This is a genomic window from Paenibacillus methanolicus (assembly GCF_008124765.1).
Classification (GTDB): Bacteria; Bacillota; Bacilli; order Paenibacillales; family Paenibacillaceae; genus Paenibacillus_Z; species Paenibacillus_Z methanolicus.
In genome coordinates this window covers 519,042-634,384 of sequence record NZ_VNHS01000003.1, presented here as the reverse complement: position 1 = coordinate 634,384, position 115,343 = coordinate 519,042, and the positions used below count along the sequence as shown (strand labels likewise).

Below are 115,343 nucleotides of genomic sequence, written 5' to 3'. Positions count from 1 at the left end.
GATGTGGTCAGCGGCCGATTGTTCGGCAACCGTCGCGGAGGGATTGCGGCCGTATCGAACATTGGCGATGCGACCAATTGGACCGGACACGTGCTTGCGCAAGCGAACTTGTATGGGTTCGGCCGTCTGGCTTGGAACCCGCGGCTAACGGCCGAGGAGATCGCGAACGAGTGGATTGGCCAGACGTTCGGCGCCGATCCCGACGTGATGCGAGCCGTGCGCAACATGCTGTTGGAGTCATGGAACATCTACGAGAAATACACGGCGCCGCTCGGCGTGGGTTGGATGGTCAACCCGGACCACCATTACGGCCCGAATGTGGACGGCTACGAGTATTCGCGCTGGGGGACCTATCACTTCGCGGACCGTCATGGCATCGGAGTGGACCGGACGGTTCGCACCGGAACGCGCTACACGGCGCAATATTACGCGCCCAATGCCGAGCTGTACGAGAATTTGGAGAGCTGCCCGGATGAACTGTTATTGTTCTTCCACCATGTTCCGTATACGTACAGATTGAAGACGGGCAAGACGGTCATCCAGCACATCTACGACACTCGCTTCGAAGGCGTGCTTCAGGCCGTCGAACTGTTGAACGCATGGAGCTCGCTCGAGCACAAGCTGGATGCGGATCGGTTCGAACAGGTGCGGGATCGACTGCGCGAACAAGTGAAGCACGCGCGGGAATGGCGGGATCAGGTCAACACGTACTTTTACCGCAAATCGGGTATTGCGGACGAGCATAACCGAGGTATCTATGCTTAGTAGAGCAATATAGCGGTGAAGGGGGTGTCCCAAAAGTCATCGGAAAAGATGACGTTGGGACACCACCGTTTTCAAATGCAATGTTTTGGTTACCGCATCCACTGCGCGTCGCATGTTCTTCCGATCGCTGTTGTTCCCGGATTCCTTGAATATACTTGGCTAAGGTAGGAATCCACTCACAAAGGATGATTGGTTTGCGCTCCGTTTGTGAGCGCAGCATTCATCCAAAAACGAACGCTAGTTTATGCTTCCGAAGCAGCTTTCCTTATAGAAAGCTTTTAGCTTCTCCAGAATCATGCGTCCTCTTCGTTCGGGGTAACCCCGTCTTTTTGTAGTTGCGCCTTGACGATCGTTTCGCAAATCTGTTCGATCTTCGAATCGAAATCAAATTTCAACTCGTGTTCCCATATACGAATTAAAAACCAGTTTTTCGCCTGATAGTATCTTGTTACTTCTATGTCTCTATCTATATTGCGGTTAATCTTCTTAGCCCAGTAATCCTGGTTTTTGGCAGGTATCTTGAAGTGTTTGCTGCAACCATGCCAAAAACACGAGTCAATGAATAACGCGATTCTATATTTTTTAATCGCAATATCAGGTTTCCCGAATAAAGAAAGGACATTTTTTCGGTAACGAAATCCTTTTCTCCAAACCGCTTTAGAAACCGATTGTTCTAGCTTAGTGTTCTTACCTTTTATTTTTCCCATCGGAGATTTACTGACATCGCCACCAGAACTAATAACATTGACCTCCTCTCTATTTGATAGGGAACGTATGTTCTCTTTCGATTTTACTCCTTCTCGTACTCAAAATCAAAAATAATAGTAAAACATTAATACTCTGATAAGAATTCATTTTCGAAGTCGGAGCATTCAGACCTTGACCGAGAGCCATCTGGAGAAGATGCGGCAGGTGCACACAGGCGTATATCTTAGGATGGCCATCAAAACCCACTGAAGCTTTGTCCGCGAGGACAAAAGCGTGCCCCGCTCAAGGCAACCCGCCGTCCGCGAACAATTGTGTCTGCACGAAATAGGGAGTCCAGAGGGCGAAGCCCTCTGGTTCCCCTCGGCGGAGGGGGAAGGGGCGAGGGAAAAACCTATAGTTCAACAGGTGATTCACCTTGATTCCGTCCGGTTGTTGTCGTTTCTTGTAAGCGCTACACTTTTTACAAGAAGACGATATCCTCGGCGGATGCAAGCCGAAGATAGGGTTGGATGGCTAAAGGAGGAGCAGGGGATGGTTATGCAGAGAAACAGGAAATTATGGGGTTCCATGTCGCTCGCGCTGGCGCTGAGTATCGCGCTTGTCGGCTGCAGCGACAATAACGGCGGCAATAACGGCGGTAGTAATGCGCCCTCGAATGCGCCGAGCAACAACGGCAGCGGCGAGGCCGCCGAGCAGACGAAGCCGGTTACGCTCTCGGCTTTCATTAGTACGCCGAATCAGGCGCCGACGGCGGACAACCGGATTTACAAGAAGATCAAGGACGAGCTCGGCGTATCGCTCGATATGGAATTCCTCGTCGGCGATCTGCAGCAGAAGCTGGGCGTCATGATCGCGGGCGGCGACTATCCGGATCTCATCACGGCGGATACGAAACTGGTTGCGGCCGGCGCCGTCATTCCGCTGGAGGACCTCATCGAGGAGCATGCGCCGAACCTGAAGAAGCACTATGCCAAAGCGTGGAACAAAATGAAGGATTCCAGCGACGGTCACATCTACTGGCTGCCGAATTACGGCGTCGTGACCGGGGAGCCCAAGTTCAACAGCTACTCGGGTCCCGCCTTCTGGGTCCAGAAAGACGTTCTGAAAGAAGCGGGTTATCCAACGCCGAAAACGCTGGATGATTATATGAAGCTCATCCGCGATTATGCGGCCAAGCATCCGCAGATCGACGGTCAACCGACCATCGGCTATACGACGCTGGCGTTCGACTGGCGGACATTCCCGCTGCTGAATGCGCCCGAGCATCTGACCGGCCATCCGAACGACGGCGGCGTCGTCGTGGATGACGGCGTGGCGAGCGTGTTCGCCGACAAGGAGATGTCCAAACGCTATTACAAAGAACTGAATGCCCTCTATAACGAAGGGCTGATGGATAAAGAAGCCTTCATCCAGAACTACGACCAGTATCTGGCGAAGCTGTCCTCCGGCCGCGTGCTCGGCATGTTCGATCAGCACTGGAACTTCCAGCCAGCGGAAGATACGCTCGTGAGCCAGGGCAAGATCGGCAAAACCTATGTCGGCTTCCCGTTAGTTTACGACACCAGCATTAAAGACTGGTACCTCGAACAGCCCGTTCCGAACTTGAACAACGGATTCGGGATCAGCGTGGATGCCAAAGATCCGGTTCGGATCATTAAATTCCTCGACGCCCTCATGGACGAGAAGTACCAGAAGCTCCTGAACTGGGGCGAAGAAGGGGTCGACTATATGGTCGGCGACGGCGGCAAGTTCTACCGTACGCCGGAGCAGCGCAAACAGCAGGAAGACCCGACCTGGAAATTGGCTAACCGGGCCGATGCGTTCTTGGGCGCGCTGCCGAAGATGGAAGGCACGTTCTCGGATGGCAACGCGACCAGCGCGGGGCTTCAGCCGGAGGAGTTCTACGCCTCCCTCAAACCGGAGGACAAAGAGCTGCTCGATGCCTACGGACATAAAACATGGACCGACTTCTTCTCGACGCCGCCGGAGAATAACGTGTTCTACCCGGCTTGGCAGATCGATCTGATCGAAGGCTCGGAAGCCTCGATCGCCAACAAGCAAATGTCGGATACCTCGCTCAAGTTCTTGCCAAAAGCGATTACGGCCAAATCGGCCGAGTTTGATGCGGTGTGGAACGAATACGTCGAGGCCTATAAGAAAATCAACGTGAAGGCCTATGAAGACCGCATCAACGAGCAGATTCAATGGCGGATCAAGAACTGGACGAGCGGCGAATAACGAGCGCGATCGATAGCGCGCGCAAGGCACCGGCGATGACGCCGCGTGCTTTGCGCGGTTTCGGCCAGCGCGAAAGAGAGAGATGAACGATAGGAGGAGAGTGCGATGGCGGGTTCCCCGGAAATGATTCCATCGAAGCAAGCAGCGCCGCAAGTCGTGCCGAAATCGTCCTTGTGGAAGCGGATGAGCGGTCAAAAGCAGCTCATGCTGATGTCGCTGCCCATACTGTTATATGTATTCGTGTTCTCGTATTATCCGATCTGGGGCTGGACGATGGCCTTCCAGAACTACAAGCCGGCCAGATCGTTCGATCAGCAGGAATGGGTCGGATTCAAGCATTTTAAATTTCTGTTCAGCGACGACACGTTCTTGATGGTGCTGCGCAATACGATCGGCATGAGCGTCATCAACATGGTGCTCGGCTTCGTGACGGCGATTATCTTCGCGATTCTGCTGAACGAGATCAAGCAAAAGTTGTTCAAGCGGAGCATTCAGACGATCTCTTACTTGCCGCACTTCCTGTCATGGATCATCGTCACCGGCATTGTCGCGAATTCGCTGTCGGTCGATAGCGGGATCGTGAACGTCCTCTTGATGAAACTCGGTTTCATCAACGAGCCGATCATGTGGCTGAGCGAGCCGAAGTACTTCTGGGGGATCGTAGGCGCCTCCCATGTATGGAAGGAAGTCGGCTGGAACGCGATCATTTATCTCGCCGCCATCACATCGATCGACCCGTCATTGTACGAGGCGGCCGAGATCGACGGCGCGAACCGGTATCAGAAGATGCTCTACGTAACATTGCCAGGGATCAAATCCATCGTGATCATCCTGCTGATCATGAACTTGGGCTGGATTTTGGACGCCGGCTTCGAAGTGCAATATTTGCTCGGCAACGGCGTCGTGGTCGACTGGTCGCAGACGATCGATATTTTCGTGCTGAAATACGGGCTGCAGATCGGCAACTACTCGCTAGCTACTGCTGCCGGCATCTTCAAGACCGTCGTCAGCATTACGCTCATCTTCGCGGCCAACACGATCGCCAAGCGTTTCGGCGAGGACAGACTGATATGAGGAGGGCATACCCATGAGAACGAGAACGCTCAAGCTGGAGCCGGTTGTCTTCCACACGCTTAATACGATCTTCATGATCGGCATTGCGATCGTGACGTTATATCCGTTCTTAAACACGCTCGCCATCTCCTTGAATGCGGGGAACGACACGATACGGGGCGGCATCTACCTGCTGCCTCGCGTGTGGACGGATCAGAATTACAAAGCCGTCTTCGCGGGCGGCACGATCTATCACGCGTTCTGGATTTCGGTGGCGCGGACCGTCCTTGCCACGGTGCTCAGTCTGTTCCTTACGTCCATGCTGGCCTATGCGATCAGCCGCAAGGAATATGTATTCCGCAAGCCGATCACGATCGTGGTCGTCATGACGATGTATTTTAATGCGGGCTTGATCCCGTCGTATTTTCTGATCCGGGATCTGCATCTCCTGAACAACTTCCTGGTGTATATCATCCCAGGGCTGATCAGCGCGTTCAACATGATCGTCATTCGGACCTATATCCAGACGCTTCCGGAGGGACTGATCGAGTCGGCCAAAATCGACGGCGCCGGCGATTTCCGAACGTTCATCTCCATAATTCTGCCGCTCTGTCAGCCGGTACTCGCCACGGTCGCCTTGTTCGTCGCGGTCGGCCAATGGAACTCCTGGTTCGATACGTTCCTGTATGCGTCCTCCAAGCAGGACCTGAGCACCTTGCAGTATGAGCTCATGAAGTTGCTGTCCTCATCCATGCTCTCCAACAGCAGCGCGGCCGTCTCGAGCGGCGCCGACCCCGGAGCCGCGAGAAACATGGTCACGCCCATGTCGATCCGGGCTGCGATCACGATCGTCGCATCCTTGCCAATCCTGGTGGTCTATCCGTTCCTGCAGAAATATTTCGTGCATGGCATGCAGCTTGGCAGCGTGAAAGAGTAGGGGAAAGGCTACAAAACAAAAACCGCTTGCTTTCGTGAGAAACGAAAACAAGCGGTTTTTGTTTGTGGTGAATAGAGCCACCGGTAAACGATTCTATTTTACATGATCGTTATTGCAGTTTCGTATTCCAGAATCTCAAGACCGTCCTATAGGTGATACCGTCGCTGGTACTCGTGAACTGGCCAAGCATATGCAGCATCATCTTTGCGACTATCTTTTCACCCAGCATTGTGCTGTCCAAGGCGGCATCCGCAGCCTTAATCGTATTACGAATATGAATTTCGAACACTTCTTGATTGGACACGAACGAGATGCCGATTTCGTCACGCGGATCAGCATATTTCAACAAATTGGAGAGCAGGTTATCGAAAACGCGTGAAAGATTCTCCATATTAACGGTGATGTAAGCATCGGGCAGTTCGCCCGTCAAGTTAATCTGGAATTGTTCTTGCCGCAGTACGCCAACCAGATCGGACATGAGATCGTAGATCGCCTCGTGTACGGGAATCGTCTCCAATTCTGCTTCCTGCTCCTTGTCCAGAAGGAAGTAGGCGAACAGATTATCCGACAAGTTTTTTAATTGCAGTGCTTTTGCATAGGCATTGGCGATATAGCTGCTCGCTTCTCCGGAGGGCTGATGTTGTTCTCTCTTGGCAAATTCCAAGTACATGATCAGGGAAGTAAGCGGCGTACGCATATCATGGGACATCTCGGTCACGAGGCTTCGGCTCTCCGCTTGCAGCCCTTCGATGGCGAGCAGCTTGCCTAGAAACGCTTTGCGGAGCTCTTCGACGCTCTCGGCGATCATGGCTAATTCATCATGCCCTCTGATGGTCATGCCATACTCCAGTTCACCGCCTTCCAGAATGTGAATCTCTTCATGGATCGTTCGCAGATAAATTAGGCTTCGACGAATGCCCATCAGTACAATAGCCAAAAAGAGGGCCGACGCAGCCAGAATCTCTAGCGCAAAGGCAATGTCGTAAAAACGGGCCTCGAAGAAACCGTCTATGATGACATCCCCTTGGCCGTCGCTAAACAGAACCGGTGAAGAATGCTTCCTCGCGTATTGCGATTCGGCTTCAACTCCGTATGCGGACTCATCCTCAGCCGTGTAGACGGAATCGAACTGGAGCACCTGATCCTTATAGATGGTAAGCAAGATGATTTTTTCGTTCTTCGTCCACGCGGCAAAGGCGTCTCGGTCCATCGAAGACAAACCATGAACGGCAACATAATGGGCAAACTTCTCAATATATTTGGATGACTGCTGCTTGAAATAAGTCTCCGTTTCAAGATGGCGGTCAATCAGTTCATCGCTCGCTGCTTGCATGACTAGGAAAGATAACCCGCTAACCATCGATGCGATTAAAATGAGCAGCGCGAGCTTTTTAGTTAGCGAAAACTTACGATATGACAAAGCGGTATCCTCTTCCCCATTCGGTCTGGATATAGGTCGGATGAGCGGCATCATCCTCAATCTTGGCGCGCAATTTGCGGATATGCACCATCACGGTGTTGTTCGAGCAATAGAAGTAGGGCTGGTTCCAGACGCTTTCATATATATTTTGCGCGGAAAAAATTTTGCTGCGCCTGCTTATGAGCAATTTCAAGATTCGATATTCGAGATCGGACAGCTCGATTTTTCGATCGCCTTTCCAGACCTCATTGAACTGCTCGCTGACCCGGAATTGACCGGCGACAAGAAATGTTTCTCCATGATCCTTTTTATCCTGATAGATTTTGTATCTGCGCAGCTGGGCCATTACTCTGGCGTGAAGTTCATCCTCGGAGAAGGGTTTCGTCATATAATCATCTCCGCCGGCCAAGAGGCCTTCGGTCTTATCGAATGTGCCGGATTTTGCGGTCAGGAACAAGATCGGGACATTGGAGCGCTCTCTAATTTGCTTGCATGCTTCAATTCCCGACATACCTGGCATCATAATATCCAGAATAACCAAGTCGAGCGACTCGTCTACAAGCTCCAGCGCCTGCTGACCATTCTGGGCTTGCGTCACCTCGTAACCCGCCCGGGCAAGAGAAGCGCAGAGGAGGTCGCGAATATCCGGATCATCTTCCACAACTAAAATGCGATTCGTATTCATCGTTTCACCCCATGCTAATAAACTGATCGAACTGAAACTGCTTATGCGCCCAGGTCTTATAAGAAGGATGCGTATGAACGAGTTCCTCGTGCGTGCCGACTCCGGTTACTTGCCCATGCTCTAGTACGACGATCTGGTCCGCGCGCACGACAGTCGATAATCGATGGGCGATAATCAAGGTTGTCCGATCTTGCATCAAATAGTCGAGCGCCTTCTGTACTTCATGCTCCGAGTCGCTGTCCAGACTAGCCGTCGCCTCATCTAAAAGCAATAGATCGGGTTTACGCAGTAAAGCTCGCGCAATCGCTATGCGCTGGCGCTGTCCGCCTGATAGCCTAATTCCTCTCTCGCCAACCTCCGTCTCATACTTTCCGGGAAGCGCATGAATAAAGTCGTGCGCATAGGCGAGACGTGCCGCTTCGATTATTTCTTCCTCGCTGACTTCATCTTCCCGGCCATAGATAATGTTGTCTCGAATGGTACCCGCCATTAGCGGACTCTCTTGGGAGACATAACCGATCTTCCTGCGCCAGGCATCCAAGGGAAAATCGCCTATCGCTGAATCCCCCCAAGAGATCGTGCCTTCCGCTGGTTCGTAAAATCGTTCAATCAGCGAGAAAATCGTCGTTTTTCCGCTCCCGCTGGGTCCTACCAGAGCCGTCACCTTGCAGTGGGGGATCGTAAAGGAAACATCCAGTAGAATCGGCTTTTCCTTTTGATAGCCAAAACGAATGCTGCGGAATTCCATGGGTTGTTGCTTGTCGGGAAGCAATTGAACGTGGGTTTTCGTTTCCGGCGGATGCTCCAGTATCAGTCTTAGTCGCTCTGTTGCGCCCATCACCTTTTTCAAATGAGAGAAGAAAGCCGCGAATTGGCTGAACGGAAACAAAATTTGAAACAACAACAGGATAAAGGATACAAGCGCTCCGGTACTCAAAGCGCCGGAAGAAACGCGGACCCCGCCGTATCCGATAATGACAACCAGCAGAACGATCATGATTAGCGTCATCAATGGCGTCAGCACTGCATTTATTCTAGCCTCTTTCATCTCAAAGCGATACAGTCCGTCTATGTCGGATTCACCGTTCTTCATTTCTCGCCATTCGGAATTGGAGGACTTCACCAGTCTAATTTCCCCGAGTACTTGCGAAAGGGTTGCGGCAAGCCCGGCCAATTGCTCCTGCATGTTCACGGAAATCGCGTACAGTTTATCGCCCATCGGCATCAGGAAGGCAATACCGATCGGCAGCGCCAGCAAAATGATCAGCGTCATCTGCCAGTCCAAGTAAAAAAGAATGGCGACCGCGCTTATGACGGTGAGCAGATTGGAACAAAAGGCAATTAAGTGGTCGGTAATGAACAATTTGATCTCATTCGTGTCGTTCGCTACGCGGCTCATGAGGTCTGCCGATCGATGGCGGTCGAAAAAGGGCACCGGCAGCGCCAATGTTTTCTTCCAAAGTTTCTTTCGTAGATGACTGACGATGCGGCTGCCAACGTAAGCCAGCAATAGATACGAAACCCCGCTCGATATCGCTTGCAAAATAAAGAAAAAAACGAGCTTCAGTACCATAGCGGCATTAATCGACGCCAGGCGAAACTGGTCAATCATACTGCCTGTGACGAGCGGAACAACCAGCCCCGCCATGGCGCTGATCAAGCTTAATAGGATCGCGATGCCAAGCGTCAGCTTGGGAATTCCCGCCGAGAATAAAAGCGCGGCAAAATGGCTTAGCTTGGTTTTAGACAATTGATCTTCAACGTTTGTCTGCTTGCCGGATGTGTTAGATGTATTCATGATTATCTCCCAATTCGTTAAGATTTGCTTCCAAAAGGAAATTTATTACGCCTGCGCCCAGGTCATTCGTTCATCATAAAGATCAAATCTTAACCGTTTATGAAAGTAAAAAATTTGTTCTTCGTCGATAAGTTCTTAAAATTATTTTTCGATGGCTTCATAAACGATTAAGAATTAAGCCTTAATTTAGCCTATGTAACCCAATAAAGAGGCTTAAAAGGAGTCTGTAAACTTAATGAAGCAAGAGCTTAAGAAGCAAGAACAAAGGCAACCGCAACCGATGACCAGCCGGGAACGGCTTCACTTCTTGGACGTCACGCGCGGATTCGCCATGCTAGGCATTATCCTAGTCAATTATTTTCTTATCGTAGATTCCGCTAATGGCTACGCAGAGCCAACAGAGGATATATGGCGCCAGTTGGTTGCTTGGTTTGGGGACGGGAAATTTTATACGTTATTCTCCTTTCTATTCGGTGTCGGCTTTATGATCTTTATGGAGAGAGCCGAACGGCAAAGCTCCCGGCCACGCATGCTGTTTGCGCGCAGACTAACATTTTTACTTCTATTCGGCCTTCTGCATATTACATTCATTTGGGTTGGAGACATATTGGCTTTCTATGCCATGGTCGGCTTTGTTCTGTTTGCTTTTTACAAACGGCATTCCAGGACGCTGCTCATATGGATTTTCGCGTTGATATTGACCGTCGCATGGCTTCCTTTTGCCGGCAGGTTACTGCTCTCGGATTTGGATGCGAGTGCGAGCGCGTATAAAGCGGATTTCTCTTTAGTCAGCCACAACATGGATTTGTCCTACCTGCAGTCCATTGGCGTGCGTTGGTCTGACATGAGCACCATGGTAGCTACCTCGACGAATACGATTGTGTCTATGTTGTTGATGTTCCTTCTCGGCATGTTTGCCGTGCAAAAAGGGTTCTTCCGAGATATGGAGGCGAAGAAGCGAATATGGAACCGGATGTGGGCCGTGTCGGCATCCGGCTTTGTAATTACGCAAGCAAGCCTCCTAACAGGAACGTTCGCGGATCCTGTTCACGAAACAAAAGTGGGTGAAATCATCTCTTATTTGGGAGAATTCGGGGGCATAGCCGGAAGTCTATTCTATATGAGCACGCTTGCCATGTTGTACTTGTATTCCGAGAAGCTTCGATATGTTCTGATGTGGCTTGGCAATGTCGGCCGCATGTCCATGACCTGCTATCTTCTGCACTCGACCATCGGAACTTTCCTGTTTCTTGGCTATGGGTTTGGGGCTGCCAAAGGCATCCAACCGGTTGGCGTGGTTGCGATTAGCTTAGGCGTCTACGCGATACTGCTTGCGATGAGCACTTTGTGGCTTAAACGATTTAAATACGGTCCGGTGGAATGGCTGTGGCGCAGATTGACGTACGGACAAATGAAGTAGCGCCGGAAGATGAAGTCATTCATGAACAGTTTCGTCTACAAGCGAGTCTACACGAAGATGCCGCCTCGAACCTATCGTTCGCTGGCGGCTTTATTATCTTTGTTTAAGCATACGGGAGCATCGTTGTCCTGACTAAAAAAGTGCAATTTTTTGGGCGGTTCGTGTACTTTTTTATGCGATACAAGATGGGTTCGGAAATCCTGCCGGTCGCAAAATAGGAGTCCGTTTCCCGCTTATTTGACCAGAAGCGCGTTCCAAATTCCGGAAGAGGTAAATGTTGGTTTGGACATGTAAAAACATGTACGTTGTATTTAGATCAGGATTTACAACAAAATGAAAATAGATGCCGCGAACGCGGTAGATGTTCGATAAAACCCAGTAAAACCGTGCCTTTCAAGCACTTCTTAGACTCGCGAAAGCCCATAAAATGTTTAACGTTTCGCCTAAGAAATTGCATCGAAAACAGCGGGCGATTCCTTTAAGATCATCTCAATGCGTTTATAGTTGTTAGCGCTTACAAGTGTTTCAGCAAGCATGGAGTAATGAAGGAGGTGATCATCGACGAGCAAACGAACGACTGGTCAGCTGTACAAGTGCAATTCATGGCAGTATCTCGTGAACGATTGAAAAGTGGAGGGTGTACGATGAAAAAATGGAAAAAGCTTATGGCGGCCACGATGGCGGCGACTACGGCACTGACGCTTGCCTCCGTATCGAGCCCGCTTACGGTCCAGGTAAAGGCCGCGGAAGCGACAATTACGCCGGCCATTGCCAAAACGCCCGAAAGAGGCAATCCGCTGCTATCGCATAAGTTCGGCGCCGATCCGTCCGCGATGGTGTACGACGGAAGAGTATACCTCTATATGACCAACGACATCTTCGAGTACAATGCCGACGGGACCGTGAAGGACAATACATACGGCAGAATCAACAAGATCACCGTCATCTCGTCCGCCGATATGGTGAACTGGACGGATCATGGCGAGATTCCCGTCGCTGGCCCGCAAGGCGCCGCCCGATGGGCCAATAACTCCTGGGCGCCGGCGGCCGCGCACAAGACGATTAACGGCAAGGAGAAATTCTTCCTCTACTTCGCCGATAGCGCCAACGGCATTGGCGTACTGACGGCAGACAGCCCGATCGGGCCGTTCACCGATCCGATCGGCAAGCCGCTGGTGAGCAGAAGCACGCCGGGAGCTAGCGACGTGACGTGGCTATTCGACCCGGCGGTGTTGGTGGACGACGATGGGAGCGGCTATCTTTACTTTGGCGGCGGCGTGCCGAACGGGAAGGAGGCCGATCCGGGAACGGCGCGAGTGGCGAAGCTCGGGGCAGACATGGTCAGCCTCGATCTGGCTGCAAGCGGGGGGACTGCCAAACCGATCAATCCGCCATGGCTGTTCGAGGATTCGGGCATCAACAAATATAACGGCAAATACTATTACTCCTATTGCATAAACTTCTCGGGCACGCATCCGGCGGATTTTCCGACCGGAACGATTGCTTATATGGTCAGCGATAATCCGATGGGGCCGTTCAAGTATGTCAAAACCATCCTGCCAAACCCGGGCGTATTCTTCGGGGTCGGAGGCAACAACCATCATGCCCTGTTCGAATTCAAAGACCAATGGTATATCACCTATCATGCGCAGACGTTGGCCAAGGCGATGGCCGAGAGCGGGAAATACCCGCAAATGGGCGGCCAGCCGCATGGCTATCGCAACGCGCACGTCAATAAAGTCAGCTTCGATGCCAGCGGCGTCATTCAGAACATTACCGCCGATTACGCGGGCGTGCCGCAGGTGGGCAATGTTGACCCATATGCCAGAGTCGAGGCCGAAACGATCGGCTGGAACGGTGGCATCTCCACGGCAAGCATCACGGAGCCTGGCGCGATGGTCGAGAGCCTGAACCTGGCCGTGACCGGCATTGAAGATGGCGATTGGACGGCGGCGTCAAAGGTAGATTTCGGCGCGAGCGGCGCGGGGACTTTCACGGCTCATGTTGCAAACGGTTCCAACGGCGGCAAGATCGAGCTGCGTCTGGACCGCCCCGACGGGACGTTGATCGGGACGCTGCCGATCGCGAATACCGGAGGCGTGGATAGTTGGCAGACCAAAACAACCAGCGTGTCCGGCGCGACCGGCACACACGATCTGTATATGGTCTACAGAGGAGCGGGGGCTAACGAGCTCTTCAAGGTCGACTATTGGCAGTTCGGACAGAAGCGCACGGCTCATGAACTTGCCGCGATTAACGCCACGATCGATAAGCAGAAGATCGATGTCGCGACCGGCACGAACCAAGCGACCTTGAAGGTGACCGCCGTCTATGCCGACGGAACAAGCGAGGATGTAACCGCTCAGGCTGTCGCGACCCCGGCGCAAAACGGAATCGTCAGCATCGACGGGGGGGAAGTAACCGGCGTCGGCTATGGTTCAACCAGCATCAACGTCAGTTATGGCGGGAAGAGCGATACCCTTCATCTGCTCGTCAAAGATCTGAATAGCGAACTTACGGTGAAACGGTTAACCGTCGATAACGCGTCATTCGCGTTGGAAGCGGGCCGAACAGCTTCTTTCAAAGTAACCGCGGAGTACGTAGACGGACATACGGAGGACGTCACGAATAAGGCCGTCTACAGCAACACGAATCCGGATGTCGCCGACGTGTCGAACGGCACGATTACGGCAAAATCCAGTGGTACGGCGCAAATTACCGCCAGCTTCAAGGGCGAGTTAGGCGAGCCGGCATCGGTTCCGATAACGGTTACGGTCAACGCGCCTTCCTTCGTGGCGATCGAGGCGGAGACCGGAGCTGTGGCAGGCACGATCGAAAGCCATACTTGGTCGCAGGCGGATGGACAGTCCACGAAAGCGATGCTGTTCGGGCCGGATACGGGCTTCGCGATGACCGGAACGGATGCCGCCACGCTCGCTTCCGGCTCCAAGATGAGTTACAAAATTAACGTACCTGCGGCGGGAACGTACAATGTCTGGCTGCTAACGAAGAGCACCGATTTTTCGGGCGACTCCGTCCATGTCGGCGTAGATAATGCCTATCGGTTCACCGCCAACGGCATTCATGGCGTAAGCGGCGGTCAATTCAAATGGGCCAATATTAGCGGGGCGACCGGGGGCATATTCGGAGGCGCTGCTCTGACGCTCACCGCAGGCGAGCACGAGCTAAACTTCTGGGGCAGGGAAGATGGTTTATCGATTGACCGGATCTATCTCACGACGAGCGGTTCGACCGCGGATCCAATCTGGCCGCCGGTTCAGCCGCAAGAACCTACCGCTTCGCTTTCCGGACCGAGCACGGTGAAACCCGGCGCAAGCTTTGCGGTTTCTTTAAGTCTGGATGAAATGATACAAACTGTATACGCCGAAGACATCACCTTGTCGTATGATCCCGAAGTATTCGAATACGTAAGCGCGACAGGCGCGAACGACAACATTCAGATCGCGGGCGAGGACAAGGGAACGGCGGGCGAAGTCAGACTCATCGCCGCCAATATCGGCGGCGTATCCGGGGCCAGCACGCCGGTGCTGAATGTGACTTTCAAGGTGAAGGCCGGGGTCCATAACAAGACGGGTACGATTGCGGCTGCCCGCGCAGAGCTAGGCGTAACCGCTGCGGGAACCGAGATCCAGGCTGCGCTTAGCAGCAAGCGCATCGCGGTAGGCAGCGCGGACGTGGTCGTCGATAAAACGGCATTGACGACCGCGATCGCGAATGCGCAAAGTCTCCATGACGCGGCAGTCGTGGGCACGCAGCCGGGTCAATACCCGCAAGCCGCCAAAGACGCGCTTCAAGCCGCGATCAACTCGGCGAAGGCAGTTAAAGACAACGCAAGCGCAACGCAGGCTGAAGTCGACAACGCCGTAACCGCCCTGAGCAGCGCGGTCAATACGTTCAAGGCAACGGTCGTGAAGGAAGCATCCGCTGACGTGAACCAAGACGGACGCTATTCCGTAGGCGATCTGGCCTTGGTGGCGAACCATTACGGCAAGGATGCCGGCAGCGCGGATTGGACGACGGCCAAGAAGGCGGATATGAATAACGACGGCAAGATCGATATTGTCGATCTGGCGTTCGTGGCAACGAAGATCCTCAAATAGGTAAGTCGTTTGACGGCTGTTGATAAATATCGCTCGTTAGCCTAACAGCCAGCCGGCTTTGTCTTCCATGATGGGGGACGGTTTGTCCCCCATCACGCATTGCCTAATCGGGGAGGATCGCAACAATATGCCGATAAGAAAATGGGCTGTGCTCCTAGTAGCCATTGTCTTCACGCTAGGTTTACTGCCGGTCGGAACAACCTATGCGGACGGAACTACCGCCAAGAATCCGTTTATATGGGCGGATGTACCGGATGTTTCCGTTATCCGGGTCAATGACGCATATTACATGAGCAGCACGACGATGCACATGAATCCCGGCGTCCCGATTATGAAGTCCAAGGACCTCGTGAATTGGGAAATTGTCAATTATGTATACGATATTCTTGCGGATCGCGACAAACAGACGCTTTCCAATGGCCAAAACATTTACGGTCAAGGCTCTTGGGCAAGCAGCCTTCGGTATCATAATGGCAAATTTTATATCGCTTTTGCTTCCAACGATATCGGGAAGACGTTCATCTTCCAGACGACCGATATCGAGAAGGGCTCCTGGGAGAAGTATGAACTTGCCGGCGGAGTTTATCATGACATGTCGCTGCTGTTTGATGACGACGGACGGGTCTATATGGTATATGGCGGCGGATCGATCAAGGTCATTGAATTGACCGAAGATGCCACCGCGATCAAACCGGGCGGTATGAATAAAACGATTATTCAGAATGCGAGCGCTCCCGGAGGTACAGGCGGTCTTGGAGCGGAAGGCTCGCACATCCACAAAATCAACGGGAAATACTACATCTTTAATATTTCATGGCCATCAGGGGGAATCCGCACTGAACTTGTCCATCGGGCGGATCGAATCGACGGCAGCTATGAAGGGAAAATAGCCTTGAAATCGGGCAGCCAATCGAACGGCGCCGGCGTAGCGCAAGGGGGAATCGTTCAGACGCCGGAAGGCAAATGGTACGGCATGTTATTCCAGGACCATGGATCCGTCGGACGCATTCCTTACCTTGTGCCGATGACTTGGAGCGGGGATGGTTGGCCGGTGTTCGGAGATGTCAATGACACGGGCATACCTGCCGAGTTGTCGAGAGCATGGGTTTCATCCGATAGCTTCGATCAGCGCGAGAAGACGATTCATGCCTATCACACGGTGACGGCTAGCGGCGAGAATGAGGACAATGGCTCCAATCTTGCGAGAGTTTGGCAATGGAACCATAATCCAGACAATCGCCATTGGTCGCTCACTGATCGTCCAGGGTTTCTGAGACTGACGACCGGAAGAACGAGCACGAGTATTCTGAATGCCCGCAATACGCTTACGCAGCGAACGTTCGGACCGGAAAGTTCAGGGACGATCGCCATCGATGTCAGCCATATGAAAGACGGGGATTATGCCGGGATTGCGGCTCTCCAGCAGAATTACGGTTTTGTTGGCGTCAAGATGACCGGTACGTCCAAATCCGTCGTGATGGTCAAGGGCAATTCGAGCTCCTCATCCGAAGCGTCGAATATCCCGCTCTCGCAGAACGTCGTGTACTTAAGGGTCGAGAATGATTTTAAGAATCGGACGGACAAAGCCAATTTCTATTACAGTCTCAACGGCGAGCAATGGGCCTCTATCGGGAGCACGCTTCAAATGTCGTATACGCTACCGCATTTTATGGGCTACCGTTTTGCTTTGTTCAATTACGCGACCAAGACGACGGGCGGTTATGTCGATTTCGATTATTTCAACCTCGATGACAAGCTGAAGGGATCGAACCTCGACAACAGTTCCGTCGTGGCGCTCGAAGCCGAGACGGCGGCGGTGCAGGGCGTTATCGAAGGGCACGCCTGGTCGCAGACCGACGGACAGGCGACGAAAGCGATGCGGTTCGGACCGGATACGGGCTTCGCGATGACGGGAACGGACGCCGCCACGCTCGCTTCCGGCTCCAAGCTAAGCTACAAGATCAACGTGCCGGCGGCAGGGACGTACAATGTCTGGCTGCTGGCCAAGAGCGCGGATTATTCCGGCGACTCCGTCCATGTCGGCGTGGATAATGCCTACCGCTTCACGTCCAACGGGATTCACGGCGTAAGCGGAGGTCAGTTCAAATGGGCCAATATTAGCGGGACCGACGGGGGCATATTCGGAGGCGCAGCCCTGACGCTCACGCCCGGCGAGCACGAGCTGAACTTCTGGGGCCGGGAGGACGGACTGTCGATCGACCGGATCTATCTGACGACGAGCAGCTCGACCGCGGATCCGATCTGGCCGCCCGTTGAGCCGCAAGCGCCTGCCGTTTCGCTGTCGGCGCCGAGCACGGTGAAACCCGGCGCAAGCTTAGCGGTGTCCTTAAGTCTGGATGCGATGATACAAACTGTATACGCCGAGGACATCACCCTGACCTATAATGCCGACGTATTCGAATACGTAAGCGCGATAGGCGCGAACGACAAGGTTCAGGTCGCGGGCGAGGACTCGGAGACGGCCGGCCAGGTCAGACTGATCGCCGCGAATATCGGCGGCGTATCCGGGGCTAGTACACTGGCGCTGAATGTAACCTTCAAGGTGAAGGCGGGCGTCCACGATACGACGGGCACGATCGCGGTTACCCGGGCCGAGCTAGGCGTAACGGCAGCAGGAACCGAGATCGAGGCCGCGCTTAGCAGTAAAAGCATTGCGGTAGGCAGCGTGGACGCGGTTGTCGATAAGACGGCTTTGACGACAGCGATTACGAACGCGCAAAGTCTCTACGACGCCGCAGTCGTCGGCACGCAGCCGGGCCAATACCCGCAATCTGCAAAAGATGCGCTTCTGGTAGCTATTAACACGGCGAAGGCAGTAAAAGACAACGGAAACGCAACCCAGGCAGAAGTCGACACCGCCGTGACCGCTCTGAGCAGCGCGGTAAATACCTTCAAGGCAGCGGTGGTGAAGGAAGCCTCCGCGGACGTGAACCAAGACGGACGCTATTCCATAGGCGATCTGGCATTGGTGGCGAACCATTACGGCAAGGATGCCGGCAGCGCGGATTGGACGACGGCCAAGAAGGCGGATATGAACAACGATGGCAAGATCGATATTGTCGATCTGGCGTTCGTGGCCACGAAAATCCTTAAATAAGCGGTATCCAGATGGGAGACGGCAGTCTCCCATCACCTAATCCCTATGGAAAGGAACGAATGACATGAGAAGAAGATTCAAGCAAACGATCTCGCAAGTGCTCGCCGCAGCTTTGCTCATCCCGGCTGTCTGGCTTGCCCCGGCCACGGAAGCCTCGGCATCGGCTGCGAACAACTCGATCATCGCCAAGACGGCTTCAGTTACGCACGATGTAGAGGTTACGGAGGCTTCGGCCGTATCTTTCGACGCGATAACGTTCGAGAATCAAACGGCAGGCGGTTTTGCCGGGCGGGCAGGAACGGAGACGTTGACGGTGACCAATGAAGCCAACCACACGGAGGGCGGTTCATACGCGCTGAAGGTAGAGGGCCGGACGCAGACGTGGAACGGTCCCGCGCTGCGCGTGGAGCCATTCGTGGATCAAGGCTACGAGTACAAAATCTCGGCCTGGGTCAAGCTGATCTCCCCGGCGAGCTCGCAGCTCCAGCTCTCGACGCAGGTCGGCGAAGGCAACACGGCCAGCTACAATAGCCTGCAGGGCAAAACCATCCGGGCCGAAGACGGCTGGGTGCTGCTCGAAGGCTCGTATCGCTACAGCAGTCTAGGCGACGGGTTCGTGACGATCTATGTGGAGAGCGCAAGCGACGCCACGGCTTCCTTCTATATCGACGATATCCGCATGGAACGCGGATCTGCTCCCGTTGTCATCCAGAAGGATCTGAAACCGATCCAAGTAGCGTATCAGAATGATTTTCTGATCGGCAATGTCGCATCCGCGGCGGATCTAAGCGGGGTTAAACTCGAGCTGCTCAAGCAGCACCATACGGTCATTACGGCGGAGAATGCCATGAAGCCCGATGCGACGCAGCCGACGAAAGGGAATTTTACCTGGGCGGATAATCTGGTTGACGCCGCGCTGGCGGAAGGGTTAAGCGTACACGGTCATGTGCTGGTCTGGCACCAGCAGACGCCGGCATGGATGAATACGGCCAGCGGTTCTCCGCTCAGTCGCGAAGAAGCGCTTGCTAACATGCGGACGCACATTAAGACCGTCATGGAGCATTACGGCGACAGGGTCATCTCTTGGGACGTCGTGAACGAAGCGATGAACGATAATCCATCGAATCCGACCGATTGGAAGGCCGCGCTGCGCAAATCCGATTGGTATAACGCAATCGGCGAGGACTTCGTCGAGCAGGCGTTCCTTGCGGCGCGAGAGGTGCTCGATTCGCACCCGGAGTGGGACATCAAGCTGTATTATAACGACTACAATGACGACAACCAGAACAAAGCGCAAGCGATCTACAGCATGGTGAAAGAGTTCAACGAGAAGTACGCGAAGACGCATCCGGGCAAGCTGCTGGTCGACGGGATTGGCATGCAAGCGCATTATAGCGTGAATACGAATCCGAACAACGTGAAGCTGTCGCTCGAGAAATTCATTTCCTTGGGCGTCGAAGTCAGCGTCACCGAGCTGGATATTCAAGCCGGCAGCGATGGGGTTCTGACCGAGGAGCAGGCGATCGACCAAGCGTATTTGTACGCGCAGCTGTTCCAGCTCTATCGCGAGCATGCGGAGCATATTGCTCGAGTAACCTTCTGGGGACTGAGCGATGCGACGAGCTGGAGGTCGGCGAACAATCCGCTGCTGTTTGATAAGGATCTGCAAGCCAAGCCGGCTTATTACGGCGTGATCGATCCGGAGAAATTCATGGCGGAGCATCCGCCGACATCGGGCAACGCGAATCAAGGTTCGGCGAGCTTCGCCGCGCCGGTTGTCGACGGGACTGTGGACGAAGCATGGAGCCAAGCGCAGCCGATGCCGGTTAATCGGTACCAGACGGCATGGCAAGGGGCTTCCGGAACGGCCAAAGCGTTGTGGGATGACCAGAACCTATACGTCCTCGTTCAAGTGAAAGACACGCAGCTGGATAAGACGAACGTCAATGCGTGGGAACAGGACTCCGTGGAGATTTTCGTGGATCCGAACAATGCAAAGACCTCGTCCTATCAGGAGGATGACGGGCAGTACCGGGTCAACTTCGACAACGAGACTTCGTTCAATCCGGCGAGCATCGCGGATGGCTTCGTCTCGGCTGTGCAGAAATCGGGAACGAATTACACGGTCGAGGTCAAAATCCCGCTCAATTCCTTATCGCCAGCAGATGGCAAGAAGCTCGGCTTCGACGTCCAGATCAATGACGCCAAAGACGGCATCCGCCAAAGCATCGCGGCATGGAACGACGCGACCGGAACCGGCTATATGGATCCTTCCGTGTTCGGCGAACTAACCTTGACCGGCAAGGCGAACAACTCCGACGAACCTGCCGCCGCGCTATCCGGTCCCGCGCAAGTCTTTACAGGTCATTCATTTGAGCTGAAGTATGGTTTAACGAATGTGAAGGCCGACAACGGTATTCTGGCGCAGGACATAACCTTTACCTACGATCCGGAGAAGCTGCAATTCGTTGGCGCGACATCGCTTGAAGAGGCGATTGACGTCATCGGCGTGAATAAGGATACCGCCGGCAAAGTCCGCATCCTGCTCGCCAGCAAAGGAGCCGGCAATGCCGTTACGGCCGACGGCGCGCTCTTGAAGCTGGAATGGAAGGCGCTCCGTCCGGCTGCGAGCGCCGGCATTCAGCTCGCGCAAGCCGAGCTGGCCAACGGCGAAGGCGAAGAAGTATCGTTGGCCGCGGCCGGTCATGCGATCCGAATCGTCGATCAGCCTTCCGGCGATCTGAACAACGATGGAAGATACTCCATTGGCGACCTCGCCATGGCTGCTTCCGCATACGGCAAGAAGGCGGCCGATCCGGACTGGAGCCAATATAGCAAGATGGACCTCAACCATGACGGCATGATCGATGTCATCGACCTCTCCGCAATCGCGAGTTTGATTTTGCAATGACGCAGATGAGATAACGCGATGAATAGCTAGACGAAGAAGCTGCCCGACTTCACGTTCGCGGCGGCTTCTTTGCGCTTGAACAATTGGCCGGGACCTACATCGCGCAATGGGAATTGTCGGGTTTCACGGATAAGCAGAAAGCCGCTCATCGCTTCGGATGAACGGCCTGCTTCTATTTAATAGGATTCGGTGCCATCAACAGCTTACGGCTGCCAGTTGACGATCGTCGTCCCGGTACCGCTGGTCGGCGTCGTGAACGTGTGATTCGCGCCGCTCTCCCATGTAACGGTGGAGCCGTTCTTCTTGATGAATTTGAATTGAATCGCGGTGCCTGCCGGTACGCTGACGTCGTAGTACCACGTCGGATAGGACGTGATGATTTGGTTGAACATCGGTCCGATCGCTTTCGCCGCATCCCAGTTGCCCAGCTCGCTGACGCTGCCGACGAGGTACAGATTTTCGCCCAGGTTGGTTGTCGCGTTATTAACGATAAACCGGACGCTCACTTGCTGGCCTGTCAACACGTCGACATTGTTGACCACGTTGCTGTCGACCGCTGAGGAAGTGCGAACTTTCACCGCGTATTTACCTGCTGCGACGGCCGGGACGACGGCTTGAATTTGCGTGTCTTCCCATGACGTGATGTTTGCGCCGGTAACGGCCGTCGTGCCGAAGTATACCGTGCCTTTGGTCGCGCCGAAGCCGCGGCCGTCAATCGTAATCGTATTGCCGGCTTTCGCCATCATCGGACCGACGTGACCGATTGTCGGCGTCGTTGCCGCGGCCGTGTACTGCCATACCGCTACGCCGCCTGCCGCCAAGTTGAACGTGGAAGCCGCGCCGCCGCTGCCTACCGTCAGCGAGTTGCCATTCAGCGTGCCGCCGAGCGCATCCGCGTAAGTGCCGGCCGGCAGGGACGTCGTGAGTCCGGCGATGGATGCCGCCGTAGTCGAATTGCGGTTTATCGCGACGACGGCGACATTGTTGCCGAATTTACGCTCGTAAACATAGACGTCATTGTTGATCCACTTTTGCTGGGTTGTGCCGTACGCGATCGCCGGGTTCGACTTGCGCAGCGGAGCCAGCTTCTTGATGACGTTGTAAGCCGTCGTCGTTGTCGAGAAGGACGTCATGCGCTTACGGTTGTTCGGGTCGCCGTTGCCGGTCATGTATTGCTCGGTGCCGTAGTAGATGGCGGGTACGCCGCGGGAAGTGAGCGTAAAGGCAATGGCTTGTTCCAGCTTGCGGCCGTTCGCGCCATCGACTTGGAACCGGTCCATGTCGTGGTTATCGATGAACGTCACTTGGTCGTTTACTTCTTCATAGGCCGTTTGCGTGCCGGAGATCATCGAGTCAAGGCCGTACATGGTGTCCGAGCCGTCGCGGAATACTTGGCGGACCTTCTGGCCGAAGCGGAAGTCGAGCAAGCTCATGCCGCTTTCGTTGGCGAACTGATGGTTCGCGGCATCGACTTCGTTGGCGCCGAGGAACCATTCGCCGAACGTGAACACCGGTTTGTAATCATTGATGGCGGCCATCCAGTTCTTCTGCCAGCCGAGAGGCATATGCTTGACCGCGTCGACGCGGATGCCGTCAATGCCTTTGTCCAGCCAAAGTTTGATCGCATCTTTCATGTAACCGTCGATCGTCGGGTTTTGCAGGTTGAAGTCGGCAAGATCGTACATGTTCTTATAGATGCCGTTCTCCAGCGAGGAGAAGTTGGTGCCGCCGTTGTGGTGGAAGTAGCCGGCCGTATCGTTCGTATAACCGCCGATGAGCGCGCCGTTGTTGTACAGCCGTCCGTTGTCGGCGAATGCCGTATTCGTCTCCATCGCCGGAGAGGTATGGTTCGGCGCGAAGTCGATGACGACCTTAATGCCTTTCGCATGGGCCGCCGCAATCAGATTCTCGAAATCGGCCATGCTGCCGAACGCCGGATTCGTCTTCTTATAATCGCGTGCCCAATAGCCATGGTAGGACGTGATGTTGACGCCGGAGTAATTCACGACCGCGAAGATATTCTCCACCGGCTGCGAGATCCACAGCGCGGTTACGCCCATATTGGAGAAGTAGTCGTCGTTGATTTTATTGACGATGCCCTGCCAGTCGCCGCCGCAATACAGCTTCATGTTGGAACATGTCGCGTCGTAAGCCGCGCCTGTCGGATTGTTGGAGGCGTTCCCGTCAAGGAACCGGTCCGTCACGATTTGATAGATAACGTCCGAACTGAAGTTCTGCTTGTTCTGTACGGATGTGTCCGGAGCCGCCGTTGCTAACGGAATCGCGCTGATCGCCACCGCCATGGATAAAGTAAGGGTTGAAGTAAGCTTCAATACTGTTTTCTTCACGAAATAACCTCCGTTTGAGTTATGAATTAGGTTCCGCAAACAAAATTCGGATTGTATGGACGTACTGAATCGCTACAATCGGGGCCTCATCTCCTATCTCCGTTTTCTGGGAAACAAAAAACAACCCGCGTTTATCTCATGTGAGATGAACGGGGTTGTTTTAAACCGGCTGGTCTAAAAATCATCGCCCTCAAGTTTCCTGTTTCTGAGTTTAGGCGACGGAGGGTAAATTTGTCAACACCTATTTTGGATGCGCTTTCTCTACTATAACTGTCTAATTTCCACAAAAAATTAATCTGTTTGTCGACAAAAATCGGCTTTACAAGGACAAATTCAATATGATAAAGTTTCGTCCATAGTAATTTTCAGTCATCTAGATCCGCACAATACTATACTCGAATCTGAAGGCTATGTTACCTTTGCAAAAAGGCACAACCTCGCGTAATTACGCAGGTTGTGTCTTTTTTCGCGTTCCTTGGAGCATGGCGGAAGGTTCGGACATTCAGATCTTAAAGGAGGTAAGGGCATGTTAGTCGAGGCTTACTACCATCGGGCGAAAGGAAGTTGGGCTTTCCCGGACGGCTCGGGCGCCGTCCGGGTGCGTATGCGGACGAAGCGGGACGATGCGGATGCCGTGACGATCGTGTATGGCGACAAATACGACTGGCATCGAACGGAATGCCGGGCAACGATGGAGAAGCGGATTACGGATGAGCGGTTCGATTATTGGGAAGCGCCGGTTCTGCCGCCATTCGGCCGGCTCAGCTATCGCTTCGAGGTGCAATCTGGCGAGGAGCGTCACTGGTATGCGGAGCGATGGGATGCGCCTCAGTCGAGCGAGGGCGAATTCGGCAACTTTGAGTATCCGTACGTCGGCAACGCCGATCTGTACGAGCCGCCAAGCTGGGTGAAGGAAGCCGTGTTCTATCAAATTTTCCCCGACCGCTTCGCGAATGGGGATACGGCGAACGACCCGGAAGAGGTCGAGGCATGGGGCGGGAAGCCGACCCGGGAGAACTATTTCGGCGGCGATCTGCAAGGGGTCATCGACAAGCTCGACTATTTGGAGGCGCTCGGCGTGAACGCGATTTATTTTAATCCGCTGTTCCAAGCCAGGTCCTACCACAAGTACGATACGACCGATTATTTCGTGGTCGATCGCCATTTCGGCAGCAAGGAAGCGCTGCGGCAGCTCGTGGAGGCTTGTCACCGAAGAGGCATACGCGTATTATTGGATGCCGTTTTCAACCATGCGGGTGAATATTTCCCGCCGTTCCGCGATGCGATCGACAACGGAGCATCGTCGCCATACGCCGATTGGTTCCTCGTTCGCGAGTGGCCGATGCAGGCGATGGCGGACGGTTCGACGACGTACGAAACGTTCGGATTCGAGCCGCATATGCCGAAGTTCAACACCGCCAATCCAAAGGTGCGCGATTATCTGCTCGAGGTGGCCCGTTACTGGATTCGGGAAACGGACATCGACGGCTTCCGGCTCGACGTCGCCAACGAAGTGGACCATGCGTTCTGGCGCAAGTTCCGCGAAGCAGTCAAGTCGCTGAAGCCGGACGCCTACATCCTGGGGGAAATTATGCACGACGCGATGCCTTGGCTTCATGGCGACCAACTCGATGCGGTGATGAATTATGCGGTCACGGATTTCGCCATGAAATTTTTCGTGAAGGACGTCTTCCATGCGGCACAATTCGCGAATTGCATCGGCAACCAGCTGGCGATGTACCCAAGCAAGGTGAGCGAGATCGCCTTCAATCTGCTGGACAGCCACGATACCCCCCGCTTGTTAACGCTATGCCATAACGACAAGGAGCGAATGAAGCTGGCCGTTATCTTCCAGTTCACGTATCCGGGCACGCCGTGCATTTATTACGGCGACGAAGTTGGATTGACGGGCGGCGGGGACCCGGACAATCGCAAATGCATGGAGTGGGATCCAGACAAACAGGATCTCGATCTGCTGGCCTTCTATCGGCAGGCGACGAGGCTAAGACGTTCCAGCCGCGCGCTTAGGGAAGGCGGATTCCGTTTCCTCCAGGCGGAATCGGGCGCCAGGACGCTCGTTTACGAGCGTTCGAACGAGGAGGAGCGAATCATTGTGCTGATGAACGCGAGCGCCGAGGCGCGGACGATCGAGCTTCCGCCATTTGACGGATCATGGCGCGATGCGTGGCATGAAGAAGCGGCAGCGGGCGATAAGAGCGATGGCTGGTTCCTGCTTCCGCCGTATGGGTTTCGAATTTTCAAACAAGCGGGGGTATATGATGCAAGCGTTAGTATGGAGCGCAAGAAACCGGTTGGAGTTATCTGAAATCGAAGAGCCGCAGCTGGTCGCGCCGGACGACGTGAAGGTTCGCATCGAGCTGACCGGCATATGCGGCACTGATCTGGCCGTTATTACCGGCAAGGAAGAAGGCGCTCACGGGGTCATACGCGGTCACGAGGCGGTTGGCGTCGTCGTAGCGGTCGGAGGGCGCGTCGATCGCGTCGAACTTGGCGACCGGGTCGTGATCGATCCGAACGAAAGCTGCGGCAGGTGCCGCTATTGCCGGGATGACAATCCGCATTTGTGCGAGGGAGCGGACGGGAACGGGATGCGCATCGCGGGCATCAACGCGCACGGCACGTTCGCGCCGTACCTGGTGACGAATCAGCGGTTTGTTCACCGCTTGCCGGAGCGGCTTGGCATGGAGGCCGCCGTGCTGATCGAACCGCTGGCATGCGTGCTCCATAATTTCAACGTCGCGAAAATCACGCGCAAAGACTCGGTCCTTATCCTCGGATCGGGACCGATGGGACTGCTGTGCCAAATGGTCAGTCAGACAAGAGCGGGATTCACCGCCGCGACCGAGGTGAATCCGTATCGATTGTCGTTCGCCCGCGAGCTGTCCGACCGCGCGTTCCTTCCGGAGGAATTAACCGAAGAGGCTGCGTCGAAGCTTGTTCCCGGGGGCAAGTTCAAGGTCGTCATCGATACGGTCGGCACGCAGCTGGAAGTCGCCGAGCGTTGGGTCGACCGGGGCGGCACGATCATACCGTTCGGCATTAACGGCGGTTATCGGCATACGATCGCGCCGACAAGCTATATTCAGCGCGCCGTCAAACTAATCGGGGCAGGAGAATATCGCCATACGTTCGAAGAGGCGCTGCGCTTTGCGACGGATCACCCGGAGCTGAGCCGCCTGGTTACGAAGACCTACAAGCTCGCGGACTACGCGGACGCCGTCCATGAACTGCTCGGCTACGAACTCGACACCTTGTTAAAGGTGAGCAACGAGTCCGTCAAGACCGTGCTGGTACCTTGAAGACCGGGAAGACGCCTAGAACCGGGAACTTTAAAAAGAGATGAACGACTTGGAAGGAGCTAGTCTTACGATGGAGAGCAATAACCGACTAGGAGCTTTGACCGCTTTTTTGGCATCGCGCGCGCGATCGGATGCGGCGCCGATCTGGATTCCCTCCGTTTGGAACCAATGCGGATACCCATCCATTCTCGGGGAGCAGGATGGCGAGATTCTCGTCCATCCCTATCGATTTCTTAGCGACCACTTCCGATATGTGCGGGAAACGTCGAAGCGGTACGCGCCGACCAAGGCAACCGATCTGCAGAACAGCGTCATCTATTCTTCGCTCGTCCGGTACACGACGGCTTGGGATTACGACCATGACGGGGAGATCGAATCCGGTACCTTCCTGCGTCTGATCGTGCTGCTCCCGCTGCTCAAAACCTTCGGCGTGAACATCCTGTACATGCTGCCGGTTAACCGGTACAGCCTGTTGAACCTGAAGGGCGACATCGGTTCGCCGTATGCGGTGCAATCCTTGTTCGACCTGGATCCGAATTTGCACGATCCGCTGCTGGATGGCATGGACAATTTCTCGCTGCACGACGAGTTGGCTGCGCTAGTGGAAGCCTGCCATCTGCTCGATATCAAAGCGGTCGTCGATTTCATTCCGCGGGTAACGGCGAAGAACAGCGAATTAATGAAAGAAAACCCGGAGTGGGTGTATTGGATCAAAAACGAAGCGCTTGAAGGCTTCGCGCCTCCAACTATCCCGGAGCTCGGATTTTTCGAAGAATGCACGCCGGACAAACTGGAGACCGTCTATCGCAGTAAGGATACACAGGCATTCCTCGACAAGTTCACCCTGCCTCCGAACCAGCTGAATCCGAAGTTGTGGGAGGCGCTCAAGCGGCGGTCGGAGGAGACCGGCGAGGAGCTGCTGACGCTGATCGAGCAGGAGATGGGCATAACGACCGCGCCGGCGCATTCCGATTGGATCAACGACGTGCAGCCGATTTGGACCGACATCACCTTCCTGCGGCTGTACGAAGATATATGCCCGCAGGTCCGGCCTTATTTGCGCGAAGGTCAGGCGCCCTATGTCCTGTTCGATACGATCAAGTGCAATTATTACCCGGGCGAGCGGCCGAACGAAGAGCTGTGGGAGCGTCTGCTGGACGCGATCCGGTTCAATCTGGACACGTACGGCATCGACGGGTTCCGCATCGATATCGGGCATGTGCTCCCGACCCCGCTGCTGACGCGGATGTTCGAGACGATTCGGGATCGGAATCCGAACGCGATTCTAATCAGCGAGGATTTGTTCAACCGGAATCACGCGAAGGCGGCTGCGACCGGCTACAACATCATGCTCGGCAGCGGATGGAACGTCATGACCGATCTGACGAAGGACAACTTGCTGTCGTATTTGCGGGAGCTTCCCGAGCTGAGCATCCCGATTTTCGCCTGCGCCGAAACCGCGGACACGCCGCGGATTACGAGCCGGGGCGGCGTCGGGCTGGCGCGCATGCTCGCCGTGTTCAACCAGTTTCTGCCCCATGCGATCCCGTATTTGACGACCGGCTACGAGGTGAACGAAGAGCAGCCGCTTAACTGCGGGCTTGGCGACAACACGAACGGAGCCGATATCCCTCGGGCGTTCTTTAACCGCATGACGATCGATTGGACGGAGAACCATGACATGATGCGATTGCTGGCCGACCTTCGCGAATTCAAATCGAGCAAGCCGGAACTGCTCCGGCCCGAGGGGTTCTTTATCGCGGAATCGCCTTCGGATGTCGTGATCTACGGCTATGAGAACGGAGAAGAGACTGCGCTCGTCTGCATGAATGTAAGCGGAGAGTCGTCGGTTCAAGTCGACCTGGCCGCCATAAGGCCGGGCATCGACGCCTACGATATCAAGCTCGACAGCGGCCTTGGTTCGACTTTGGGGGATCCCCCCGTGTCGCGATTGACGCTGGCGCCGTATCAAGGCATGCTCTTACACCAACATAACCGCGGGGAGATGGGGACGATGCAAGAACGGACGAACAACAAGAAGGAATTGATACTCTGGCACGAGTTTGACGGCCCGGGGGATACCTCGATCGAAGTGCTGGAGGAAATCTGCCGGCTGTATTCGGAGCGTAACGGCGTACAGGTGACGCCGCAGGTCATGAACATTATCGAACTGGGTGAACGGCTCGGCAACGTGAAGGAATTGGGCGAGGGCCCGCATATGGCGTTCGTGCCGGCGGATATGGCGAGCTATGCCGACATCGGGGCCTATTCCGAGGTGCCGGACGGAGTAGTTGCTGATCTGCTTGCCGACGACACGCTTGCGAGCATGAGGAGGAACGGCGCCCAATACGGCGTGCCGGTGTTGCAAGGCAACCATCTTGTGCTATTCGTCAATCGCGACGTCTATGAGACGGCTCCGGATAGCTGGAAGGATATTGAAGACGCCGCGGAGCGTCTGATCGCGCGGGACATCGTGCCGATCGCAGGGGATTTGAAGCAATCTTACTGGTTCGTGCCGTTCTTGTCCGCTTTCGGCGGCTGGCCGATGGTAGAGGGCGCGCCGGCCGTGTCGACGCCGGCGATGAAGCAGGCTCTCGCCTTCGTCCGCGATAAGCAGGAGGCGGGCATACTGGCCAACTTCGACGGCTCGACGGAATTGCTCGAGAAGTTCATCGACGGCCGGATCGGCGCGATCATTTGCGGCGAGTGGATTTTCAACTATCTCGACAAAAAGATGGGCGAGCGTCTGGGCGTCGGCAGCTTGCCGAGCATAGGCGATGGCCAATCGGTCTCCATGTCTTCCTCGATCGGATTGGTCTACCCGAATCAGTCGTTGGAATCGGAATATGCCGAAGAGATCCTCTCGTTCACGCGCTTCATGCTAAGCGAGGAATGCCAGCTTCTATGGGCGGCAAAGGTGCAGCGGATTCCGACCAATCAGTCGGTCCTGAAGCTGCTGGCCGAATCGAGTTCCCCGTCCAAACGGCGGCTGATCGCCCTGCTGGATGCGTGCCGCCCGATGCCGATTCATCCGCACATGATTTATGTCTGGATCGCGATGGAGCTCGGCCTGCATTTATTGCCGGATTATACAATCGATCAAATTTGCGCGCGAATGGAGAGTAAGCTCGAAGAGAAGATTGCCGCCGCGGGCCGGATATAGGAGGAGGAAACGCAATGAAAACGACGGTATTCAGCCAAATTTCGATCGACGGCAAATTGACGCTCGGCGCAGGCAGCTCCAGCAAAGAGTTGTTCACCCTTTTTTCGAGCGAGGACATGGAGTTTATCCATAAATTCCGGGGAAACGTGCAAGGCATTATGGTCGGCAAGAACACGATTCAAACGGATAATCCGTTCCTGACCAACCGCTACGAGACGAACAAAAATCCGATTCGGATTATCCCGACCGCCACGATGGACATCTCGCTCGACAGCAACGTGCTGACCGATGAGGGGAAGACGATCATCGTCACGACGGTCCATGGCCAAGATCCGGAGAAGATGGAGTTGATTCGCAACAGGGGCAAGGACTGCCTGATCAGCGGTTACGAGAAGGTGGATTTCGTCGGGCTGTATCGCCAGCTGGAAGAACAATACGGGATGGAGCGTCTCATGGTGGAAGGCGGCGGCTATCTGAACTGGCATATCTTCGACCAGGACCTCGTCGACGAGATCATTCTCATGCAGCTGCCCATCATTATCGGCGGAGCGGACAATGTCACGCTGGTCGACGGCGAAGGCTACCGGACGATCGACTTGGCGAAGAAATTCAATGTCGTCGAAGTCGAGCCTCGAGCAACCTATACGCTTATGCGCTTCAAGCGGGCGGTGTAATGGAGGCGAACAGAGCGGCTAACGAGATAGGGATCGGTTCGACGTCCGCAATGGCAGACGCCATACGCGCCGAAGATGCCGGCCCGGCGTCGGCGTGCGTGGAAATCGGCCCGACGTCGGCCATTCGGGCGGTTATCTTCGATATGGATGGGGTGCTGGTGGATAGCGAGCCGATCTATTTCGAAATTGAGCAGGCTTCCTTTAGCTATTATGGGATCCATATGGTGGAGGAGGAGCAGCATCAATTCGTGGGCATCACGCCGGAAGAGATGTGGAGACAGGTGAAATCGCGCTATGCGCTGTCGCCTTCGGTTGCGGAGCTCGCGGCCTTCCATCAATCGAACGTGCTTAAGGCGATCGAGCGTCACCCCAAGCTTACGCCGATGCCGCAAGCGGCGGCGTTCCTCCATCGGCTGAAGCAGCGGGGCATCCCGGTCGCGGTTGCCTCCTCCTCCCCGATGGCGCTGATTGAACTGATGCTGACCCGAATCGGCCTGCGAGAGAAGTTCGATGCGATCGCGAGCGGCGAGGAAGTACGGCAGGGCAAGCCGGCGCCGGACATTTTCCTGCTGGCGGCCGCTCGGCTTGGCTTTGAGTCGAACGCATGCCTCGTTGTGGAAGATTCGAGCAACGGGGTAAAGGCGGCCAAGGCGGCCGGCATGGCCTGCGCCGGTTTCCGTAATCCCCATTCCGGCAACCAGGATTTATCGCTCGCGGACTGGATCGTCGAAGAGTACGGCCGATTCGCGACAGACATCTACAAATCAAAAGGGGCGGGTTAATCGATGGCCGAACAAGAAAAAGAAAAAGATGGATTTTACAAAAGCGTCTATAAAATCGCGATTCCGGTCACGCTGCAAAGTTTGCTCATGTCGCTGCTTTACTTTACGGATCAGCTGATGGTCGGTCAGTTGGGCGATACGGCGATTGCCTCCGTCGGCATGGCGACGAAAATTTTCGGCGTCATTTCCGTTGTATTGGCCGGTCTTTCGACCGGGGTTTCCATATATGCGGCGCAATTCTGGGGCAATAAAGACAGCGGGAGCGTTACGCAGGTGCTTGGCATTGGCCTAATCGGCGGAACGGCGCTATCCATGGTGTTTTCCGTCGCCGTCTACATGCAGCCGCAATTTTTCCTCGGGCTGTTCACGACCGATACGAATGTAACGGAATACGGCTACATCTTCCTGCAGGTCGTGGCGATCAGCTACGTGCCGACCATGCTCACGATGATGTATTCCGCGATTCTTCGCAGCACCGGACACGCCAATTGGCCGACGATCGTAAGTCTCGTCAGCGTCATTGCCAATATCGTGCTGAACTATTTGCTGATATTCGGCAACTTCGGAGCGCCCGAGCTTGGCTTGAAAGGATCCGCGGTGGCGACGGTCATCTCGAAGGTGCTGGAGTGCGTCCTGATAATCGGGGCCGTATATTGGTACCGTCTGCCGGGCGCGGTCGGGGTGATGAATCTGCTGCGAATTCAGGGTCCGCTGCTCAAGAAGTTTATCGGAACCACCTATCCGATCCTGCTCACCGAATTGGTCTGGGTGTTAGGCGAGACCTCGTATGCCGTAATCTACAGCCGGATGGGCACGGTCGAGATGACCGCGATGACCGTGACCTTCCCGCTTCAGGGCATCAGCATCGGACTGCTCTCCGGCTTGGCCAGCGCAGCTGCCGTCATGGTCGGCAATCGGCTGGGCGCCGGGGAGTACGACATCGCCCTGGCCCATGCGCGCCGTTTCGTCCGGCTAGGAATCATCATCTCGGTGGTGCTGGGCGCTGCCCTTGCCGCATTATCGCCGCTCTATGTATCGGCGTTTAATATTTCTGGAGAAGCAAGCCAGCTGGCCGTCTACATCGTGCTTGTATTCGCGGGCTTCCTGTGGGTCAAGGTGTCCAACATGATTATGGCCGGCGGCATTCTTAACAGCGGCGGGGATAGTAAGTATGTCTTCGCCATGGAATCGACGGCTACATGGCTGATCGGCGTTCCATCCGGGCTGCTGTTGTCTTTCGTGTGGAAGCAGCCGGTCTTCCTCGTTTATTTGGTGCTCTCCATGGAAGAGCTCGTCCGGTTCATGTTCGGTTGGGTCCGGATCAGTTCGCGGAAGTGGATGAAGAATTTGGTAAGCGATATAGCGGCTTAGCACGAGGGCTGTACCGGTCGGAATGACCGGTACAGCCCTTTTCACTTCTGCAACCAACGTCAAACCATGCCAAAGAAGCATCCCCCGCGATTATGCCGGAGGGATGCTTCTTATATTCGTTCGTCGATTACCCGACTATTTCGCAACCTGATGCAGCACCGCAAAACCATGCGCCGGCAGCTTCAAACTAAGCAAACTGCCGGACGTCTCGAGCACTTGACCGGAGAAAGCATCGGTCCAGCGCCCCGGAGTTACCTCGGCATTCAGCTCGGCCGGCTTGCTTCGCGTGTTCATCAAGATGAGGAACCGCTCGTCGTTGTTCCAGCGCTCGTAGATCAAGCGGTCGTCGCCCGGTAAGGCCTGCAGGAAACGGATCTCGCCGGTGCGCAGCGCGTCATGCGACTTGCGGAGGCGGATCGCCTGCTTGAAGAAGGCGAACAGCTCTTCGTTGCGGTTCGACCGGTCCCATTCCATGCATTTGCGGCAGTGCGGGTCGTTCTGGCCGTCTAGACCGACTTCGTCGCCGTAATATATGCACGGCACGCCTGGGAACGTCAGTTGGAACAGCGTCGCTTGTTTCGCGCGCTCTACACTGTCTTGGCACACCGTCAGCAGGCGGGCCGTATCGTGGCTGCCAAGCAGATTGAACGAGACCTCGTTGACTTGACGCTGGTAGCTGGCCAGCTGCGCGCTGATCGAATTGGCGAACCGGAACGCATCCGTTTTGCTCTGGCCGAAAAATTCGAGCACCGCGTTCGTGAACGGATAGTTCATGACCGCGTCGAATTGATCGCCCTGCAGCCAAGGCATGGCGTCGTGCATAATTTCGCCTAATATGTAGGCCTCTGGATTGATTGCCTTCACCGTCTGGCGGAATTCGCGCCAGAAATGGTGGTCGACCTCGTTCGCCACGTCGAGACGCCAGCCGTCGATGCCGATTTCCTCGATCCAATAGCGGGCGACCCCGAGCAGATACGCCTTCACTTCCGCATTCTCCGTATTCAGCTTCGGCATGATCGGCTCGAAACCGAACGTTTCGTAGGTTGGCACATAGCCTTCGAGGCGAAGCGGCCAGTCGCGAACATGGAACCAGTCCGCGTACTTGGAATCTTTGCCCTTCTCGAGCACATCGACGAATGGCGGGAAGGTCTTGCCGCAATGGTTGAAGACGGCGTCGAGCATCACGCGGATCCCGCGCTCATGGCAGGCTTCCACTAATGTCTTGAGCGTTTCGTTCGTCCCGAAGTGCGGGTCTACCTTCATGTAGTCGGCCGTGTCGTATTTGTGATTCGTCGTCGCTTCGAAGAGCGGGTTGAAATAGATCGCATTGACGCCCAGCTCCGTCAGGTGATCGAGATGGTCGATGACCCCTTGCAGATCGCCGCCGAAGAAATTTTTAGGCGTAGGCGCTCCGCCCCATGGTTCGACGCCCTCCGGGTCGTTGGAAGGATCGCCGTTCGCGAACCGTTCCGGGAAGAGTTGATAGAAGACCGCGTCCTTCACCCAAGCCGGCGGCGTGAAAATTTCGATCGGGTTCATGTAAGGGAAGTCGAATACGCCATGATACGTATTCTCGGGCTCGGTCTCCATGAATCCCTTCTCCAGCAGATAAGCGCTTCCCTTCTTGTCGTGAAGCCCGAAGTAATAGACGAGCCGGCGGTGAGGAGGTTCGACGGCTGCTTCCCAATAGTCGAATAACCGGTCGGACAGCAGGCGCTTCATCGGTACGATCAGCTTCGTGTTGACCCAGTCGTACTTATCGCCACAGATGAGGTCTACCCGGTCGACATCGTCTCGCTCGGTACGGATTCGGATGTGCAGCGTGGTCGCGTCGTAGGCATACGACCAGTTTCCTTTCGCGCGATGATAGACGGCATGCAAGTTCATTTCATCTCTCTCCTTTTCGATGGGAAAATAAAAAAGGCACAACCCACGAATAAATCGAGGTTGTACCTTTTTGGTAACATTGCCTTTAATATGGCCTTAATTTACCACAGGTTCGTAACCTTATCAAGAGGCTAAGAAGAAAAAAATGGAATTCCTTATGGAGACGGCTCTTCAGCCAAAGTTAGGGGAAGTTAGGTAAATACAGACCATTGAACGAACTTCATAGCGATGTTAGAATCTGGAATGTGATTAATTAATAATTAAGTAACATTCCACTTAAAGAAAAGTTATCCCGTTTATTGATCTTTCAACAGCAAGCGTGTCGCGAGCTTGTCGTACATGCGGCTCTGGAAGGCGAGCTGTCAGGCACATAAAAGAAAGCGCTTTCATTATTTGGATCATGTTGCCGAGGAGGTGAGTCCATTGTAACCAGTGGTCACGGGATAGCTCATTTCAAGACAGAAAGAGGCGGTAGCAACAAACAACGACGGGAGGAACGAAAATGAATCGCAGATGGATGAAGAGAATGTTCATGTACGCGTTCGCGGTCGCGCTGATCGTCACGCTAATCCAACCCGGGAGCGCGAACGCGGCGACGAATGCGGCGTTATACAAGCCCGCGGCGGCAAGCACCACGGAAGATTCGGACAAAACGCCGGACAAAGCGTTCGACGGCAACAGCGCGACGAGATGGTCGTCGGCATATTCCGATCCCCAATGGATCAGCGTCGATCTTGGCGCGGCAACGGTCATTAACGGAGTGAAACTGAACTGGGAGGCGGCTTACGCGAAGGCGTACCAGATTCAAATCTCGACGGATAACAGCAATTGGCAGACGGTCTACTCCACCACGGCGGGAGACGGCGGCGTAGACAATATCTCCTTCGCGACGGCGAACGCCAGATACGTCCGGATGTATGGTACGCAGCGGGCAACCGGTTACGGGTATTCGTTGTGGGACTTCGAGGTATACGCCGCGGACGATTCGGGATCGAATCCCGGAACGCCGTCCGCAATCGTGTCCGGCGGGATTTATAAGCTGACGGCACAGCATAGCGGCAAAAATCTAGAGGTAGCGGGCGGCTCCTCGGCCGATGGCGCCAACGTGCAGCAATGGACGGACAATGGCCAACCGCATCAGCAATGGAAGGTCATCGACGCCGGGAACGGCTATTATAAGCTGATCGCGCAATCCAGCGGCAAGGCGCTCGATGTGACCGGAGGATATACGCATGACGGAGTCAACGTGCAGCAATGGACCGATAACGGTCAAGCGAATCAAAGGTGGAAAATCGTCGACGCCGGAGGCGGCTATTACAAGCTGATCTCGCAAGCGAGCGGCAAGGCGCTGGATGTCGCGGGCGGTTCTACGGCCGACGGAGCGAACGTCCAGCAATGGACCGATAACAATAACGCGCAGCAAAGGTGGAAATTGACGCAAATAACGAACGCGGCGGAGGATACGACCGCGCCAACGGCACCATCCGATCTGAACAGTCCTACGAAAACGTCTCAATCCGTAAGCCTTACCTGGACCGGCTCTACGGATAATGTAGGCGTAACGGGCTACGACATCTACAACGGTACGGCCCTAGCGGGTTCTAGTACAGCGACCAGCTATACGGTGACGGGCTTGAACGCAAACACAACGTACAGCTTCACGGTCAAAGCCAAGGATGCGGCCGGTAACGTATCGGCGGCCAGCGGCGCGATAAGCGTCACGACTGACGCTTCCGGAACGGCGAACGCGGGATTCTACATTAACGGAACAAAGCTGTACGATGCCAATGGGAATCCGTTCGTCATGAGAGGCGTTAACCATGCGCACACTTGGTACAAAGGCCAAGAGTCGGTCGCGATCCCGGCGATCGCGCGTACGGGCGCCAATACGATCCGAATCGTGCTGTCGGACGGACAGCAGTGGACGAAGGATAGCTTGGCGGCGATTCAAAATCTGATTACGCTGTGCGAACAGAATAAGCTGGTCGCGGTGCTGGAAGTTCATGACGGAACGGGCTCCGACAGCGCGGCCGTATTGAACAACATCGCGAATTATTGGATCGAAATGAAGAACGCGCTGATCGGCAAGGAAAAAACGGTCATCTTGAATATCGCCAACGAATGGTATGGGACTTGGAACGGCGCGGATTGGGCGAAGGGTTATACGTCCGTCATCCCGAAGCTTCGCAATGCCGGCATCCGAAATACGATCATGGTCGACGGCGCGGGCTGGGGGCAATATCCGCAATCGATCGTGGATTACGGACAGCAGGTATTTAACGCGGATCCGCTGAAGAACACGATGTTCTCGATTCATATGTACGAATACGCCGGGGGCAATGCCGCTACGGTGAAAACCAATATCGATAACGTGTTGAACAAGAATCTAGCGCTCGTCATCGGCGAATTCGGCATCAAGCATACGAACGGCGACGTGGACGAAGCCACCATTATGAGTTACAGCCAGGAGAAGGGCGTCGGGTACATCGCCTGGTCCTGGAAAGGCAACGGGCCGGGACTGGAATATCTGGATATGGCGAGCGACTGGGCCGGGAACAGCCTGACCGAGCAGGGGAATGCGATTATCAACGGGGCGAACGGCATTAAGGCGACCTCCAAACCGAGCACCGTCTATAACGGAAACGCCGATTCGCAAGCGCCTACCGCGCCCGCGAATCTGTCCGGCACATCGCCGACCTACGCATCCGTCGCGTTGACGTGGAGCGCGGCGACCGACAATGTGGGCGTTACCGGCTATAATGTCTACCAAGACGGCGCGCTGATCGACGTAAGTCCGACGACAAGCTATACGGTAACCGGGCTTAAGGCCAGTACGACGTATACCTTTTCGATAAAGGCGCTGGACGCTGCCGGCAATTTATCCGCCGCAAGCGGGAGCCATGCCGTGAAAACGATGGCCAGCAACGATCTGACGGCACCAACCGCGCCGACGGGACTGAAAGCCGTACCGGCCGTCACGACGGTGAACTTAACCTGGACCGCTTCCACGGATAATATCGGCGTAGCCGGATATCGGATATTCCAAGACAACGCGCTCATTGGCACCAGCGTTTCAACGAGCTATACGGTAGTCGGCTTGGAAGGAGCGACCTCGTATGCGTTCACGGTCAAGGCGTTCGACGATGCCGGCAATGTGTCGCCTGCGAGCCAGGCGGTTGCGGTGACGACTGGCGACCCCGGCGATATTCAAGCCATTGATCCAGGCATAATCGACGACCATGCCGGTTGGTACGTCGGAATCAACGGTGCCGACAAGCCCGCTACGCCGACGATCGCTCAGCTTGCGCCGCTTGCAAGCGGCGGTCTGAATATGACGTTCAACCTACAGACCGAGAACTATCCGAGCATCCAGTTGGATCCAAGTCCGTCCAAGGATTGGAGCGGCTACGCCACGATGAATCTCATCGTCTCGAATCCGAACGCGGCGGAAATTCAGATCCAACCGATCGTCAAAGACGGGGAGTGGAAGTGGGTTGAGCTCGGATCGTACCTTAAGATCCCGGCCAAGACGACGATGATGGCAAACGTGCCGTTGGCCGGTCTTGCGAACAAACAAGTCAACCGACTGATATTCCGCTTCCAAGGCGGAAGCGGCGGGTTGGCCGGAAGCGTCCAACTACACGCGGTGAACTTTGATTTGCCCTCGGATGCGTACGCGACGACGATTGCCGATATGAACCGGCCGAAGACGGCCAGCTATTATACGTGGAACTTTAAAGAGTCCAGCTTCACCGGGAATGTCGCAAGCGGCTTGACCGGCGAAACGATATTCGTCGATTACGCTTCCGCCTTGAGCGATACCGTATCCGCGGGAGTCGGGACGGAAACGAAACCGGGCCTTGGCATCGGCGATGATTGGTCGAAATACGGGAGCTTGACCGCCACGTTGACGAACGCCGGCGAGAAGGCGATTCGCGTATCGTTGGTGCTGCGAATCGGAAGCGGCTGGCTATGGGAAGAGACGGGCGGCCAAACCGAGCTCGATTCCTCCGTCGAACGGACCATCCAGCCGGGACAATCCGTTGATGTGGCCTATGCGTTGCATGCGCCGATTTGGAAATCGAAAGCGACCGATTGGATCAACCGTGCAGCGCTCTCCAATGCAGCGGATGTTAGAGCCGTTCAATTCAAGGTCTATGCGGCTCAGGGCGAAACGGTAACCGCGGGGACATTGAATATTACGGATTTCAAGCTCAACTTCTGAGTTCGATCCGATCACCGAAAGCATGAGGCCGAAGGTCGGGACGGATGCGGAAGCTGCGAAGCGCGAATCTCGCGTTTCGCAGCTTTCTTCTCTTGCAGCGGCATCGAGATTGTTGGACGCGCGGCAATAAAGGGATGCTGTACAGGCATTTGTTTTGTTATAATAATAGCGAATCATATCGCAAACAGTTAGGTTGCTCGGGGGTATTAGACAGTTGAAGAGAATTACGATGCAGCAAATCGCCGACCACTTGGGGCTGTCCAAGTTTGCCGTATCGAAGGCGTTATCGGGCAAAGGCGGCGTCAGCGAAGCGACCAAGGACCGTGTCATCCAGGCGGCCTCGGAATTGGGTTATTTCGGACAGAAGAACGGTTACATCAAAAGTCAGCTTCCGTTAGAACCTCATATTAGTAATCGGGAGAAGAGGTCCGTGCTCGTACTGATGCCGAATATCCGGTTTCAGACGAGGGAGTCGCTCTATTGGGGCAAAATTATGGAGGGCATCTCCGAGGAACTGGAGGCGAGGAAGCTCGGCATGATCATCGTCTCCGAGGCGCAATCGGAGCATGTTATGCACGTGTTGAATCCGGAGGGACTGCTGGGCATCGTCGGCGTTGGCCAGATTGAATCCGCAACGCTGCTGGAAATTCATCGGTTAGGCCTTCCGCTGGTGCTGGTCGACCACGAGGATGCGCTCATCCCGACCGATACGGTGTTCGCCAACAACCGGGACAGCATGCTTAAATTATGCGCGCATTTAATCGGGCTTGGGCACCAACGTCTCCACTTCTTCGGCGATATCGAATTTTCGCGCAGCTTCCGCGACCGATGGACCGGTTATCGGGACGCGTTGGAAGCGGCCGGGTTGGATGCGCAAGACCGGCGAGATCCGATGTTGCGTCTGCAGGGCGTGGAGCGGGGCGACTACGAACCCGAAGTTAAAGCCTGGATCGCCCGGCGGGTATCCGATAACCGATTGCCGACGGCGCTTGTCTGCGCGAACGATTCCATCGCGCTCCGACTGCTGGGTCTGCTGCGCGAACTGGGGATTCGGGTCCCGGAGGAGGTCGCGGTAACGGGCTTCGACAACATCGACGATGCCAGCCGCAGCACGCCGTCCCTCACGACCGTCGATGTCCCGAAACAAGCGATAGGGAATCGGGCGGTGAAGAGGTTGATCGAGCGGATCGATCATCCGGGGCAACCCTTCGAGAAAATCCTCGCGAGCGCGGAGTTGGTCTACCGCGACTCAAGCGCTTCGGGCGGGAGCGGACAGAGCGAACAATAAGAAAGGCTTGAGCGAAGGGGAACTTCCGCTCAAGCCTTTTTTTGATCGTTTAACGAAGGGATAAGTTGCGGTCGATAAGTTCAATCCGCTGCGCCACGCAAGCATGGGAGCGGAAGGCGTCCTCCGGCGTGTTCAGCACGTAGTCCAGCAGACGATCGACCGTCGTGGATGCGACATGAATGCGCGTATCGGAGGAGGCGTAATAAATATAGACGTCGCCGTTCTCGGTCGTAATGACCCCGTTGCAGAAGACGACATTGGATACGTCGCCTACGCGCTCATCGGCTTCGGGCGCGATGAGATGACCGCCGGGACGATGGGTCGCCACATGCGGGTTGTCGAGCTCGGTCAAGAAAGCATACAGCACGTAGCGCAGCCCGGCAGCGGTGTTGCGCACGCCGTGGGCGATATGCAGCCAGCCGCGATCGGTCTTGATCGGCGCGGGACCTTGGCCGTTCTTCACTTCTTTGATCGTATGGTAATGGCGCTCGTCGATGATGATTTCGTTGTCGATGACGGCATGCTCGATCGACTCGGACAAGCCCCAGCCGATTCCGCCGCCGGAGCCGGTGTCGATGAAGCCATCCTGCGGACGCGTATAGAAGGCGTATTTGCCGTCCACGAATTCCGGATGCAGCACGACGTTGCGCTGCTGGGCGGAGGCGGTCTTCAGATCGGCGAGGCGCTCCCAGGTCGCGAGGTCCTTGGTACGGGCGATGCCGCATTGCGCGACGGCGCTGGAGAGGTCGCCTCGCGGCGCGCTCGGGTCCTTGCGCTCCGTGCAGAACAAGCCGTAAATCCAGCCGTCCTCATGTTGAACGAGACGCATATCGTAGACGTTCGTATCCGGAACGTCCGTCTCCGGCAGCACGACCGGATGATCCCAGAATCGGAAGCCGTCCACGCCGTTTGCGCTCTCGGCGACGGCGAAGAACGATTTGCGGTCCACGCCTTCCACGCGGGCAACCAAATAAAACTTGCCGTTCAGGTAGATGGCGCCGGGATTAAAGACGGCGTTGACGCCCAGCCGCTCGGAGAAGTACGGGTTCGTCTCCGGATTGAAGTCGTACTTCCAAATCAACGGCGCGTGCTCCGCCGTCAGGACGGCATGCTTGTAACGGTCGTATACCCCGTTGCCGTAAGGGACTTTCTCGTTGGGGCGGTTAATTAACGCCTCGTAACGCTCGGTAAGTTGTTGCTTTCTTTCTTCGAATACGCTCATGGGATCTTCCTCCAGATTAGAATTAGTGCGCTGAACGCGCTCCGAGCCGCTCGAGCAGCTCGATGCAGGCGCGGCTGTTATGATAAGGACATTTCCAAGGGCTGACTTTCGGTTGTCCAGCCAGCGGCTTGCCCGACGGATCGACGCCCCAGTGCCATTCGCCGCCCTCTTTATCCACGATGTAGGTCTGAATGAACGTCCAGCTTTGCCGGGCGGCCTGCAAGTATTTGTCGCTGCCGGTCAGCTGGTACGCATTATAAAATCCGACCATGGCTTCGGCTTGCGGCCACCAATCTTTGTTCGCATCGGTCACGCCGCTTGCGTCCGCTTCGTTCCAGATGCCGCCGTCTTGATCGATGCCTTCCGCCAGCACCGCCTCGGCCATGGCGAGCGCCGCGCCGCGCACGCGTTCCAGCACCCCGGACTCGCCCAGCACTTCGGCCGCTTCATATAATAGCCAGCTGCCCTCGATATCGTGGCCATAAGAGATGTGATGACCTTGGATCTGCCAGTTATCGTCGAAGAACAGCTGGAAACGGGGATGCTCGGGATCGATAATATGGTCGAGCGTCACCTCGATCAGCTCTTGCAAGCTGCTGCGCAGCTCCTCCGACTTCCAGACCCGGTACAAGTTGGTGTACGCTTCAAGCACATGAAGATGGGTGTTCATCGACTTCTTCACGTTCAAATCTTTGTCGCTCAAGCTCAACTTGTCGGTCGGCTGCCAGTCCCGCGCCAGTGCCTCGATATAGCCTTTATGGCGGGGATCGTAGGCATGCCGCTCCAATAAGCGGTAGATGCGTATCGCAATCGCCAACGCTTCTTCGCTGCCGAAGGCGCGGTCGTATTCCGCAAGCGCATAGATGTAGAACGCTTGGCCGTACACCTGCTTCTTCGTCTCGACGGGCTGCCCCGCATAATCGACGCTCCAGAATAGACCGCCATGCTCCCGGTCTGTAAAGCGATCCTTCAGGTAAGCGTAGGCAAGATCGGCGATCGCTTTGTACGCAGGCTCGGGATAGAGCCGGTAGGCGGCCGCGAAGGACCAGAGGATGCGGGCGTTCAGCACGAGTCCTTTGTCGGCGCGGCTATTAACCATCATCTCTCCGTCGATCTCGCCGATGAACCCGCCATGCTCGGCATCCACCGTATGTTCGATCCAGAATCGCAAAATGTTCTGCTGCAGTTCGGACTGCAGCTCTTCCTTCCATTGCAGGTAATCCACGGCTGATCTCTCCTTATTACTTTAATGCATAGAAGGCCGCGATAACGGGCTCGGCTTCTTTAGAAGTCCGCTTGTTCGGTCTGATTGTGCGGCGCAGACACCCTAAAGTTATTTTGTTAGTGTTTGTTATCGTAAATAATAACAAATTAGATATCTAATACATACTATAAAGCTAACGGTTAGGATGTTCAAGAAGAAAATATCGTGTTCGATCGGATTGCGAAGTTATAATGCGCAGCAAAAAAACCGCCCTATAGGGCGGTTGGCGGGTGATGAATCGAAAATAACAGGATGTTTAATTGTTAGCTTCCAAACGCTTGACGGAATCCCGGAAAACGATTTTGCCTTGGACGAGCACGCGGCCGTTCCGTCGGCCGGGGCTTTCGAGTTTCTCCATCATAAATTTGACCGCGGTCCGGGCCATCTGGTCGATATCCACCTCGACCGTGGTGAGGTGAGGGGAGACGAGCGTGGCATAGACGTCGTTGTCGAAGCCGACCACGGAGCAATCGGCAGGAACGCTATAGCCGGCCTCCGTCAGCCTTTCGTACAGATTGTATGCGACCTGATCGCAGTTGCATACGAAAGCGGTCGGCATTCGCTCCGGCAGTTGGATATCGATGTATCGACCGCGTTCATCCCGGTCATTCAGCAGCAGGCGCTCCTGGAAAGCGAGCCCGTGCTCGAGCAGCGATTTGTAATAGCCCAGAAAACGATCCTGAATGCTACTGGTGGAATAGATGTTGCCGACGTAAGCGATGTCGCGGTGGCCCAAGCGAATTAAGTAATTCGTCAACTCGTACGCGCCGTAGAAGTTATCCTGGATGATCGAGTCGACCTCGGCATGCTCGTCATAGAAATCCAGGAATAGTTTGGGCATGTTCATGTTCTGAACGGTTTGGATATATTCTTTGCTCACTTGTCCGAGGATGATGATGCCGTCGACTTTATTCTCGCTATATACTCTCGGGAAGTTCAGTTGATCCTCGTCTTCGTTACTTAAAATATTCAGAATGCCAAAGTAACCGTAATGGTCCAGGTGGAGAGAGATCTGCTGATAAACCCGGAGGTAGAAGGAACTGTTCATACCCGTAAAGCGCTGGGGGATCATAACGCCGACATTATAAGACAGGCCTTCCTTGATCGACTTGGCAGCCGAATTGTAGCGGTAGCCCATCTCGCCGGCGATCTTTTTTATTTGGAGCTTTAAGCTTTCGCTGACGCCTTCTTTATCATTTAGCGCTTTGGAGACGGTTACGCTGCTGACGCCTAGTTTATCCGCGATATCTTTCATGGTTATGTTACTCTTCATAAACTTCCTGTTCACCGTCCTATAGAAAGTAAAGCGATATCGGTTTTTTAGCTAAAACAAGTATACATATATCGTGCATGTAGATAAAGTAATTTATTACTCGACTTTGTAACTTAAGTTAGTTTTACTTTATTGAATTTAATGATTGACACGAAAACGCATACAAAATAGAATAATAAAGTACTTTACCGATAACTTAATAATTAAGTTCGAAAGGGGTTACAAGAAAGTGAAGACAAACAAAGCATTCATAAGCCTCATGTCGGTCGCGCTCGTCGGTTCCATGCTGGCGGGATGTTCCAAAGACAACGCGGCGAATAACGCGCCTAACCAAGGAGCCGAGAACGGACAAGCCGAGAATGCGGCGAAAGGACCGTCCGGCGAAATTACGGTACTGACCCAGCGGACGGATATCGTGGATACGGTATTCAAAGCGTATGCGGACGAGTTCAACAAAACGTATCCGGATGTTAAAGTCAATTTTCAAGCGCTCTCGGATTACGAAGGTCAGATCACGGTTCGGATGAATTCCGACGACTACGGCGACGTGCTGCTCGTGCCGACCAGCATCCCGCTCGCGGATACGCCGGAATTTTTCGAGCCGCTTGGCGATCTGGCCGAAATGAGCAAGGAATACATCGGTCTGGAAGAACGCGCGGTGGACGGCAAGGCGTACGGCATTCCGATCGCGGTCAACTTCTCCGGCGTTCTCTATAACAAGAAGGTATTCAACGACGCTGGCGTAACAAAGGCGCCTCGCACGATCGACGAATTCATGAGCGCCTTGAGAGCGATCAAGGACAAAGGCGATGCCACTCCGCTGTACACGAATTACGCCGATGGTTGGCCGCTTACGCAATGGGAAGCGGTGCTCACCACCGTGGCCGGCAAAGTGGATTACGTGAACGTCGATCAGCCGAACACGGACGAGAACTTCGTGTCGGGCAAGCCGCACTACGAGCTGTACAAAGTGATGTACGACGCCGCGAAGGAAGGCTTGATCGAGAAGGATCCGACGACGACGAACTGGGAAGCGTCGAAGGCCGACATCGCGAACGGCAAAATCGGCGCGATGGTGCTCGGCTCCTGGGCGATCGGACAAGTTCAGGCGCTCGCGCCGAACAAGGACGACATTGCGTACATGCCGTTCCCGACCAACGCGAGCGAAATCATTATGCCGCTGGCCGACGACTACACGCTCGGCATTAACAAGAACAGCGACAATAAAGAAGCGGCACGAGCATGGATCGACTGGTTCGTGAAGGAATCCGGCTATCCGACGGAGCAAGCGGGCGGCATGAGCCCGGTTATCGGCGCGCCGCTGCCGGAGACGCTGAAGCAATTCGAAGGCACGGACGTGAAATTCGAGCTGCAGACGCCGGCGAAGGCGGGCCAAGAGGGCCTGGTCGACAAAATCGACAAAGATGCGGAAATCGGTCTCTGGCAGCCGGAGTTCAAGAAACGCATCATCGAAGCGGGCATCGGCAATCTCGACGAATCCTACGACGACATTATGAAGGATCTGAATGACGCATGGGTGAAATCCCGCGCGAAAGTAAGCGGCAAGTAACAGGCTTTCAAGCGCCATTCGGCGCAGGCAACGCAAGAGGGGGACGCGGGATTTCGCGCTTCCCCTTTATATCGCGCATAGAGAGAGACGTTTGGGAGCAGGACCTTTTGGAGGTGTGGAGCGGTGTTAAACAATCTGAGCTATAAAACGCAGCGGAAAATCATCATCTTCGCTTTTTCGCTCATTCCGGTCGCGTTATTGTTCACGTTCGCGTATTTGCCGGTATTCAATATGTTCAAGTACAGCTTTACGGATTGGAACGGCTACAGCAAGAGCTACGACTACGTCGGATTCGAGAATTACAAAACGATCTTTACGGATTCGAAGTATTTTACCGTCTTCAAAGTCAGCTTGTACTACTTCATCGGCTCGTTCGCCCAGATGGCGGTAGCGTTGTATTTCGCGACCGTGCTGAGCTCGAATGTCCGGTTCAAGAACTTTTTCAAAGGCGTGCTGTTCTTTCCGTATTTATTGAACGGCGTTGCCATCGGCTTTATCTTTCTTTTCTTCTTCCGTCCTGACGGCACGCTCGATACGCTGATGCAAAGCGTCGGACTCGGAGCCTATACGCAGGGCTGGCTGCTGAATCCCGCCATCATCAATATTTCGCTGGCCGGTGCTTCATTATGGCGCTACATGGGCTTTAACTTCATCATATTCCTCGGGGCGATCTCTTCGATCGGCAAGGATGTGTACGAAGCGGCCGCCATCGACGGCGCCAACCGCTGGCATCAATTCCGACACATCATTCTTCCGAGCATCAAGAGCATCGTGCAGTTAAACCTGATCTTGGCGATTAGCGGCGCGATCTCCGCGTTCGATATTCCATATATCATGACAGGCGGCTCCAACGGCAGTAACACGTTCGTCATCCAAACGGTCACGACGGCGTTCAAGTATAACAAGCTCGGTCTTGCCTCCGCCATGGCGGTCGTCCTGCTCTTCATCGTCATTATCGTGACCTTGCTGCAGCGCTTGTTCATCAAGGAGGAGAAATAAACCATGTATAAGCTCAAATACGGGACGGCGGCCGTATTCAAATATGCCACCTTGCTCCTCGGCGCCTTCGCGGCGCTCGTTCCGATCGCGGTCGTATTCTTCGCCTCCTTCAAGACGAACAAAGAGTACGGCACGTCGAGTCCGCTCACGCTCCCGGATAACTGGCTGAATTTCGCCAACTATTCGAAAGCGTTCGTGAACGGCAACATGCTGCTCGGCTTCGGGAATACGATCTTCATCGTCGTCGTATCGATCGTCGGGGCCACGATAATCGGCGCGATGATCGCGTTTGTGCTGAACCGGTTCCGGTTCCGCGGCAGACAGCTGATGATGGGCGCCTTCCTGCTCGCGACGCTTATTCCGAGCGTTACGACACAAGTGGCGACCTTCCGGATCATCGACTTCTTCCATCTGGTGGATACCCGTTTCGCGCCGATTCTGCTCTATCTTGGCACGGATATTATCGCGGTCTACATTTTCATGCAGTTCCTCGATTCCATCTCGGATTCGCTCGACGAATCGGCGATGCTTGACGGCGCCTCGTATTTCACGATCTTCTGGCGCATCATTCTGCCGCTGCTGGCGCCGGCGATCGTGACGGTCGTTATCGTCAAGGGCGTCAATATTTACAACGATTTCTACACGCCGTTCCTGTATATGCCGAGCGAGGATCTTCAGGTTTTGTCCACGGCGCTCTTCAAGTTCAAAGGCCCGTATGGCTCCCAATGGGAGGTCATTTGCGCGGGGATCATGATCACGATCATTCCGATCCTCCTTATTTTCTTGTCGCTGCAAAAGTACATCTATAACGGTTTTGCGCAAGGTTCGGTCAAATAATCGCATTTATTACATCGATTAAAAGGAGAATTTTACGATGAGCACAGTACGCATCATTGGCGATAGCCTTCCGAATATGCCATGGCAGGAGAAGCCGGAGGGCGCAGCAGGCCCGGTATGGCGCCATGCCGCCAACCCCGTGATCGGCCGCAATCCGGTTAAAGGCATCGCTCGCATTTTCAACAGCGCGGTCGTCCCGTTCGAGGGCCAATACATCGGCGTGTTCCGCGCGGAGACCATTAACGGCCGTCCGCATCTGCATTTGGGCCGCAGCCAGGATGGCTTGAAATGGACGATCGAAGAGGAGCGCATCCCGCTCACGAACGAACAAGGCGAGCCGTTCCATCCGAATTACGCGTACGATCCGCGGCTGGTGAAGGTGGAAGATACGTACTACATTATTTGGTGCACCGACTTCTACGGCGCGGCGATCGGCGTGGCGAAGACGACGGATTTCAAAACGTTCGTCCGCCTCGAAAATCCGTTCCTTCCGTTCAACCGCAACGGCGTGCTGTTCCCGCGCAAAATCGACGGCAATTTCGTCATGCTGTCCCGTCCGAGCGACAGCGGCCATACGCCGTTCGGCGACGTGTTTCTAAGCGAAAGTCCGGATTTCGTCTACTGGGGCAAGCACCGTCACGTGATGAGCAAGGGCGGTCAAGGCTGGTGGCAGTCGGTGAAGATCGGCGGCGGACCGGCTCCGATCGAGACGAGCGAAGGTTGGCTGATGTTCTACCATGGCGTGACGGGCACATGCAACGGGCTGGTCTACAGCATGGGGGCGGTCATCCTGGACAAGGACGAGCCGTCCAAAGTAAAATACCGCTCCAGCACGTACGTTTTGACGCCGGAAGAATGGTACGAAGAGCGCGGATTCGTGGCTAACGTCATCTTCCCGTGCGCGACGCTGACGGATGCGGATACCGGTCGGATCGCGATCTACTACGGCGCGGCCGATACGTATGTCGGCGTGGCGTACACCACGGTGCAGGACATCGTCGATTACGTCAAAGCAACGCACGAAGAAGTCGGCGACGATGCCGGACTCGGAATCATGTAGTCTCTCATAAAGCTAGCGAAAACGGATAATCGGACATCGGCTATCCGTTTTCTTCTATATAAGGAGGAACAACATTGGCGAACGAGAAATTGGAAGATTTATTGGCTTATCGGGGAAGCAGTCCGAAGCCGGACGATTTCGACGCGTATTGGGCGCGCGCGCTGGATGAGTTGAATCGGCAGCCGCTGACGTACGAGCTCGTGCCGGCGAGCTTCCAAACGCCGCTGGCCGCCTGCTATCACCTGTATTTTACCGGTGTCGGCGGCGCTCGCGTCCATGGGAAATGCGTCAAGCCGCTGCGCAATAACGGGCAAGGACCGGGGCTGGCTTTATTCCACGGCTATCATGGAGGAAGCGGGGACTGGTTCGACAAGGTCGCCTACGCCGCGCACGGGATAACGGTACTTGCGCTCGATTGCCGGGGCCAGGGCGGACTGTCCGAGGATATGCTGACCGCCAAGGGGACGACGTTGAAGGGGCATATTATCCGCGGCATCGACGAGGAGAACCCGGATAAGCTTTACTACCGGAATGTCTTCCTGGATTTGGTGCAGACTGTCCGGATATTGAAGGCCATGGATGGAGTAGACCCGGATAAGATCGGCGTGCACGGCTGCTCGCAGGGCGGAGCGCTGACGATGGCGTGCGCCGCGCTCGAGCCTTCCGTCAAGCTGGCCGTGCCGGTCTATCCGTTCTTGACGGATTACAAGAAAGCGTGGGAGATGGGGGCGACAACCTCGGCTTATGAGGAGATCGCCTACTATTTCCGATTCATGGATCCGCTGCATAACCGTCAGGAAGAGGTGTTCCGCAAACTCGGCTATATCGATATTCAACATCTGGCCGATCGTATACGGGCGAAGGTCGTCTTCGTGACGGGGCTTGCCGATCCGATCTGTCCGCCTCTCACGCAGTTCGCGTCGTACAACAAAATCCGAGCGGAGAAGGAGCTTGTCGCGTACCCGGAGCACGGACATGAATATTTGCCGTATCTCAGCGATCGCGTTCTGCAGGAAATGCTGAAGCTGTAAACGCCCGCGGTCTACGCGTATCCAACAAAGAGGTGGCAGAGACAGAATGAAAAAACGACGGCTAACGTTCATGCCGCAATGGAAGAAGATCGGTCTTCGGAAAATCAAAAGGGCGACGCTCCATCCGTCCAAATCGGTGGGAGCGCGCGTGTTTCTTGCCTTCTTCCTGTCCACGATGACTTTCGTCTTAAGTCTTGGTTGCGTATCGTATCAGATGTCAAAAAGGACGATCGCGAACAATGCGGAACTCAGCATCCGGCAGACCTTGGAGCAAACGGCGGAGAAGCTGGATTTGACGCTGCAGCGGTTCGATGATTCGCTGCAGCAATCGCTGTTCGGCAGCGACATTCAGGATTTGGCGAGGCGCGGGGCGCTCGCCGGCACCGACGCCAGGGAGTTGATCGTGATCAGGCAGAAACTGACCTCGGCGCTTGGGAACTGGGTATTCGCCAACCCGGGCGCCTTGGGCGTCGCGCTGATTTCGAAATCGGGCGACATGGAGCCGGTAAGCAGCGGCATGATCGACAAGGGCATCCTGCAGGCGGCGCGGAATGCGGCTTGGTTCAAGGAAGCGATCGCGTCCAGGAAGGCTTTATGGCAGGCAGGCGAAGGGGGAGAAGGCGACAGCCGGCCATCGAAGCGTTTCTCTCTCATTAAGGCGCTTCCGGGCCCAAGCGGTAATGGCTATGTCGTCATGGCCGAGATCAAGACCGACTTTCTGACGGACGCATTGACGAAGATCGATCTAGAGGGACAAGCAGTAGCGAAACTGCTCTCGGCCGACCACGTGCTGCTTGCCGCTTCTTCGGAGCAGGAGGCATACTTGCCGAGCGAAGCGGGAGCTGCCCGCGCATTAACGGTCACCAGCGCGGTTAGTCTCTCGCAATGGCAGCTGTCCATTGCCATTCCGATGGAGGTGTTGATGCAAGACGCGCGCATGATTTTGTCAACCACCTATTCGATGGCTGTCATTGTGGCCATTATCGCAACGCTGATCGGCATTTGGATGGTCAGATCCATTGCTTCCCCGCTGCGGAACATGAAGGGCCTGATGCAAGAAGCAGCCTCGGGGAACTTGAAGGTTAGTATGCCGGTTCGCGGTCGCGACGAGATTGGCGAATTGTCCCGGTCGTTCAATGGGATGATGGCGCAAATGGACGAACTCGTGCTTCAGACCCGTCTCGCTGCTTCGGAGGTGCTGCATACCGCAAGCGAGCTTGGAGAAGCGTCCTATAGAACGTCGGCCGCCGCCATGGAAATCGCGGGCGCCACGGAGGAGATCGCGATCGGGGCGGCGAGTTTAGCGGAAGAGGTAGCCAGGCAGATGCGGCAGTTCATGGAGGTCAATCGGACCATTGGGGTGGCAGCTGGCGCGGTCGGGCAGGCGAGCGAACGGGGAATCGGGCAGTTGAACGCGCTCGAGTCGGAGACCGCGGACGCGGGACGCAAGACGGCAGCGCTAGCCGTTCGCGTGGACCGGCTTCAAAGTACGGCCTTGTCTGTCCTGCGGGTGCTCGAGGTCATGCAGGGCATCGCGAAGCAGACGAATATTTTGTCGCTTAATGCCACGATCGAAGCGGCCAGGGCCGGGGCGGCGGGCAAGGGATTTATTGTCGTGGCGGACGAGATTCGCGAGCTTGCCGCGCAGTCCAGACGGTCGATCGATCTGGTGAAGAATACCGCCGACGAGATTATGTCCGAGGTGAGCGCGACCGTGGACGCATTAGCCGAAGTGAGCCCGTTATTTGCTTCCCAGCGGGAAGCTGTAGCGGAGACAAGCGAGATTTTCCGTCAGGTCCATGCCCAAATGCGGCATTTCGTCGATCAATTGGGGACGGTAACGGATACCGTCGGGCAGCTCGTTCACGCGCAGCATACATTATCCGTATCCATGGGGAGCGTCAGCGCGGTGGCGGAGCAATCTTCGGCCACGACCCAAGAGGTCGCTTCCCTAACGGCCGACCAGCAGCGCGTAAGCGACAGGCTCGTTGAATTGTCGACTCAGCTTGAGTTGGTCTCGGCGAATCTTCGGGACAAGCTGGCCGTGTTCGACCGTTGACGGCGTCTGCCGGTTGTGCGATTTAGCGATTGGAACGTCACTTAAGAAGCTGCCCGAATGAACCTATTCGCGGCGGCTTTTTCGTGCTCGACAGAAGATCGAAGCTTCCTAGCGGCCCCGATCGCCATTATTTGAACGGAGCGTACGAACCATAATGAAAATGGTAAAGATTGGCGGGGTGAAGTAAAAACATGGACGTTGCAGCCCGAGCGGGAGTTACAACAAAATGAGAACATGCGGGCGAACGCGAACGGATCTCCGCCTGTCGGCTGCCCGGGGCAGCCAAAAACGCTAATAACCCCCGGGAGCCATTGCTTGCGCACAAAACGATGGTTGGATGAAAGCCCTGTCCCCAGCCGGACAGGGTTTTGTCATTCACGATCACACGGAGGTGCTGCGTGCTACGAACGATAACAAACTTGAACGCTTCCATTCGCGGCAAGCCGATCAAGCTGGCGCTCAAAATCCCTTTTTTATATTTTCTGGTCATCTTGCTTTCGGTCGCTTTCAGCTATGTCGTGTTCAATCAAATCTCCACCAACTCGGCGCAGAACAAAATTAATGAAGCTTCCTTTCAAACGCTTACCTCCATTCAAACGAACGTCGAATTCATGGTGGAGAACGTGAACAATTACTCGAAGATGATCTTCTCGGATGAGAATTTGCAAAATCTGCTGCGGCAGGGGAATGTGTACGCCAATCTGCCAACGCAGTCCAAAGTCAGCCTGTATTTGTACAATCTTATGCAAGCGGTTCCGATGATCGATTCCGTCTACATATTCGACAATTCGGGCAATCTGTTCTCCGTCGGCACCGAGCAATCGCCGACGTTCACGAGAGCGAACGTCCATGATGCGCAGTGGTATTCGCAAGTGGTCGCCCAGAAAGGGAAGTATATCTTGAAATTGAACGGAAGCGGAGCGTTCACGGGAAACGCCGATCAGAACTTCGTATCCTTCATCCGGTTGATTCGGGATCTCGACGACACGTCGCCGCTCGGCGTGCTTGTCATCAATATCAAAGGAGACGCTTTCGTCAAGGTCTATTCCAATTTGCCGAATCCCACCGCGCTGCCATTCGCGATTCTGGACGAAAGCAATCAGATCATCGCCGCCAACGCGACGGAGGATGTTCCGCTCGCGCTTTTCCAGCAGATGCAAGCGTCGTACGATCAGTTGGCCAAGCCAACCTTGCGGCAGACGAACGCTGGCTTCCTGCCCCTGAAATCCGGGTCCCAGTCCTATACGGTTTCTTATCTGTCAGGCGGGAGTTCGAAGTGGACGTTCGTGAGCATGACGCCGCACAACGTCATCCGTACGATCAATAAATCGCTCGTGCTCCTGGCGCTTGTGCTGCTCATCATCAACGGAGCCGTCTTCTTCGTGACCTCCTTCATGATTTCGCGCAGTATTATTCAACCGATTCACCGGCTGCTGCGTTCGATGTCCACAGCCAAGAGCGGTCGTTTCCAGAAGGTTCCCGCCACGCGCAACAGCTACGAATTTCAACAGCTTTTCATCGGCTACAACAACATGATCGAACAAATCGATCAGCTGCTGAAGCGGATTATCGAAGAGCAGCACACGCTCCGCAAGGCGGAGCTGAATACGCTTCAAGCTCAAATCAAGCCGCATTTTCTATACAACACGCTCGACTCGATTACGTCGCTGGCGCTGTCCGGGTTAAACGATCAGGTATGCGATTTGCTGGAGGCGCTGGGCGGCTACTATCGCGCGAGCGTCAGCAAGGGACGCGACATCATCACGGTCGGCGAGGAAGTCGAGATGGTCCGGAACTATTTGAAAATCCAACAAGCGCGGTACCGGGATATTTTCGAGGTGGAATACGACGTGGACGAAAGCTGCTATTCCTACAGCATTCCGAAGCTGGTCTTGCAGCCGCTCGTCGAGAATTCGCTTTATCACGGCATACGGTCTAAAGGAACGAAGGGCACGATTCGAATCCGCGCGCGCCGCGCGGGCGGGATGTTGACGATCGCCGTTGCCGACGATGGCATAGGCATGTCGGAAGAGAAGGTCGCGCAAATCATCCGATCGGAGCGAAACGGGCAAAGCCAGAGCTTCGGCTTGTGGGGAACCCTGGAGCGATTGCGCATTTTTTACGATGATCGAAGCCATTTCAGAATTGACAGCGAACCGGGCAAGGGAACGGCGATCACCTTATTCATACCTGTAGGAGAAGAGGCATAATGGACAATCTAAAGGTTCTCATCGTGGACGACGAATACCTCATTCGGAATTTGCTCCGCATGCGCATCGACTGGGAGCAGCAGGGGATGACGATCGTAGCGGAAGCATCGGGCGGGCACGAAGCGCTTGATCTGGTGGAGCAATGGAGACCGGATATTATCTTTACCGATATTTACATGCCCGCCATGAACGGAATCGATCTCAGCGGCCTAGTTCTGGAGAAGTATCCGACGACCAAAATCGTGATCGTGACCGGGCATGACGAGTTCGAATATGCGCGCCAGGGCATCCAACTCGGAGTGTCGGATTTTATCTTAAAGCCGATCCGCGCCGCAGAACTGCTTCAGGTCGCGGCAAAGCTAAAAGGCAAAATAAAAGAAGCGCGCAAGCGCGATCGGGAGCTTGAGAGGCTTCAAGGAGACCTGCAGCGGAATTTGCCGTTTCTAAAGGAAAAATTCCTGAACCAATGGTTATCCGGCGTTCTCTTCTCGGACGAAATTCGGGAGAAGGCGGGCTTCTTCAACATCCCGCTACATCCGGCCGTCTCGCTTCAGATTGCCGTGATCGAGATTATTCGGGCATCCGAGAAGCAATCCGAGGAGCAGCTCCTACTGCTGCGGATGGAATGCAGATGTAAGACGGAGGCCTTCTTCCGGCACGATTCGGGCGTAATCGTCGTATCGGATGCCCGCAACCACATCGTCGCCATCGCCATGAATCGGGACGCCGCGTTCGCAAGCGATTGCCGGCGGCTCCAATCCGACCTCATCGGTGCGTACCCTTGCGTCGCAAACATCGGAATCGGGCGGAGACATTCGGACCCGCTAGCGATGAGCCTAGGTTACCGGGAAGCTTCCCGCGCGCTCCAATACAAAGCCTTCGCCGGCAACAACCAGGTTGTCTGCTACGAAGACGTCGTCGAGAACGGAGAAAGGCCATATCAGTCCAATTCGGAGCTGATCAAGCAGCTGCAGTTCCATGTCAGCGTCGGATCTTCCGATCGGGCGCTTGGGATTCTGCATGAGATTTTCAGCGTGCCGTTCTCCGGCGTGTCGCAATTCCGCATGGCGGCGATGGACGTGATCACGGCAGGTCAGCATGCGGCGATCGAACAGCAGATCGAACACGAGACCGTGTTGGATAAGGAAACGCTGATAGCCTTGCTAAGCGCGGATAATCTGCCGGACATAAAATCGGCCTTATCCCAATACGTCGTTCAACTTTCAACGACCATCCACGCCAAAAAACAAGCCATTGAAGGGAACCTGATCGGTCGCGTGAAATCGTATCTCGAGCAGAACATGAGCGATCCGGAGTTGGGACTTGCGAGTACCGCCGCGGCCTTTTTCATCAGTCCGGGGCATTTGGGCAGGCTGATGAAGAAGGAAACGGGTCAAACCTTCGTGGAGTATCTCACGAATATACGCATGAAGAAGGCGGAGGCGCTGCTCAAGCGGACGGATCTAAGAAGCTATGAGGTGGGGGAGCAGGTAGGCATCGCCGATCCCCATTATTTCAGCATCGTCTTCAAAAAAAATATCGGCAGGTCGGTCAACGAATACCGAAGCCTGAAATCCTAAAGCGGCTGGATGTTCGAATAATGAAAGCGGATGCTCGTTTTTTGAATGGAGCACGGCTGGCCGCCTCCCTAAAATAAGAGGAGCAGCAACGATTCACCTGCGGAGTTTGAAATTGAAAGCGCTACAAAAAGAAGAGGAGGAGATCTTTTTGAAGAAGCGAACGAAGAAGCTGCTGTTGAAGCCCGTGATGATGGCCGTCATGGCATCCCTGGCACTTACGAGCGTGCCCGGTTCGGGGGCTGATGCCGCTGCGGCCGCAGCACAAGGAATGTCCGTATCCAAACAGACTGGCAACGCGAACGAAACCCCCAAGAAACCGGCGCCCGGCCCGGCGAGAGTACCGGTAGATCAGAACGGATTGGATGCCCAGGGAAGAATGGTGGCGTATTTCGGGTCGCCCGTGATTGACGGCAGCGTGGATAAAGCCTGGAAAAGCGCGCAGGTGGTCACCCCCAAATACCGCACTAGCCAAGCCGGGGCTTCCGCCGTCTTCAAAGCGTTGTGGGATGAACATGCGCTGTACATTCTTGCCGAAGTCAAAGATCCGCATATGTCCGTCAAATCCGGCACGCCCTACATGCAAGATTCCGTGGAAATCTTCGTAGACGAGAACAACGACAAGACCCAAGAATATGGCGTGGATGACCTGCATATTCGCGTGAATTACGACAATAGGCTGTCCGTGGACAACGGAGATGCCGAGCGGATTTACACCGCCGCGACAAAGTCGGAAGGCGGATACGTGGTCGAAACCAGAATCGCGCTCGATACGAAGTCGGACAACGTCAAAGCGCTCGGCATCGAATTGCAGGTGAATGACGCCAAAGAAACGGAACGAATCGGCACGATCAATGTATTCGATTCGACGGGCGGCGCATGGAATGATACGCGGAAATTCGGCGCGGTCCTCCTGACCGGCAAGACGAAAGGGGCGGTAAGCGGACCCAATCCGTACGATCTCTTGAATCTGATCCAACAGGCGCTGAAGCTTGATTTCTCGCTGTACAAAAATTCGGCCAGCGTAAAGGATGCCATTATGAACGTCATTGCCGAAAACGTTATTCATGATGATCGAGCGACCCAAGCGCGACTGGATGAGCACTATGCGGCGATCAAGGAGGCGATCAGCAAGTTGGAAATGACGGAGGAAGCGGCGAACGAGAAGTATTTCAAGCCGGTTCCGGATGCATATCGGCTGGAGAGCAAGCAGCCGGGGACCATTGAAAGCGTGGCGTACAAAGCGCCTAATTTAACGAACGGGACAGACGACAAGAAGCTGAACGTTTATCTTCCGCACGGTTATGACGCTTCCGATACGACGACGAAATATAACGTCCTCTATCTTATGCATGGCGGCGGGGAGAACGAGGACCTCATCTTCGGCGGCCCCGGCCAAAGCAAGGAACTAAAGCGTATCTTGGACAACATGATGGCAAACGGGGATATCGAACCGATGATCGTCGTGACGCCTACCTTCTATGGCGGCAAGAACGATACCGCCCTGTTCCACGAGGAGTTGATTTCCACGATCGTGCCTTTAGTGGAAACCAAATATCACACCTATGCTAAATCCGCGAGCTTGGAAGACTTGAAAGCATCGCGGGCGCATCGGGCATTCGGCGGCTTCTCCATGGGGTCCGTCACGACGTGGTACACCTTTATTCATGGCTTGGACTATTTCAAATATTACATGCCGCTCAGCGGCGACAGCTGGATATTAGGTCAGGCTGCCGGCGGCAGCAAGCCGAAGGAAACGGCGGAATACCTTGCCAAGGTTGCTAAGGATGCCGGTTATGCGCCGAAGGATTATTACGTATTCGCGGCCACGGGCAATTTGGATATCGCGTATCCCAACTTGAAGCCGCAGATCGATGCCATGAAACAATTAACGGATACGTTCATTTATTCCTCGGATACGACGAAAGGGAATTTCTATTTCATCGTCGGCGATGGGGGCACGCATGCTTGGAATTGGGTGAACCAGTATATTTATGACATTCTGCCGGATCTATTCCATTAGGTCGGCCTAGCAAAGCCTAGCCTCTCGTAGGGGGTTAGGCTTTGCTTTTGAATTCCAAGAGAGACCGACGCGGCTCATGGATCGCGCGGCTGGATGTTCGAATTTTGAAAGCGGATGCAGGTATTGTGAATGGAGTAATCCAGGCGCGCCTCTTAAAATGTGAGAAGAAACAACGATTCTGCCGGGGAGGTTTTCAAGAAATGAAAGCGTTGCTAAAAAGATCGATGGGGGTTGCGCTGGCTATCGGCGTCGCAGGCAGCATAGCCGCATGCTCGTCACAGAATTCGGGGGAGGCGCAATCGGGCGGGAGCGGCACGATCAAATTGACGCTCTGGGATCAGTCCGTCGGCAATACGGATCCGTCGGCCAAACTATTGCCGGAAATCATTGAGAAATGGAACAAGGATCATCCGGATATTCAAGTCGAACGGACCGGTACAACCGGCGAGCAGTATAAGACCAAAATCAAGACCGCGCTCGCGGCAAACGAAGCGCCGGACGTATTTTACGGCATGGGCGGCGGCAGCTTTATGCAGCCTTATATCAAGTCCGGCAACGTGCTCGACATTACGAGCCATGTCACGGACGACATCAAGGCGAAGATGGCGCCGGGGATGCTGGAGGGCATCACGACCAACGGCAAAATCTACACGCTGCCGGTCTATACGCATATCGCGAGCCTTTACGTCAATACGGAGCTGTTCCAGAAAGCCGGCGCCAAGATTCCGACCACCTATACGGAGCTGCTCGACGCGGTATCGAAATTGAAGGAAGCGGGCATTACGCCGGCGCTCATCGGCGAGAAGGACCGCTGGCCGGGCATGTATTGGTACGACCTCATCGCGATGCGCCAGGCAGGCAACGACGCGGTTATGGCGGCGTTCAAGGATCCTTCCCAGTGGAATTCGCCCGACTTCGTCGCGGCGGCCGCCAAAATGCAGGAGCTGGCCAAAGCCGGCGCCTTCAACAGCAGCATGTTCAGCATGAGCTACGACGAGATGCTCGGCGCCTTCAATGCGGGCAACGGGGCCATGATGGTCCAAGCGAACTGGGTCAATGGCGGCATCGAGGACGCGTCGTCTGCCGTTAAGGGCAAGGTGCAGGTCGTTCCCTTCCCGATCTTTGAAGACGGCAAGGGCAAGAACACCGAGATTTTCGGCGGAGGCCAGGACGGCTTCTACGTCAACAATTCCACCAAACACCCGAAAGAAGCCGTCGAATTCCTCACGTATTTGAGCATGGAGCTCGGCACGAAAGGGTTCCAGGCCGGCGCAGGGCTTCCTTGCTGGAATACGGACGGGCTCGACACGTCCAACCTGTCCGAGCTTGACCAAGCCGCCGCCGAGATCATGAAAACGGGGAACTCGTTCATTACGTGGTGGGACAATATTCTCCCGGCCGAATCGGCGGATGCGCACAAAAACTTGATTGCGCAGCTCTTATCGGGGGAGATTACGCCGGAGCAATTCTCCGAACAGATGGCGCAGCTGAAACCGACGGAGCTGGATCTTTGATCCGAAACTCGCCCGAAATCCGATGCGGTTAGGGATTCCCCTAACCGCATCTTTGATAGGAGAACCCTGATGAATACTGTATTTTCGAATAAAACGGCGATTTGCCTATTCGTTCTGCCGACGCTCCTCATTTTTTGCGGCATCGTATTGGTTCCGATTGTCGTCTCCAGCTATTATAGCCTGCTCGATTGGAATGGCGTGGGAAAAGGCACGTTTATCGGCCTGCGAAATTATGCGGAAATGTTCACCGATACGCGTGCCTTGCATGCGATGAAAAATTCGCTGTTGTTCGCCGCCGCGTCCGTGTTCATTCAATTGCCGATTTCGCTGCTGCTGGCCCTTATTCTGGCGTCCGCGGTCAAAGGGGAGGGGTTTTACCGTACGGTCTATTTCATCCCCGTTCTGATCTCTACCGTCGTGATCGCGCAGCTGTGGTCGAAAATCTACAACGCGGACTATGGCCTTCTGAACACCCTGCTGAAGGAAATCGGACTGTCCGGTTGGGCGCAAGACTGGCTGGGGCAGAAGAAGACGGCGCTTGTCTTCTCTTTTATTCCGACCCTGTGGCAATATATCGGTTATCATATGCTGCTGATGTACGCCGGAGCGAAGTCGATTTCGCAGGATATATTCGAAGCGGCCAAGATTGACGGGGCTTCCCGCGTGCGTACGGCGTTATGCATCACGATTCCGCTCATGAGGCCGATTCTCAAAGTCTGTCTTGTCTTCTCGGTCATCGGCGCGTTCAAAGTGTTCGATCTGGTCTACGTATTGACGGGCGGGGGGCCGTTTTTCTCCACCGAGGTGCCGAGCACGCTCATGTACACGACCATTTTCGATACGTACCGATACGGATACGGAAGCGCGATATCCGTCTTTATCATTGCGGAATGCCTCGTGTTTACGGGCCTGATCAATAAATTTTTCAAAACCGAATAGGGGGGTGACCAAAGTGAGCGTTGCAGAAGCGGCTTCGCAAAGAAGGCCAAGGCTCGCCGGCAACATCATCATGCAAGCGTTTTTGATCGTGATCGCGGTCACGCAGATTTATCCGCTCGTTTGGCTGGCGTTTTTCTCTTTGAAAGATAATGGGGAGATTTTTAGCGGCGATGTGCTCGGACTCCCCAAAAAGTTCCTTTGGAGCAATTATGTGAAGGCATTTACGGAAGGTCAGGTCCTCACCTATTTCTTCAATAGCGTGCTGGTCACCGCGGTCACCATTCTACTTGTCGTGGCGCTATCCTCGATGACGGGCTATGCCATCACGCGGATGAATTGGAAGTGGAACCATGCGACGATGATGCTCATTCTTCTCGGCATGATGGTGCCGATTCACGCGGCTTTGCTGCCGCTGTTCATGGTCCTCAAGAACTTGAAATTGTTGAATACCTATTGGGCGCTGATCATTCCTTACGTCGCTTTCGCGATCCCGATGGCCGTGTTCATCCTCGCCAGCTTTTTCAAAGGCATTCCCCGCGAGATGGAGGAATCCGCGGTCATCGATGGATGCGGAATCTACCGGACTTTCCTGTTCATCGTATTCCCGCTTGTTCGTCCTGCGGTGGCGACGGTATCGATCTTTACATTCCTGTCCTCTTGGAACGAATTAATGTTCGCGGTGACGTTCATTAACGACGCGTCCATGCAGACGTTGACGGTCGGGATGATGTCCATGGTCGGCACCTATATCACGCAATGGGGGATTATCGGCGCGGGACTCCTGATTACGACTATACCGACCATTGTCATTTATTTGCTGCTCAGCAAACAAGTACAGAACAGCATGATTGCCGGCGCCATTAAAGGATGAAGATGCTAACAACCGCGTCCATTGGGACGTGGTTTTACGTTAGAGATATTGGTGAAGGCTAACAGGATCAAACCTCGGGCTTATGATATAATCAAAGGTATGTCTGCGGTAAGCCTATACGGATGCTTGAGCGTAGTTCCACTGACATAGAAGAATATACCATTTTCGGAGCAACGACTGTTCTGGTAGTATTGAGGGGTTTTTGATGATGAAAGAAAACTTTTGGCGTGATTTACCACGACCATTTTTTGTGCTGGCACCCATGGAAGATGTGACGGATGTTGTTTTTCGTCATGTCGTAAGCGAGGCTGGCAGACCGGATGTGTTTTTTACGGAGTTTGCGAATACAGAGAGTTATTGTCACCCGGAGGGGAACAAAAGCGTGCGTGGGCGCTTGACTTTTACCCCAGATGAACAGCCCATTGTAGCACATATCTGGGGGGATAAGCCGGAATTTTTCCGTGAAATGAGCATCGGTATGGCGAAAGAAGGATTTAAAGGGATCGATATTAATATGGGTTGTCCTGTGGCGAATGTAGCAGAGAATGGGAAGGGCAGCGGCCTGATCTGCCGTCCTGAAATCGCAGCGGATATCATCCAGGCCGCCAAAGCAGGGGGACTGCCTGTCAGCGTAAAGACAAGGCTCGGTTTTAGCGACGTAGACGAATGGCGGGACTGGTTAACCCATATTTTGAAACAAGACATTGTGAATCTGTCTATTCATCTGCGGACAAGAGAGGAAATGAGCAAAGTAAAAGCGCATTGGGAACTGATTCCGGAGATTAAGAAGCTTCGTGATGAGGTGGCGCCAGATACGCTTCTGACCATTAACGGGGATATCCCTGACCGTCAGACCGGCTTGCAGCTTGCTGAGCAATACGGTGTCGACGGTATTATGATCGGGCGCGGGATTTTTCAAAATCCATATGCTTTTGAGAAAGAGCCGAAGGATCACGGCAGTGCGGAATTGCTTGATCTGCTGCGGCTCCATCTGGATCTCCATGATCAATATTCAGCAGAGGTACCACGTTCGTTTAGCGCGCTTGCCCGCTTCTTCAAAATCTATGTCCGTGGGTTTCGAGGGGCAAGTGAACTCAGAAACAGCTTGATGAACGCCAAATCATCAAGCGAGGCGCGTGCATTGCTGAGTGAGTTTAACAGCAAAGAGCATGTTGGAGCGGAGGAGCATGGAAATTAGATGGATAACTTAGAACGTTAAAACCCTTGAGAATCAAGGGTTTTTTTGTTTTTCTTTATAGTCATTGACGAGAATTAACATCCTGCATCAGGGGTCGATACAAGACACATCGATAATATCGTGGAAGAATATCCATTGGCCCCCTAGGTTAAGGCGATTATGATTTTGGTCAAGGTTTTCGACGATTCCGTTGTATGTTCGTTCCTCATAAGAGCCAAATACCGTAATCAAAATACGTTTTCGATCCATGTACGAATATCGGATGGATTCCGCAATCTCGCGTACCTTCTCATTGGTTAAAGCTGTTTTTTGACGGATCAAAGGGTGTGCGTTGTTACGTGTTCTCCGTTTTTTTTGCTCCGCATAAACAGGTTGCTGTACCATGTCAGTTAGCCCCCTCTTGGACATATAGGAACATTTGTTCTTAGTATACCATAGGTTGTGGACCTGGCCTAGTGTAACCATACCCTACCTGGAAAAGCCCCTAAACGAACAAGAGTAGAAAAGAGCTTATCGATCCAAATGTCAACCTAATGCATCAATCTATTACACTCGTTTGGATAATATTATCCACCCAGTTCCTCTCCGGCGTGATGGTATCATAGATGCATATCTAGCTAAATTTTGGACGAAATTTATCGAAAACCAAAATTGAATACACACACAACACATGACCCGGCCTATGATTCGCACAATCTAAGGCCGGGTCATGTGTTGTGTGCCGGTACGATTAGGAAACAAAGGCAATGCGTGAAGAGAGGATGCCGAGATGAATCGTGTAGCAGAGCAACATTCCGTAACATTATATCCATTGACCCATCCGCAACAACGAATATGGCTCGTCGAAAAGATTTATCCGGGAACGACGATGCATCATATTTCGGGCATTTCGTTGGTGAAAGCCGAGCTGGATTGGAAGACGCTGGAGGCGTCCATTCACCATTTTATCGCTTGTCACGACGCGGCGCGTTTCCGTTTCGTGGAAAGGGATCAAGAGGTTTGGCAATATATTCACGAATTCGAGCCGTTCACGATCAAGCAGGTTGACTTCAGCCAGTCTCATAGCCCTCAGCAGGCATTCGAGGACTGGTACGCGGACCGTTCTTCTTCATTCGCCTTCGACTTGTGCAATCGTCCTTTGTTTGATTTTACTTTCGTGCGGCTAGACGAGCTTCAGACCGGCTTTTTTTTCACGTTCCACCATCTGATCGCAGACGGTTGGTCGCTCGGCATGATGGTCAATCGGATATGGGAACAGGTCGCCTTCCTATCGCGGGGGCAGATTCTTACTGCGCCGCCTCAGACGACCTACCTGGATTACATGGATAGCGAAAGCAACTATTTGAGCTCAACCAGATTTCAAAAAAACAAATCATTCTGGCATGAGAAATTTCATGACTTGCCGAGCAGTTATAGGACTGGCGATTCAGCAGGTACTTCGGGCAAGAGGAGAACGTTCAACCTGAACGCCCAAACAAGCAAGGCGATTAAGACACTAGTGGACGATATCGGATGTTCATTGAATACATTCTTCGTCTCCATCATGCTCATCTATCTCTCCCGAGCGGAGCAGAAGCAGGATATCGTCATCGGGACGCCGGTGCTGAATCGATCAGGACGAAAGGAAAAACAAACGTTCGGCATGTTTACTTCTACGATGCCTTTTCGGTTCAAGCTGAACGATGACCTTTCATTCGAGCGGTTATTGCTTGAAGTCAACGGCAATTTAAAAGAATGTTATTTTCATCAAAAATATCCGTATGATCAACTCGTTCGCGATCTGGATCGAAGAAAAGAGGGGAATGACGACCTTGTCGATATTTGCGTGAATTACTACAACACGCGACTCGTTACGGAAATCGACGGATGCCCGGTTGTCACGACCGAGCTTTATAGCGGCCATCAGCTGTATGCGCTGCAGCTCGTAGTGAAGGAATGGTCCGTCGACGAAGGATTGATGATTCATCTTGACTATAAGACGGGCGTATACGCGGAAGCGGAAATCGAACGCATCTGGGAACGACTTCACGATTTGGCTCGATTGCTTGTAGAAAATCCGCTCCGGCGCGTTGGAGACGCGAGCATGGTTACGGACGAAGAAAGAGAAAGACTTATTCACTATTGGAATGATACCGCCGCGGATTATCCGGCAGGCAATCTCATCCATCAGTTATTCGAGGAACAGGTATTCCAATCACCGGATCGGATCGCGATCCATGATGAACATGAAAGGCTCACGTATTCGGACTTAAATCGCAAAGCCAATCAACTGGCAAGGCAGCTGCAAAAAAAAGGGGCGGTTCGCGGGTCGATCATTGCCATCATGGCCAAGCATTCCGTCGAGGTTGTCGCGGCCATTCTAGCCGTTCATAAGACGGGCGGGGCTTACGTCCCGATTGATCCCGACTATCCGGCGGATCGGATTCGATATCTATTGGAGGATTCGGGGGCAAGCCTCTTATTAACGAACGGAACCGCACTAGTCGATACCGAATTCAACGGTTTGGTTCTGAATTTGTATGGCGAGCGAGTAGAGGAGCTGGATGACGCGAATTTGGATATAGACCATGATCCTGCGGATTTGGCCTATATCATTTATACTTCAGGATCGACGGGCAAACCCAAAGGGGTCATGATCGAGCATCAAGGATTGATGAATTATATATGGTGGGCCAAAAAGCAATATGTTCGCTCGAACACGCAAACGTTCGCACTATACTCATCGCTATCGTTCGATCTAACGGTTACGTCTTTGTTTACGCCGCTGATCAACGGCAATCCAATCGTGATTTATCGAGATGATCGCAACGAGTTCGTTCTCCATCGCATCGTGAGCGAAAATCGCACGAATATTTTGAAGCTGACGCCTTCTCATCTGTCGTTGTTGAAAGACATGGATCTGAGAGGAAGCTCGATCCAATGCTTCATTGTCGGCGGGGAAGATCTCAAGACAAGTCTTGCGAGCCGCATCCACGAATGCTTTGGCGGGGAGATCGACATTTATAACGAGTATGGACCTACGGAAACGGTTGTCGGCTGCATGATCCATCGCTTCGATATTCGTCATGACGTTGGCGTATCGGTACCGATCGGGAGACCGGCAGATAACGTGCAGCTGTATATTCTGGATGAGCAATTGAATCTGCTGCCGGAAGGACAGATCGGAGAGCTCTATATTTCGGGCGATGGCGTCGCCAGAGGCTATGTCAATCAAGCGGAGTTGACTCAACAACGCTTTCTCTCCAATCCATTCATGCCGAACAAAAGAATGTATAAAACAGGCGACTTGGCGCGATACCGGCCGGACGGCAAGATGGAATATACGGGGCGGAGGGACAATCAAGTCAAAATAAAAGGCTATCGTATCGAGCTTGGCGAAATCGAGAGCGCCTTGCTTGGACATGAGGACATCCAGGAGGCCGTGGTCGCCGCTGTTCCGGACACCAATGGAAGTTCTATGTTACGAGCTTACTATATCGCTCGCAGCGCGATCGAGGATTTCGAGATTCGCACATACTTGCTTGGCAAAGTACCGGTTCATATGATACCCGCGCAGTTCGTGCCCGTCGAAGAAATCCCGTTGACGCCGAATGGAAAAGTGGACTTCGTAAAATTATCCGACATCCCGCTTGATAGTCGCCATGAGGAATCGGAGTCAAACTCGAGCGCAAGCAAATGGGAGACGCTCGTCTACCAGACAGTAGCCAAAGTGCTGAACATCGAGGGAGTCGGCCATCATCACAACTTTTACCAGATGGGCGGCGACTCGATCAAAGCCATTCAAATTTCTGCGAAATTGTTCGATATCGGGATCCAAGCAAACGTAAAAGATATTTTGTCTTTTCCGGTCATGAAGCAATTGGCCGCAATCGTGCAATTGAATCACCAATCGGCAAATCAAGAACGAGCACCCCTACAAGGTGAAGTAGCGTCCACGCCGATCACGGCATGGTTCTTGGAACAAAAGTGGGCCAACCGGAACTATTGGAACCAGTCCGTACTGTTGGAAGTCGACGTCCATGCGAGCGCGGAAGCCGTTGAACGCGCCACGCAATACGTGATCGCGCATCATGACAGTCTGCGCATGAATTTGAATACGGGCACAGGCCGGCTTTATTACAACGAGAAACATGTGTCGGCTCCATTTCGGCTGGAACGCTTCGACCTTTCGCAATTGAAAGAAAAGAGCATCGAACTCAAATCCGGGATGAACATCGAAGACGATTTATTGTTCCGGGCTGCGTATTTTAGCGCCGTGGGTCAATCGCCCGTCGTTTTATTTACAGCCCATCATCTTGTGATCGACGCCGTATCTTGGCGAATCGTGCTGGACGACTGGCTGATGTTTCTGCAAGCTGTCCTTCAGGCCAAGGAGCCGAAGATGCCGAGAAGAACAAGTTCTTTCCAAGACTGGGCGAAAGCGCTCCACGAGGGCGGAGACATCTTTGTGCAGGAACTTGCCTACTGGAGCGAACTGGATCACGACGCTTTTGTTTTGCCTCCGGATGGGCAGCCGGACCAGAAGGGCGTAAATAAACGCACGTTGACGCTTTCCTTGGACGAGAACGAAACGGAGTTTCTGCTCACGAAGGCGAACCTCGTTTGCAACACGAGAACGGACGAATTGCTGCTTACCGCGCTCGCATTAGCTGTGAACGAGGAGACGCGTAGCAAGGAAATGGTCGCAGAGCTCGAAGGCCATGGTCGCGAGGAATTGCGGGACAATTTGGATGTGTCCCGGACGGTAGGCTGGTTTACGTCGATGTATCCCGTTCGATTGCGCTTGGACGGGGAACGCCTCGTCGACCATGTGAAAGGAATCAAAGAACAACTGCGCGCGATACCAAACAAAGGAATCGGGTATGGGGTCTTAAAGTATGTGAAGCGGCGCCTGCCGGCGAAGGAGAACCTGAAGAGAATCCGATTCAACTACTTGGGCGAAATGGACAATCGATTCAAAAATGAAGCGGCGCGCATGAGATTCGATGACCACGGAGAGGAACAAGATGCCTGCAATGCGATGACGAGCCTGTTGGAGATCAATGCCCTGGTCGTGGGCGGCAGGCTTACGGTGTGGGTCGCATTCGATGAATCCGACTACCGATTCGATACGATCGATCGCGTTTCCAGGCGTATGATGGGGCATATTCAAGCGATCTTGCAATTTTGCGCCGAGGCGGAACGAATTGAATATACGACATCCGATTTTGACGCGGCGGAGCTATCCCAGGCGGAGATTGAAGCGTTGTTTGAGTAAAGAATTCATAGAGTCAGGTGGAGCTTAGATGAAGCATGCGAGAAGAAGATTCGGATTGTTGGCCGGCTTGATCATCGCCGTCGCTTTGCTCGGATTCCCTTGCACGGCGAACACGGTTGCCGCCGATCCGATCGCTAACTTCCCGGCCGAGAAGATCGAATCGTTCGTCAAAGAGCGCATGGATGCGATGAAAATTCCAGGTATGTCGTTGACGATCGTCAATGGAGATACGACGGCATATGCCTATGGATTCGGTTATGCGGACGTCAAAAATAGAGTTCCGGTAACGTCCGATACTTTATTCGAGATCGGCTCGAATACCAAAGGATTTACGGCGCTGGCGGTTCTGGCGCTGAGGGATGAAGGAAAACTTAGCCTGGACGATCCGGTGCAGAGCTACCTGCCGTGGTTTCAAACCGTGTACAAAGGCAAAGAGGTCAAAGTGACGCTGCGGCAGCTGCTTCATCACACAAGCGGGATCGAGCTGGACTGGTATCTGGGCGAAATTCCCGAGCAATCCACGCTCGAGGAGACGGTTCGCATCGTAAGCGACAAGGAGCTGAAATTCGAGCCGGGCAGCGTGTACCGTTATTGCACCTTAAACTATGACATTCTTGGTCTGATCATCGAGAAAATTAGCGGCCAATCATTCGATCAATACATCGAAGATGAGGTATTGTCGCCACTAACGTTAACAAACACCTATATCGATCGCGACAAAGCGATGGATACGGGGCAAATGGCGCAAGGCTACAAGTTGATGTTCAAACGGAACGTTCTGTACGACGGTCCTTATCATGCAGGCAATAAACCTTCGGCCTATATGATGATGAACGGCAACGATGCCGCGAAATGGTTGAAGATGCAGTTGGGCGCGCTGCCGGTGCCGGAATCATTCGCGCGTAGAATGAACGAAACCCATGCGGCCGACCGGACCGTAGCGCCTTCTTACGATCTCGCTTCTTACGCCATGGGCTGGGAAGTGTTTCAGAGCGGTCAAGGCTACATTGCGGGTCAAGGCCTGAATCCGGCCTATTCTTCCTACTTTGCCCTTCGTCCAGGCGAGAAGTGGGGCGTTGCGCTCATGACGAACCTGGGCTCGGAAGCCGTGGTGCCGATCGGAGCGGGCATTATGGACATTTTGCTCGACAAAAGTCCGGTGAAAAGCCCTGAGCCCTATATGTATATCGATAACGTCGCCACGCTTGCGGCGGGAATATCGCTCCCTCTATCCATCTTATCGCTGGTTCTAATCTTCATCGCCGTCTTTGACATCTTCAAGAGAAGACGACAACGGATCGCGATTGGGCTAAAGGAAGGTTTGGGCTTCGTTTTATCTCTATTGTTCTTCGGATTGTTCGCCCTATGTATATCCCGGATCAATAACGTGTTTTACCAGGGATACACGTGGAACACGCTCAAGATTTACGGCCCCGGAAGCTTATATCCTTCGGCGATATTGGTCTTCTCGGCGGGTGCAGTATTCTTAATTTATTACTGGTTGACGCACCTGTATCCGAAGAACAACGACCGGCCTTACTTTGCCTTGCTTACGTTGAGCTGCATGAGCGGATTCGGCAACGCGATGATTATTTTCATGATCATGGAAGCGCTGAATCGGTTGAACGGAAACAATTATTTCTTCAAGAACGGCAATGAACTGGTGATCTTCTTCGTTCTCGGGTTGATTCTATACGCTTACGGACAAAAGGTGATCCGCTCTCGGTTGATCGTCATGACGAACCGGATCATTTACGAACGCCGGATGGATACCGTTCAAAAGGTGTTGAACAGCCCGCATTTCAAGCGCGAATCGATCGAAGACGGGAAAATTTTGGCCAGCTTGAATAACGATACCGAGACGATCAGCCGGATTGCCAACACCTTGGTCACGGTATTGACGGGCATGGTCACGGTCATCGCTTGTTTCCTCTATCTCGGATTCGTGAACTTGCCGGGGCTGCTGCTTACTTTCGGAGTCCTTGCGGTTGCGGTCGGATTATATGCCTGGATGAGCACGGTGTCGAGCCGTTTATGGGAACAGGCAAGGGATATTCAGAACGCGTTCTTTCAATTCGTGCAGGATTTGATGTTCGGCTCGAAAGAGCTGTACCTGAACAAACGCAAAGCCCGCGATTTCACGCAAGATATGGACGAAACCTGCCGTACATACCGGGACAAACGGGTCGACGCGGAACAAAAATTCGCCAACGTTTTCATTATCGGCGAACTGCTCTTCGTATTTGTCATGGGCGCGGTGACGTTCGTATTCCCGCTGCTCACATCGAACGATAACTATCAAAATTACAGCAGTTTCGTGTTTGTGTTCTTGTATATGACGGGCCCGATTTCGATTATCGTCAGCTCGATCCCCGAGGTATTGCAAATCCGCATCAGCTGGAATCGAATTCGCGATCTGCTGGCGGAGCTGACGCTGCTGGAAAGCCAAGAGAAGCTTCGCGAGGCCGACTTGAAGCCTGATCAAGCGTTCGTCTTGGAGATTGACGGCGTCACGCACACGTTCAGACAATCGGATCATGCATTCCGGCTAGGTCCGATCGACGTGGCGTTTCGCTCGGGCGAGATCACCTTCATTACCGGAGGCAACGGAAGCGGGAAATCGACGCTGGCCAAACTCATGACCGGTTTATACGCGGCGGAGGAAGGAACCATCCGATTGAACGGGGAACCCCAAACTTACGAGGAGCTGGGCCAATACTTCTCCGTGATCTTCAATGATGTGCATCTGTTCGAGAAATTGTACGGGATCGAAACGAACGGCAAGGAAGACGAGATCGACGCCTATCTGTCCTTGCTTCAGCTGAAGGAGAAGGTCCGCATTGAGAACGGGCGGTTTTCGACGCTGCGGCTTTCAACCGGACAGAAGAAGCGGTTGGCGCTGCTGGTGAGTTTAATGGAAGACCGGCCGATCATGCTGTTCGACGAATGGGCGGCCGAGCAGGATCCGGAGTATCGCTTTTATTTCTATCACCAATTATTGCCTGAGCTGAAACGAAAAGGTAAATGTGTCATTGCGATCACGCACGACGACGCTTATTTCCATCTCGCAGACCACGTGATCAAAATGGATTGGGGCAAAGCGAATGTCAGCTTTTCGCTTGCCGTGCCCGCGATATCTTAACGAGCGATTAGGAGGTCACGATTTGATTGAACCGCAAACGATCAGTCGCAATAACGTAGAAGATGTGCTCTCCCTTACCCCCGTGCAGCTAGGGATGCTATTTCATACGCTGAACGCAGCGGAGCACGAGCTGTATCAAGAACAATTGTGCTTCACGCTGGCCGGAGAGATCGACGGGCGCTTGCTGCGGCAGGCGCTGGCTTGCGTGATCGAGACCAACGAGATGCTGCGTGCGGTATTCCGGTGGCAGAAGCTCGAACACCCGGTTCAAATTATACTGAAAAAAGCGGATTTGCAATGGAAGGATCACGATTTCAGCACGTTGGAACCGGAAGCTCGAACCCAAGCTTTGATCGAGCTGAAACAAGCGGATCGCGCAGAACGCATCGATATCGCATCGCATCCTGTGCGGGTCACGCTATGTAAATTGTCGGCTCGGCAGTTTGAAGTCATGCTCAGCTACCATCATATGGTTATGGACGGTTGGAGTTTGGGGATCGTGTTGAAGGAATGGCTGGATACCTATCGGTCGCTTCGTTCGGGGCACCAGCCTGATCTTGTACCCAAAATTCCATTCAAACAATTCGTCAAACTCGTGCAGCAACGAGACAAGCAAGCGGAGCGGACGTATTGGGAAGCTTACCTGCAAGGCTTCGAAAAGATGAACGTGCTGTCCGGCCCCAAGAGCGAGAAGGAGAAATCGGATGCCGTTTTTCAATGCTGCGTTCTGCAGACGGAGCTTCAGCCCCGAATTCACGCGTTCTTGACTCGTCACCGGTTGACGCTGGCCACCCTTCTCTACGCGGCGTGGGGAGTATGTCTGCAAAGGTATTGCGGCACCGACGATGTCGTGTTCGGGACGACGGTGTCCGGGCGATCGGCTCCCATTCGGGGCATGGAACAGATGGTCGGCATGTTCATCAATACGCTTCCGCTGCGGATTCGTGCTCATTCAGGCCAATCCGTCGATGACTTGCTGCAGGAGGTTGCAACGGATATCCAGAACCGGATGCCCTACGACCGCACTTCTTTAGTCGATCTGAAAGCGTACTGCGGCTTCGAGGGAACGGGGGATATGTTCGATTCCATCCTGGTCCTGGAAAATTATCCGATCGAGCGTTCCTTGCAAGCGGAGAATGAATGGGCGTATATCGAGAAAGCGGCCATGGCGGAACAGACGCATTATGATTTGACCATTACGGTGATCGATGCGGATCGTCTCACGTTCGAGTTTCGTTATCGTTCCGGCGCGCTAGCCCAAGAAACGGTCCAGGGCATGGCCAAGCACTTTGAACGGATCGTCGGCATCTTGATCGACAACCCGCAAATGCCAGTGCATCAAATCGGCATGCTGGACGAAATCGAACAACAGCGGTTGCTGGAATGGGGGCGGAATCCGCGGCCATTCTCCGAAGCGATATCCATTGTGGATATGTTCGAAGCGCAGGCGGCGGCTTCGCCGGAAGCGCTGGCCGTCGTCTATGACGGAAGGGCGCTAACGTATTCCGAATTGAATCGAAGAGCGAATCGGCTGGCTCATTATCTGCGTCAACAAGGGGTACGGAAAAATCAAGTTGTCGGGATCATGGCTGAACGCGGCCTCGAATTCATGGTCGGCATCCTGGCCATTCTCAAAGCAGGAGGCGCCTATTTGCCGATTGATCCGGATTATCCGGACGAAAGAATCGAATATATGATTCAGCATTCGAAAGTGGAATTGCTCTTGGCGGGCAAGCCCTCCGAGACTCGGACCCCCTTCACCGGCGGAGCGGAAGTCGTCGCGTACGATGAAATCTCGGTAGACGCACAAATGCCGGATCACAACTTAGGCGTCGCTTATGATCCGGATCAACTGTTCTATGTGCTGTATACGTCGGGTTCGACGGGGAATCCGAAAGGCGTCATGATTCGCGCGCATGCTTTCGTCAATCTCATTCGCTGGTTTACGCGCGAATTCGATCTGAACGCCAACGACCGCGTGCTTCTCATCGCGCCTACCGGATTCGATCTGGCGCAAAAAAATTTGTTCGGCGCTTTGGTGAGCGGGGGACAGCTCTGCCTCTATTGGCCCGGCATATTCGATTACAATCGGATGTCCAATCTAATTCAGGATTCGCGGATCACGATCATTAATTGCGCCCCAAGCGCTTTCTATCCCTTGATGGACTTTAATCAGGAGACGAACTTCGTCAGATTGTCCAGCTTGAAGCGCGTATTTCTGGGCGGAGAGCCGATCCATAACCGGAGAATTCGGCCTTGGATCGCTTCGGGAACCGCGGACGTGGAGATCATCAATTCCTACGGACCGACCGAATGCACGGATGTCGTTTCCTATTATCGATGCGACCGTCGGCACTTGCTCTCCGATCAGGCGATTCCGATTGGCAAACCGATCGATAATGCGGAATTGTACGTGTTAGGCAAAGATGGCCATCTTCTTCCGGCTGGATGGCCGGGAGAATTGTGCATCGGCGGAATGGTGCTCGCACAAGGGTATTACCATGCTCCGCAGCTAACGGCGGAACGTTTCGTGCCGACGCCGCATTTGCCTTCTCCGCGCGTATATAAGACGGGCGATCAGGCGAGGTGGCTGCCTGACGGCAATTTGGAATATATCGGGCGAATCGATAACCAGGTCAAAATCAGGGGCTATCGCGTAGAATTGGCCGAAATCGAGAGCAGTTTGGCGCGAGTAGAGGGGATCATTCAATCCGTCGTCACGGTAGGAGAGCGCGCGGACGGACATCGTTACTTGTGCGCGTATTACGTTGCCGATCGGGAAATCCGCAAGGAACATTGCATTCGAACCATGTCCCGAGAACTTCCCCACTTTATGATTCCGGATACCTTTGTGTCTCTGGACCAATTTCCGCTGACGCCGAATGGCAAAATCGATCGCCGCGCATTAGGGGAACCTGCGGAAGAAGCCGCTTCCCCGCCAATCCCGTTTGCAGACCGTGCAGAAGAAGCCGAGCTGGTTGAAATATGGCGCCGCGTGCTGGGCCCTCGGCCGTTCGGCGTTCACGATCATTTCTTCGATGCGGGAGGAAATTCGTTGCTGCTGATCCAGATGCATGGTCTGCTCGAGAAGAAGTTTCCCGGAAAGTGGGAGATCCCGGATTTGTTCTCGTATCCGACGATTGCCAAGATGGCGGCCTATTGGAGACAAACGGAATCCGCAGCGAGAATAGAAGGCTTGCCGTTCCCCCAAGACTATTATTCGGTCTTCTATTCCTTGTCGGATACGGACGTCGTGCCGTTGCCGATCACGGGCATGCACAAAGAGAAGCTGGAGCAGGTTGCCTCACGCGAAGCGATTCCATTGCCCGATATTTTGCTATCCGTGTGGGTCTATTTACTGCATGAAATATCCGGTCAAAGCATCGTTCCCGTTTATGTTTGCGGACGTTCGGTTGCGGAAGCCCGGTTATTGAAGGTTGAGCTTGCAGGGTTGACGGATTTCGAAGCGCTATTCGATAAGGTGCGCGAGCTGCAAAGCGCACAGAAGGAATGCAAGCGTCTCTCGGTCCCGAAAGACTTGACCAAAGGGAAGCCTGAGAGGATCGTTGTCGGATTCCACGATGCTGACAATCGGTCGGAAGCGATTCTTGACCGCACGCCCATTGATTTCATGCTGCAAGTCAGACAGGAGAGGGACGAAATTCGTCTTGGCTTCGTGTATCGGACAGATCGGCTTAAGCTCGAGAACGTCAATCAGGTGTTGAACGCGTACGACAAGCTACTGACCATGTTAATCCAGTCGTAAGGTGATAAAGGGGGGCTTCCGCTTGTTAAAATTCGATCAAGTCCAATTGAAGGAGCTCACGACGCTTCGTTCGGAGAAAGCGTCCCATGAATCGATCGCGGTCATCGGGATCGGCCTTCGTTTCCCGCTAGCTGATCGCGTCGAAACGTTTTGGGACAATTTGAAGCAGCAAGTCGATTGCGTAAGGGACATCCCCGATTCAAGGGAACAAGATGCCCGGGATCTCATGCAGCATCTGGGGATTCGGTTGGAAACCGATTCGTTCGCGCAGATCGCTTATTTGGATGAAATCGATACCTTCGACTACGGTTTTTTTCATCTCTCGCCTAAAGAAGCTTCCTTGATGGATCCGAACCAACGTTTGTTCTTGCAAACGGCGGTGACGGCTATCGAAGACGCAGGCTATGGCGGCCATCAACTCGCGGGGTCGAGGACCGGCGTCTACGTCGGCTATGGTTCGGAAGCGGTCTACCACAGACTGATTGCCAGCGTGGAACCGAATGCGCTGCCGATGGCCGTCGCCGGAAACTCCAAACCGATCATCGCGAGCAGGCTCGCCTACGGGATGGATTTCAAAGGTCCCAACATGCTGATCGACACGACGTGCTCCTCTTCGTTGGTTGCGGTTCATATGGCTTGTCAAGCGCTGCGCAACGGGGAATGCGAGACCGCGATCGCGGGCGGTTCGCAAATCCATTTGATTCCGGCGAGACAGACGGAGATCGGAATCGAGTCCTCGGACGGCCGAACGAAAACGTTCGACGATCGCTCGGACGGGACGGGCAGCGGCGAAGGCGTCGCCGCCATTCTGCTGAAGCCGCTGCGAGCGGCCTTGCGTGACAACGATCGTATTTATGCGGTTATCAAAGGATCGGCGGTTAACCATGATGGAGCCTCCAACGGAATAACGGCCCCCAATGCGCTTGCGCAAGAAGACGTGCTCGTTCGCGCGTGGGAAAATGCCGGAATCGACCCGGAATCGATCTCCTACATCGAAGCGCACGGGACCGGCACCAAACTGGGCGATCCGATCGAAATCGACGGCATTACGAAAGCGTTCCGCCGCTACACGGATCGCAAGGGGTTTTGCGGCGTTGGATCGGTGAAAAGCAATGTCGGACATCTGGATCACGCGGCCGGCATCGCGGGTCTGATCAAAGCGATCCTCGCGGTCCATCACAAAGAAATTCCGGCCACCATGCACTATCAAGTTCCGAACCGCAATATTCGATTTGAGAACTCGCCCGTCTATGTCGTCGATCGGCACCTGGAGTGGGAGAGAGGTCAGACTCCGCGGCGATGCGGCGTCAGTTCGTTCGGCATCAGCGGGACGAACTGCCACGTCGTGCTTGAGGAAGCGCCCGCGCCGGCCGTCCATGCGGAAGCTGATTCGGCTTCGCCCTATGTATTGACGATATCGGCAAGAAGCGAATCCGCGATGCGGGAATGGATCGAGCGTTATCAAGAGCGGCTGCTAAACCACAAGGAGGCGAATATCCGCGACATTTGCTATGTGTCCAATACGGGGAGGGGACATTACAGCCACCGATTAGCCGTCGTGGCGGCTAGCATGAACGATTTGAGGAATAAACTTTCGCAGCTCCATCACGAAAGTCTAAACGACTTGAAGCTACCGGGCGTGTTCTATGGTTACCAGCGCGCTGGCGCGAACAAACCGAACGGCGACAGCGCACACGACCTGACGAGGCAGCTGACACTCGGCGAGGAATCCCGGCAGTCGGCCGCCGAACGGTTGAGCGAATTGTACGTCCAAGGGGAAGACATCGATTGGGAAACGTTCTACCAAGGAGCACGGCCTAGGAAAGTCAGCCTGCCTACGTATCCTTTCGCCAAAAACCGCTGCTGGTTGGAGAAGAAAGAATCGATCGCCCTGTCCCGATCGCAAGGGACAATGCCGCAAGCTCCGTTAATAGACCGTTGCTTGGTCAAGTCCATGAGCACGGAAATTTATGCGACCTCGTTTGCTTCGGATCGTCACTGGGTGTTAAACGAACATCGCATGATGAATGAAGGTCTGCTGGTCGGTACCGGCTATTTGGAAATGGTGCTTCAAGCGGTAGGCCCGCGCTTGGACGGCGCCATCGCCGAATTCCGCGACGTGCAATTTATACAGCCTCTCCGGCTGCGAGATGACGAAGCAAGGGAAGTCCATCTTGTGCTGGATACCGGCACGCAGCCGCGAATCGGGTTCACCATCGCGAGCGCAACGGAAGACGAGAATGGCTGCGAACACTGGGTAGAGCACGCCACGGGCACCATCGAGCTTCGATCCCGAGAAGCAACAATCCCGCGCGTGGATATCGAAGCGATTCGAAATCGGGCTAGCAGCGACTATTTGATTCCCGACATCGATGCCTATCAAAGAGAAACAATCTTCGAGTTCGGTCCCAGATGGCGCAATCTGGCTGAAATGTACGTAGGCGAAACCGAGTTATTGTCTTATCTGCAAACACCTGAAGCATTTGAGGGGGAGATTAAAGATTATACGCTTCACCCCGCTTTAATGGATAATGCGCTGACAACGGTGCCCCTGGTTCGTAGAAATTTACCGGAGTCGATGCTACCTGCGCCTCCCGTCTTTCTTCCATTCTCCTATCGAAGCATAAAGCTGTATACCCGCTTGCGCAAACGATTGTACAGCCATGTTCGATTGAAGGAGCCGATCACCGAACAGACGGAATTGGTCGCATTCGACATCACCTTCGCAGACGAATCCGGCCAGGTAATCGCCGAAATCGAGGACTATACGTTGAAGAAGGTAAGGGCGGCTGCCCCTGTACGCGATGAAGACCCTCTATTTCATCAATTGCAGTGGGTGTCATTCGATACAACTCTGCGAGCAGCCGCGAACGTCGGCGAAGTGCTTCTGCTTGCGAACGATAACAAGTGGACGCAGCGATTCCGCCAGGAATTGCAAAGCAAAGGAATTCCCGCCATTCAAGCGTCATGGGGCGATGAATACCGGAAGCTCGGACCGGACGAATACGCCGTTAATGGCTCGCAGGACGATTTCGAGCGGCTTATCGCCGATCTGAACGCCCGCAATCTCACGCATGTCGTGCATCTGTATGCCTTTGACGATCAATCGGTTGCAAGTGAACAAGAGCTGGATCGCGCTCTGGAGAAAGGCGTGTACAGCTTATTACATGCAGTCAAAGCGATCGGCAGCCAAACTTGGAACCAGGCGATCGAGATCGTATGCGCGGTGAAGCAGGCGCATGAAGTAACGGGACAAGAAGACGAATTGTTCCCGCAGCACGCCAGTCTGTTGGGATTGGCGAAGGTGATTCCCGAAGAATATGCGAACGTTCGCTGCCGCTGCATCGATGCGGACGAGACGTTCTCGCCGGAGCTGTTGACGGAGGCCTTGCTTGACGGGCTCGATTCGCACGCCGCGGCATTCCGTCAGGGTCAATGGTACCGGGAGCAGCTGCGCGAACTCGACATTCGCGAGCGGACGGAGAAGCCATTCCAACTTCAACGAACCGGCGTATACCTCGTCACGGGAGGAACCGGAGGAATCGGACTGGAATTGGGCAAGTTTCTCGCCTCCCGGGAGAAGATCAATCTGGTCTTCCTGCAGCGAACGCCGATGCCGGATAGAAGCGAATGGGAGCAAATCCGTCAGGCGAATGACCCGGCGTCCAAGCTCGTTCGTCAAATCGCCGCCATCGAATCGATCGAACGATCGGGCGCGAACGTCGAATGTCATGCCGTGGATGTAGCGTCCTACGAGGCCATGCGGTCGTTATTGCTCGCGCTGAGAGCGCGACTCGGGTCCATTCGGGGCGTTATTCACAGCGCGGGAGTGGCCGGGGACGGCTTGATGTGGAACAAGACGGATGAAGATTTCGCGCGCGTTTTAGCTCCGAAAATCGCGGGGACATGGCATTTGCATCAATTGACGGCACAAGATCCGCTGGACTTTTTCGTCCTGTGTTCTTCCTACAACACGATTGCGGGGTTTGCCGGTCAAAGCGATTATACGGCCGCGAACGCGTATTTGGATGCCTTTGGCGCCTATCGGGCCAAACAGAATCAACCCGTGCTCACGATCAATTGGCCCGTCTGGAAAGAAACCGGCATGGCGTTCGACCGTCAAGCGAGCGAAGACGGCCTGTTGAAGGCCATCCCGACCAGCCAAGCGTTGCACGCGTTCGAACGTTTACTGCGTACGGATGTGAGCCGCGCGCATGTCGGCGAATTGAACTGGAATGGCTCCTTTCACGGGAAGACGATCCGCGATCTCGGAATCGACTTGTCGCCTTCGCTCAAGCAAGAGATCGATCGAATCGCAGCGCGCGGCAGCTTGCCTTCGGCAGCGGATCAACACGAAGAAGTCGTATTGGAAGGAAACGAGGCGGGCGTTTACTCGGACTGGGAGAAGCGGCTGGCGCAGCTTTGGCATGATATTCTCGGTTTTTCATCCTTCCGTCTGGATGATGACTTCTATGATCTTGGCGGCGATTCCATTTCGGCGATGATGCTCGTGTCCGATCTGAAGAGCAAGTATCAAATCGAGGTTCCGCTGCAAGAAATTTTCCGCCGGCCGACCATTCAACAACTGGCTCAATTCATCGCGGACAAAGCAGAGGTCAAAAGCGGAAGCGAAGGCAGCCGCAGCATCTCCCTTACAGCCGAGAAGGCGTACTATCCCGTTTCTTCCGTTCAGAGAAGAATGTATTTGATTCACCAAGCGAACAGGCGGGATCTAAGCTACCAGCTGCCGCGAATGATTCAAATCGACGGCGCGTTTGACCGCGCGCGGTTTGTCGCAGCCTTTCAACAATTGGTAAGGCGACATGAGACGTTAAGAACCTCCTTCCATATCGTAGAAGGACAGATCGTGCAGAAGATTCATCCGCAGCTGGAGCTTGCGATCGAGGCGTTCGAACCGTCCGATGAAGGAGCGGAAGAACTCATGGCGCGATTCGTAAGGCCGTTCGATTTGGAGCAAGCGCCTTTGATCCGGGTCGGACTGAAGAGACAGAGCGAAGATCTCCACTACCTGTTATTCGATATTCATCACATTATTGCGGATGGAACGTCGTTAACGCTGCTCGTCAAGGAGTTCGTCCAGCTGTATCAAGGCCATTCGCTTGCCGAATTGCCGATCCAATACAAGGACTATGCGATCTGGCATAACGAGCTGGCCGGAACGAATGAGATGGAGACAAAAGCGGCGTACTGGCATCGGCAATTTGCCGGAAGCCTTCCGGTGCTGGAGCTGCCCTTGGACTACCCGAGAGGAAGCCAGCCCGATCAACCGGAAGGCAGCCAGATTTCGTTCAAGGCAGACTCGGCTTTGTCATCGGCATTAAAGGCAGCGGCATCGTCGCAAGGACTTACCTTGTTCATGATGCTGTTCGGCGCTTATTCCTTGTTACTGTCCAAATGCAGCGGTCAGGAAGAGGTAATCGTCGGATTTCCGATCGCAGGCCGCGAACGTTCCGAGACGGAGCCGCTCATCGGCATGTTCGTCAATACGCTCGCCATCCGGAGTTTCCCGCAGGAAGAGAAGTCGCTCGGGCAGTATCTGGAGGAAATCAAGCAATCGTCCCTCGAAGCGTATGCCAATCAGGATTATCCGTTCGAGAAGCTGATTGAAGCGCTGGATCAGACATGGGAACCCGATCGAAATCCGCTGTTCGACGCGCTGTTCGTCATGCAGAACATGGAGAGCCCGGTTTTCCGACTGGATGAACTGACATTCACGCCGCTTGAGACGCGAGCAAGAACGATTCCGTTCGACCTCGAGCTGGAAGTCATCGAAGACCAGGGAGAAATTCGGTTTCATTTGTTCTACGCAGGCCGCTTGTTCAAGAAGGAAACGATGGAGCGGTTCTCGGCGGATTTCGTGCACCTGTTGAACATCATGGCGGACAATGGCGACCGTTTGATCCGGGATGTTCGCTTGGCATCCCGCCTGAATAAGGCGGACGATTTGCTTGCCGATGTACTGGATATTTCATTTTAGCAATCGCAAATCTGGAGGAGCAAACCATGCATTCAACTTCCGTCAACATGCCGTTTCCCGGCGACACAACCATTCACCGATGGTTCGAAGAGCAAGTGGTGCGAGCGCCGGAACGCATTGCGGTTATTCACGAGGAAGGCGCTATCACATACGGGGAGCTGAATCGGCGGGCGAACCGGCTGGCCCGCACCTTGAGACAAGCCGGCGTCGGACCGGACCGCATCGTCGCGATCATGACCGACAGATCGCTTGAGATGGTCGTAGGCCTATTCGGCATATTGAAAGCCGGCGGCGCCTACTTGCCGATCGATCCCCGCTATCCGTCGCAGCGGATCCGATTCATGCTGGAGGACAGCCGGGCGGAGCTCCTGCTCGTTAGCGGGAACCCGGCCGTCGATACGGGTGGCGTGAAGACGATCGATCTTCGGTCGGAATCGGCGTACGAGGGAGCGGAGGAAACCGATCTCGAACCGACCGGCAGGGCAACGGATCTGGCCTATGTCATCTATACGTCCGGCTCTACAGGCCAACCCAAAGGCGTGATGATCGAGCATCATTCGGTCATTAACCGGCTTCTCTGGATGCAGCAAGCGTATCCGATCGGAGCGCATGACGTGATTCTCCAGAAAACCCCGTTTTGTTTCGATGTATCCGTCTGGGAGCTGTTCTGGTGGTCCATGGTCGGAGCCAAAGTGTGCATGCTTGTTCCCCAAGGGGAACAAGACGTCGATACGATTATCCGGACGATCGCCAGCCGCCAAGTAACTACGATGCATTTCGTGCCATCGATGCTGTACGCCTTCGTCGATTATGTGGAGACCAATGGGGTGCCGGAAGGCTTGCGTTCCCTACGCCGCGTGTTTGCCAGCGGGGAAGCGCTGCCTGCGCGGCTGGTCAACCGATTCAATCGCCTGATGCGCGCGAACGGAACGGCATTGATCAATTTATACGGTCCGACGGAAGCGACGGTCGACGTTTCTTATTTCGATTGTTCGTCTGAACTCGAATTAGACCTCATCCCGATCGGGAAGCCGATCGACAACATGCGTCTGTATGTCGTGGAGGGGGAGAACCGGTTGATGCCCGTCGGCATGACGGGCGAGCTTTGCATCTCGGGCGTCGGATTGGCCAGAGGATATTTGAATCGCAAGGCATTAACCGAGGAGAAGTTCGTGCCGAATCCGTTCGAGCCGGGTGAGCGAATGTACCGGACCGGAGATCTCGCGCGCGTATTGCCGGACGGGAACATCGAATATTTGGGGCGGATCGACCATCAGGTCAAAATTCGCGGCTATCGGATCGAGCTCGGCGAAATCGAGGCGCGCTTGCATCGGCACCCGTCGATTAAGGAGGCGGTGGTCATCGATAGCGCGGATTCGCAAGGGATGCCATTCTTATGCGCCTATCTCGTCGCTTCGGACGAGGTTTCGACCGTGGATATCAAACGCTATCTATCGGTTGATTTGCCAGAATACATGATTCCCGCCCGCTTCGTGCGTCTGGAACGAATGCCCCTGACGTCCAACGGGAAGCTGGATCGCCGATCGCTGCCAGCGCCGATTGCGGAAAGAGTCGCGGAAGAAAGCTATGCGCCGCCTCGGGACGAAACGGAGTCGTTTCTGGTCGGCCAATGGTCGAATCTGCTGGAAGTCGAAGAGGTCGGCATCCACGATCATTTCTTTGAGCTGGGCGGGAATTCCCTGCAACTTCAACAGTTGAAAATGAACGTTTTCCGTCTGGCCCGCGTCAGCGTATCGATAGCGGACATCCTTCGTCACCCGACGCCGGCGAAGTTGGCGCAGCTGATTCGCGGGCTAGACCGCGAAGAGCCGCCGCCGCCGCTCGAGCGTGTCCCGGCAAAGCCTTACTATCGCCTATCCGACGCGCAAAATCGGATGTACGTGCTGTACGAAATGAACCCGGCAAGCACCATTTGGAATATGCCCGGGGCGATGTCTATTCGGGGGCCGATCGACCGGGACCGACTCGAACGGTGTTTCCGAGAGGTGTTCAGGCGCCATGAAAGCCTGAGAACGTCGTTTGAACGGATCGACGGCCGTCCCGTTCAACGCGTGAGAGACGATTTCGCATTTGAGCTTCTGCACGGTGAAGTCGACGCGGATCAAGTGGACAGGACGCTTGCTTCTTTTATCCAACCTTTTCCATTGCATGCGGCTCCGCTGGTGAGAGCCGGGCTATTTCGAATCGACGAACAGACGCATCTGCTCGTCGTGGACATTCACCATATCGTGTTTGACGGCACGTCTATCGGCATTCTATTCCAAGAGCTCGGCGCCCTCTACAACGCGGAAGCCGGGTTGGAAGCGCCGTATCAATACAAGGATTTCGCCGAATGGGAGCTGGCATGGCGAAGCTCCGCTTCCTATCGGAATCAGGAACGGTTTTGGCTCGATGCGTTCCAGGCGGCGGCGCCCCCATTGCAATTGCCGACGGATTATCCGAGACCGGCTCGGAGAACGACCGAAGGGGAACAGCTTGAAAGGGAGTTCCCGGCCGAGCTGACGGCTTCCTTGCGCAGATTCGCTATCGAAACCGAGACGACGCTATATATGGTCTTAATGGCTTGCTTCAGCATTCTATTAAGCAAGTATTCCGGTCAGGAAGATATCGTCGTCGGTTCCTTCGTGTCGGGAAGAACGCATCCGGATACGACGAATATCGTGGGGATGTTCGTCAACACCTTGCCGATTCGGAGTTATCCCGGCAAAGAAAAAACGTTCAACGATTATGTGATGGAAGTGAAGCAATTTACGCTCGCCGCGCTCGAGAACCAGAATTATCCGTTCGCGGAATTGATTGACCGGTTAAGCGAACAGCCCGGCTGGCATCCCGAGTGGATGCGAGCGATGTTTACTCTGCAGAACACGGAGCATGCGACGCTTACACTCGCGGGCGCGGAAGTCGTGCCGTATCCGATCCGATTCCCGTACGCGGGCATAGATCTCTCCCTCCAAGCGGAAGAAGCCGGCGATCGCTTGCGATTCACGCTCAACTACAGCACGCAGCTGTTCCGCGGACATTCCATGGAGCGTTTGTTCGATCATTATGCCAGGATCGTGGAAGCCGCTATGCGCAATCCCGGCCTTCGCATTCGGGAGCTTTCGCTTGAACCTTCGAACACGCATCTTGAGATGCAGGATTTGGCCGAAGTCACCTTTGATTTTTAAATAAAGCGGCATGCCGCATTCGGAGGTCAGAGTCTTGAACACGAAATACACGCAGCAAATCATGCTGGCAAGCGGAGAGCTGGATGCTGAGAAAGCGTACTGGACGAACAAGTTCGCAGACCGCTCCGCGCTATCCTTTATCCCGATCGACAAGCCGAGCAGTGACCGCGGGGGGACGCGGACGATGTCTTCTTGCGCGGCTGTCTTCGATCCTTCGCTTGCCGGCAAGCTCATCGCGGCCAGCAAAAAATCCGATTACGCCTTGTACATGCTGCTCTTGTCGGGCGTAAAATTCGTGCTTGCCCGGATGATGGGCAGCGGCGACGTTACGGTAGGGATGCCGATTTTCAAACAGAACAAAGCAGTCGCGACGCTGCCGAATACAGCCGTGCTGCTTCGAACGATTATTGACGAGCAGCTTTCATTCCGCCAATATATGAACGCGATTAAGAACACGGTCATGGAAGCGAACCAATCGCAAAACTTTCCGATCGGACTGTTGGCGGAGCTGTTGGAATTGCCGGTCTATGATCCGGACTCTACCCATATCGACACGGTCGTACTGCTCGATTCTGTTCACGATATCGCATATTTACAAGGGTTAACCACCCAGGTCGGCATTCATTTCTCCAGGAAGAGCGAGGGATTGCATCTTCATGTGGATTTCGATGCGCACCTGTATCGATCGGATACGATGGAGCGCTTCTTGCAATATTTGATGCGATACTACGACATGACGATGCGTGATGCCGACATCGCCTTACGCGAGATCGAGATCATCCCGGACGAAGAAATCGGGAAGCTGTTGTCGCTTGCGGGCGCAGCGCCGACGGATTTTCCGGAGCACGCGTTGCTGCAGGAGCTCTTCGAAGCGCAGGCCGAGAAAACGCCGGACCACGCTGCTGTAGAGTTTCAAGACGCGCAATTGACCTATCGGGAGCTGAACGAGCGGGCGAACCAATTGGCCTGGCAATTAAGACGCGAAGGCGTCCTCCCGGATCAGGTCGTCGCGATCATGATGGATCGCTCCCTGGACATGATGATCGGGATCGTGGCGATATTGAAAGCCGGCGGCGCCTACTTGCCGATCGACCCCGGGTACCCGGAGGACCGAATCCGCTTCATGCTGGAAGATAGCGGGGCTAAGCTGCTGCTTGTGTGCAGGAACGACACGGTTGCCCTAGAGAGCGTGAAACGAATCGACCTGTCGGACGACCGTTCGTTCGGGCCGGAGACGACCAATCCGGAGCCCGTCAACACGTCGTCGAACCTTGCGTACATGATCTACACGTCCGGCTCCACGGGAAGGCCTAAAGGCGTCATGATCGAGCATCGTTCGGTATCGAACCGGCTGCATTGGGGACAGAAAGCCTATCCCTTCAACGAAAAGGACGTCATTCTTCAAAAAACGCCGATTAGCTTCGACGTCTCCGTATGGGAATTGTTCTGGTGGCCGCTAGTTGGCGCCCAGTTAATCATGCTGGAGCCAGGTGGCGAGAAAAACGCCAGAACGATCGTCGATGAGATCGCCCGACGCGGCGTAACGGCCATCCATTTCGTTCCGTCGATGCTCAGCTTGTTCGTCGAACATTTGGAGAACGGAGGCAGCCTCGCCGCGATACGAAGCTTGCGCTACGTGTTCGCGAGCGGAGAGGCGCTTCCCGCGGATCTTGCCAATCGCTTTAATCGCCTGCTCGGTGCGAACGGCGCGAGGCTGATCAACCTGTACGGCCCTACCGAAACGACGGTCGAAGTTTCGCATTTCGAGTGCGCGGCCGGACGTGAACATGCTTCGATTCCGATTGGCAAACCGATCGATAACATTCAGCTGCACATCCTGTCAGCGAACGGCCGATTGCAGCCCTTAGGCATGCCGGGGGAGCTGTGCATCGCCGGAGTAGGGCTGGCCAGGGGATATTGGAACCGTCCCGAGCTGACCGAGGAGAAGTTCGTCGCCAATCCGTTCCGGCCGGGGGAGAGAATATACAGAACCGGAGATTTGGCCCGTTGGCGCGAAGATGGCCATGTCGAATATTTGGGCAGGATCGACCACCAAGTGAAGATCCGCGGTTACCGCATCGAGTTGGGAGAGATCGAAGCGCAGCTTCTTACTCATGCTCAGGTCAAGGAAGCCGCGGTGATCGCCCGATCCCATCCGGACGGTCAGCAATACTTGTGCGCTTACGTCGTGATGGACGACGGACTCACGCCCTTCGAGCTGAAGCAGCATCTCTTGGGAGCGATGCCGGAATATATGGTGCCTGCCCACTTCGTGCGCATGGATCGTATGCCGCTTACGCCGAATGGCAAGCTGGACCGCAATCGGCTCCCGGAGCCGGCTCCGGAGGCGGAGACGAGCCTGATCCCGCCAAGGGATGAGCTGGAAATGTCGCTTGCCGGCATATGGTCGCATTTATTGGGCGTGGAAAAAGTCGGCATCCAACATCACTTTTTCGAGTTAGGCGGCCATTCCCTGAAAGCGAACCAGTTGGTGTTCGATATATACCAACAGCATGGCGTGAACGTTCCGCTGCACGTCATATTTGAATATCCGACGATCGAGCTATTGGCGGAATGGATCCGCAAGAACGGTCGCGGTACAGAATGGGAAACGATGGTACAGGCGCCGTCAGCGCCTCATTATCCGGTCTCCGCCGCGCAGCAAAGAATGTTCGTCCTTCAACAGATCGATCCCGCTTCCATCGGCTACCATATTCCGGAAGCGATCCTCGTTCAAGGGGACTTGGATCGCGCGAAGTTCGAGAACGCCTGGCGAACGCTGATCGATCGGCATGAAATTCTTCGGACTTCGTTCGCGATGGTCGATGGCGAGCTCGTTCAAACCGTGGCAGAGTCGATCGAATTTCGGATCGACTATCTGCATTCGAATGGAGAACGCTTGGATATGCTCATCGAACGGTACATGCGTCCCTTTGATCTGGAACGTGCGCCTTTGTTCCGCGTCATGCTTGTGAAGCTTAGCGAAAACGAGCATTGGCTGCTCACGGATTTCCATCACATTATGTTGGACGGCGTATCGATCGGCATCTTGATTCGGGAGTTGTCCGAATTGTATCGGGGGGCAACCTTGGCGCCTCTGCGATTGCAATACAAAGATTTCGCCGTATGGCAGCGAAAGCTGCTGGATTCAGGGGCATTGCAAGCGGAAGAGGACTATTGGATGGGCGAATTTCAGCAAGAGATCCCCGTCTTGTCCTTACCGACGGATTATGCCCGCCCCGCCGTACAAAGCTACATCGGCGACCAAATCCAGTTCGCCGTGAACGGCGACCTGTCGAAAGCATTACAAGCGTTGGCCGCCCAAAGCCAAGTTTCTCTCTATACGCTCCTTCTCGCGGCGTTCAACGTGATGCTGTCCAAGTATGCGGGAGCGGAAGAGCTTGTCGTCGGCTCGCCCGTCGCGGGGCGGACAAGGCCGGAGATGCAAAGCATGATCGGGATTTTCATCAATACCGTCGCGCTTCGCAGCTCGCCGCTAGGCGCCAAGCGATTCGATGCCTATTTGAGGGAAGTCGGGGAGAAGACGCTGCAAGCGCAAGCCCATCCTCACGTTCCTTTTGAGCGAGTCGTGGCGAAGCTGGACATGAGCAAGGATCTAAGCCGCAATCCGTTGTTCGACGTCATGTTCGATTTGCGCGAGGATATGGATTTGACTGCATCGCTCAACCTGGCGAATCTGACGTTCACGCCGCAAAAGTTCGTTTATCCGGTTTCCAAATTCGATCTGACGCTGGAAGCGATCGTAGGACCCGATACCATCGCGTTCGACTTGGAATATTGCACGGCGCTCTTCCGCCGAGAAACGGCTGAAGCCCTGTCAGAACGCTTTATCCATCTGCTGGAACAGATCATCGATCGCCCTCAGGCTCGCCTGGATGAGCTCGAAATCGTGACGCCGGACGAAAGAAATCGGATTCTGCTAGAGTTCAATCAGCCAGGCGCAATAACCGAGGAGCGTAGACCGATCCATCTCGTGTTTGAAGACCAGGTTCGTTCGACGCCCGACGCGGAAGCCATCCGATTCCAAGATCGACGCCTTACGTATCGGGCGTTAAACGAGAAAGCGAACCAACTCGCGAGGAAGCTTAGAAAGCACGGCGTTGTTCCGGACGCCATCGTGGGAATATTCGTGCAGCCTTCACCCAACATGATTGTCGCCATGCTCGCCGTGTTGAAAGCGGGAGGCGCTTATTTGCCGATTGACCCGGAATACCCGGCGGAACGGGTGCAGGTCATGCTCGAAGACAGCGGGGCGGCCTTGATCGTAACGGAGAACGCGACGGGCGGGAAGATTTCATTCCCGGGAGAGCGAATCAACCTCGACGAAGCGTCGTTCCAGGATGAACATGCGGACGACCTGGTATGGGAAGGGTCAAGCCGCGACTTGGCTTACTTGATCTATACGTCAGGTTCCACGGGCCAACCGAAGGGCGTCATGATCGAACACGGAAGCCTGTCGGGATACGTTGACGCTTTTCAACGCGAGTTCAACCTGTCCGCCGACGATCGCGTCTTGCAGCAAGCTTCCATCTCCTTCGATACGTCCGTGGAAGAGATTTATCCCGCCTTGGCAGCAGGCGCGACGATCGTCATGTTGTCCAAAGACGAGTTATTATCGCCGAACAGGCTTGTCTCCGAAATCGTTAATCAACAAGTGAGCGTCGTCTCGTGTTCGCCTCTGCTGTTGAACCAGCTGAACCAGCTGCTGACGAAGCATCAAATAAGACTGTTCATCTCCGGCGGTGACGTGCTGCTGCCGAGCTATTATAGCAACCTGCGCGCTTCGGACGTCTACAACACTTATGGCCCGACGGAAGGCACCGTGTGCGCAACCTATCATAAATGCACGCACGATGAGGAGACGCCCATCCCGATCGGCCAACCGGTATGGAATAAAAGGGTGTATATTCTCGATCACGCGCAAAATCCGCAGCCAATCGGCGTTCCGGGCGAACTATGCATCGCGGGCGAAGGGCTGGCGCGGGAGTATCGGAACCGACCGGAGCTGACGGCGGAGAAATTCGTCGCCGACCCGTTCGAGCCCGGTCAACGGATGTACCGGACAGGCGATTGGGCACGCTGGCGAGAGGACGGCAGCATCGAGTACTTGGGCCGAATGGACGACCAAGTGAAAATCCGCGGCTATCGAATCGAGCTCGGCGAGATCGAGGCGGCCCTTCTCAGCCACTTGTCTGTCCGAGAAGCGGTCGTCGCGGCGCGGGAAGATGCGGAAGGGCAAAAGACGCTTTGCGCCTATATCATTCCGGATGGGCAGCTGAAGATGACGGATGTGCGCGCTTATCTGGCTGAACGGCTGCCTGTCTATATGGTACCAACCTACATGGTAGCCTTGGAAAGGCTGCCGCTGACGAGCAGCGGCAAAGTCGACCGGAAGGCGCTGCCGAGCCCTCGGGAAACGGCGAAGAAGGAGGCCGTTTATCTAGCGCCGCGCAGCGAGATGGAACGGAAGCTCGCGGGAATTTGGGAGGACGTGCTGGGCGTTCCGCGAATCGGACTGGCGGACAATTTCTTCGAAGCGGGCGGCCATTCGTTGAAAGCGATGACGCTGCTGTCGCGCGTCCATCAGGCGTTCGCCGTCGAGATTCCGCTGCGGGCGCTGTTCACCTCCCCGACGCTCGAAGGATTCGCCGCTGCCATTCAGGAGGCGAATGAGAGCCGATTTGCATCGATTTCACCTGCTCCGGAACAGGCCTATTACCCGGTCTCCTCGGCGCAAAAGAGACTGTACGTCCTCCAGCAGATGGAAGAAACCGGAACGGCGTACAACATTTCGAGCGCGCTGCGAATTGAAGGTGAATTGGATCGCAGCCGCCTGGAGCAAGCCTTCCAAAGCGTGGTTCGGCGTCACGAGGTGCTGCGTACGAGCTTCGAGATCGCGGAAGGAGAGCCGGTACAGCGGGTGCATGAAGAAATCCGCCTCGACATCGAGGGCTTGGGAAGCGCGGCGGGAGCGGAGCTGGCGGCTCGCGCGGCGGCGTTCGTCCGTCCGTTCGACTTGAGCAAGGCGCCGCTCATGCGAGTCGGCTTGATCCAGGAGGACGAACAGCGGCATGTCATGCTGCTGGACATGCACCATATCGTGTCGGACGGCGTTTCGAGCCATTGGTTCTCGCAAGAGGTATTGGCTTTGTACCATGGAAGCCCGTTGTATCCTCTGCCGCTGCAATACAAGGATTTTGCCGTATGGGAGCAGCAATGGCGCAAGTCGGATGGCTATTATAAGCAGCAAGCATTCTGGAGGGAGCAATTAGACGGCGGTCTCCCGGTGCTCCGAATGCCGACGGATTTCAGCCGGCCGAAGACGAGACGGTATGAAGGCAGCGAGCTCACTTTTGCATTCGAGGCCGAAGACGTCCGTCGCTTGCAGCGTCTCTCTCAAGAACGAAACACGACGATGAACGCGCTGCTGCTTGCTATTTACGCGATCGCGTTAAGCCGATACAGCGGGCAAGACGAAGTGGTCGTCGGATCGACGGTCGCGGGCAGGCAACATGCGGATCTGGAGCGCATGATCGGCGTATTCATGAACTTCCTGCCGATTCGCATCGGAGTCAACGAGAATCAGCCGTTCCTGGACTTCCTGGCGCAAGCTTCATCGGCTATCTTAGCGTGCTACGAAAACCAGGATTACCCGTTCGATCACATGGTAGCGGATCGGAAACAGAAGCCGGATTCTACCCGAAATCCGTTGTACGATACGATGCTTATTTTCCATAACGAGCACCATGCCGATGGATTCGAGTACGGCGGACTGAACGTATCTCTATACGAATTAAACGTGCAAACGAGTTCACTCGATTTCAAGCTGGACGTGTACGTTGGCGGGAACGAATCGGATATGCAGGGCGTGCTGCAATACCGTACGGATCTGTTCCGCGAAGCAACGATGCGACAATTCGCCGTTCATTTCGGGCAGTTGATTCACGAGGTTGCAGCGAATCCGAACGTCTTGCTTGCCGATATATTGCCGTTCACGCCCCAGGAACAAGCGGAGCTTGAAGAGAAGTGGAAGCGCAGCGATCGGAAACCTGACGTGACGGAGTCCGGTTTGCACCCATGCCTGGCGATCAGCGCGACCTTTACGGCCGAGCCGATCGAACATTATGTGAAGTATTGGGCGAACGTCCACAACTTGCCGGTGAATGTCCGGTTCGCGGGCTACAATCAGGTGTTTCAAGAGCTTCTCGATCCAGCGAGCCTGTTGTCGGAAAATACGGGCGCGAACGTGCTGCTCGTCCGCTTCGAGGATTGGCTGCGCGAGGATACGCTATCGGAGGCGCAGCAGCTCGACAAGCTGGAGAGCACGTATGAGCAGCTGCTTCATGCGCTGCGAAACAAACCGAAAGCTGTCCCCTATTTTGTAAGCGTGTTTCCGGTGTCGACGCATGTAGGGCTATCGGATGCCGTTATCGGTCGCATCGCTCGTTTGAATACGCAGTGGCTGAGCGATTTGGCCGCCATGCCGAGCGTATACGGGGTCGATCTCCAAGATCTGGCCGAAAATTACGGGATTCGCGAGCCTTTCGACGCCCTGACGGATCGGATGGGACATGTGCCGTTTAGCGAAGCTTACAATGCCGCATTGGGGACTGCGATTGCCAGACAGTGGGTGGCATGGAGCAAACAGACGTTCAAGGTCATTGTACTGGATTGCGATCAGACGTTGTGGAGCGGCGTTTGCGGCGAAGACGGAGGCCTGGGCGTCTCCATCGCAGAGCCTTATGCCGAACTGCAGCGGTTTATGGTGGAGAAAAGCAAAGAAGGCCTGCTTTTGGCGCTCGCCAGCAAAAATGCCGAAGCTGACGTGTGGGACGTTTTCGATCGTCATCCCGGCATGATCCTGCAAAGAGAACACGTCGCGGCGTGGAGAATCAATTGGGGAACGAAGCCGGAATCCTTGCGGGAACTGGCGAAGGAGCTGAATTTGGGCCTCGACAGCTTCATCTTCGTCGACGATAATCCGATGGAATGCAGCCTCATGATGTCGCAATGCCCGGAAGTGCTGACGCTTCAATTGCCGCGCGATCCGAATCAGATTCCTTCGTTCCTCAAGCATGTGTGGGCTTTCGATCGAATGAAGGTCACGAACGAGGATCGTCTGCGCACGGAGATGGTTGCCGCAGAGCGTCAGCGCAAAGCCATGCAATCGGATGATCTGTCGCTGGACGAATTTCTGTCAGGCTTGCAGCTGGAAGTAAGCGTCCGCCGCATGACCGAACGCGAAGCGGATCGGGCATCGCAGCTGACGCAACGAACGAATCAATTCAATCTGAATGGCGTGCGCAGGACGGAAACCGAAATCCGCATGTTGGCGAACGATCCCGCTTACCAGTGCCGGATCGTCGAAGCGCGGGATCGGTTCGGCACGTACGGCATCGTCGGTCTTCTGACCGTCAAGGTGGAGGAAGAGAGCGCGACGATCGATACGTTCCTGCTGAGCTGCCGCGTGCTGGGCAAACGCGTGGAGGACGCCATGATGGCGGCAATCAAGCAGATCTGCATGGATCACGATGTAGCCACGCTCGGGGCTCTGTATATACCGACTGGCAAAAATATGCCGATTACGGCGTTCATCAAGCGGAGCCAGTGGAGAGCGTTGGATCCAAGAGACGGCTTTACCCGCTATGAAGTGCCTTTGCAGCTTCTTGCCGACAACGTCGAGCATCTGACGTTAACGTTCGGCGAATGGCCTTCTTCGGCTCCCGCGGATCATGGATCGACCGAGTACGATCATAAGAGCGTAAATCGAGACGATATGACGAGGATTTCGGACTCTCTCCAGAATTCCGGTTTGCAGACGAACGAATGGGAAATCAACTTGATTCAAGAGAGCCGGTTGCTTCATTTGTCCCACTATTCCTCGCTGGCCTGCCATACGCCGGAGAAATTGGTTCAATTACCGGTATCGCAAGTCATGCCTGGGCAGGACGTCCCGAGGGTGTATACCGCCCCTCAGAACGAGCTGGAGCGGAAACTCGCGGGAATTTGGGAGGACGTGCTGGGTGTTCCGCGCATCGGACGGTCGGACCATTTCTTCGAAGCCGGCGGCCAATCGCTGAATGCGATTACGCTGCTGTCGCGCATCCATCAGGCGTTCGCCGTCGAGATTCCGCTGCGGACGCTGTTCGCCGCCCCGACGCTCGAACAACTCGCCTCCGCCATTCAAGAGGCGAACGCGAGCCAATTCTCATCGATTTCACCTGCTCCGGAACGGGCCTATTATCCGGTATCTTCGGCGCAAAAGAGGCTGTACGTGCTCCAGCAGATGGAAGAAACCGGAACGGCGTATAACATTCCGAGCGCGCTGCGCATCGAAGGGGAATTGGACCGCAGCCGCCTGGAGCAAGCCTTCCAAGACTTGATTCGGCGGCACGAGGTGCTGCGAACGAGCTTCGAGATGGTCGAAGGAGAGCCGGTACAGCGGGTGCGCGAAACCTTCCGCCTCGACCTCGAGGATTTGGGCACGGCGTCGGAAGAGGAACTTGCGGCTCGCGCGGCGGCGTTCGTCCGTCCGTTCGACTTGAGCGCGGCGCCGCTCGTGCGGGTCGGCTTGATCAAGCAGGACGAGCGGCGGCACGTCATGCTGCTGGACATGCACCATATCGTGTCGGATGGCGCTTCGGCCAACCGGTTCTCGCAAGAGATATTGGCTTTGTACCATGGAAGCCCAATGCGCCCATTGCCGCTGCAATACAAAGACTTTGCCGTATGGGAGCAGCAATGGCGCAGGTCGGATGGCTATTATAAGCAGCAAGCATTCTGGAGGGAGCAGTTAGACGGCGGTCTCCCGGTGCTGCGAATGCCGACGGATTTCAACCGGCCGAAGACGAGACGGTACGAAGGCAGCGAATTCGCTTTTGCATTCGCCGCAGATGACGTCCGTCGCTTGCAGCATCTGGCTCAAGAACGAGGCACGACGATGAACGCGCTGCTGCTTGCTCTATACGCGATTGCGTTGAGCAAATACAGCGGGCAAGACGAAGTGGTCGTCGGATCGACGGTTGCGGGCAGAAAACATGCGGATTTGGAAAATATGATCGGCGTATTCATGAACTTCCTCCCCATTCGCATCGGAGTCAACGCGAATCAATCGTTCCTGGACTTCCTGGCGCAAGCTTCATCGGCGATAATAGCGTGCTATGAAAACCAGGATTACCCGTTCGAGCAAATGGTCGCGGATAGAAATACGAAATGGGATGCTGCCCGTAATCCCCTGTACGATACGATGCTCCTCTTCCATAACGAACGGAAACCTAACGGGATGGAATATGGCGATCTGTTGGTAGCTCCCTATGAATTACACGGGGAGACGAGTGCACTGGATTTCAAGCTGGATGTGTTCTATGGGGAGCACGAATCGGATCTGCAGGGAATTCTGCAGTACCGCACCGATCTATTCCGCGAAGATACCATGCGACAATTCACCGTTCATTTGGGGCAGTTGATTCACGAGGTTGCGGCGAATCCAATGATGGCGCTTGCCGATCTGCTGCCGTTCACGCCCCAGGAACAAGCGGAGCTCGAACAGAAGAGAATGCGAAATGGCGGGAATCCTGGTCCTGGCGATACGGGGTCCGGTATGCTTCCTTGCATGGCGATCAGCGCGACATTCACGGCCGAACCGCTCGAAAATCATTTGAAATACTGGGCGAACGTCCATCATCTGCCGGTCCATGTCCGGTTCGCGGGCTACAATCAGGTGTTCCAGCAGCTTCTCGATCCAGCGAGCCTGTTGTCGGAAAATACGGGCGCGAACGTGCTGTTGGTCCGCTTCGAGGATTGGCTGCGCGAGGATACTCTATCGGAGGCGCAGCAGCTCGACAAGCTGGAGAGCACCTATGAACAGCTGGTGCGCGCTTTGCGGAACAAGTCCAAAACGGTCCCGTATTTTGTAGGCGTATTTCCGGTGTCGACGCATGTAGGGCTTTCGGACACCGTTATCGATCGCATATCGCGGTTGAACGCGCAGTGGCTTCGCGAATTGGCCGCCATGCCGAGCGTTTACGGGGTTGATCTCAACGATTTGGGCGATGTATACGGAATTATCGAGCCTTTTGACGCCTTAACGGATCGGATGGGACATCTTCCGTTTAGCGAGGCTTACAATGCCGCATTGGGGACTGCGATTGCCAGACAATGGGTGGCATGGAACAAGCAGACGTTCAAGGTGATTGTGCTGGATTGCGACCAGACGCTGTGGAGAGGCGTTTGCGGCGAAGATGGAGGACTTGGCGTCTCCATTGAGGGGCCTTATGCCGAATTGCAGCGGTTTATAATGGAGAAAAGCAAGGAAGGCCTGCTTTTGGCGCTCGCCAGCAAAAATGCCGAAGCCGACGTGTGGGACGTTTTCGATCGTCATCCTGACATGATATTGAAAAAAGAACACATCGCGGCGTGGAGAATCAATTGGGAATCGAAGCCGGAATCATTGCGAGAACTGGCGAAGGAGCTAAATTTGGGCCTCGACAGCTTCATCTTCGTGGACGACAATCCGATGGAATGCAGCCTCATGATGGCGCAATGCCCGGAAGTGCTGACCCTTCAGCTGCCGTCGGATCCGGAGCAGATTCCTTCGTTCCTCAGACATGTGTGGGCTTTCGATCGAATGAAGGTCACGAACGAGGATCGTCTGCGCACGGAGATGGTTGCCGCAGAACGACAGCGCAAAGATATGCAGTCGCAAGATCTGTCGCTGGACGAATTTCTGTCGGGTTTGCAGCTGGAAGTAAGCGTGCGCACCATGACCGAACGTGAAGTGGACCGGGCATCGCAGCTGACGCAGCGAACGAATCAATTCAATCTGAATGGCGTGCGAAGAACGGAAAACGAAATCTGCCTGTTGGCGAACGATCCCGCTTACCATTGCCGGATCGTCGAAGCAAGGGATCGGTTCGGCACGTACGGAATCGTCGGTCTGCTTACCGTCAAGGTGCAAGAAGGGAACGCGACGATCGATACGTTCCTGCTGAGCTGCCGCGTATTGGGCAAACGCGTCGAGGAGGCCATGATGGCGGCAATCAAGCAGATTTGCCTGGATCACGATGTGTCCGCGCTCGATGCCTTGTATATTCCGACAGGCAAAAATATGCCGCTTGCGGCGTTCATCAATCGGAGCAAGTGGAGAGCATTGGGTCAACGGGACGGCTTTACCCGCTATGAGGTGCCTTTGCAGCTTCTAGCCGACAATGTCGAGCATCTGACGTTAACGCTCGGCGAATGGCTTCGTTCTTCGGCTCCGGCGGACCAGGCACCGTCCGAACGCGACGTGAAGAACGAACAACGGCTGGATATCGCGAGCCCTACGGATGCGATTCGAAAGGCAGGCTTGAAGTCGAACAAATGGGAAATCCATTTGATTCAGGAGAGCAGCTTGCTTCATTTGTCCTACTATTCCTCGTTGGCCTGCCATACGCCGGCGAAATTATTGCAATTGCCCGTGTCGCAAATCGTGCATGGTCAGGAAGCAGGCAAGGCGTATCTCGCTCCGCGCGGCGAGGTAGAGCGGAAGCTCGCGGGAATCTGGGAGGACGCGCTTGGCGTTCCGCGCATCGGACGGACGGACAACTTCTTCGAAGCCGGCGGCCAATCGCTAAGTGCGATTACGCTGCTGTCGCGCATCCATCAGGCGTTCGCCGTGGAGATTACGCTGCGGGAGCTGTTCGCATCTCCGACGCTCGAACAATTGGCCGCCGCGATCCTATCGGCAGGCGCGAGCCAATACGTTCCGCTTGCGCCCGCTCCGAAGCAAGACTATTACCCGGTATCTTCGGCGCAGAAGAGACAGTACGTGTTGCAGCATTTGGAAGAGATTAGCACGGCGTACAACATGCCGATCGCGCTTCGCGTCGAAGGCGAGCTGAATCGCGCCCGTCTGGAGCAAGCCTTCCAGAGCTTGGTAGAGCGGCATGAAGTGCTGCGGACGAGCTTCGAGATGGTCGAAGGAGAGCCGGCACAGCGGGTGCGCGAAGCCATCCGCTTCGAACTCGAAGATTTGGGCTCGGCAACCGAAGAAGAGCTTGCGGCGCGTGCCGCGTCGTTCGTACGTCCGTTCGACTTGAGCGTCTCGCCGCTCGTGCGGGCCGGCTTGATCAAGATGAATCAACGGCAGCATGTGCTGCTTGTAGACATGCACCATATCGTGTCGGATGGCGTCACGAACGGCATTCTCGTTGAAGATTTCATGGACTTATACGACGGAAAGACCTTAACGCCGCTGCGCTTGCAGTACAAAGATTACGCGGCGTGGCAGCAGAACTTCAATAACGGCGAGGAGATGCGCAGGCAGCGCGAATATTGGCATCGTACGTTCGCCGGCGAAATTCCCGTCCTGAACTTGCCGCTGGATCATGCGCGCCCTGTCTCTAGGCAATTCACGGGAGGGAAGCTGTACTTTACGCTATCCACTGAAGTCGGGGAACGCGTCAAGCGGTTGGCCGTGGAGCGCGGAGCGACGATGTACATGGTGCTGTTGGCCGCCTATAACGTGCTCCTCTACAAACATACCGGGCAGACGGACATCGTCGTCGGAAGCCCGATCGCGGCGAGGACGCACGCGGATACGACGCGGATGGCGGGATTGTTCGTCAATACGCTGGCCATGCGCAACCGACCGGAAGGCAGCCAAAGCTTCCTGGCGCTGCTGGAGACGGTCAAGGCGAACGCGCTCGCAGCCTACGAGAATCAGGACTACCCGTTCGAGCTGCTCGTAGAGACGCTTCACGTTCAGCGCGATTTAAGCCGTAACCCGCTGTTCGACACGATGTTCGCGATGCAAAACATGGAGGTCCCGTCGCTGGAACTGGAAGACGTTCGCGTGACGCCCTATGAATGGGGACATGCCGTCGCCAAAATGGATTTGACGTTGAACGCCGCGGAGGAAGAAGACGGTCTGCACTTTAGCCTGGAATACGACGCCAAGCTGTGGGAGCCGGAGACGATGCGGCGCATGGCGGATCATTTCTGCAACATCGTGCGGGAAGCAACCACGAACCCGGCACGGCCGCTGAGCGAGCTGAAGATGTTAAGCGCCGCGGAAGAACGGCAACTTCTCGTCACGTTCAATGATACGCGAACCGATTATCCGACAGACAAAACGATTACCTCGCTGTTCGAGGAGCAAGCGGCGCGAAATCCCGATCGGGTCGCTGTCGCAAGCGGCGGCGAGACGGTCACCTACGGAGAGTTGAACAGAAGGGCGAACCGATTGGCGCGGATACTGCGGGATAAAGGCGCCCAAGCGGATCGGCCGGTCGGCATGATGATCGAGCGTTCTGTTGATATGGCAGTCGGTCTTCTCGCGATACTAAAGGCCGGCGGCGCCTACGTGCCGATCGACCCGGATTATCCGGCCGACCGGATCCGGTACATGCTGAGCGACAGTCAGGCTAAGCTGCTGCTCACGCAATCGCGCTTCGTTAATGACGTGCAATTTTCCGGAGAAGTAGTGGATGTCGCGCTTTGGAATGAGGGAGAAGCGAGTGCCGAGGCTGGCGATTTGCCGCCTGTTCACGATTCGCGTCATTTGATGTACGTCATCTATACGTCCGGTTCGACCGGGAATCCGAAAGGAGTCATGATCGAGCACCGTTCCGTCGTCAATTTCATGCAAGGGATGAAGGAAGCGCTGCAGACGAGCGCCGGCCATACGTTTTTGTCGCTTACGACGGTGTCGTTCGATATCTTTGCGCTGGAACTGTTTTTGCCGCTTTGTTACGGGATGAAGTGCGTCATCGCCGCGAAACAGGAAGTGGAAGACGTGAAGCTCGAGGAGGTGGTCCTGCTCCATGGGGTGGATGTCATGCAGACGACGCCTTCCCGGATGCAGATGATCATGCAGTCGGAGCCGCGAAATTGGTTACGACAGGTCAATAAAATATTGATCGGCGGAGAGGCATGCCCAAGCGACCTGATCAAATTGATCAGAGACCATACCGACGCGCGGCTGTTCAACGTCTACGGACCGACCGAAACCACGATTTGGTCTACTGTTTATGAGATTCAGGATGACCGCATCTGCATTGGCTCGCCGATCGCAAACACGCAGGCTTATATCGTAGATAGCCGCAATCAGCTGCTACCGATCGGCGCGACGGGTGAGCTTTGCATCGGCGGCGATGGCGTAGCGCGCGGGTATATGAACCGACCGGAGCTGACCGCGGAGAAGTTCGTGGATAATCCGTTCGTGCCGGGTTCGCGAATGTATCGGACCGGCGACCTTGCCCACTGGCTGCCGGATGGCCGGCTCGCTTACGTCGGCCGACTCGACCATCAAGTGAAAATCCGCGGCTACCGGATCGAAACCGGGGAAATCGAAGCGCGGCTGCTGGCGCACGAGCGCGTGCGGGCGTGCTCGGTTATCGCCATCCAGGAAGACAACGGGAGCAAGGCGCTGGGCGCGTATGTGGTGCCGGAGGGCGATGAGCAGCCGGAAGCTGCCGAGCTGCGAAGCTGGCTGGGGCAAAGCTTGCCATCCTACATGATTCCGAGCTTCTTCGTCTATCTGGCAAGCATGCCGCTGACGCCGAGCGGGAAGCTGGACCGCAAGGCGTTGCCGCGTCCGCAGCAATCGCTGTTATCGGAGGACGCGGATGCATTCGCGGAGCCGCGGGATTCAAGCGAAGCGGCGCTGGCGCGTATATGGGAAGAGGTGCTGGGCGCCCAACGCGTTGGCGTACATGACGATTTCTTCGCGCTGGGCGGTCACTCGTTGAAGGCGATGAGCCTCGCGGCGCGCTTGCATCAAGAGCTGCATGTGGAAGTGCCGCTGCGCGATCTGTTCACGCACCCGACGCTGGAGACGATGGCGGCTCATATCGGGAAGTTGGCAAGCAGCGCGTATGTGGCGATTGAGCCCGTGGCGGAGCAGCCGTATTACCCGTTATCGTCGGCGCAGAAACGACTGTACGTGCTCGGACAGCTCGAAGGGTTGAACACGAGCTATAACATGCCGAGCGTATACCGGCTACGCGGCCCTTGGAACAGGGGACGGCTGACGGCGGCGTTCGAAGGTATGCTGCGGCACCATGAAGCATTGCGCACCTCGTTCGCGAGCGTGGATGGAGAGCCTGTCCAGCAGGTGCATGCGACCGTACCGTTTGCTCTTGAGGAGCTGACGATCGATCACCCCGATAGCGAGCATGCACGCCAGCAACAGATCGACCGATTCGTGCGGCCGTTCGACCTCAGCCAGGCTCCGCTGCTGCGGGCCGGATTAGTGCCGTTGTCGGCGGACGAAGCGATTATGCTCGTCGACCTGCACCATATTGTCGCGGACGGCGTGTCGCTGGAGCTGTTCGTCGAAGAGTGGATGCAGCTGTATCGGGGCGAGACGCCGACTTCGACGCGTATCCAGTACAAAGACTACGCCTCATGGCAGCAGCGGCAGCTGAATGGAGAGCGGATGCGGCGTCAGGAAGCCTACTGGTTACGGCAGCTCGGCGGAGAACTGCCGGTGCTGAACTTACCGACGGACTTCCCTCGCCCGGCGCTGCAAAGCTTCGCAGGCAACCGCGTGGGGATGAACCTGTCGAGCAAGCTGACCGAATCGCTTATGCAGCTATGCGCGAAAGAAGGCATCACGACAAGCATGGCGCTGCTGGCGACGTATCAGGTGCTGCTGTCCCAATATAGCGGTCAAACGGACGTGATCGTCGGAATGCCGATCGCGGGAAGACCGCATGCGGACTTGGCGCGGATGATCGGGATGTTCGTGGGCACGCTGACGCTCCGGGGCCGACCGGAAGGCGACAAGACGTTCCTGTCGTTCGTCCGGGAAGTGAAAGAACGTTCGCTGGAGGCGTACGAGAATCAGGATTATCCGTTCGAGCAGCTCGTGGAGAAGCTCGTCCTGACGCGCGATATGAGCCGCAATCCGGTGTTCGACGTGCTGTTCGTGATGCAGAACACGGAGCAGGGAACTCCCCGCGAGCGAATCGCCGAACTGGAAATCGCCCCGGTTACGTTCGAGCAACGGGTGTCCAAGTTCGACTTGTCGCTGGAGGCGGTGCAGAGAGATACGATTGAACTTGAGCTGGAATATGCGACCGCGCTGTTTACGGAGGAGACGGCCACGCGGATGCTCGGTCACTTCGTCCAATTGCTGGAGCAGCTCGTAGAGCAGCCGACGCTCCGACTGGCGGAGCTTACGCTTCTATCGGCAACGGAGCGCGAACGCGTGCTGGAGCAGTTCAACGACACGAAAGCGGACTATGCGCGGGAGCAGACGATTCACGGTCTGTTCGAGGAGCAAGCGGCGCGAACGCCAGACCGGATAGCCGTCGTGTCCGGCGGAGCGCAGCTGACCTACGCAGCGCTCAACGCAAGATCCAATCAGCTGGCGAGAATACTGCGCGCCGAAGGCGTAAAGGCGGACACGCTCGTCGGCATCCTCGCCGACCGCTCGCCGGAAATGGTCGTCGGGCTGCTCGCCATATTAAAAGCCGGCGGAGCGTTCGTACCGATCGATCCGTCTTATCCGGCCGAGCGGATTCAATACATGCTGGAACATTGCGCGGCTCCGGTCGTGCTCGTGAACAAGGAAACGCAGCAGCTCCTTCCCGTCCATTATCAGGGAGAGGCGATTGATCTTGACGCTTCTGACGCAGACGATGGTATCGCCAACCTGGCATCGGCGAGCGGACCGGAGCATCTGCTGTACGTCATCTATACGTCGGGCACGACGGGCAAACCGAAAGGCGTGCTGCTCGAGCATCGTAACCTGGTCAATCTGATCCATGATCAGCAGCAGAAGTCCGGCATCCCGTTCCACGGCAAAGTATTGCAAAGTACAAGCATGAGCTTTGACGTCTGCTATCAGGAAATCTTCTCGACGCTGCTTTCGGGCGGAGAGCTGCACGTAGTCGGACCGAAGATCAAAATGGATCAGCATCGTCTGCTGGACTATGTGAACACCGAGAGCATCGAGGTCGTCCTGCTGTCTACGTCGTATTTGAAGTTTCTGTTCGGCGGGAGCGCGAAGCCTCATCTGACTTCGGTGACGCATCTCGTAACCGCGGGGGAACAGCTCATTATCAGCGACACGCTAAGAGCTTTCCTGCAAGAAAGCGGGGTTACCCTTCATAATCACTACGGGCCTTCGGAGACGCATGTCGTGACGACGTACACGATGCACCCGGGTCGGCCGATTCCGGAAATTCCGCCGATCGGCACGCCGATCCACAATACGCAAATCTGGATCGTCAGCCCGACGAATCAGCTGCTGCCGGTCGGCATCGTCGGCGAGCTGTGCGTATCCGGAGATGCGGTGGGAAGAGGTTATCTTCATCTGCCTGAGCTGACCGCCGAGAAGTTCGTTCAACATCCGTTTATCCCGGCTGCCCGCATGTACCGAACAGGCGACCTGGCACGTTGGCGCAATGACGGCACGCTTGAATATGTCGGCCGGATCGATCATCAGGTCAAAATTCGCGGATACCGCATTGAAATCGGCGAAGTCGAGGCGGCGCTCCTTGACCATGAGCCTATTCGCGAAGCCGTCGTCCTTGCGCATGAGGAGGCGAACGGGCAGAAAGCGTTATGCGCGTATGTCGTTGCCCGAACGGGGGAGACGCTTGCCGCGGCTAATCTGCGCGCCTACTTGGGAAAAACCTTGCCCGAATACATGATTCCGACGTATTTCGTGCAATTGGAGCAGCTCCCGCTTAACCATAATGGCAAAGTCGACCGCAAGGCGCTTCCGAGGCCTGAAGTCGAGCTGCAAGGCACGACCGCGTACGCGGCTCCGCGCAACCGAACCGAGCAGACGCTCGCGCTCATCTGGCAGGAAGTGCTCGGCATGGATCAAGTCGGCATACACGACGGGTTTTTCGACCTCGGCGGACATTCGCTTAAGGCGATTCAAGCGGTAGAGAAGGCGCGAAGGCATCATTTGGAGTTTTCTTTACGGGATATGATGGAGCACAAGACGATAGCTGCGCTTACGGAGCATGTCTTGAAGGACGCGACGACGAACGAAGGACACAGACAATACAATCCATCGTTCGACAGGCCGAGAGAGTACCCGTATTATTATCCGTGCTCCTACGGGGCCGTGATGGAAAAGTTGAATTACGAGCAGCGAATCGGCCTTCCGAAGAGCTACATTTCGAATTCCAGGGGAGAAGGCCAGATCTTCTACCGATTCCGCAATAAGCAGCAAGAGGATCGGATCGTATATCCGTCCACGCAAACCTACTTGGGTCATATCTTGCGGCTTCCCGATATTTTCGAAGATATGAATGTGGAATTCCGCACGGTAACCTTCGACGAAGAGACGGAAGCGCTGGCGTGGTGCGCGGAGAAGCTGCAGAAGGGCGAAGTCGTCATCGTGAACGGGACGACGTATTACTTGCCGTACTCGCAAGACTATCATCTTCCTGTAGAGCAGTGGCTGAACGTGCTGGATCGGAGCATGAATGACGACCTGGGATTAGGCCGTTCTCACGTCTATACGCTCGTGGATATGCTGGAGGACGAGTGTATCGTCTATGACAGCACCTTCCGTTATTTCGGCGCGATCAGTATGGATGATTTCAAACGATCCATCGCCGGAATAGGGAAGATGGCGTTCATCCATCACCCCGCCCAGTCCACCGTCGACCCTTATCAGTTCATGGAGGTCGTAACGGAGAACGTGAAGCCGCTCGACATGCGGACGTACGGAACTGAGCTGCTGCTGCGTAACATAGACGCTTACCTGCGTTCACATACCCGTCAAATCGAGGAGAACGACGAGCCGTACACGTTAGTTGTCGGATTGGACGCGATACTCCGTCTCGTTCATACGATCGAAGACTTCGCTTTCTCGAGTGCCGACGAATTGGCCGCGCTTGTTTCGTTCTTGGGTGAAATGACGAACGCATGGAAATACAGGCTGCACTTCATGAATGACTTAATTGTAGATTTGCAAGAGCGCCATGAGTACGAAGGCATGAATCTCTATTTGCCGGAAGCGATTGCGAACCTATCTGCAATATCCTCGACGTGCAAGACGATAGCTGGGGAGCAATTGGCGACATACCCGGCGCAAATCGCCGCGCGGTTGCATGACATCCATTTCGAGCTCAAGCAGTACTTCGAGGACGTGCGGTCCGTCTTGATAAGCAGAACGTTAAGTTGTTAATTACGTAATAGGGGAACGCTGCAGCAACCTGAACACGGCAACCTGAACAAGCCGCCATAGAGCCTGTTGAGGTTGCTTCGCCTTCTCATCGGATAACAAAACAAGGCTTGCCTCTACCAGGGCAAGCCTTGTTTATATTCGAATGAGCCGCCGAAAATCGGCTGCTCAGCGCGGCGGCGCGCCCGATGGTTTGCAGCGGAATTCGACTTCGATATTCTGGTTGTAGTTGCCGAACTGCTGCCCGAATAGCGTCACGCCGCCGACGTGGCGGGCGTCCGGGGCGACGCCGATCCGCAGCGGGATGTCTGCGCCGTAGGCGAGGTCGAGATCGCGGATCGTCACGCCCGACAGCGGCAAGCCGTCGATAAAGGAGCCTTCTTCATTAATGGTGATAATCTTCAGCAGGCCGTATTGCGTCTTGTTGATCCGTGGCCACCAGTCCGGGTTGAGCGCCCCGCGTTTGTCTCCGAAGTCCCCGGGGCAGGTCCACGTTCCGACGTGGCGGCGGTTCAGCTCGAAGAAAATGTCGGATGGCCAGTTTTCGTTGGCGCCAGGCGCTTCGGAGCACATCTCGAGCGAGATCTCAAGCCGCTCCAACTGCTGGTACTTGAGCAGATAATTAGGAATGCGGTATTCGACGTACCCTTCGCCGAACCAGATGACGTCCGCATTAAAATGCAACGGATCCGAAAAATAACGCGGATCGTCGATCTGCCCGATAAATCCCGACGATGCAGCCAATCCGCAGGTCGGCTTGATCGCGTAGTCGGTGTAGTGTCCGACTCTGATGGAGCAGGTGTACGAATGATCGGCATGCCGCTGCTTGTCGAACCGACCCTCGAACTGCGCGTGGGTGAGCGAGCAAATCTTCTGCTGCCCGTGTTTGCCCGGGGCAGCCCGGCACAACAGCAGCCCGGCTTCCTCCAGCTTGCGGATATGAACCGTCACCGTCGCAGATGAGAAAGAGAGTCGGTCGGCGATCTCTTTGACGCTGAGCGGCTGCTCGGCGACCATTCGGAGAATCGCGAGCCGCGGTTTGGAAGCAAGCGCTTCATAGACGAGCAGCGATTGTTCATCGGTGGATAGGGAAAGCATAGATTCACCTCGTTTAGTTAGTTTATATTCTAACAAAAAGGAGGGATACCTTCAATTATCGTCCTTGGTTCCGTGGAAGGATTGACGAATCGAGAGTGAGATTTTAGAATATAGTCAATTAACGAATTAATTCGTTATTTAACTAACTCAAGCAACGCTGTATAGGAACAGGAGGAGATGGCATGCAGCTGTCGGAAGCCGAGTTAGGCGCGGTTATCGAAAAAATCGAATTTGCCAAGCTGTACGGAGAGCGGGCCCGCCTCGCGGGGGCGAACGGACGGATCGGCGTGCATGGGAAGCATTGCGAAGTAAATATTGTTCGGCTCACCATCGATGGCCAGACCGGATATGGTTCTTCTACCTTATCGAGAGAAGAGGCGCAATCCGTCGTCGGGCAGCCGCTTGGCGCCTTTGTTGATGGGGAAGGGCTCGTGCTAAATCCGTTCAGGCTCGCTCTGGAATATCCGCTGCTCGATTGGCTGGGGCGCAGGAGGAACAAGCCTGTCTATGAGCTGGTCTCCGAACAGCCGCTGTCTCCGGGCGAGCAGCTGAGCGTGCCGTGTTATGACACGTCGCTGTACTTCGACGATCTCCATCTGCCGGATGAGCGCGATGCGGTGAAGCTGCTGCAGGAGGAAGCGCAGGAAGGGTACGCCAAGGGACACCGCCACTTCAAAATCAAGGTTGGCCGCGGGGGCAGACATATGCCGCTCTTGGAAGGGACCAAGCGCGATATCGCCATCGTCCGAGGGATCAGTGAAGTTGCAGGACCGGCAGGAAAACTCATGATTGACGCGAACAACGCCTACAACTTGAACTTGGCCAAGGAAGTGCTTGGCGCGCTGAGCGATGTGAACCTTTATTGGCTGGAAGAAGCGTTCCACGAAGATGATGCGCTATATGCGGATCTCAAGTCCTGGCTGGCCGAGCGGAACCAGCAGGTGCTGATCGCGGACGGCGAAGGTCTTGCCTCTCCGTTTCTCGTCGATTGGGCGGTTAAGGGGTTCGTCGATGTTCTCCAGTACGATATCATTCATCCAGGGTTTACATTCTGGCTGGAGCTCGGCAGGAAGCTCGATGAGCATGGGCTGCGCACCGCGCCGCATTGTTATGGCAACGCTTACGGGATTTATGTATCCGGTCATCTAGCGCCGAGTATCGCTGGGTTTCAGTTCGTGGAATGGGATGACATTACGATCGGGGGCATGGACGCTTCCGCTTATCAGATCCGTGAGGGGACGATGCTCATCCCGTCCTTGCCGGGATTCGGCTTGCAGTTCGATGATGAGCTATTCACGCACCAGTCTGCCGCTAACGGATGGACAATGGAGAGGGGATAATTAAATGGTCGTTAGGATCGAAGATTGCGCCGTGTTACAGAACGGGGTTCGAATGCCGTGGCTAGGTTTCGGCAGCATGGGAGCGGGCGCGAATCCGGAGGCAACGGTCGAGATTGTCGCAGAGGCCATCCGTGCCGGTTACAGAAGCATTGATACGGCCAGCGTATATGGCAATGAAGCAAGCGTCGGCCGCGCCATCCGGCAGAGCGGAGTACCGCGCGAGGAATTATTCATCACGACCAAATTGTTCAATACGGATCAGGGGTACGAGAAGACGCTCCGCGCCTTTGACCGCAGCATGGAGAAACTCGGTCTTGAGGTGCTCGATCTGTACTTGGTCCACTGGGCGATTCAGGGCAAATACAAAGAGACGTGGCGGGCATTCGAGAAGCTGTACCGCGACGGCCTTGTTCGGGCGATCGGGGTCAGCAACTTCTTGATCCATCATCTGGAGGACCTGCTCGCCGACTGCGAAATCGTTCCGATGGTCAACCAGTATGAGTACCATCCGCTGCTGAGCCAGCCCGAGCTGCTCGCGTACTGCCAATCGAAGGGGATCCAGGTGACGGCGTACTTCCCGCTCATGCAGGGGCGTCTCGATCATCCGACCCTAGCGGAATTAAGCAACAAGTACAAGAAGACGGCAGCACAGATCGTTCTCCGCTGGGAGCTGCAGAAAGGCGTAGTCGTCATTCCGAAAACGTCCACGGCTGCCAGGTTGACTGAAAATGCGAATATTTTCGATTTCATCTTGGCCGAAGAAGACATGGAGCGGATCGACCGTATGAACACCAATACGAGATTCAACCATCATCCAGACGATCCGAAGTGAGGAGAAAAGCACGGGGTTGTTGAACGGGTAGGAATATCGCAATGTTGTGCTCGGCACGTATAACGACGGCGTTACGCAGACGCTCATATTCGTTGTCGGCGGATTCCGATAGGGATCGGCATGTGGATTTGCAATGAATGCTTACCTTTGGTTTTCCATCGGTAAGCATTTTTTGTGTTTAACCGGGCAGAGGTCCGTAGAGGAAACAAAACTGCTGCCGTGTCTCTTTAATAAACGCGACTTTTCTCTAAAGTTAAATTTTCGTGTAAACAAGTATAAATTTATTTAATTTAACATATTTACACGTGAAGATCATTTGTTTAGAATATTGAAATGTAAGCGAATACAAAAAACCGGAAGGAGTGGTTGGAGGCTTCGCGCATCAGCCGAGCCAGATTTGAAGGTTAAAAAAATGACGAAAAAAGCGAGGAATGATGATGAAAATTGCACGTCAAGCTCAAGCTGTTAAATGGATGTTGATCCTCTCTATGTTGTTCAGCCTGCTCGTTTATTTCACGCCATCACCATCGACTGCGGCCGATATCAATCTAGCCTACGGCCGACCGGTTACGGTATCTTCTTCCGAATCCGCCCATCCGGGATCCAACGCGGTGGATGCGAATGGCAATACGAGATGGTCTTCGGGGTTTGCGGACAACCAGAACTTTATCGTTGACCTGGGATCTCCTCAAACCGTATCGAGCGTGCTGATCAAATGGGAGGCAGCCTATGCGACCCAGTTTCAGATCCAAACCTCCACGGATAATGTGACATGGACGACGCGATACGAGAACTATAACGCGACCGGTGGGACCAGCTCGATTTCCTTTCCGGCTGTAACCGCCCGATACGTGAAGATGTTCGGGATCAAGCGCGCCACCGCGTACGGCTTCTCGATCTGGGAGTTTGAAGTTTATGGAAGCGCTGCCGCTAATACGGTTGGCGTTCTGGATTACCTCAAGGGAACAGGCCGAACGGGTACGGTCATCGGCGAACACAACCGGGAGCCCAATTCCGATCCGGCGAAATACACGAACGCCATTATTGGTATTACGGGTAAAACCCCGGCTCTCTGGAGCGGTGACTTCCTCTTCTCCTCCAGCGATGTGAGCAATCGGCAAACGATGATCGACGAAGCGAAGAAGCAGTGGGCGAATGGGGCCATCGTGCAGCTGATGATGCATGTCACGCCACCAACGCAGTCGGACGTGGGGAGCTGGGATGGCGGCGTGGTGAGCGAGCTGTCTGATTCGCAGTGGTCCACGCTCATTACCAATGGAGGCACGCTGAATACGGCGTGGAAAAAGCGTCTGGACACGTATGCCGGCTATCTGCAGCAGCTGGAAGACGGCGGAGTCACGGTTCTTTTCAGACCCTTCCACGAAATGAACCAAAGCGTCTTCTGGTGGGCGGGCAGACCGGGGACCAATGGAACGGCGGCGTTGTACCGACTGACGCGCGATTATCTGGTGAATACCAAAGGCCTAACAAATCTGATCTGGGTGTGGGATATGCAGGATCTGGAAAGTTCGGACAAGTTCGTGTCCTCCTGGAGCTCTTACAACCCCGGCAGTTCTTACTGGGACATCTTCGCGCTGGACATCTATAATCCGGACTTCTTCACGACGGCGAAGTATAATGCGGCTCTAACCGTAGCCGGCGGCAAGCCGATCGCCATCGGCGAATGCGCCAAATTACCGAGTCCGAGCGTTCTGGCGGCACAGCCCAAATGGGCTTTCGCCATGGGCTGGTCGGAATGGGTGTATGAGCCCATTAACGGGGTGGAGTACAATACGGATGCAGAGATACGAGCGGTATACCATGCATCGAATGTGATAACCAAGGATGAGCTTCCGAAGTTGAAATAACGGCATGCACCGGGATGCCAAAATGAAGGCATCAAATCAAAAATGGTGCTATTTTTATGCGTAGTCATTCAAGATAAAGTGAAAAGGAGGAAAAGAAAACGCTGTCATCAAGTAATGTTAGATGCGGCTGGATAGAAGGAGACGAAGAGATATGGGGAATGGCTTCAACGATACGAGAACAGATGGCAATCATTCAGCGAGTAAGAAGGGGAAAAAGCTGGAGAAGTACGATGTTGTCGTTTGCGGAGGCGGCCTGGCGGGTTTTTGCGCGGCGGTTGCTTCGGCTAGACATGGCGCCAAAACATGCCTGGTACAGGATCGCCCTGTCTTTGGCGGGAACAGCTCGTCCGAGGTTAGAGTGACGCCTCACGGCGCAGCGGCTTTTCATGTGTACGCCAAGGAAACCGGGATCATATCGGAATTATTGATTGAGGAACGCGCGCGCAATCACGAGCCGATATTTGAGAATGGCTGGACGAACAGCGTGTGGGATATGACGATGTATGATCTGGCGCAGCGAACGGACAATTTAACCTTCTATCTAAATACGACCATTCTGGACGTGCGGATGGCCTATGAGCGAAAGATTGCTTCGGTCGTGGGGTATGTAGCGAACACGGAAATGGAGATTGAACTCGAAGCGGATGTATTCGTCGATTGCACGGGCGACGGCATCGTGGCAGACCGTGCAGGCTGCGAATGGCGGATGGGTTCGGAAGCGAGCGAGGAATTCGACGAGCCGCACGCACCGCTGCAGGCCAGCGGAGATGTGATGGGGAGTTCTCTTCTTTTTAAAACGAAGGATTTGGGCTACCCCGCTCCGTTCACGGCACCGGATTGGGCCGCGAAGCTCGATAATCCGGATTTTTTCTATAAGCAGGGCCGTAATCCGAACGATATGCGAGGCGGTTACTGGTGGATTGAAATCGGCATGCCTTGGCACACCATCAATGAAAATGAAGATATTCGCCATGAGCTCACCCGCTATGTGTTAGGGATATGGGATTGGATCAAAAATAAGGATCCGCTTACGAAAGAGCTGGCCGCGAATCACGCGATTGATTGGATCGGTCAAGTGCCCGGCAAACGGGAAAGCCGCAGAATTATGGGCCACTATTTGATGACGGAACACGACCCGCTGAATCGAACCGTATTCGAGGATGAAATTGCATACGGCGGCTGGTTCCTTGATCTGCATACGCCGGGGGGACTTCTTGCGCCTACCAGCGAGCATGCCAGTTCGGAAGGCTATGATGAAACATCCCCTTATATGGTGAAAAGCTACTGCGGCCCTTACGGTATCCCGCTGCGGTCGGCGATTGCCAAGGATGTCGATAATTTGATGATGGCCGGGCGGAATATATCCGTGACGCATGCCGCATTAGGTACGGTACGCGTCATGGCGACGACCGCGCTGGTTGGGCAGGCAGTGGGGACGTCGGCTGCGATTGCCTTGAAGCACGGCATATCGCTTGCGGATGTTCCAAGCCAGGCGATCCGGGAAGTGAAGCAGACGCTGCTGCGCGACGGCTGCTTCCTGCCGAACGCGACGAACGAAGACGAGCTGGATCTTGCGCGCACGGCGCGCGTTACGGCTAGCAGTCAAGCTTCGTGCAGCGGTTCGGAAGTGAAGGCGGAGCTGCAAGCATCCGGCGAGCTCGGTCACCAAGATGAGATCCTCCGTCAGCGAAAGGGGCAATGGATCGCGATTTCGGAGGACGTGCTGCACCGTGTGTCGGTCTGTGTGACCAATCTAAGCGACACCCCTCAAATCGTGGAAGCGAAGATGATTCCCGTGGATCATATTTGGGACTACCGCTGCGACGCTAATCCGCCGCTGGCCGCTACGGAGCTGGAAATCATGCCAGGGAACTACCAATGGATCGATTGGGATGTGCAACTGAGCGGGGATGATGGTCTGAAGCCGGGGACCTATGTTCGATTGGATTTACTGGCGAATCCCCACGTTGCCTGGCATTGCGGGAATGGCATCGTGCCAGGCCAGACTTGCGCGTATGAAATGGGCGAGGGCAAGATGCGCCGGGATTGGAACGGTCCGACCCGCAGCTTCCGCGTAGATCCGCCGCAGCGCGCGTACAGCCCGGAGCATGTCATCAGCGGCGTAACGCGGCCTTATCGGTTCACGAACCTGTGGCGTTCGGATGCAAAAGAGGCGCTTCCGCAATGGCTGGAATTGAAATGGGAGGAGCAGCAATCGATCGGACAAATCGAGATCACGTTCCCGGGCAGCCTTCTATGGGAATATCGCGGGTATTCGCCGTTCTATCGCGATCCGCAATGTCCGAAGGATTATCGAATCGAAGCGTATGTGGACGGCAGGTGGCAGGAGCTTCTCCAAGTGAAAGATAATTACCAGCGCCATTGCCGGCATACCCTTACGCAATCGGTTCAAACCGATACATTGCGCGTCGTGATTGAGGCGACCAATGGAGATCCGTCGGCTGGCATCTATGAGATTCGTTGTTATCAAGGTTAGCTGGAGATTCGTGGGTGAAGTAGCTGAATTGGCCTTCGCCCGCGATCTTTTTTTAATACACCATAAGGAGCCAAATGAACATGCAGAGGAAATCCACTTCGCCGGCGGCGCATTGTCAGCTGCAAAGCCCTAAAGGCGCCGTTGTAGGGGATATCACGATAAATGAACGTGGCAGGCTGCAATATGCGGTGACGTTTCATGGCAGGACGGTCATTGCCGCTTCCGATCTTGGCGTCACGATAGACGGACATGATCTTGGCCAAGGCGTTTCGTTCGGTGATGCGGCGCAGGCCGATCGATTCGAAACATATCCGACTCGCGGCGTTCACGGCGAAGCCGTCCATGAAGGGCGTGAGCTGCAGTTGCCCGTGATTCACTCGGCATCAGGCAGAGCGTACACGGTACAGGCACGCGCTTATGAGGATGGCTTTGCGCTTCGCTACATCATTCCGGGAGCGGGGCCGACTACCGTTCAAGGGGAGAGCACCTCCTGGCAGCTTCCCGCAGCGGCAAAGGCATGGATGTTCGAGCGGAACAATGAGTGGAAGCTGAAGAGTTATGCCGGGGAATGGATCGCCGTAACGACCGATGCGCTGCACCATGTTTCTTCGCAGGGGTCTATTCAAGGGACGCCGCTTGTTGTTGAATTGCCTGAAGCTCTCGGTTATGCCGTGATTTGCGAGGCAGCGCTATATGCGTACAGCGGCATGCGGCTTGAGGCGGCAGGAGGCGGGATTGTCAAAGCCCACTTCACGGAGGGGACGAACGGCTTTCGGCTCGTAGGTGACGTGACGACGCCTTGGCGCGTAACCATGCTTGCGAAGGATCTGAACGGACTGGTCAATAGCGACCTGCTGACGAATTTGAACCCGCCGCCTGATCCGACGCTGTTCGCGGACACGGCATATATTCGCCCTGGCCGCTCCGTCTGGCGCTGGTGGAGCAGGGGAACGGGCAACTTTCAGGAAGAGAAAGCGATGGTCGAGCATGCGGAGGCGCTTGGGTATGAGTTCACCACGGTGGATGAAGGCTGGGAACTGTGGGAAGACAAGTGGAGGGCACTGAAGGAATTGACTGATTATGCCGGTGGCAAAAACGTCGGTGTCTTCGTCTGGAAGCGCTCCACGGAGCTGAATCATCCGCAGGATGAGTACCGTGTTATGCGCGAATTCATGGATCAAGTAAAGGCCGCCGGCGTTGCGGGGTTCAAAATTGATTTTATCGATTGCGAGGATCTCGGTTCGATTGCGTTCGAGATCGCCGCGCTTCGGATGGCAGCGGAACGGAAGCTTATGGTCAACTTCCATGGCATCTCCAAGCCCACCGGCGAATCCCGGACGTATCCGAATGAAATCAGCAGGGAGGGCATTCGGGGGCTTGAGCTCAACAGGATGAGCGAAGGGCCGATCACCGCAAGCCATAATGCGGCGCTGCCGTTCACCCGCTTCCTGGCAGGACACGGAGACTACACCCCGATCGGCTTCTCCAATCGGGGCCCCACGACCTATGCGCACCAGCTTGCCACCGGCATTCTATTTACGTCGCCGCTGCAGGTGATTGCGGAGCACCCGGAATATCTGCTGCACGAGCCTTCCTGCCGTCCTGCGCTTGATATCATCCGTGCGCTGCCAACCGTCTGGCACGAGACGATTGTACTGCCGGAGAGTCGGATCGGCGAATTGGCCGTGATGGCGAGAAGGCTGGACGATACGTGGTACCTGGCGGTGCTGAATGGCACCGACGAGCCGATTGCGCTGGCGTGGGAGTCGTTGCCGTTTCTGAATCAGGAAGCGAGCTGCTTGGCTGTATGCCTGTCGGATGCAGGCCCTGCGGCGTTCTTGCGGGAGGAGCGGTTGATCCGCCCAAGAGAGTCCGGCTTACGGGCAAATCTGCTGCCTTGCGGCGGATATGTCGCCGTATTTCGTCCGACGTAACCATTCGTTATACCTCGACTGTGAAAGGGGGGATGTCCGCTGAAGTCGTAATCAAGCTGTAGAAGCCGATTGTTCGTGCTCAAGTAAAAATCACGGGCCCGAAAGCCCGGCACTGTGCTATTGGAGAAATGGAGGGATCGACCGACTGTAATTTCGATATGGAGGAGCGAATTGATGATGGTTGCATCGATCCGTAAGGGCTGGACCTCTTTCGTTATCTTGACCATGATGCTCTCTGTGATTGGCGTCGGCGGGTTCTTGGGCCAAACCCCAACTGCTCAGGCAGATGAAGGATGGAATTCTATCGATACAACGCAGCCGATAACGGTTTCCGGCAGCGCCCTGGATTTATCCGGCATGAATGATGCACCGGCAGGAAAGTACGGTTTTATCCAACAAGGAGCTGACGGAGACTACACCTTCGAGCTGGCACCGAACAAAAAGGTGAAGTTATACGGAGCCAATGTAACCTGGAATATGTACTACGGCTCCCAGGAGGATGCGGATAAAACCGTAGACCGGCTCGCACGGTTAGGCTACAACGTGGTGCGGATCCATCCGGCCGATGCCATGGTAAGCTGGTCGCAGGGCATTTTCGTCCAGAATGGATCGACAACGCCCCAGTTGAATCCGGATAAACTGGATCGATTGGAGTATTTTATTGCGAAGCTGAAGTCCAAGGGCATTTATGTGGCGATCGATCTGTTCCACCTGTATGATTTTAAAAATATACCGGGGCTTGGCCAATATGCTGAGGGGTATAATTCGCCGTATTTGCTTCCGATAATCCCGGCTGCGTTGGATATGTGGAAGGCGATTGCCGACACGTGGCTATCACATGTGAACCCGTATACAGGACTCCCTTTGAAGAATGATCCCGTTCTGATCGGTGTCAGCCCGTGGAATGAAGCCTTACTCCCGAATATGAGCTTTAAGGACACAGTCATGAAGCAGGATTTGCGCGATTACATGCTTCAAGATTTCAACCAGTACCTGGCCTCACAAGGGAAACCGCCTATCACTAGCTTTCCGCCAAGTACTAGTATTACCAGCTATTGGGATGCATGGGGGGACTTTAAGGACCAACTTAGTGCATATTATTCCGATAAAACCATTACGGTCTCTAATGCGATGAGAGCGTATTTAAAGAATCAACTCGGCATTAAAGCGCCTATTGGCGGATTGAATTACCTAAACAGCCCGAATGTGAACTATTGGCGCGATCAAGCTTCCGATGTGTTTGAAATGCATTCGTATTACCAATTTTCAAACAAAAGATTTACCGATCCGGATGGGAAGGGCGGTTACCAGTATCATCCGCTGAGGGAGCCTCGTCTTAGCATGGCGTTCAATAGCGCTACAGCTGCCAATTATCCGAAGGAGTGGGCGATGGACAGCCATTTTATTTCGTACTATCCTGCGCTGTCTTTAAGGCAGCCGTATGCCAAACCATTCCTGCTGACCGAGTTTCAGGATACCCAGCCTGTCAAAGGGCGTGAAGACCTTGGGATTTTCATTGGCGCAACCGGGGCTTATCATGGCTGGGACATGATGAACCGCTTCTCCTTCGGACGGGATATCGGGGATGCGTATAACATTCGAAGACTGGGTGCCCCTGAGGAGTTCTCGATTGCGAATGATCCGCTTGCCATTATGTCGGAGACGGAAGCGGCGCTCTTATTCCGCAATGGGGCGGTTCAGGCAGCAAGCCCGAAATTCGTGTTCGTATGGGATCGCACAGGGGCCCGCAGCAAAGGCGCAGCCTCCGAACCCAACGCCTATATTTCGAACATGATGTACATTCCGCATTTGTTCAAGACCGTGTCCGTGTATGCAGATAAACCGAATGAACCATTGTCTGTGTACAAAATTACGCCGGACGTCACACCGCAGCAGATCGCCAGCGGCAACCTACCGGCAGCCAACAAGCTGACGATTTCGTCTTCCTTGACGAACAGGCAGATGGCTGAGCTGTTCATCAATTCGTTGGACGATGTGAACAAGAAGACGCAATTGCTAGCGGCCTTGAATGAGAATAAGCTGCTGTCCGACACCGGGGAGTTAACCTTTGATCTCAACCTGGACACCTACTTCGTGAACACGCCGAAAGCGATTGCCGCGGCGGGAACGATGAATAATCACACGTTTGCGCTCGGGCAAGCGACCGTGACCGGCGATGTCTACAAAGGTACTTTTTTTGCGTCCTCATTGGACGGAAAGGAACTGAAGGACAGCGAACGCATGGTGCTTATCTATAAAACCGATGTAGCGGCTACCGGCGAGGCTTATGTTAATCTGGCGAACGGTGAAACCAAGTATTACAAAGGCGATCTGCCTACGCTGGTCAAGAAGCAAACGGCTCAGTTCGCGTTAACGACGACTAAAC

52 protein-coding genes and 2 pseudogenes (2 of these 54 cut by a window edge) are annotated in these 115,343 nt (G+C 54.8%); 43 read left to right on the top strand and 11 right to left on the bottom strand.

The genetic code is table 11. The features are described 5' to 3' along the window. Positions 1 to 765 carry the 3' end of an alpha-glucuronidase family glycosyl hydrolase gene (locus tag BCM02_RS11265; protein WP_148929152.1) on the top strand. It extends 1,299 nt beyond the left edge of the window, so only the last 765 of its 2,064 coding nucleotides appear in the window; its start codon lies beyond the left edge, outside the window; it ends in the stop codon at positions 763 to 765. Positions 766 to 1,058: 293 nt separating this feature from the next. Here the strand turns inward: BCM02_RS11265 and BCM02_RS11260 are convergent, their stop codons facing one another. Beyond that, a complete protein-coding gene (locus BCM02_RS11260; RefSeq protein ID WP_148929151.1) occupies positions 1,059 to 1,472 on the bottom strand; it encodes a very short patch repair endonuclease in 414 nt (137 codons plus the stop codon). Between the two features lie 532 nt (positions 1,473 to 2,004). On the opposite strand from BCM02_RS11260, the gene BCM02_RS11255 reads away from it, so the two are divergent. From BCM02_RS11255 to BCM02_RS11245, 3 genes are all read left to right on the top strand, one after another. Next, complete coding sequence (locus BCM02_RS11255) at positions 2,005 to 3,711, top strand: ABC transporter substrate-binding protein (RefSeq protein ID WP_187434154.1); 1,707 nt, start codon at positions 2,005 to 2,007, stop codon at positions 3,709 to 3,711. A gap of 105 nt (positions 3,712 to 3,816) precedes the next feature. Continuing rightward, positions 3,817 to 4,785, top strand: coding sequence for an ABC transporter permease (locus BCM02_RS11250; RefSeq protein WP_148929150.1), 969 nt, complete (start codon positions 3,817 to 3,819; stop codon positions 4,783 to 4,785). Between the two features lie 13 nt (positions 4,786 to 4,798). Further along, on the top strand, positions 4,799 to 5,701 hold the full coding sequence (locus tag BCM02_RS11245; RefSeq protein ID WP_148929149.1) for a carbohydrate ABC transporter permease: 903 nt from the start codon (positions 4,799 to 4,801) through the stop codon (positions 5,699 to 5,701). A gap of 109 nt (positions 5,702 to 5,810) precedes the next feature. Here the strand turns inward: BCM02_RS11245 and BCM02_RS11240 are convergent, their stop codons facing one another. Genes BCM02_RS11240 through BCM02_RS11230 form a run of 3 tightly spaced genes read right to left on the bottom strand, consistent with a single transcriptional unit; the run spans position 5,811 to position 9,604 of the window. Further along, positions 5,811 to 7,121, bottom strand: a complete 1,311-nt coding sequence (locus BCM02_RS11240) for a histidine kinase dimerization/phospho-acceptor domain-containing protein (RefSeq protein ID WP_148929148.1) — start codon at positions 7,119 to 7,121, stop codon at positions 5,811 to 5,813. Continuing rightward, a complete protein-coding gene (locus BCM02_RS11235; protein ID WP_148929147.1) occupies positions 7,108 to 7,806 on the bottom strand; it encodes a response regulator transcription factor in 699 nt (232 codons plus the stop codon). The genes BCM02_RS11240 and BCM02_RS11235 overlap by 14 nt, the downstream gene beginning before the upstream one ends. A gap of 4 nt (positions 7,807 to 7,810) precedes the next feature. Then, the gene (locus BCM02_RS11230; protein ID WP_148929146.1) at positions 7,811 to 9,604 is read right to left on the bottom strand and encodes an ABC transporter ATP-binding protein; all 1,794 of its coding nucleotides are present in this window, start codon (positions 9,602 to 9,604) and stop codon (positions 7,811 to 7,813) included. 235 nt (positions 9,605 to 9,839) lie between these two features. Here BCM02_RS11230 and BCM02_RS11225 point away from each other — a divergent pair, with 235 nt between their 5' ends. From BCM02_RS11225 to BCM02_RS11210, 5 genes and pseudogenes are all read left to right on the top strand, one after another. Beyond that, positions 9,840 to 11,024, top strand: a complete 1,185-nt coding sequence (locus tag BCM02_RS11225) for a DUF418 domain-containing protein (RefSeq protein WP_148929145.1) — start codon at positions 9,840 to 9,842, stop codon at positions 11,022 to 11,024. 677 nt (positions 11,025 to 11,701) lie between these two features. Beyond that, positions 11,702 to 13,252: pseudogene (locus BCM02_RS36605) on the top strand (glycoside hydrolase family 43 protein); the annotation flags it as partial. Between the two features lie 651 nt (positions 13,253 to 13,903). Continuing rightward, a complete protein-coding gene (locus tag BCM02_RS36600) occupies positions 13,904 to 15,145 on the top strand; it encodes a dockerin type I domain-containing protein (RefSeq protein ID WP_425466172.1) in 1,242 nt (413 codons plus the stop codon). 127 nt (positions 15,146 to 15,272) lie between these two features. Continuing rightward, on the top strand, positions 15,273 to 18,263 hold the full coding sequence (locus BCM02_RS11215) for a family 43 glycosylhydrolase (protein WP_187434153.1): 2,991 nt from the start codon (positions 15,273 to 15,275) through the stop codon (positions 18,261 to 18,263). Positions 18,264 to 18,327: 64 nt separating this feature from the next. Beyond that, the gene (locus BCM02_RS11210; RefSeq protein ID WP_148929143.1) at positions 18,328 to 21,174 is read left to right on the top strand and encodes an endo-1,4-beta-xylanase; all 2,847 of its coding nucleotides are present in this window, start codon (positions 18,328 to 18,330) and stop codon (positions 21,172 to 21,174) included. 203 nt (positions 21,175 to 21,377) lie between these two features. Here BCM02_RS11210 and BCM02_RS11205 read toward each other — a convergent pair whose 3' ends face one another. Continuing rightward, positions 21,378 to 23,477, bottom strand: coding sequence for an alpha-amylase family glycosyl hydrolase (locus tag BCM02_RS11205; protein WP_148929260.1), 2,100 nt, complete (start codon positions 23,475 to 23,477; stop codon positions 21,378 to 21,380). Between the two features lie 571 nt (positions 23,478 to 24,048). Between BCM02_RS11205 and BCM02_RS11200 the strand changes: the two genes are divergently transcribed. The 6 genes from BCM02_RS11200 (at position 24,049) to BCM02_RS11170 (ending at position 32,832) form a co-directional block, all read left to right on the top strand. Beyond that, complete coding sequence (locus BCM02_RS11200; protein WP_148929142.1) at positions 24,049 to 25,848, top strand: alpha-glycosidase; 1,800 nt, start codon at positions 24,049 to 24,051, stop codon at positions 25,846 to 25,848. Further along, complete coding sequence (locus BCM02_RS11195; RefSeq protein ID WP_246183324.1) at positions 25,835 to 26,842, top strand: zinc-dependent alcohol dehydrogenase; 1,008 nt, start codon at positions 25,835 to 25,837, stop codon at positions 26,840 to 26,842. Before BCM02_RS11200 ends, BCM02_RS11195 begins: the two co-directional genes overlap by 14 nt. A gap of 70 nt (positions 26,843 to 26,912) precedes the next feature. After that, a complete protein-coding gene (locus BCM02_RS35925; RefSeq protein WP_246183323.1) occupies positions 26,913 to 30,005 on the top strand; it encodes an extracellular solute-binding protein in 3,093 nt (1,030 codons plus the stop codon). A 14-nt stretch (positions 30,006 to 30,019) separates the two neighbouring features. Then, complete coding sequence (locus tag BCM02_RS11180) at positions 30,020 to 30,679, top strand: dihydrofolate reductase family protein (protein ID WP_148929141.1); 660 nt, start codon at positions 30,020 to 30,022, stop codon at positions 30,677 to 30,679. Then, positions 30,679 to 31,461, top strand: a complete 783-nt coding sequence (locus tag BCM02_RS11175; protein ID WP_246183322.1) for an HAD family hydrolase — start codon at positions 30,679 to 30,681, stop codon at positions 31,459 to 31,461. The genes BCM02_RS11180 and BCM02_RS11175 overlap by 1 nt, the downstream gene beginning before the upstream one ends. Before the next feature lie 3 nt (positions 31,462 to 31,464). Further along, positions 31,465 to 32,832: an MATE family efflux transporter gene (locus BCM02_RS11170; protein WP_148929140.1), complete on the top strand. Its 1,368-nt coding sequence runs from the start codon at positions 31,465 to 31,467 to the stop codon at positions 32,830 to 32,832. A 135-nt stretch (positions 32,833 to 32,967) separates the two neighbouring features. Here the strand turns inward: BCM02_RS11170 and BCM02_RS11165 are convergent, their stop codons facing one another. Then, a complete protein-coding gene (locus BCM02_RS11165; RefSeq protein ID WP_148929139.1) occupies positions 32,968 to 34,719 on the bottom strand; it encodes an alpha-glycosidase in 1,752 nt (583 codons plus the stop codon). 502 nt (positions 34,720 to 35,221) lie between these two features. Between BCM02_RS11165 and BCM02_RS11160 the strand changes: the two genes are divergently transcribed. After that, entirely contained in the window at positions 35,222 to 38,944 is a 3,723-nt protein-coding gene (locus BCM02_RS11160) for a cellulase family glycosylhydrolase (protein ID WP_148929138.1), read from the top strand. A 214-nt stretch (positions 38,945 to 39,158) separates the two neighbouring features. Further along, on the top strand, positions 39,159 to 40,232 hold the full coding sequence (locus BCM02_RS11155) for a LacI family DNA-binding transcriptional regulator (RefSeq protein ID WP_246183321.1): 1,074 nt from the start codon (positions 39,159 to 39,161) through the stop codon (positions 40,230 to 40,232). 49 nt (positions 40,233 to 40,281) lie between these two features. Here BCM02_RS11155 and BCM02_RS11150 read toward each other — a convergent pair whose 3' ends face one another. From BCM02_RS11150 to BCM02_RS11140, 3 genes are all read right to left on the bottom strand, one after another. Continuing rightward, a complete protein-coding gene (locus BCM02_RS11150) occupies positions 40,282 to 41,454 on the bottom strand; it encodes a glycoside hydrolase family 130 protein (protein ID WP_148929137.1) in 1,173 nt (390 codons plus the stop codon). 22 nt (positions 41,455 to 41,476) lie between these two features. Then, a complete protein-coding gene (locus BCM02_RS11145; RefSeq protein ID WP_148929136.1) occupies positions 41,477 to 42,679 on the bottom strand; it encodes an AGE family epimerase/isomerase in 1,203 nt (400 codons plus the stop codon). Positions 42,680 to 42,974: 295 nt separating this feature from the next. Beyond that, positions 42,975 to 43,991 (bottom strand): LacI family DNA-binding transcriptional regulator, encoded by a 1,017-nt coding sequence (locus tag BCM02_RS11140; RefSeq protein ID WP_148929135.1) that lies wholly within the window; start codon positions 43,989 to 43,991, stop codon positions 42,975 to 42,977. 229 nt (positions 43,992 to 44,220) lie between these two features. Between BCM02_RS11140 and BCM02_RS11135 the strand changes: the two genes are divergently transcribed. From BCM02_RS11135 to BCM02_RS11075, 13 genes are all read left to right on the top strand, one after another. Beyond that, positions 44,221 to 45,561 (top strand): ABC transporter substrate-binding protein, encoded by a 1,341-nt coding sequence (locus BCM02_RS11135; protein ID WP_148929134.1) that lies wholly within the window; start codon positions 44,221 to 44,223, stop codon positions 45,559 to 45,561. Between the two features lie 123 nt (positions 45,562 to 45,684). Then, a complete protein-coding gene (locus BCM02_RS11130; RefSeq protein WP_148929133.1) occupies positions 45,685 to 46,560 on the top strand; it encodes a carbohydrate ABC transporter permease in 876 nt (291 codons plus the stop codon). A gap of 3 nt (positions 46,561 to 46,563) precedes the next feature. Further along, positions 46,564 to 47,397 (top strand): carbohydrate ABC transporter permease, encoded by an 834-nt coding sequence (locus BCM02_RS11125; protein WP_148929132.1) that lies wholly within the window; start codon positions 46,564 to 46,566, stop codon positions 47,395 to 47,397. A 37-nt stretch (positions 47,398 to 47,434) separates the two neighbouring features. After that, positions 47,435 to 48,457: a glycoside hydrolase family 130 protein gene (locus BCM02_RS11120; RefSeq protein WP_148929131.1), complete on the top strand. Its 1,023-nt coding sequence runs from the start codon at positions 47,435 to 47,437 to the stop codon at positions 48,455 to 48,457. A 74-nt stretch (positions 48,458 to 48,531) separates the two neighbouring features. Beyond that, positions 48,532 to 49,488, top strand: coding sequence for an acetylxylan esterase (locus tag BCM02_RS11115; RefSeq protein WP_148929130.1), 957 nt, complete (start codon positions 48,532 to 48,534; stop codon positions 49,486 to 49,488). A 46-nt stretch (positions 49,489 to 49,534) separates the two neighbouring features. Next, positions 49,535 to 51,547 carry a methyl-accepting chemotaxis protein gene (locus tag BCM02_RS11110; protein WP_148929129.1) on the top strand — a complete coding sequence of 671 codons (2,013 nt, stop codon included), beginning with the start codon at positions 49,535 to 49,537 and terminating at the stop codon, positions 51,545 to 51,547. 398 nt (positions 51,548 to 51,945) lie between these two features. Next, entirely contained in the window at positions 51,946 to 53,757 is a 1,812-nt protein-coding gene (locus tag BCM02_RS11105; RefSeq protein ID WP_148929128.1) for a sensor histidine kinase, read from the top strand. Then, the gene (locus tag BCM02_RS11100) at positions 53,757 to 55,337 is read left to right on the top strand and encodes a response regulator (RefSeq protein WP_148929127.1); all 1,581 of its coding nucleotides are present in this window, start codon (positions 53,757 to 53,759) and stop codon (positions 55,335 to 55,337) included. The genes BCM02_RS11105 and BCM02_RS11100 overlap by 1 nt, the downstream gene beginning before the upstream one ends. 148 nt (positions 55,338 to 55,485) lie before the next feature. Beyond that, the gene (locus BCM02_RS11095; RefSeq protein WP_246183320.1) at positions 55,486 to 57,357 is read left to right on the top strand and encodes a sugar-binding protein; all 1,872 of its coding nucleotides are present in this window, start codon (positions 55,486 to 55,488) and stop codon (positions 57,355 to 57,357) included. Positions 57,358 to 57,557: 200 nt separating this feature from the next. Further along, positions 57,558 to 58,871 (top strand): extracellular solute-binding protein, encoded by a 1,314-nt coding sequence (locus tag BCM02_RS11090; protein ID WP_148929126.1) that lies wholly within the window; start codon positions 57,558 to 57,560, stop codon positions 58,869 to 58,871. Positions 58,872 to 58,940: 69 nt separating this feature from the next. After that, positions 58,941 to 59,810: a carbohydrate ABC transporter permease gene (locus tag BCM02_RS11085; protein ID WP_148929125.1), complete on the top strand. Its 870-nt coding sequence runs from the start codon at positions 58,941 to 58,943 to the stop codon at positions 59,808 to 59,810. Between the two features lie 13 nt (positions 59,811 to 59,823). Beyond that, positions 59,824 to 60,681, top strand: coding sequence for a carbohydrate ABC transporter permease (locus tag BCM02_RS11080; protein WP_246183319.1), 858 nt, complete (start codon positions 59,824 to 59,826; stop codon positions 60,679 to 60,681). Between the two features lie 208 nt (positions 60,682 to 60,889). Then, positions 60,890 to 61,879 carry a tRNA dihydrouridine synthase gene (locus BCM02_RS11075; RefSeq protein WP_148929253.1) on the top strand — a complete coding sequence of 330 codons (990 nt, stop codon included), beginning with the start codon at positions 60,890 to 60,892 and terminating at the stop codon, positions 61,877 to 61,879. 87 nt (positions 61,880 to 61,966) lie between these two features. On the opposite strand, the gene BCM02_RS11070 is transcribed toward BCM02_RS11075, so the two are convergent. After that, on the bottom strand, positions 61,967 to 62,263 hold the full coding sequence (locus BCM02_RS11070; RefSeq protein WP_187434152.1) for a YolD-like family protein: 297 nt from the start codon (positions 62,261 to 62,263) through the stop codon (positions 61,967 to 61,969). A gap of 385 nt (positions 62,264 to 62,648) precedes the next feature. Here BCM02_RS11070 and BCM02_RS11065 point away from each other — a divergent pair, with 385 nt between their 5' ends. From BCM02_RS11065 to BCM02_RS11040, 7 genes and pseudogenes are all read left to right on the top strand, one after another. Then, positions 62,649 to 67,136 carry a non-ribosomal peptide synthetase gene (locus tag BCM02_RS11065; protein ID WP_148929123.1) on the top strand — a complete coding sequence of 1,496 codons (4,488 nt, stop codon included), beginning with the start codon at positions 62,649 to 62,651 and terminating at the stop codon, positions 67,134 to 67,136. Between the two features lie 28 nt (positions 67,137 to 67,164). Continuing rightward, positions 67,165 to 70,278, top strand: a complete 3,114-nt coding sequence (locus tag BCM02_RS11060; protein ID WP_148929122.1) for a cyclic peptide export ABC transporter — start codon at positions 67,165 to 67,167, stop codon at positions 70,276 to 70,278. Positions 70,279 to 70,300: 22 nt separating this feature from the next. Then, positions 70,301 to 74,044, top strand: coding sequence for a non-ribosomal peptide synthetase (locus tag BCM02_RS11055; protein ID WP_187434151.1), 3,744 nt, complete (start codon positions 70,301 to 70,303; stop codon positions 74,042 to 74,044). Positions 74,045 to 74,066: 22 nt separating this feature from the next. Beyond that, the gene (locus BCM02_RS11050; protein ID WP_187434150.1) at positions 74,067 to 80,042 is read left to right on the top strand and encodes an SDR family oxidoreductase; all 5,976 of its coding nucleotides are present in this window, start codon (positions 74,067 to 74,069) and stop codon (positions 80,040 to 80,042) included. 26 nt (positions 80,043 to 80,068) lie between these two features. Further along, positions 80,069 to 81,352, top strand: a pseudogene (locus BCM02_RS36595) (non-ribosomal peptide synthetase); the annotation flags it as partial. Positions 81,353 to 81,397: 45 nt separating this feature from the next. Beyond that, a complete protein-coding gene (locus BCM02_RS36590) occupies positions 81,398 to 83,230 on the top strand; it encodes a condensation domain-containing protein (protein WP_425466171.1) in 1,833 nt (610 codons plus the stop codon). A gap of 34 nt (positions 83,231 to 83,264) precedes the next feature. Next, complete coding sequence (locus tag BCM02_RS11040; RefSeq protein WP_187434149.1) at positions 83,265 to 103,391, top strand: non-ribosomal peptide synthetase; 20,127 nt, start codon at positions 83,265 to 83,267, stop codon at positions 103,389 to 103,391. Between the two features lie 165 nt (positions 103,392 to 103,556). Here BCM02_RS11040 and BCM02_RS11035 read toward each other — a convergent pair whose 3' ends face one another. Beyond that, positions 103,557 to 104,486: an ArsR/SmtB family transcription factor gene (locus BCM02_RS11035; protein ID WP_148929117.1), complete on the bottom strand. Its 930-nt coding sequence runs from the start codon at positions 104,484 to 104,486 to the stop codon at positions 103,557 to 103,559. 182 nt (positions 104,487 to 104,668) lie between these two features. On the opposite strand from BCM02_RS11035, the gene BCM02_RS11030 reads away from it, so the two are divergent. The 6 genes from BCM02_RS11030 to BCM02_RS11005 form a co-directional block, all read left to right on the top strand. Beyond that, positions 104,669 to 105,826: an enolase C-terminal domain-like protein gene (locus tag BCM02_RS11030; RefSeq protein ID WP_148929116.1), complete on the top strand. Its 1,158-nt coding sequence runs from the start codon at positions 104,669 to 104,671 to the stop codon at positions 105,824 to 105,826. 4 nt (positions 105,827 to 105,830) lie between these two features. Beyond that, on the top strand, positions 105,831 to 106,658 hold the full coding sequence (locus tag BCM02_RS11025; protein WP_148929115.1) for an aldo/keto reductase: 828 nt from the start codon (positions 105,831 to 105,833) through the stop codon (positions 106,656 to 106,658). A gap of 437 nt (positions 106,659 to 107,095) precedes the next feature. After that, positions 107,096 to 108,526, top strand: a complete 1,431-nt coding sequence (locus BCM02_RS11020) for a glycosyl hydrolase (RefSeq protein WP_222870997.1) — start codon at positions 107,096 to 107,098, stop codon at positions 108,524 to 108,526. 151 nt (positions 108,527 to 108,677) lie between these two features. Further along, complete coding sequence (locus tag BCM02_RS11015; protein WP_148929114.1) at positions 108,678 to 111,023, top strand: FAD-dependent oxidoreductase; 2,346 nt, start codon at positions 108,678 to 108,680, stop codon at positions 111,021 to 111,023. Between the two features lie 80 nt (positions 111,024 to 111,103). Beyond that, complete coding sequence (locus tag BCM02_RS11010) at positions 111,104 to 112,957, top strand: glycoside hydrolase family 97 protein (protein WP_187434148.1); 1,854 nt, start codon at positions 111,104 to 111,106, stop codon at positions 112,955 to 112,957. A 174-nt stretch (positions 112,958 to 113,131) separates the two neighbouring features. Continuing rightward, positions 113,132 to 115,343: the 5' portion of a golvesin C-terminal-like domain-containing protein gene (locus tag BCM02_RS11005; protein WP_148929112.1), read on the top strand. It continues 938 nt past the right edge of the window; 2,212 of the gene's 3,150 nt are visible here — the first part of the coding sequence; the start codon lies at positions 113,132 to 113,134; the stop codon falls past the right edge of the window.

What these genes read in the sequence shown, in the direction of transcription:
- BCM02_RS11125 (WP_148929132.1), top strand. Translation starts at nt 46,564, where the DNA reads ATGTATAAGCTCAAATACGGGACGGCGGCCGTATTCAAATATGCCACC.
- BCM02_RS11060 (WP_148929122.1), top strand. Translation starts at nt 67,165, where the DNA reads ATGAAGCATGCGAGAAGAAGATTCGGATTGTTGGCCGGCTTGATCATC.
- BCM02_RS11030 (WP_148929116.1), top strand. Translation starts at nt 104,669, where the DNA reads ATGCAGCTGTCGGAAGCCGAGTTAGGCGCGGTTATCGAAAAAATCGAA.
- BCM02_RS11090 (WP_148929126.1), top strand. Translation starts at nt 57,558, where the DNA reads ATGAAAGCGTTGCTAAAAAGATCGATGGGGGTTGCGCTGGCTATCGGC.
- BCM02_RS11210 (WP_148929143.1), top strand. Translation starts at nt 18,328, where the DNA reads ATGAGAAGAAGATTCAAGCAAACGATCTCGCAAGTGCTCGCCGCAGCT.
- BCM02_RS36600 (WP_425466172.1), top strand. Translation starts at nt 13,904, where the DNA reads ATGCTGTTCGGGCCGGATACGGGCTTCGCGATGACCGGAACGGATGCC.
- BCM02_RS11120 (WP_148929131.1), top strand. Translation starts at nt 47,435, where the DNA reads ATGAGCACAGTACGCATCATTGGCGATAGCCTTCCGAATATGCCATGG.
- BCM02_RS11165 (WP_148929139.1), bottom strand. Translation starts at nt 34,719, where the DNA reads ATGAACTTGCATGCCGTCTATCATCGCGCGAAAGGAAACTGGTCGTAT.
- BCM02_RS11070 (WP_187434152.1), bottom strand. Translation starts at nt 62,263, where the DNA reads ATGGTACAGCAACCTGTTTATGCGGAGCAAAAAAAACGGAGAACACGT.
- BCM02_RS11225 (WP_148929145.1), top strand. Translation starts at nt 9,840, where the DNA reads ATGAAGCAAGAGCTTAAGAAGCAAGAACAAAGGCAACCGCAACCGATG.
- BCM02_RS11015 (WP_148929114.1), top strand. Translation starts at nt 108,678, where the DNA reads ATGGGGAATGGCTTCAACGATACGAGAACAGATGGCAATCATTCAGCG.
- BCM02_RS11160 (WP_148929138.1), top strand. Translation starts at nt 35,222, where the DNA reads ATGAATCGCAGATGGATGAAGAGAATGTTCATGTACGCGTTCGCGGTC.
- BCM02_RS11255 (WP_187434154.1), top strand. Translation starts at nt 2,005, where the DNA reads ATGGTTATGCAGAGAAACAGGAAATTATGGGGTTCCATGTCGCTCGCG.
- BCM02_RS11250 (WP_148929150.1), top strand. Translation starts at nt 3,817, where the DNA reads ATGGCGGGTTCCCCGGAAATGATTCCATCGAAGCAAGCAGCGCCGCAA.
- BCM02_RS11175 (WP_246183322.1), top strand. Translation starts at nt 30,679, where the DNA reads ATGGAGGCGAACAGAGCGGCTAACGAGATAGGGATCGGTTCGACGTCC.
- BCM02_RS11020 (WP_222870997.1), top strand. Translation starts at nt 107,096, where the DNA reads ATGAAAATTGCACGTCAAGCTCAAGCTGTTAAATGGATGTTGATCCTC.
- BCM02_RS11085 (WP_148929125.1), top strand. Translation starts at nt 58,941, where the DNA reads ATGAATACTGTATTTTCGAATAAAACGGCGATTTGCCTATTCGTTCTG.
- BCM02_RS11140 (WP_148929135.1), bottom strand. Translation starts at nt 43,991, where the DNA reads ATGAAGAGTAACATAACCATGAAAGATATCGCGGATAAACTAGGCGTC.
- BCM02_RS11025 (WP_148929115.1), top strand. Translation starts at nt 105,831, where the DNA reads ATGGTCGTTAGGATCGAAGATTGCGCCGTGTTACAGAACGGGGTTCGA.
- BCM02_RS11230 (WP_148929146.1), bottom strand. Translation starts at nt 9,604, where the DNA reads ATGAATACATCTAACACATCCGGCAAGCAGACAAACGTTGAAGATCAA.
- BCM02_RS11170 (WP_148929140.1), top strand. Translation starts at nt 31,465, where the DNA reads ATGGCCGAACAAGAAAAAGAAAAAGATGGATTTTACAAAAGCGTCTAT.
- BCM02_RS11200 (WP_148929142.1), top strand. Translation starts at nt 24,049, where the DNA reads ATGTTAGTCGAGGCTTACTACCATCGGGCGAAAGGAAGTTGGGCTTTC.
- BCM02_RS11260 (WP_148929151.1), bottom strand. Translation starts at nt 1,472, where the DNA reads ATGGGAAAAATAAAAGGTAAGAACACTAAGCTAGAACAATCGGTTTCT.
- BCM02_RS11150 (WP_148929137.1), bottom strand. Translation starts at nt 41,454, where the DNA reads ATGAGCGTATTCGAAGAAAGAAAGCAACAACTTACCGAGCGTTACGAG.
- BCM02_RS11065 (WP_148929123.1), top strand. Translation starts at nt 62,649, where the DNA reads ATGAATCGTGTAGCAGAGCAACATTCCGTAACATTATATCCATTGACC.
- BCM02_RS11180 (WP_148929141.1), top strand. Translation starts at nt 30,020, where the DNA reads ATGAAAACGACGGTATTCAGCCAAATTTCGATCGACGGCAAATTGACG.
- BCM02_RS11245 (WP_148929149.1), top strand. Translation starts at nt 4,799, where the DNA reads ATGAGAACGAGAACGCTCAAGCTGGAGCCGGTTGTCTTCCACACGCTT.
- BCM02_RS35925 (WP_246183323.1), top strand. Translation starts at nt 26,913, where the DNA reads ATGGAGAGCAATAACCGACTAGGAGCTTTGACCGCTTTTTTGGCATCG.
- BCM02_RS11110 (WP_148929129.1), top strand. Translation starts at nt 49,535, where the DNA reads ATGAAAAAACGACGGCTAACGTTCATGCCGCAATGGAAGAAGATCGGT.
- BCM02_RS11205 (WP_148929260.1), bottom strand. Translation starts at nt 23,477, where the DNA reads ATGGCGGTGGCGATCAGCGCGATTCCGTTAGCAACGGCGGCTCCGGAC.
- BCM02_RS11215 (WP_187434153.1), top strand. Translation starts at nt 15,273, where the DNA reads ATGCCGATAAGAAAATGGGCTGTGCTCCTAGTAGCCATTGTCTTCACG.
- BCM02_RS11235 (WP_148929147.1), bottom strand. Translation starts at nt 7,806, where the DNA reads ATGAATACGAATCGCATTTTAGTTGTGGAAGATGATCCGGATATTCGC.
- BCM02_RS11035 (WP_148929117.1), bottom strand. Translation starts at nt 104,486, where the DNA reads ATGCTTTCCCTATCCACCGATGAACAATCGCTGCTCGTCTATGAAGCG.
- BCM02_RS11100 (WP_148929127.1), top strand. Translation starts at nt 53,757, where the DNA reads ATGGACAATCTAAAGGTTCTCATCGTGGACGACGAATACCTCATTCGG.
- BCM02_RS11075 (WP_148929253.1), top strand. Translation starts at nt 60,890, where the DNA reads ATGAAAGAAAACTTTTGGCGTGATTTACCACGACCATTTTTTGTGCTG.
- BCM02_RS11010 (WP_187434148.1), top strand. Translation starts at nt 111,104, where the DNA reads ATGCAGAGGAAATCCACTTCGCCGGCGGCGCATTGTCAGCTGCAAAGC.